Origin of the sequence: Lentzea sp. NPDC042327, assembly GCF_040647275.1 — a bacterium.
In the GTDB taxonomy this organism is placed as follows: Bacteria; Actinomycetota; Actinomycetes; order Mycobacteriales; family Pseudonocardiaceae; genus Lentzea.
In genome coordinates this window covers 171437-286779 of sequence record NZ_JBEZBX010000007.1, presented here as the reverse complement: position 1 = coordinate 286779, position 115343 = coordinate 171437, and the positions used below count along the sequence as shown (strand labels likewise).

General features: G+C 71.0%; 96 protein-coding genes (2 of these 96 running past the window's edge). 49 read left to right on the top strand and 47 right to left on the bottom strand.

The features are described from left to right. The 3 genes in view from AB0A63_RS20325 to AB0A63_RS20315 are tightly spaced (at most 12 nt apart) and all read left to right on the top strand, a layout consistent with a single transcriptional unit that may run on beyond the window. Positions 1–2390, top strand: partial view of a hypothetical protein gene (locus tag AB0A63_RS20325; RefSeq protein ID WP_360393387.1) — the 3' portion only. 787 nt of this gene lie to the left of the window's left edge; the window shows 2390 of its 3177 coding nt (coding positions 788–3177); its start codon lies off the left edge, out of view; the stop codon is at positions 2388–2390. A 2-nt stretch (positions 2391–2392) separates the two neighbouring features. Continuing rightward, entirely contained in the window at positions 2393–6442 is a 4050-nt protein-coding gene (locus tag AB0A63_RS20320) for a hypothetical protein (protein ID WP_360393385.1), read from the top strand. 12 nt (positions 6443–6454) lie between these two features. After that, a complete protein-coding gene (locus AB0A63_RS20315; RefSeq protein WP_360393382.1) occupies positions 6455–6601 on the top strand; it encodes a twin-arginine translocase TatA/TatE family subunit in 147 nt (48 codons plus the stop codon). 55 nt (positions 6602–6656) lie between these two features. Here the strand turns inward: AB0A63_RS20315 and AB0A63_RS20310 are convergent, their stop codons facing one another. The 4 genes from AB0A63_RS20310 to AB0A63_RS20295 all read right to left on the bottom strand — a co-directional run bounded on the left by AB0A63_RS20310 (position 6657) and on the right by AB0A63_RS20295 (position 11388). Then, a complete protein-coding gene (locus AB0A63_RS20310; protein ID WP_360393379.1) occupies positions 6657–6815 on the bottom strand; it encodes a hypothetical protein in 159 nt (52 codons plus the stop codon). A 70-nt stretch (positions 6816–6885) separates the two neighbouring features. Then, positions 6886–8274, bottom strand: a complete 1389-nt coding sequence (locus tag AB0A63_RS20305) for a PLP-dependent aminotransferase family protein (protein WP_360393377.1) — start codon at positions 8272–8274, stop codon at positions 6886–6888. Continuing rightward, on the bottom strand, positions 8253–8573 hold the full coding sequence (locus AB0A63_RS20300; RefSeq protein ID WP_360393374.1) for a hypothetical protein: 321 nt from the start codon (positions 8571–8573) through the stop codon (positions 8253–8255). The genes AB0A63_RS20305 and AB0A63_RS20300 overlap by 22 nt, the downstream gene beginning before the upstream one ends. A 55-nt stretch (positions 8574–8628) precedes the next feature. Further along, positions 8629–11388, bottom strand: coding sequence for an AAA family ATPase (locus AB0A63_RS20295; RefSeq protein WP_360393371.1), 2760 nt, complete (start codon positions 11386–11388; stop codon positions 8629–8631). A gap of 177 nt (positions 11389–11565) precedes the next feature. Here AB0A63_RS20295 and AB0A63_RS20290 point away from each other — a divergent pair, with 177 nt between their 5' ends. Continuing rightward, complete coding sequence (locus AB0A63_RS20290; RefSeq protein ID WP_360393368.1) at positions 11566–13974, top strand: hypothetical protein; 2409 nt, start codon at positions 11566–11568, stop codon at positions 13972–13974. Between the two features lie 89 nt (positions 13975–14063). Here AB0A63_RS20290 and AB0A63_RS20285 read toward each other — a convergent pair whose 3' ends face one another. Continuing rightward, positions 14064–15071: a glycosyl hydrolase gene (locus AB0A63_RS20285; protein WP_360393365.1), complete on the bottom strand. Its 1008-nt coding sequence runs from the start codon at positions 15069–15071 to the stop codon at positions 14064–14066. Positions 15072–15260: 189 nt separating this feature from the next. Between AB0A63_RS20285 and AB0A63_RS20280 the strand changes: the two genes are divergently transcribed. Next, positions 15261–16295: a LacI family DNA-binding transcriptional regulator gene (locus AB0A63_RS20280; RefSeq protein ID WP_360393363.1), complete on the top strand. Its 1035-nt coding sequence runs from the start codon at positions 15261–15263 to the stop codon at positions 16293–16295. Between the two features lie 13 nt (positions 16296–16308). Here AB0A63_RS20280 and AB0A63_RS20275 read toward each other — a convergent pair whose 3' ends face one another. From AB0A63_RS20275 to AB0A63_RS20240, 8 genes are all read right to left on the bottom strand, one after another. Next, a complete protein-coding gene (locus AB0A63_RS20275) occupies positions 16309–16932 on the bottom strand; it encodes a UbiX family flavin prenyltransferase (RefSeq protein ID WP_360393361.1) in 624 nt (207 codons plus the stop codon). Beyond that, positions 16929–18449: a UbiD family decarboxylase gene (locus AB0A63_RS20270; protein ID WP_360393359.1), complete on the bottom strand. Its 1521-nt coding sequence runs from the start codon at positions 18447–18449 to the stop codon at positions 16929–16931. The genes AB0A63_RS20275 and AB0A63_RS20270 overlap by 4 nt, the downstream gene beginning before the upstream one ends. Positions 18450–18530: 81 nt before the next feature. Further along, on the bottom strand, positions 18531–19427 hold the full coding sequence (locus AB0A63_RS20265; RefSeq protein WP_360393357.1) for an aminoglycoside phosphotransferase family protein: 897 nt from the start codon (positions 19425–19427) through the stop codon (positions 18531–18533). After that, complete coding sequence (locus AB0A63_RS20260; RefSeq protein WP_360393355.1) at positions 19420–20175, bottom strand: HAD family hydrolase; 756 nt, start codon at positions 20173–20175, stop codon at positions 19420–19422. Before AB0A63_RS20260 ends, AB0A63_RS20265 begins: the two co-directional genes overlap by 8 nt. Positions 20176–20180: 5 nt before the next feature. Continuing rightward, the gene (locus AB0A63_RS20255; protein ID WP_360393352.1) at positions 20181–20606 is read right to left on the bottom strand and encodes a PPOX class F420-dependent oxidoreductase; all 426 of its coding nucleotides are present in this window, start codon (positions 20604–20606) and stop codon (positions 20181–20183) included. Positions 20607–21048: 442 nt separating this feature from the next. Further along, positions 21049–21894, bottom strand: coding sequence for a helix-turn-helix transcriptional regulator (locus tag AB0A63_RS20250; RefSeq protein WP_360393349.1), 846 nt, complete (start codon positions 21892–21894; stop codon positions 21049–21051). A 6-nt stretch (positions 21895–21900) separates the two neighbouring features. Further along, entirely contained in the window at positions 21901–22551 is a 651-nt protein-coding gene (locus AB0A63_RS20245; RefSeq protein WP_360393346.1) for a hypothetical protein, read from the bottom strand. Then, positions 22481–22855, bottom strand: coding sequence for a zinc finger protein (locus AB0A63_RS20240; protein ID WP_360393741.1), 375 nt, complete (start codon positions 22853–22855; stop codon positions 22481–22483). Before AB0A63_RS20240 ends, AB0A63_RS20245 begins: the two co-directional genes overlap by 71 nt. Positions 22856–23126: 271 nt before the next feature. Between AB0A63_RS20240 and AB0A63_RS20235 the strand changes: the two genes are divergently transcribed. From AB0A63_RS20235 to AB0A63_RS20225, 3 genes are all read left to right on the top strand, one after another. Continuing rightward, positions 23127–24320: a helix-turn-helix transcriptional regulator gene (locus AB0A63_RS20235; RefSeq protein ID WP_360393343.1), complete on the top strand. Its 1194-nt coding sequence runs from the start codon at positions 23127–23129 to the stop codon at positions 24318–24320. Then, a complete protein-coding gene (locus tag AB0A63_RS20230) occupies positions 24308–24808 on the top strand; it encodes an NUDIX hydrolase (protein WP_360393340.1) in 501 nt (166 codons plus the stop codon). Before AB0A63_RS20235 ends, AB0A63_RS20230 begins: the two co-directional genes overlap by 13 nt. Positions 24809–25163: 355 nt before the next feature. Next, complete coding sequence (locus tag AB0A63_RS20225; RefSeq protein ID WP_360393338.1) at positions 25164–26897, top strand: glycoside hydrolase family 99-like domain-containing protein; 1734 nt, start codon at positions 25164–25166, stop codon at positions 26895–26897. 9 nt (positions 26898–26906) lie between these two features. Here the strand turns inward: AB0A63_RS20225 and AB0A63_RS20220 are convergent, their stop codons facing one another. The 5 genes from AB0A63_RS20220 to AB0A63_RS20200 are packed head-to-tail and all read right to left on the bottom strand — an operon-like array spanning position 26907 to position 36841. Next, the gene (locus tag AB0A63_RS20220) at positions 26907–28373 is read right to left on the bottom strand and encodes a hypothetical protein (RefSeq protein WP_360393335.1); all 1467 of its coding nucleotides are present in this window, start codon (positions 28371–28373) and stop codon (positions 26907–26909) included. Next, complete coding sequence (locus AB0A63_RS20215; protein ID WP_360393332.1) at positions 28370–31987, bottom strand: S8 family serine peptidase; 3618 nt, start codon at positions 31985–31987, stop codon at positions 28370–28372. The genes AB0A63_RS20220 and AB0A63_RS20215 overlap by 4 nt, the downstream gene beginning before the upstream one ends. 26 nt (positions 31988–32013) lie before the next feature. After that, on the bottom strand, positions 32014–34113 hold the full coding sequence (locus AB0A63_RS20210; protein ID WP_360393329.1) for a hypothetical protein: 2100 nt from the start codon (positions 34111–34113) through the stop codon (positions 32014–32016). Positions 34114–34145: 32 nt separating this feature from the next. Further along, a complete protein-coding gene (locus tag AB0A63_RS20205) occupies positions 34146–36227 on the bottom strand; it encodes a papain-like cysteine protease family protein (RefSeq protein WP_360393326.1) in 2082 nt (693 codons plus the stop codon). A gap of 5 nt (positions 36228–36232) precedes the next feature. Continuing rightward, the gene (locus tag AB0A63_RS20200; protein WP_360393324.1) at positions 36233–36841 is read right to left on the bottom strand and encodes a hypothetical protein; all 609 of its coding nucleotides are present in this window, start codon (positions 36839–36841) and stop codon (positions 36233–36235) included. A gap of 321 nt (positions 36842–37162) precedes the next feature. Between AB0A63_RS20200 and AB0A63_RS20195 the strand changes: the two genes are divergently transcribed. The 7 genes from AB0A63_RS20195 to AB0A63_RS20165 are packed head-to-tail and all read left to right on the top strand — an operon-like array spanning position 37163 to position 44799. After that, positions 37163–40813, top strand: coding sequence for a hypothetical protein (locus AB0A63_RS20195; protein WP_360393321.1), 3651 nt, complete (start codon positions 37163–37165; stop codon positions 40811–40813). A gap of 10 nt (positions 40814–40823) precedes the next feature. Then, the gene (locus AB0A63_RS20190; protein WP_360393319.1) at positions 40824–41492 is read left to right on the top strand and encodes a hypothetical protein; all 669 of its coding nucleotides are present in this window, start codon (positions 40824–40826) and stop codon (positions 41490–41492) included. Further along, the gene (locus AB0A63_RS20185; protein ID WP_360393316.1) at positions 41489–42352 is read left to right on the top strand and encodes a hypothetical protein; all 864 of its coding nucleotides are present in this window, start codon (positions 41489–41491) and stop codon (positions 42350–42352) included. The genes AB0A63_RS20190 and AB0A63_RS20185 overlap by 4 nt, the downstream gene beginning before the upstream one ends. A 3-nt stretch (positions 42353–42355) precedes the next feature. After that, on the top strand, positions 42356–43216 hold the full coding sequence (locus AB0A63_RS20180) for an immunity 49 family protein (protein ID WP_360393314.1): 861 nt from the start codon (positions 42356–42358) through the stop codon (positions 43214–43216). A 48-nt stretch (positions 43217–43264) separates the two neighbouring features. Further along, on the top strand, positions 43265–44146 hold the full coding sequence (locus AB0A63_RS20175; RefSeq protein WP_360393312.1) for an immunity 49 family protein: 882 nt from the start codon (positions 43265–43267) through the stop codon (positions 44144–44146). Beyond that, positions 44143–44490 carry a hypothetical protein gene (locus AB0A63_RS20170; RefSeq protein WP_360393309.1) on the top strand — a complete coding sequence of 116 codons (348 nt, stop codon included), beginning with the start codon at positions 44143–44145 and terminating at the stop codon, positions 44488–44490. The genes AB0A63_RS20175 and AB0A63_RS20170 overlap by 4 nt, the downstream gene beginning before the upstream one ends. Positions 44491–44493: 3 nt before the next feature. Then, on the top strand, positions 44494–44799 hold the full coding sequence (locus AB0A63_RS20165; protein ID WP_360393306.1) for a hypothetical protein: 306 nt from the start codon (positions 44494–44496) through the stop codon (positions 44797–44799). Between the two features lie 19 nt (positions 44800–44818). On the opposite strand, the gene AB0A63_RS20160 is transcribed toward AB0A63_RS20165, so the two are convergent. Then, positions 44819–45316 (bottom strand): MarR family transcriptional regulator, encoded by a 498-nt coding sequence (locus AB0A63_RS20160; protein WP_360393303.1) that lies wholly within the window; start codon positions 45314–45316, stop codon positions 44819–44821. Between the two features lie 128 nt (positions 45317–45444). On the opposite strand from AB0A63_RS20160, the gene AB0A63_RS20155 reads away from it, so the two are divergent. Continuing rightward, complete coding sequence (locus AB0A63_RS20155; RefSeq protein ID WP_360393301.1) at positions 45445–46383, top strand: NADP-dependent oxidoreductase; 939 nt, start codon at positions 45445–45447, stop codon at positions 46381–46383. A gap of 23 nt (positions 46384–46406) precedes the next feature. Here the strand turns inward: AB0A63_RS20155 and AB0A63_RS20150 are convergent, their stop codons facing one another. Beyond that, positions 46407–47165 carry a DeoR/GlpR family DNA-binding transcription regulator gene (locus AB0A63_RS20150; protein ID WP_360393298.1) on the bottom strand — a complete coding sequence of 253 codons (759 nt, stop codon included), beginning with the start codon at positions 47163–47165 and terminating at the stop codon, positions 46407–46409. Positions 47166–47357: 192 nt separating this feature from the next. Here AB0A63_RS20150 and AB0A63_RS20145 point away from each other — a divergent pair, with 192 nt between their 5' ends. Beyond that, complete coding sequence (locus AB0A63_RS20145) at positions 47358–48206, top strand: endo alpha-1,4 polygalactosaminidase (RefSeq protein ID WP_360393296.1); 849 nt, start codon at positions 47358–47360, stop codon at positions 48204–48206. A gap of 87 nt (positions 48207–48293) precedes the next feature. On the opposite strand, the gene AB0A63_RS20140 is transcribed toward AB0A63_RS20145, so the two are convergent. Beyond that, positions 48294–49088: an SDR family oxidoreductase gene (locus tag AB0A63_RS20140; protein ID WP_360393294.1), complete on the bottom strand. Its 795-nt coding sequence runs from the start codon at positions 49086–49088 to the stop codon at positions 48294–48296. A gap of 82 nt (positions 49089–49170) precedes the next feature. On the opposite strand from AB0A63_RS20140, the gene AB0A63_RS20135 reads away from it, so the two are divergent. Further along, entirely contained in the window at positions 49171–49593 is a 423-nt protein-coding gene (locus tag AB0A63_RS20135) for a MarR family winged helix-turn-helix transcriptional regulator (RefSeq protein WP_360393291.1), read from the top strand. 7 nt (positions 49594–49600) lie between these two features. On the opposite strand, the gene AB0A63_RS20130 is transcribed toward AB0A63_RS20135, so the two are convergent. The 4 genes from AB0A63_RS20130 to AB0A63_RS20115 form a co-directional block, all read right to left on the bottom strand. Beyond that, a complete protein-coding gene (locus tag AB0A63_RS20130) occupies positions 49601–50335 on the bottom strand; it encodes an aminotransferase class IV (protein WP_360393288.1) in 735 nt (244 codons plus the stop codon). A 20-nt stretch (positions 50336–50355) separates the two neighbouring features. Continuing rightward, a complete protein-coding gene (locus AB0A63_RS20125) occupies positions 50356–51492 on the bottom strand; it encodes a chorismate-binding protein (protein ID WP_360393285.1) in 1137 nt (378 codons plus the stop codon). A gap of 33 nt (positions 51493–51525) precedes the next feature. Beyond that, complete coding sequence (locus tag AB0A63_RS20120) at positions 51526–52131, bottom strand: LuxR C-terminal-related transcriptional regulator (RefSeq protein ID WP_360393282.1); 606 nt, start codon at positions 52129–52131, stop codon at positions 51526–51528. Between the two features lie 72 nt (positions 52132–52203). Further along, a complete protein-coding gene (locus tag AB0A63_RS20115) occupies positions 52204–52845 on the bottom strand; it encodes a LuxR C-terminal-related transcriptional regulator (RefSeq protein ID WP_360393279.1) in 642 nt (213 codons plus the stop codon). A 471-nt stretch (positions 52846–53316) separates the two neighbouring features. Here AB0A63_RS20115 and AB0A63_RS20110 point away from each other — a divergent pair, with 471 nt between their 5' ends. Further along, a complete protein-coding gene (locus AB0A63_RS20110) occupies positions 53317–53607 on the top strand; it encodes a LuxR C-terminal-related transcriptional regulator (protein ID WP_360393276.1) in 291 nt (96 codons plus the stop codon). 23 nt (positions 53608–53630) lie between these two features. Here the strand turns inward: AB0A63_RS20110 and AB0A63_RS20105 are convergent, their stop codons facing one another. Continuing rightward, on the bottom strand, positions 53631–55442 hold the full coding sequence (locus tag AB0A63_RS20105; protein WP_360393273.1) for a 1-deoxy-D-xylulose-5-phosphate synthase: 1812 nt from the start codon (positions 55440–55442) through the stop codon (positions 53631–53633). A gap of 457 nt (positions 55443–55899) precedes the next feature. On the opposite strand from AB0A63_RS20105, the gene AB0A63_RS20100 reads away from it, so the two are divergent. Both AB0A63_RS20100 and AB0A63_RS20095 read left to right on the top strand, forming a co-directional pair. Next, a complete protein-coding gene (locus AB0A63_RS20100; protein ID WP_360393270.1) occupies positions 55900–56667 on the top strand; it encodes a methyltransferase domain-containing protein in 768 nt (255 codons plus the stop codon). Between the two features lie 88 nt (positions 56668–56755). Next, entirely contained in the window at positions 56756–57589 is an 834-nt protein-coding gene (locus AB0A63_RS20095) for a methyltransferase domain-containing protein (protein ID WP_360393267.1), read from the top strand. A gap of 53 nt (positions 57590–57642) precedes the next feature. On the opposite strand, the gene AB0A63_RS20090 is transcribed toward AB0A63_RS20095, so the two are convergent. Then, positions 57643–58863, bottom strand: a complete 1221-nt coding sequence (locus AB0A63_RS20090; protein WP_360393264.1) for a cytochrome P450 — start codon at positions 58861–58863, stop codon at positions 57643–57645. A gap of 271 nt (positions 58864–59134) precedes the next feature. Here AB0A63_RS20090 and AB0A63_RS20085 point away from each other — a divergent pair, with 271 nt between their 5' ends. The 9 genes from AB0A63_RS20085 to AB0A63_RS20045 all read left to right on the top strand — a co-directional run bounded on the left by AB0A63_RS20085 (position 59135) and on the right by AB0A63_RS20045 (position 71709). Continuing rightward, positions 59135–60163 (top strand): polyprenyl synthetase family protein, encoded by a 1029-nt coding sequence (locus AB0A63_RS20085; RefSeq protein WP_360393261.1) that lies wholly within the window; start codon positions 59135–59137, stop codon positions 60161–60163. Positions 60164–60188: 25 nt separating this feature from the next. Next, the gene (locus tag AB0A63_RS20080) at positions 60189–61355 is read left to right on the top strand and encodes a cytochrome P450 (RefSeq protein ID WP_360393258.1); all 1167 of its coding nucleotides are present in this window, start codon (positions 60189–60191) and stop codon (positions 61353–61355) included. Positions 61356–61366: 11 nt separating this feature from the next. Beyond that, positions 61367–62263 carry a UbiA family prenyltransferase gene (locus AB0A63_RS20075; protein WP_360393255.1) on the top strand — a complete coding sequence of 299 codons (897 nt, stop codon included), beginning with the start codon at positions 61367–61369 and terminating at the stop codon, positions 62261–62263. Continuing rightward, positions 62260–63090, top strand: coding sequence for an arylamine N-acetyltransferase (locus AB0A63_RS20070; RefSeq protein ID WP_360393252.1), 831 nt, complete (start codon positions 62260–62262; stop codon positions 63088–63090). The genes AB0A63_RS20075 and AB0A63_RS20070 overlap by 4 nt, the downstream gene beginning before the upstream one ends. Further along, positions 63087–65096 carry an aminodeoxychorismate synthase component I gene (gene pabB, locus AB0A63_RS20065; RefSeq protein WP_360393248.1) on the top strand — a complete coding sequence of 670 codons (2010 nt, stop codon included), beginning with the start codon at positions 63087–63089 and terminating at the stop codon, positions 65094–65096. The genes AB0A63_RS20070 and pabB (AB0A63_RS20065) overlap by 4 nt, the downstream gene beginning before the upstream one ends. Positions 65097–65117: 21 nt before the next feature. Then, a complete protein-coding gene (locus tag AB0A63_RS20060; RefSeq protein WP_360393245.1) occupies positions 65118–66038 on the top strand; it encodes a diiron oxygenase in 921 nt (306 codons plus the stop codon). Between the two features lie 54 nt (positions 66039–66092). Continuing rightward, entirely contained in the window at positions 66093–68189 is a 2097-nt protein-coding gene (gene pabB / locus AB0A63_RS20055; RefSeq protein WP_360393242.1) for an aminodeoxychorismate synthase component I, read from the top strand. Between the two features lie 26 nt (positions 68190–68215). Beyond that, complete coding sequence (gene ispH, locus AB0A63_RS20050; protein WP_360393239.1) at positions 68216–69157, top strand: 4-hydroxy-3-methylbut-2-enyl diphosphate reductase; 942 nt, start codon at positions 68216–68218, stop codon at positions 69155–69157. A 233-nt stretch (positions 69158–69390) separates the two neighbouring features. After that, positions 69391–71709: a beta-L-arabinofuranosidase domain-containing protein gene (locus tag AB0A63_RS20045; protein WP_360393236.1), complete on the top strand. Its 2319-nt coding sequence runs from the start codon at positions 69391–69393 to the stop codon at positions 71707–71709. Between the two features lie 180 nt (positions 71710–71889). Here AB0A63_RS20045 and AB0A63_RS20040 read toward each other — a convergent pair whose 3' ends face one another. From AB0A63_RS20040 to AB0A63_RS20030, 3 genes are all read right to left on the bottom strand, one after another. Continuing rightward, entirely contained in the window at positions 71890–73086 is a 1197-nt protein-coding gene (locus AB0A63_RS20040; RefSeq protein ID WP_360393233.1) for a hypothetical protein, read from the bottom strand. Positions 73087–73635: 549 nt separating this feature from the next. Further along, on the bottom strand, positions 73636–76092 hold the full coding sequence (locus AB0A63_RS20035; RefSeq protein ID WP_360393230.1) for a preprotein translocase subunit SecA: 2457 nt from the start codon (positions 76090–76092) through the stop codon (positions 73636–73638). A gap of 73 nt (positions 76093–76165) precedes the next feature. Beyond that, complete coding sequence (locus tag AB0A63_RS20030; RefSeq protein ID WP_360393227.1) at positions 76166–76417, bottom strand: hypothetical protein; 252 nt, start codon at positions 76415–76417, stop codon at positions 76166–76168. Positions 76418–76495: 78 nt separating this feature from the next. On the opposite strand from AB0A63_RS20030, the gene AB0A63_RS20025 reads away from it, so the two are divergent. Both AB0A63_RS20025 and AB0A63_RS20020 read left to right on the top strand, forming a co-directional pair. Further along, entirely contained in the window at positions 76496–76945 is a 450-nt protein-coding gene (locus AB0A63_RS20025) for a winged helix-turn-helix transcriptional regulator (RefSeq protein WP_360393224.1), read from the top strand. Positions 76946–77260: 315 nt separating this feature from the next. Beyond that, positions 77261–77437 (top strand): hypothetical protein, encoded by a 177-nt coding sequence (locus AB0A63_RS20020; protein ID WP_360393221.1) that lies wholly within the window; start codon positions 77261–77263, stop codon positions 77435–77437. 256 nt (positions 77438–77693) lie between these two features. On the opposite strand, the gene AB0A63_RS20015 is transcribed toward AB0A63_RS20020, so the two are convergent. After that, positions 77694–78068, bottom strand: coding sequence for a hypothetical protein (locus AB0A63_RS20015; protein WP_360393218.1), 375 nt, complete (start codon positions 78066–78068; stop codon positions 77694–77696). Between the two features lie 411 nt (positions 78069–78479). Here AB0A63_RS20015 and AB0A63_RS20010 point away from each other — a divergent pair, with 411 nt between their 5' ends. Genes AB0A63_RS20010 through AB0A63_RS20000 form a run of 3 tightly spaced genes read left to right on the top strand, consistent with a single transcriptional unit; the run spans position 78480 to position 81487 of the window. Continuing rightward, positions 78480–79727: an amino acid permease gene (locus AB0A63_RS20010; protein ID WP_360393215.1), complete on the top strand. Its 1248-nt coding sequence runs from the start codon at positions 78480–78482 to the stop codon at positions 79725–79727. Next, positions 79724–81301: a tyrosine 2,3-aminomutase gene (gene cmdF / locus AB0A63_RS20005; protein WP_360393212.1), complete on the top strand. Its 1578-nt coding sequence runs from the start codon at positions 79724–79726 to the stop codon at positions 81299–81301. The genes AB0A63_RS20010 and cmdF overlap by 4 nt, the downstream gene beginning before the upstream one ends. Before the next feature lie 30 nt (positions 81302–81331). Then, the gene (locus AB0A63_RS20000; RefSeq protein WP_360393209.1) at positions 81332–81487 is read left to right on the top strand and encodes a hypothetical protein; all 156 of its coding nucleotides are present in this window, start codon (positions 81332–81334) and stop codon (positions 81485–81487) included. 232 nt (positions 81488–81719) lie between these two features. On the opposite strand, the gene AB0A63_RS19995 is transcribed toward AB0A63_RS20000, so the two are convergent. Then, positions 81720–82490: a twin-arginine translocation pathway signal protein gene (locus AB0A63_RS19995; RefSeq protein WP_360393206.1), complete on the bottom strand. Its 771-nt coding sequence runs from the start codon at positions 82488–82490 to the stop codon at positions 81720–81722. 1382 nt (positions 82491–83872) lie between these two features. Further along, positions 83873–84760, bottom strand: a complete 888-nt coding sequence (locus AB0A63_RS19990; protein WP_360393203.1) for a LysR substrate-binding domain-containing protein — start codon at positions 84758–84760, stop codon at positions 83873–83875. A gap of 78 nt (positions 84761–84838) precedes the next feature. On the opposite strand from AB0A63_RS19990, the gene AB0A63_RS19985 reads away from it, so the two are divergent. Genes AB0A63_RS19985 through AB0A63_RS19975 form a run of 3 tightly spaced genes read left to right on the top strand, consistent with a single transcriptional unit; the run spans position 84839 to position 87472 of the window. Next, positions 84839–86050: an acetyl-CoA C-acetyltransferase gene (locus tag AB0A63_RS19985; protein WP_360393200.1), complete on the top strand. Its 1212-nt coding sequence runs from the start codon at positions 84839–84841 to the stop codon at positions 86048–86050. Continuing rightward, on the top strand, positions 86047–86823 hold the full coding sequence (locus AB0A63_RS19980) for a CoA transferase subunit A (protein WP_360393197.1): 777 nt from the start codon (positions 86047–86049) through the stop codon (positions 86821–86823). The genes AB0A63_RS19985 and AB0A63_RS19980 overlap by 4 nt, the downstream gene beginning before the upstream one ends. 1 nt (position 86824) lies before the next feature. After that, a complete protein-coding gene (locus tag AB0A63_RS19975) occupies positions 86825–87472 on the top strand; it encodes a CoA transferase subunit B (RefSeq protein WP_360393194.1) in 648 nt (215 codons plus the stop codon). 21 nt (positions 87473–87493) lie between these two features. On the opposite strand, the gene AB0A63_RS19970 is transcribed toward AB0A63_RS19975, so the two are convergent. After that, positions 87494–87991, bottom strand: coding sequence for a glutathione peroxidase (locus AB0A63_RS19970; RefSeq protein WP_360393191.1), 498 nt, complete (start codon positions 87989–87991; stop codon positions 87494–87496). Between the two features lie 88 nt (positions 87992–88079). Then, positions 88080–90803, bottom strand: coding sequence for a BTAD domain-containing putative transcriptional regulator (locus tag AB0A63_RS19965; RefSeq protein ID WP_360393188.1), 2724 nt, complete (start codon positions 90801–90803; stop codon positions 88080–88082). A 129-nt stretch (positions 90804–90932) separates the two neighbouring features. Here AB0A63_RS19965 and AB0A63_RS19960 point away from each other — a divergent pair, with 129 nt between their 5' ends. Continuing rightward, entirely contained in the window at positions 90933–94418 is a 3486-nt protein-coding gene (locus AB0A63_RS19960) for a DEAD/DEAH box helicase (protein ID WP_360393185.1), read from the top strand. A gap of 3 nt (positions 94419–94421) precedes the next feature. On the opposite strand, the gene AB0A63_RS19955 is transcribed toward AB0A63_RS19960, so the two are convergent. The 3 genes from AB0A63_RS19955 to AB0A63_RS19945 form a co-directional block, all read right to left on the bottom strand. Further along, positions 94422–95210 (bottom strand): MOSC N-terminal beta barrel domain-containing protein, encoded by a 789-nt coding sequence (locus AB0A63_RS19955; protein WP_360393182.1) that lies wholly within the window; start codon positions 95208–95210, stop codon positions 94422–94424. Between the two features lie 134 nt (positions 95211–95344). Then, positions 95345–96793: a hypothetical protein gene (locus AB0A63_RS19950; RefSeq protein WP_360393179.1), complete on the bottom strand. Its 1449-nt coding sequence runs from the start codon at positions 96791–96793 to the stop codon at positions 95345–95347. A 129-nt stretch (positions 96794–96922) separates the two neighbouring features. Beyond that, the gene (locus AB0A63_RS19945) at positions 96923–97549 is read right to left on the bottom strand and encodes a hypothetical protein (RefSeq protein WP_360393176.1); all 627 of its coding nucleotides are present in this window, start codon (positions 97547–97549) and stop codon (positions 96923–96925) included. A gap of 332 nt (positions 97550–97881) precedes the next feature. Between AB0A63_RS19945 and AB0A63_RS19940 the strand changes: the two genes are divergently transcribed. Next, positions 97882–98670 carry an HD domain-containing protein gene (locus AB0A63_RS19940; RefSeq protein WP_360393173.1) on the top strand — a complete coding sequence of 263 codons (789 nt, stop codon included), beginning with the start codon at positions 97882–97884 and terminating at the stop codon, positions 98668–98670. 2 nt (positions 98671–98672) lie between these two features. Here AB0A63_RS19940 and AB0A63_RS19935 read toward each other — a convergent pair whose 3' ends face one another. After that, entirely contained in the window at positions 98673–99257 is a 585-nt protein-coding gene (locus AB0A63_RS19935) for a helix-turn-helix domain-containing protein (protein WP_360393170.1), read from the bottom strand. Between the two features lie 81 nt (positions 99258–99338). Between AB0A63_RS19935 and AB0A63_RS19930 the strand changes: the two genes are divergently transcribed. Next, a complete protein-coding gene (locus AB0A63_RS19930) occupies positions 99339–100199 on the top strand; it encodes an enoyl-CoA hydratase/isomerase family protein (RefSeq protein ID WP_360393167.1) in 861 nt (286 codons plus the stop codon). Positions 100200–100461: 262 nt separating this feature from the next. Here the strand turns inward: AB0A63_RS19930 and AB0A63_RS19925 are convergent, their stop codons facing one another. After that, positions 100462–101211: an SDR family oxidoreductase gene (locus AB0A63_RS19925; protein WP_360393164.1), complete on the bottom strand. Its 750-nt coding sequence runs from the start codon at positions 101209–101211 to the stop codon at positions 100462–100464. Positions 101212–101297: 86 nt separating this feature from the next. On the opposite strand from AB0A63_RS19925, the gene AB0A63_RS19920 reads away from it, so the two are divergent. Further along, complete coding sequence (locus AB0A63_RS19920; protein ID WP_360393161.1) at positions 101298–101888, top strand: TetR/AcrR family transcriptional regulator; 591 nt, start codon at positions 101298–101300, stop codon at positions 101886–101888. Positions 101889–101894: 6 nt separating this feature from the next. Here AB0A63_RS19920 and AB0A63_RS19915 read toward each other — a convergent pair whose 3' ends face one another. The 3 genes from AB0A63_RS19915 to AB0A63_RS19905 all read right to left on the bottom strand — a co-directional run bounded on the left by AB0A63_RS19915 (position 101895) and on the right by AB0A63_RS19905 (position 103993). Then, on the bottom strand, positions 101895–102566 hold the full coding sequence (locus AB0A63_RS19915) for a DUF4166 domain-containing protein (RefSeq protein WP_360393159.1): 672 nt from the start codon (positions 102564–102566) through the stop codon (positions 101895–101897). Next, positions 102563–103273: a hypothetical protein gene (locus AB0A63_RS19910; protein WP_360393156.1), complete on the bottom strand. Its 711-nt coding sequence runs from the start codon at positions 103271–103273 to the stop codon at positions 102563–102565. Before AB0A63_RS19910 ends, AB0A63_RS19915 begins: the two co-directional genes overlap by 4 nt. Positions 103274–103357: 84 nt before the next feature. Continuing rightward, positions 103358–103993, bottom strand: a complete 636-nt coding sequence (locus AB0A63_RS19905; RefSeq protein ID WP_360393153.1) for a TetR family transcriptional regulator — start codon at positions 103991–103993, stop codon at positions 103358–103360. 523 nt (positions 103994–104516) lie between these two features. On the opposite strand from AB0A63_RS19905, the gene AB0A63_RS19900 reads away from it, so the two are divergent. The 5 genes from AB0A63_RS19900 to AB0A63_RS19880 all read left to right on the top strand — a co-directional run bounded on the left by AB0A63_RS19900 (position 104517) and on the right by AB0A63_RS19880 (position 108517). Further along, entirely contained in the window at positions 104517–104720 is a 204-nt protein-coding gene (locus tag AB0A63_RS19900) for a cold-shock protein (RefSeq protein WP_086661517.1), read from the top strand. A 291-nt stretch (positions 104721–105011) separates the two neighbouring features. Further along, entirely contained in the window at positions 105012–105239 is a 228-nt protein-coding gene (locus AB0A63_RS19895) for a DUF2188 domain-containing protein (RefSeq protein ID WP_360393150.1), read from the top strand. Between the two features lie 333 nt (positions 105240–105572). Next, entirely contained in the window at positions 105573–106274 is a 702-nt protein-coding gene (locus AB0A63_RS19890; RefSeq protein WP_360393147.1) for a GAF and ANTAR domain-containing protein, read from the top strand. Between the two features lie 68 nt (positions 106275–106342). Further along, a complete protein-coding gene (locus AB0A63_RS19885; protein ID WP_360393144.1) occupies positions 106343–107077 on the top strand; it encodes a GAF and ANTAR domain-containing protein in 735 nt (244 codons plus the stop codon). A 153-nt stretch (positions 107078–107230) separates the two neighbouring features. Further along, complete coding sequence (locus tag AB0A63_RS19880) at positions 107231–108517, top strand: glycosyltransferase (RefSeq protein ID WP_360393141.1); 1287 nt, start codon at positions 107231–107233, stop codon at positions 108515–108517. Positions 108518–108609: 92 nt separating this feature from the next. Here AB0A63_RS19880 and AB0A63_RS19875 read toward each other — a convergent pair whose 3' ends face one another. The 4 genes from AB0A63_RS19875 to tkt are packed head-to-tail and all read right to left on the bottom strand — an operon-like array spanning position 108610 to position 114065. Continuing rightward, entirely contained in the window at positions 108610–109506 is an 897-nt protein-coding gene (locus tag AB0A63_RS19875; protein WP_360393138.1) for an SDR family NAD(P)-dependent oxidoreductase, read from the bottom strand. Then, a complete protein-coding gene (locus AB0A63_RS19870; RefSeq protein WP_360393738.1) occupies positions 109503–110699 on the bottom strand; it encodes a zinc-dependent alcohol dehydrogenase in 1197 nt (398 codons plus the stop codon). The genes AB0A63_RS19875 and AB0A63_RS19870 overlap by 4 nt, the downstream gene beginning before the upstream one ends. Next, on the bottom strand, positions 110687–111826 hold the full coding sequence (gene tal / locus AB0A63_RS19865) for a transaldolase (RefSeq protein WP_360393135.1): 1140 nt from the start codon (positions 111824–111826) through the stop codon (positions 110687–110689). Before tal ends, AB0A63_RS19870 begins: the two co-directional genes overlap by 13 nt. A gap of 31 nt (positions 111827–111857) precedes the next feature. Further along, positions 111858–114065: a transketolase gene (tkt, locus tag AB0A63_RS19860; protein WP_360393132.1), complete on the bottom strand. Its 2208-nt coding sequence runs from the start codon at positions 114063–114065 to the stop codon at positions 111858–111860. Between the two features lie 618 nt (positions 114066–114683). Between tkt and AB0A63_RS19855 the strand changes: the two genes are divergently transcribed. Both AB0A63_RS19855 and AB0A63_RS19850 read left to right on the top strand, forming a co-directional pair. Further along, positions 114684–114869, top strand: coding sequence for a hypothetical protein (locus tag AB0A63_RS19855; RefSeq protein WP_360393129.1), 186 nt, complete (start codon positions 114684–114686; stop codon positions 114867–114869). A 132-nt stretch (positions 114870–115001) separates the two neighbouring features. After that, positions 115002–115343: the start of a glycosyltransferase gene (locus AB0A63_RS19850; protein WP_360393126.1), read on the top strand. The gene runs 777 nt beyond the window's last position; only the first 342 of its 1119 coding nucleotides appear in the window; it begins with the start codon at positions 115002–115004; its stop codon lies off the right edge, out of view.

Genomic DNA, 115343 nt, shown 5'->3' with positions numbered 1-115343 from the left:
GGCAGCGGTTCGCGCTCGTCCGCCTGAGCGCCGATCCGACGCTGCGCACCGGGCTCGACCCGTCCCTGCCCAAACCCGTCGAGGCCACCGGGGTCGCGTTGAGCAGCCTCGGCGCGACCTTCGAAGCCGAGGGGACCTGGAGCTACCCGTCCACGAGCTCGTTGCAGCTCAAGGGATGGCAGCACAGGGCCAGTCTCGGGCGCGACCACCTGGTGCGCACCGAGAACGCGGGATTCCTGTTCCCGTACGGACATCGCGCCTCGCTGGTCGACGTCGCGGAACGCCGGTTCGGGCGCAGGCCCAACCCCGACGGCACGCCCGGACCGTGGTACGCCTACCTGCACCGGACCCAGCACATCGTCGTGCAGCAGACGAGACGCACCTACTGGGCCGACACCACGCTCGCACGGCGCGGGCGCGAGGTGCCGTTCGCCGCGATCGAGGTCCTCACGCGCATCACCCCGCCGCTGGCCACACCGCAGGACTTCGCCGGCGGTCGGATCGCCGCCTCGTTCATCCCGAAGGCCGCGTCGGCACCGACGGCGCCGCTCCCCTTCCACCTGCGCGGCGTCGACCACGACGGGCAGGTGGTCGACTTCACCGTTCCGGTGGTGTTCGTGCCGGACTCCACGACCACTTCGCAGAACGCGGACGACCTGCTCGACGCGATCCACACCGCCTACAACACCCGCACCACCACCGAGGTCCTCGCCCTGCGGACCGCGGAGACGGGCGGGCACAAGGTCGCGCTGGCGCACCGCGGCACCTACCCGGCCGGCAGCACCGCGAGCAACGTGGACCGGATCGTGTTCGGCTCCGCGAAGACGACCGGCCAGGTTCCGTTCCACCCCGTGCTGGAACGGGCCGTGGTGCGGTTGCCGGAGGTCGCCGCGCTGACCGGCGGGGCGGTGGGGGCGACACCGTTCGAGTACGCCGAGGCCTACCTCGTCAACGGGATCGACCACTCCACGAACAACCCCGGCGGGGTCTACCTCGCGCTGCACCCGGCAGCGCCGCAGACACCGCTCGCGTTCTCGGCCGCCGCCACCGGTGGCATGGCGACGCCGAGCGGTGACATCAAAGCCATGTCCGCCAAGAACGGTCCGGTCACCGTCGTGCCGGTCGACGCGGCCAAGGAGGTGTACGACCCGGCGAAGATGTTCGGTGACGTCACCAAGGCCAAGGTGCTCGGCGGCGTTCCCGTCAAGGACCTGCTGCCCGCGCTCACCTCACCGCCGGCGTCCATTCCGGACAACGCCCCCAGGATGAGCCACCGGCTGCGCGACGACATCGGCGCCCACGAGTGGACCATGCTCTGGACGCCGAAGATCGAGGCGGGGCCCAAGGCGCTGCCGGTGTTCGAGCCGCTGGGGACGACCGACCCGCTCACCGTCCTCGCCGTCTACACGCACCCGGTCGACGCGAGCGTCGAGTCCGGCTACCGCGTCAACGCCGAGCTGCGCGACTTCGCCCTGCACCTGTTCGGCACCACCGGGCCGCGGCGGATCATCTCGCTGGAGTTCGACTTCCTGCGGTACTCCTCTGGCAGCGGCAGCAAGACGGCCGTGGACTGCGGGCTGCGCGAGGTCAGCTTCCACAACGCCTTCAAGTACGTCGAGGAACTGGCCGAGCTGTGCTCGTTCCTGGGCAGCAAGCTGGAGATCACCGCGGGCACCGGTGGCGTCGAGGCGGGGCTGCGGTTCGCGGTGCCGACGATCCCGCTGGGAGTGCTGCAGATCAGCGAGCTGACGGTGCACGCCGCCGTGGCCATCCCGTTCGACGGCAGCGCGGTGCGGGTGAACTTCGACCTGAACACCCGCGAACGGCCGTTCTCGTTGCGCATCTTCGGGTTCACCGGCGGCGGCTACGCCGGGGTGGCGCTCGGGGCCGACGGCCTGGAACGGCTGGAGGTCGGCTTCGTCTTCGGCGCGGCGCTGGCGCTCGACCTGGGCGTCGCCAGCGGCGGCATCGAGGCCCTCGGCGGCATCTCGTACCTGCTGGAGAAGGTCGAGGTCGTCGAGAACGGCACCGAGGTCATCCGCCAGCAGGCCGGTCTCGCTGCCTACCTGCGGATGCGCGGCAGCCTGCGGTTCCTCGGCCTGGTGTCCGTGTCGGTCGAGTTCTACCTCGGCCTCACCTACCAGGAGAAGGCCGACGGCAGCTCGGTGCTCGTCGGCGAGGCCAGCATCACCGTGTCCATCGAGCTGTGGCTGTTCAGCGAGACGTTCACCGTCCGCACCCGCCGCGAGTTCGCCAAGACGCCCGCACCGTCGGCCCGGCGCGCGGCCCTCGCCGCCGCACCCGAGCTGCCGGCCCACCCGTTCGGCGCCGCCTTCACCCAGCAGGACTGGGCCGGGTACTGCGCCGCGTTCGCCCCCGTCGGAGCCTGATCATGAGCAAGCAGACCATCACCTGGACCGTCCTGCCGGGCGGGGTCACCACCGGCCTGGACCTCGTCCGGTTCTCCGTGCACGTCGCGCCGCGGCTGCTGCCCACGGCCGGCTCCGCGCAGCTGAGCGCCTTCCCCGACTGGACCGACTGGCCCGCCAGGGTGGCCGCGGCGGCGTTCCAGCTGGAGTTCCCCGGTGTCCTCGACCAGAGCGGCAGACCCGTGCGCGCCACGGCCAGACGCGTGTCCACACCGGTGAGCCGGCACTGGACCGCGTTGTTCACGCCCACCTCGCACGTCCAAGGGCACGCGCTGACCCGGTTCGCCCGCCGGCGCATCCGCTCCTACCCCACCCAGCACGTGCGCGACTTCGTGCACCAGCGCTACGGGCGGTTCGGCGCGCGGTTCCCCGAGGAGTTCCCGACGCTCGACGAACTCACCGCGAGCGACGCGTTCGGTGCCGTCGGGTTCGAGTTCGACGGCGACCACTCCGGACCCGGCCTGGACCGCAAGCAACGGCTGCGCGACCGGCTGGAGGCCCTGTTCAGCCTCGACCCGCAGGACCCCGCGCGGTGGGCGGTGCCGTTCCGGCCGGGCGACGCCTCGACCGCCGACGGTGTCGCGCTGACGTTCCTGCAGGCCGAGCGGTTCCACCGCAGGCGCGCGCCGGTGACCGGCGACCTGCCGCCGCTGGCCGCGCCGAAGCTGGACTTCCACCAGGCCGTCGCGATGACCCGCGAGCACCACCACCTCCAGCGGCTGCTGGGACTGGTCCTCGACTTCGAGTCGGCCGATCCGGCCGTGCTGAACCTGGTGCGCGGCAACGAGCGGGTCACCGGTGTCCGGGTGGTCACCGACCTGAAACCGTTGCTGGGCAGCGAGTCCGAGGTGCACGTGCGGCCGCTGATGCGCTGCCGGATCGGCAAGGGCGCGCGGCACGTGTTCGCCGCGAGCCCGCTCGACACCGACAGCGACCTGCGCGACGGGCTGCTGCGGGTCGGCGAGACCGACCGGTTCGCCGTGGTGCAGGTCGATCCCGACGCCGCGGCGCTGGCCGTGCGGCAGTTCGCCGACACGGTCACCCGGCTGCGGGTCGAGCGCGGCGGGCAGGTGGTCAAGCGCAGTGCGACCACACCGGACGAGCACGCGCTGCCGGCGTTGCGCACGGCCGGCTTCTCGGTGGGCCGGCTGTCGCGGGCGGTCCGGCTGGCGCAGAAGGTCGAACGCGGCCGGCAGGTCAACGACGCGGCGTTCACCTCCGGCGGTGACAAGATCACCGACGACGTCGAGCTCACCGCCGACGACGTCGTGCGCGGCTACCGGTGGGACGTGCGCGACGAGACCGCCGGCCAGTGGTTCTCCCTGATGTGGCGCGACGGCGCGTACGTGTTCGTGCGCAGCGGTGACGAGAACGTGAAGGTGCTGGAGGAGACGGCCGCGCAGACCGCGCCCACGACCTCCGGTGCCGGCGGCGACGAGGACCTGTACCTGCAGGAGTCGCTGGTGCACTGGGCGGGCTGGAGCCTCGCCGTCGGCCGGCCCGGCAAATCGCTGGCCGGCGACAACGGGCTCGCCGACGGCAGCGGCTCAGCCGACCCGGACTTCCCGTTCCGCACCACGTTCGGTGCCCGTGCGCTGCCGCGGCTGCGGTTCGGGCGCCGCTACCGGCTGCGGGCGCGGGCGGTGGACATCGCCGGCAACTCGCTGACCACCGAGCAGGCCGACGCGCTCACCGACTCGGCGCTGAGCACCGCGGCGGAGACGTTCCGCCGGTTCGAACCGGTCTCCGCTCCCGAGGTGCTGCTGCGGTCGGTGCCGGGTGCGGCCGAGTCGCTGGAGGTGATGGTGCTGCGCGGCAACACCGGCAGCGACACGAACGTCGGCACCGCCGACCGGCACGTGCTGCCGCCGCGCACCACCGTCCAGGTCGCCGAGCAGCACGGCATGCTCGACCGGACCACCACCGGCCGGCCGGTGGACGCCGTCGCCTACGCCGACCTGGCCGCACGGGACGCCGCCGTGCTGGAGCAGCACTCCTCGGCGCGCACCCTGCCGGCACCCGCTGACCGGCACTGGTACTACGACACCGACCAGCTGCCCGTTCCCCACCTTCCGGAACCGCTGGCGCGGCGCATCCTCGTGCGCGGACTGCCCGGCGCCACCACGTCCACGACGATCACCGCGGCCGACCCGGCGACGTGGCCGAACGCCAAGGGTTTCCGCATCCGCCTCCAGCAGGGCACGGCGGGCTGGTCGTGGAACGGGACCGACCGCGTGCTGACCGTGCGGCTCATGCCGGGCGACAGCTACCGGCTCCAGCTCTCCGCCCAGTTCGACGCTGCCGACCTGGACCTGATGGCGCTGTGGCCGCTGGTCGAGCAGGGCGCTGCCGAGTGGAACGCCGCCCATCCCGGCAACCAGGTCAGCGTGACCGCGCTGCGGCAGTCGGTCGTCGGCGGACGGCACTGGATGTTCACCCCGGCCAGGACGCTGACGCTGACGCACGCCGTGCGCACCCCACTCGCCGTGCCGGGCATCGGCTCCGTCACCGCCCGGCGGCCGGTCGAGGGGCAGGCCGGCTCGACGCACGTGGTGCTCGGCCCGTCCGTGCAGGTCAGCCGCAAGAGCACCAGCAGCGTGGAGTTCGCCGGAAGCTGGCGGATGCCGGTGGACGACGGCGTCACGGAACCGGTGCTCGACCGCGCGTTCCGGGCCGCGCCGATCACCGTGCCGGTCAGCCAGGTGCACGGGCCGGCGCCGGTGACGGAGACCCTGGAGTTCCAGGCACGGCACGAGTTCGGCGACACCAAGCACCGGCGCGTGCGGTACGAGGCGCGGGCGGTGACCTGCTTCAGCGAGTTCTTCCGCGAACGCAGGGAGGTCGCCTTCAGCGGCACGCAGCACACCCTCGGCGTGCCGATCGACCCCGCCCACCTGGTCGTGGCCGACAGGGACACGCACCGGCAGTACCGGCAGGCCCCGCCGGGGAGCAGCCCGGAGCACGCGTCCGGCGACTACGTGGTCACCGACGCGGCCACCGGCACGTTCCGGCGCACCAACGGCGGCAGCCTCACCACGGGCCGCACGCTGGAGGTGTCGTTCGTCCGCCCGGACACGCGCAGCGCGCCTGCGGTGCTGGAGCAGAACATCCCCAGCACCGCCCGTCCGGCCGCGCCCAGGATCCGCCAGGTCCTGCCGGTCTTCCGCTGGGAGAACCCGGCGCCGGGCCAGAGCGTGCGGCGCGGCGGCGGGCTGCGGGTGTACCTGGAGCGGCCGTGGTTCTCCAGCGGTGACGGGGAGAAGCTCGCCGTGCTCATGTGGCCGGACACGGTCAACGACGCACCGGAGCACCTGCGCAACGTCGTCACGGCCTGGGGCGCCGACGCGGCGATGCACTCGACCGTGATGCCCGACGACGTGACCGCGAGCTCGTTCCCGCAGGCCGCGATCTACGGCACGGGCATGGCGGTGCCGGAGTTCCCGGACACCCAACTGAAGTTCGCCGCGTACGACGTGGCCTACGACTCGGCGCGCGGGCTGTGGTTCTGCGACATCCGCATCACTCGCACCGGTGACGACCCGCTGAAGAGCTACTTCCCGTTCGTGCGCCTGGCGTTGGCCCGCTACCAGCCCAGCTCGATCCCCGGCCACCACCTGTCCGCGGTGGCGACCGCGGACTTCACCCAGCTCGCACCGGACCGGGCGGTCGTGGTCACCGGCAGCGGCTCCACCCGGACCGTGCAGGTGACCGGCCCCGGTCCCTCGCTCACCCACTCGGGCCGTCCCAACGAGGTCAGGGTGACCGTGGAGCGGCAGCTCGACGGCGTGACCGACCCGGTGCTGCGCTGGCAGCCCGCCGGCGGCGGCTTCGCCACCACGATCTCCACCCCGGTCAACGACAGCGGCGTCCACACCTGGACCGGCACGGTCACGCTGCCCACCGGGGCCGGGGCGCTGCGGCTGGCCGTCGAGGAGTTCGAGGTCCACCGCGACGGCAACGGCGGCACCGCCGCCACCCGCCTGGTCCACACCGACACCGTCGCACTGTCCTGAAAGGAGTGTGCCGTGCCACTGGGCATGACGGAGATCCTGCTCGTGCTGCTCGTCGTGGTGCTGCTGTTCGGCGCGAGCCGACTGCCGAAGCTGGCCAGGTCCATCTCGGACGCCCGCAGGGAGCTGCGCCGCGGCGGCGATGACGACAGCAAGTCCTGACACGGCACGGCGCCGTCCCCCTCCGCAGAGGGGAACGGCGCCGTGCCTGCTCGTCTCAGGCGCTGCCACCGCCCTCGCCGCCACCGCCCTCGCGCTCGGCGTCCTGCTGCGCCACCGGGTCGGCACCGGTCACCGCTGCCGCCGGTCCCGCGGTGACCGCGAATGCCGCGGCCAAGGCCAGTGCGGCCGCCAGAACTGCTTTGCGGACGTTCATGAGAACCCCTCCCCTTCGTTCTTCCTGCGTTCGCCGCGCGGACTGCGCGGGAGTCGTCGAGCGGCCCGCACTACAGGCCGCACGCCCGGTCGGTGACGGCGTGGTCGGCGCGCAGCACGGTGGTGAGCGCGTCCAGTGCCGTGCGCAGCGCCCGGTCGGACAGGTGCCCGTGCCCGAACACCAGTGCGTTGCCCGCCGGGCGGCCGGGCAGGTGGTAGGCCGCCAGCACCGGCACCACCACGCCGCGCAGGCGCAGCTCGGCCTGCACCTGCGCGGCGCGGACGTGGTCGGGCAGGTGCACCACGACCACGCCCGGCACACCCGGTGCCGCGAGCCGCAGGGGCGCGAGAGCCGCGCGCACCAGGACGTCCTTGCGGGCGAACGACCGCTCCAGCCGCCGCAGCCTGCGCGTCACGTGCCCCTCGGCCAGCAGGTGCGCCATGGCGGACTGCGCCACGGCGGAGGGCTGGTCGTGGCCGCGGCGCACGCTGCGCGTCACCTCGTCGGCGCGGCTGCGGTGCACCAGCACGTAACCGACGTGCAGCGACGGGTCGAAGACCGTGCGGAAGTCGCCCACCACCACGACCCGCGGGCCGGCCAGGTGCAGCAGCCTCGGCAGCGGTGCCGCGGACGGCGCGATGTGGTCCACCGCCACCGCCACCACGTACCCGTCCTCGCGCCGGGCCCAGTCGGCCAGCTGGCCGCGGCGCAACGCGGGCAGCACCGCGCCCGCGGGCACCTGCCCGTCAGGTGAGACCACGACGGCCGTGCAGGACGGCGGCACCACACCGGTCCACTGGCCGTCCCGGTCCGCGGGCAGCGCCACGGCCGTGGCCCCCGCGTACTCGACCGCCTGCCCCAGCGCGGGCGGTGCCGGGTCCTGCACCGCGACGCGTCCGCGACCGGCCAAGGCGGCCAGCACGTGCTGCACGCCCTGCGGCACACCGGTGGTGATCAGCACCTCGTGGTCGTCCGCCACCAGGCCGCGCGTGCGGCGCAGGTGCTCGACCACCGCCTGGCGCAGCTCCGGCAGCCCACCGGCGGGCAGGTCGCACGTCAGCGGCGGCTGGAAGCTCGCGTGCCGCCACGCCGCACGCCACGCGGCCAGCGGGAAGTCGTCGCGGGTGGCCTGACCCGGCGTGCAGTCGACCAGCTCGGCACCGGCCTTCGGCGCGGGCAGCGTGCGCACGGCGGCCGTGCGGCCCGCGACGTAGGTGCCCGAACCGCGGCGGCTCTCCAGGTAGCCGCGCGAGTAGAGGATCTCGTAGGCCGCCAGCGCCACGCCGCGCGAGACGTCCAGCCGCTCGGAGAGCGTCCGGGTGGACGGCAGCCGGTGGCCGCTGGCCAGCTGACCCCGGTCGACCGCCGCGGCGAGCTGGTCGGCCAGCTGTTCCTGCAACGGCCTGCCGGTACCGCGGTCCAGCCCGATCGGGACCGTCAGGCTCTCCTGGTCGCGCATCGTTCCCCCTGTCCTGCGAACGCCTCCCCGGCCGCGTCCAGACCGACCCGCGTCGCCTCGACGATCCGCTCGAAGGGCACCCCGGCCCTGCGGAAGGTCAGCTCCAGGTGGTCCGGCGTGCCGCCGCCGAAGAGGCCGAAATAGGTGTCGTCGCCCGGTATCGCCAGGCAGCAGACGAATGCCGTGGTTCCCCTACCAGCGGCCACCACGGAGCACATCGCCGCGGCGACCTCCTCCGCGGCCGCGCCGGGCAGGTAGCACTCCACCAGGAACAGCTGACCCGCCGGCTCCGTCGTCATGCGGTCAAGCCTGCGGCGGGGACACCCTCGCGGGAATCGGGGAACGACCCCACAGTCAGTCCCGCGGCTCCCGCAGGAACCCCAACCGGCTCAGCTCGCGCCGGGTGCGCACACCGGTCTTGCGGTAGATCCGGCTCAGGTGCGCCTCGACGGTCTTGGTCGTCACGTACGCCGCCGCGGCCGCCTCGCGGTTGCTCAGCCCGCCGGCCACGAGCCGGGCGATGTGCAGCTCGGTCGCGGTCAGGCCGTGCTCGTCGTCGCGGCGCAACCCCAGGCGGCTCAGCTCCGTGTCGGCCTCGGCCGCCCACCGGCGTGCGCCCAGCCGTTCGAACTCGTGCCTGGCGGCCAGCAGCAGCTCCCGCGCCAGGAGCTTCTCCTTGCGGCGCCTCATGATCCGGCCGCGCACGAGGTCGGCGCGGGCGCGTTCGAAGGGCATCGGCAGCTCCGGCGCTGCCTCCGCCGCCTCCTGCGCGCCCGCGAGGTCCCCGCGCGCCATCCGCACCAGGGCGGCGGACCGGGCGGCCACCGCGGTGACCCACGGGCGGGGCGCGCGGTCGCGGCGCAGCTCCAGGTCCGCGAGCAGCGCCTCGGCCTCCGCGACCAGCCCCAGCTCCGCGCTCACCTCCACCAGGTCGCCGTACAGGGAGCTGAGCGGGAAGTCGCCCAGCCCGACCGCCGAGCACAGCTCCAGCGCGGCGAGCAGGTGCTCCCTGGCCGCCGCCGGTTCGTGCCGGGACAGCTCGGTGAAGCCCAGCACGGCCCGCAGGTGCACGGTGACCCACGAGTCGTCGAGGTCGGTGGCGATGCGCAGCCCCTCCGTCGCCGCCTCCCAGGCCTCGTCGTGGTCGCCGCGGTGGGCGTCGACGAGGGCGCGGGTGTAGAGGGCGTAGGCGACCCACGGTCGTTGCCCGGTCTGCTCGGCGGCGTCGACGGCTTCCGCTGCCTCCGCGGCGGCCAGTGACCAGTCACCCAGCCAGACGTCCAGCTCGGCCAGGTGCACCAGCTCGTGCACGGCGATCGCCTCGTCGCCCCGGTCCAGCGAGGCGCGGCGCGACAAGGCGAACTCCTGCCGCCCGCGCACCGGGTCGGTGTACTTGGCGACCACGCGCAGCAGGCTGCGGGCCGCCCTGGCGTCCCGGTTCTGGGCCGTCGGCGAGACCAGCTCCGCTGCCCGCCGCAGGTAGTCGTGGTGCAGGCCCAGTCCGGCGAGCAGCTTGTAGTAGGCGCTGCTGACGAGGATGCACGCCACCAGGTCGTCGGGCGCCTCCTCCTCGTGGCCGGTGATCTCGTCGAGCGCCTGGTGGGTGTTGCGGTAGCGCTCGGCGGTGTCGTTCTGGCAGAACAACGACCGGCGCAGGTACGTCGTCGCGCGCAGCACCGGGTTGTCCCCCGCGCAGGCCAGCGCCTCGTCGCTGAGCGCGGTCGCCTCCACCGGGCCGCCGCCGAAGAACACCGCGACCGCGAGCTCCAGCAACGCCACCGCGCGGTGCGGGCCGGCGGGCAGATCGGCCACGGCGGCCTCGAACAGCTCGCGGGCCCGTTGCGCGTCCCCGGCGGAGAACAGGCACTGCGCGGCGGCGACCCGCAGCCCGGCCCTGCGTTCCGGTTCGGTGACGTGACCGGCCGCCAGCTCCCACAGCCGGGCCGCGTTCTCGAGCGCACCGCGCTGCTGGGCCAGGTGCGCGGCCTCGCCCAGGGCGTCGGCCACCTCGGGAGCGGGGCCGCTCGCCCCGAACGCCAGGTGCAGGGCGCGGGTCTCCGGGTCGTCCAGCACCTCCGCGAGCCGCCGGTGCACCCGGCGGCGGCGCCCGTTCGGCGCGGCCGAGTAGACGGCGGACCGCAGCAGCGGGTGCGTGAACCGGACGGCGCCCGCCAGCACCTCCACCACACCGTGGTCCTCCGCGTCGGCCAGCGCCTCGTCCGCCGACTCGGCGTCGCCCATGGCGCGGGCGACCAGGTCGACGGTGGGCTGCGCCAGCGCCGAGGCGTAGAGCAGGGCCTCCCTGCTGTGGGCGGGCAGCGCGACCATCCGGTCGGTGAGCAGCTCACCCAACGCGCGCGGGGTCGGCAGCGGAAGTCCTGGCGCACCACCGTCGTCCAGCACACCGGCGAGCTCCAGCGCGTAGAACGGGTTGCCGCCGCTGGCCCGCTGGAGGCGGACGAGCGTGGGCCGGGGCAGCGGCGCACCGACCGCACCGCGCACCAACCGGTGCAGCGCGCCGATGCTCAACCCGCTCAGCCGCAGGTGCACCAGGTGGTCCTGCCCGGCCAGCCCGAGCGGCGCGGCACCGCCGTCCCCGTCGCGCACGGACACCACGACCGCCACGCGTTCCCCGGCCAACCGGCGCACCACGTACGCGAGCACCCGGCCGCTGGACTCGTCCAGCCACTGCACGTCGTCCACGGCCAGCACGAGCGGTGCGGTGGCGGCCAGCGAGCGGACGACGTTGAGCGCGGCCAGGCACACCGCACGCTGGTCACCCGCGCCCTCGCCGGCCTGGCGGCGCAGCAGCGCCACCTCCAGCGCGGTGCGCTGTGGTTGCGGCAGAAGCGTGAAAGCGCTGTCCGGCAAGCGGTCGAACAGGTCGACCAGACCGCCGAACGCCAGCTGGGCCTCCGACTCGACCGGACGGCACGACAGGACCGTGCAGCCGCGCTCCGCCGCGTCGGCCAGCACCCGCTCCCACAGCGCGCTCTTGCCGATCCCCGCCTCGCCGGACAGCAGCAACCGCGCGGTGCGCTCCTGCGCCCGTGCGAGGACCTCCGCCGCCGCAGCGAGTTCGCGCTCCCGTCCCACCAGCTGCGAACCGGCCACGCTCCCCCTTCCGCCCGCCACAACGGTAATGGCGCCGGTGATCTCCCGCGCGGATTTTTCGGCGACCTCCCGCAGTGGTCCACCCCTTCCGCGGGGGCAGTGGGCCTGTCCGGTCCGGCGTCGCGCGGCGATCGTTGTGCTTCCAAGCCTTTTTCGACACCCGAGGAGTGGTGAGCGATGTCTGCAGCGAAGGCGCGTGCCCGGTGGGTGACCGCACTGGTCGTGCTCACCGCGAGCGGCCTGGTCACCGGCGCCCCGCCGGGAGCGCACGCCGCGCGAGGATCCGAGGCCTGCGCGCTGAGACCGAACCCGCACGTCTCCGACCGGCACCAGTGGCGCAGCTGCGTCTCCGTCTCGGCCGGGCTCGCCGCCCTGCCCGCCGTGGGCGAGTCCGCGGTGCTGACCGTGGAGGTCGCCGCCCAGTTCGCCCGCCCCGACGTGCGCGTCGAGGTGGACCTGCCGGCGGGCCTTGAATGGGAACAGGTGCCCGCGGGCCTCGGCAGCCGCCAGGTCACCCCGGCCACGCCCGCCGACCGCGGTGGGGTGCGTCGCGCCGAGGGCGGCACGGCACTGGCCGCGGGCGGCACCCAGCGGTTCACCGGCCGGGTCAGGGCCACCGCGGCCGGTCCCGCCGACATCGCGGTGCGCGCGGTGTCCGCCGGTGACGAGCACTCCCCGATCCCCGCCGACCACGTGTACCTCACCGTCGCCGACCGCGGCGGCAAGTCCTCCCCCGGCATGGCGGGCTCCGCGCACACCACCACCGCACCGGCCGTGGTCACCGCCGGTCGCGTCGCCCCGCAGCTGACCCACCGCCCCGCCGCCACCACCCCCGCCAGGCCCACCGCTCAGGTCGAGGGGACCACCGCGCTGGCCGGAACGGCCTGCGTCACCGGCGGCTGGGCCTACACCGACAACCTCGCCGTCGTCCGCAGCTCCCCCAACTACGGGGTGCAGGTGTGGGACCGCGACGTCAACGACGCCCACGACCTGCTCGGCGTGGTCGCCACCGACGGCGCGGGCAACTACTCCGTCTGCTTCGACAACACCGACACCGACGGCGGTGTCGCCAACGGCGGCCAGGACATCTACGTCCGGTTCGTCGCCGAGAACAACATGTGGCGGGTGCAGGAGACCGGCACCGGCACCGTCTACTCCTACGACAGCCCGGTCGCGGCCAACCTCGCCACGGGCACCACGCACAACTTCGGCCAGCTCCAGCCCGGTGACCCGCTGCACCAGCGCGGTGTGCAGGCCTACGACGCCATCAACGACTTCTGGAACTGGAAGCCGGGCGCCTGCTGGGACGCCAACGACGCCGGCGGCGCGACCTGCCCGCGGGTGGTCGTGAACTGGCGCTGGGACTCGGTCACCGGCACCTACTACGACCCGCCCACCCGGCAGATCCACCTGATGGCCAACGACCCGAACTCCCGCGACGTCACCGTGCACGAGGCCACGCACTCGGTGATGGACGACGTCTACGAGTTCAGCCCGGTGCCCGGCGCCGGTGGCCCGCACGGCGTCCACACCCACGGCACCGCGGGCCTGGCCTGGGTCGAGGGCTTCGCCGAGTGGACCCCCGTGCAGGTCTACAACGACCCGGTATGGAACTGGGCGGACGGCAACTGGATCGACCTGGAGAGCGCCACCTGGGGCTCGACCTGGAACCCGTGGTGGGGCAGCTTCCCGTGGGAGAACGGCGACACCGTGGAGGGCCGCGTCGCCGGCGCGCTGATCGACCTGTCCGACAGCACCGACGAGGCACCGTGGGACCGGCTGGCCGAGAGCGGCCGCAACCCCGGCAACATCTGGACGACGTTCCTGAACCACAAGTCCAACACGTTCGCCGAGTTCTGGGCCCACCGCACCGCCGACGGCTTCAACACCGCGGCCAACGGCGGCCTCGCGTCCCTCTACCAGAACACCATCGACTACACCTTCCGCGACCCGCTGGCCAACAACACCGCGGTGTCCCGGCCGACCCCGGTGCCGCACAACTTCTCCTTCAACACCACCACCAATGCGTGGTCCGTGGTGGCCCTGCGCTCACCGGCGGGCGCCGACTACGACCTGCGCGTGTACGACGACAAGGCCCAGACCGTGCAGAAGGGCGCGAGCCTGGCCGCCGGTGTCGTGGACTTCGTGGCGATCAACTCCAACTCGGGGACGACGCCGCTCGGCGACTTCTACCCGCGCGTCAACGCCTCCTCCGGCACCGGCGGCTACAGCCTGGAGCTGGCCCAGGGCTCGACCACGTTGCCCGCGGCGTCCGCGCAGTCCATCGCCATGTCCAGCACCAAGGTCGTGGCGGTGCGCGACACCAGCCTCACCGCGGGCGTGCCGGTGACCATCAAGGTCACGCCGGGCAGCGCCTCGCAGGACGCGGAGCTGTTCCTCGTCGGTTCGGTGGCCGGCCAGTCCGCCACCTACGTCCGCAGCCGCACCAGTGTCGCCGCCGGTGCCGCGGTCGGCGGTCCCGGCGCGGTGGAGACCATCACGTTCACCCCGCCGGCCACCGGCTGGTACGGCGTGGTGCTGGTGAACAAGGCGGGTAGCGGGACCTACACCCTGCAACGCCTCTGACCGCACGGTCGTGACGCGGGCCAGAACCTCCTGGCCCGCGTCGCCGCCGGAGCCGGCGTCGTGGAGCGCACCGGCAGCACCCGCCGGCGCTACGCGCCCGGGATCGTGAACTCGCCCTGGTTCAGCGTGCGCGGGTGGAAGTAGGCGGTCTGGACCTCCGCCGCCGTGTTGTTGCCGCGCAGGTGCTCCGACCAGATCATGAAGTAGCTCCACCGGGTCTGGGCGTCCAGGAACGCCGCGCTCGGCGCCTTCCCGGTCTCGGCGAGGGCGATCGGCTTGCCGGCGGCGATGTTCTGGACCTGCTGGTAGTCACCGGAACTGGGCAGGCCCTTGTACCAGACGTCGAGGGACACGACGTCCACGTACTGCGCGCCGGGGTAGTACGCGGCCCAGTTGCCGGCGGGGTTGTCCTGGACGTTCCACACCCAGATGAGGTTGTCGAGCCCCTTGCCCACCAGGTGGTCGCGGGTGATCTTGTAGAGCTTCGCGCTGCCCTCCGGTCCCGGCCGGTTGCCCCACCAGTTCCAGGCCTCGTTCATCTCGTGCAGCGGCCGGAACAGGACCGGCACACCCGCGTTCTTGAGCTGCTGCAGGTAGGGCACGACCTCGTCCAGGCGGCGCTTCCAGGCGTTGTTGAGCGCGGTGCCGCTGGTGACCACCTCGGTGAACTGGCTCTGGCCGATCTGCGTCTTCACCCCGCCGTCGAACTGGCAGGTGCTCGGGCCGGTGGGCGTGCACACGTGCCAGGTCAGGGCGACCAGGGACCCGTTGGCCCACTCGACCTTCGCCTGGTCGACCACCCGCTGCCGGTTCGCCACGTCCTCAGGCCGGAACATCAGGTCACCACCCCACAGTCCGGGGTACTGGCCGGTGATGTCCTTGACCTGCTGGGTGTACTGGCCGGGGTTGCTCGCCGGCTCCTTGTTGTGCTGACCGGACACGACGTACCGGCCGGTGACCGAACCCAGGTAGTCGATCACCTGCTGCCGTGACGACCTGGGGAACGCCTGCGCCGGCGGTGACACCGTGGCCAGGGCGGTCAGGACAACAACCAATGCCGCGCCGAAACGCTGCGGCGCTGTCTTCGTGTGTCGCACTCGCTCTCCTCCTCGTCGACCCCGCACCTCGTTCGGGCGGGACTGCGCGGTGGCTGCGGCGGCGAGCCGATTGACTAAAGCGCTTTATTTGTTTGTCTGCTCGAAGATAGACGCGTTCATCAGCTATGTCCATCGAACGCTTTAGCTACCTGCTAGGTTGAGATCACCAGCCAACGAGGAGGTCCGGGGTTGAAGCGGCCGACGATCTCCGACGTCGCACGCCGCGCGGGCGTGTCGATCAGCGCGGCGTCGTTCGCCCTCAACGGCCGCCCCGGCGTCTCCGACCGCACCCGTCAGCGCGTCCAGCGCGCCGCCGACGAGATCGGCTGGCACCGCAACAGCGCGGCCCGCGTCCTGTCCGGCGGCACCACGAACGTGATCGGTCTGGCACTCCCCCGCCCCGCCACGACCCTGGGCGTGGAACCGTTCTTCATGGAGCTCGTCAGCGGCATCGAGTCGGTGCTGGCCGCCCCCGGCTACGCGCTGATGATGCAGGTGGTGGCGAACGCCGACGCCGAGCTGGACGTCTACCGGTCCTGGTGGGGCGGCCACCGCGTGGACGGCGTGATCGTGGTCGACCTGCGCGCCGACGACCCCCGCATCCCCCTGCTGGAAGAACTGGCCCTGCCCACCGTCGTGGTCGGCGGCCCCACGGGCACCGGCACCCTCCCCCACGTCTGGGCCGACGACGCCGCAGCCGCCACCGACACCGTCGGCTACCTGGCCGCCCTGGGCCACCGCCGCATCGCCCGCATCGCCGGCCTCCCCGACCTGCTCCACACCCGCCGCCGCGACGAGGCGTTCCACACGGCAGCCACGTCGTGCACCCTCGACTCGGCCGACGTCGTGCACACCGACTACACCGGCCTGGAAGGCGCACAGGCCACCCGCCGGCTGCTCAGCTCCCCCACTCGCCCGACGGCGATCCTGTACGACAACAGCATCATGGCCGTGGCGGGCATGTCGGTGGCCGACGAGATGCGGCTCTCCGTTCCCGCGGACCTCTCGGTCGTGGCGTGGGACGACTCGCAGCTGTGCCAGGTGATGCGGCCGGCGATCACGGCACTGGCCCGGGACGTGGCCGGGTACGGGGCGCGGGTGGCGCGGTTGATGCTCGACGTGATCGCCGGCGGGGACGTGGAGGGTGCGGTGGAGGTGCCGGCTCCTCGGCTCGTGCCGCGGTCGACGACGGCGTTCGCGCAGCGCGGCCTGAGTCCCCGCTGAGTGCCTGTTTTCCCTATGCCCAGCGGGGAAACGCTCCGGTGTCGAGGTCGAAAAGATCCAGGACGCGACCCACGGTGTGGTCCACGACGTCGTCGAGCGTCCGCGGGCGGGTGTAGAAGGCCGGCACCGTCGGCGCGATGATCGCACCGTTCTCAGTGGCCGTGGCCATGTTCCGCAGATGCGTCAAGGTGAGAGGCGTCTCCCGCACCATCAGGACCAGACGCCGACGCTCCTTGAGCGTGACTTCGGCTGCCCTGGTCAACAAGGTGTCGCACACACCGGTGGCGATCTGCGCCAGCGACTTCACGGAGCACGGAGCGACGATCATGCCTCTGGTGCGGAATGAACCACTGGAAATCGCGGCTGCCATGTCGGAGGGGCTGTGGTGGACATCCGCAAGCGCGGCGATCTCACGCACGGACAGGTCGCACTCGTAGGGCAGCGCCTTCCGGGCACCGACGGAGATGACCAGGTGGGACGGTATCTCCAACGTTCGCAGAACCTGGAGCAGACGGATTCCGTAGATCATCCCGCTGCCGCCGCTGATCCCGACCACCACGGGCAGGTCGCGGCCGCGATGAAGCTCGTCCAGGTGGCGACGGTGCTGCCCGTTGACACTCAGCTCCCCCATGGTCATGCGAGCGAACCTCCGTTGCCTGCCCGGCGGTCGCCGTACAGGTCGACGAGGACCTTGTGACGCAGCTCCACCGGGTAGTTGTCGGCGAACGCGGTGCTCCGCGACGCAAGTAGGTCAGCAGGGGTCAAACAGTCCAGCACTTCGACCGGGCCGCGTGCGGCCTTGCGTTCCGCGTCGTCGTAGGACACGACCCCCGCCGGGATCCGCTGGTCGGTGACGACCTGACGTCCGGTGGCAGGGTGGCACCGGGTTGCCCAGGCCCACATCAGATCGCGGTGGTCGGACAGCTCGATGTCCTGGTCCAGCACCATCAGCCTGTTGATCCACCAGCCCGCGTGAACGGCGCCAGGTGCCTTGCACACCTCCAGCACGCGCCGCGCCAACTCGGACGAGGTTGCCTTGGTGCGTTGCCGCCAGTCCGGTGCAACCGACACCGCGAGCATGGTGCATCCGCTTTCTGGAACGACCCAGGCGGACGTGATCGGCAGTCCGGCCGACCGCAGCTCGTTCAGGAGGACGGCGGCGATGGCGGGTCCGCAGATGGTGTGGTCCTCGTCCACGGGTTTGCCGCCGCAGACGACCGGCAGGATCGGGTCGTTTCGATGAGTGATCGCGGTGATGTGGTAAACCGGGCGCAACTTAGTACCTGAGCCGAGATAGCCGTGGTACTCACCGCTCGGTCCCTCCGGCCAGGTCTCGTCCATGTCCAGGTAGCCCTCGATGACGAGCTCCGAGGAAGCGGGAACGTCAACGTCCACCGTCTTGCACCGCACGGTCTTCATCGGCTCGCCGAAGTAACCACCGAGGAAGTCCGCCTCGTTCACGCCGTCGGGCAGCGGCATCCCGCCCACGAACAACGCCGCGGGCGGTGCTCCCTGCACAAGTGCGAACGGCATCGGCTCGCCTCGCTCCTGCCACATCTGGCGGATGACGTTGTTGTGCTGGTCCCCGCTGACCACACCCGTCATGCGCCGACCGTCGATCAGCATGGCGCGGGCGACCGACCAGTTCGTCCACTTCCGGTCAGGGCTGTTCAGCACGAAGATGCCCAGCGTGTTCAGGTATCGGCCACCGTCTCCGACGTGCAGCAGCGGAACCGGCAGGTCGGTCAAGTCCGCGTCGTCGCCGAGCAGGACGTTTTCCTGACAGGGAGCCTCCTGCACCACGACCGGGGCAATCGGATCGTTGCGCAGTGCGGCGGCGAGCTCTTCGACGATGCGCGGACCGGGTGTCGCCGGGTCCAGCCCCAGCGCGACCGCGACTCTGGCCATCCTGGCACCGGGATTAGAGCTGTAGGCCAGAGGAGCGCCGGCCACGCGGTACCCGTCGTGGCCCAGGATGTTGGTGAACAACGGCGCCGGAGCACACGTCTCACTGCTGTGCCGGATGATCGCGCCGATCTCCAGGTCCGTGTCGACCTTCCAGTCGATCTCGCGCAGGTCACCGAGCTCGTCCAACACTTCCAGGTAGTCGCGAAAGCTCCTGGAGCCGTTCCTCGGCTCGGGACGGATGGCCACGGCTGGTTCCCCCATCGTCTACAGCTCCAATTTGCGGCTGACCTCTGGACGCCCTGGCAGAGCACGAAGCAATTCCCGAGCTCACAAGAACGGGGTCCACCCGAGCCTGGAAGCTCCGGTGCGGATCGTCTCGATGCGGTTGACGACCTCGACCAAGGTTGCGGGGCTCTGATGGGCGTTCTGCGCAAGCCATGCGATCAGCTCGATCTCAAGCGCATCCGCCAGCACCTCGTATCCCTCCCAGTCCTTCACGTCGAATCCGTATCCGCCGACGAAACCCCGATATTCGGCTGCGGTGTGCCACCCGAGTCGGTGGTGGTACAAGGCCACGGGCGTGAGATCCAACTCCCGTGGTCCTACCGCCAAGGTGTCGAGATCTCCCAGAACAGGTGCTCCACGGTGGTCCAGGAAGACGTTCCACACGTTCGCGTCGCCGTGCACGACGCCTTGAGGGAGGGCGAACGAGAGGTTCTCGTACCTGGCCGCCAGGTCGTTCAGGAGGCCGTTGACGAACAACAGGTCCTCTTCGCTCAGTGCTTTCGCGCGATCGAGGCAGGTGCGTGCACGACGAAACGGGTCGGCGACTGGAAGATCAAGTTCCGGAGGTGCTTCCAGGGCGTGGAGATCGCGCAGCAAGCCGGCCAGGTCAGCAGGGCTGCCACGGCCGACCTCCGTGCTCACTGATTCCCAGAACGTGACGACGTGCCCGTCCAGGAAAAGGGGTTGGTCGACATCGAGCGCCCGAACAGCCGGAACGGACATCCGCGCGAGCCACCGGGCCGATCGCACTTCCCGGTCCGCCTGGGCCACGCGGGCACTGCCGCGGCTGATCCGTGCTACGACAGAACGTGATCGCAGCCAGAACACAGCGTTTTCGCCGAGACGTATGAGCTCCGCGTCGCCGGAGTCCAGGTCGATTGTCGAACAAGCCGCCTTCAACACGCCCTGAGCCTGCTGAGCGTCGAACGGGTCATCCATCACAGGCAGCCACCTCGGCACCGATCACTCCGGATTGGACTCCCGCCGCCACGGTCGCGCGGTGTGATGGCGATCGATCGGGGCACAGCCCGAGAGCAGTTGCGAGCTGACGGAGGTCGGTCAAGCCCCCGGCGCCGTCATTGGACCTGTTCAGCCACACACCGTGCAGGCCTGCGCAGTCCGCGGCCTGGGCATCGCTGAGCTTCTTGTCGCCGACGTAGGCGACGACGGCAGGGAGATGTCCCATCTCCGCGCATGCGCTCTGAAAGATCCGAGGATGAGGTTTCGACACGCCGGCGGTGTCCACTCCGACGATGCAGTCAAACCGCGCAAGCAGCCCGGTGCGGCGAAGTTTGACTCTGGTGTACACGGAGTCGCTGTTGGTCACGATGCCCAACGGAATGTCCCCCAGTGCCGCCAACCCGTCGAGCACATCGGGAAACAGGGTCAGCGACGCTTCGTAGTGCCGGCGATAGCCCAAGAACCAGTCGTACGGATCGTCCAGCGGGGACAGTTCCAGCCAATCGATCATCGCGGCCGCAAGGGCGGTCGCCTGCCCGACGTAGTCGATCAGGCCAGCGAGATAGCGATCGAAGTAGTAGCCCTGCAACTCACCGAACCTTGCCACCGCGGCGGCGGGATCGCAGGCCACGGCCAAAGACCGCAGGTAAGCGGTGATTCCGTCGCGTTCAGCTTTCCCGTAGTCGATCAGGGTGTCGTCTACGTCGAACAACACGGCTTTGATCATGCGACTTACCGCCGCACGAATATCTTGGAGGGCTCCACCCGCACCACTACCCGTTCCTCGCCGCGCTGCGATGCCCAGGGCTTGCCGCAGTAGGCGAGCGACAGTTCGTCGATCAGTTCCATCGCGCCGTCGGGCGTGATCGTGACCGTGCCCTGTACGTGAACGTAGCTACGTGGGCTTTCGGGATCAAACGCCATTACGCTCACCCTCGGGTTCGCTCGCAGGTGGCGGATCTTGACCCGGTTGCTGGCCGCGGAGAACAGCAACCGACCGTTGTCGTACTTGATCCAGACAGGGCTGGACTGCGGGTACCCGGCCGGACTGACGGTGCTGACCGTTGCAATGATCGGCGCTCGGAAGAGGCGTTCCATCTCGTCAGGCTGCAAAGAGGCGGCATCGAGCTCTCCGACCCCGTACGACGGTCTGGACATCGAACCTCCTGAACCAAGATGTGTCGTCTGCTGCAGCGAACTGTTCGTCCGATACAGGCAGCCACGATGTGTTCGACTTCCGAGTCGGCCGGCGTGCGAGCTCACCGGTCCGACGAGCGCAATTCGCCTCCTGGAATCACGGTGGTGACAGGGATTCCCTGTTGGGTGCGGACAGTGAACCAAGCGACCCAAGACGTGTCCAGAACTCATTCCAACTCTCGGAACACCTTTCTGAACGAGTTGAGTCCTCGCCACACGCTGTCGGCACCCACAGGTCTGTCGTGTCGCTCATGCGTGTCGGGCGCGGCTAGAAGTTCCTCACAGATTGGTCAACTGTGGTGACTCAACGTTCATGGCCATCGACATTCACGAGGCGTCCCTCGGTCTGGCCACCTGTGCGATCCGCCACCACCGGCCAGGCACGCCGGGTCGAGTGAGTCACTTAGCTGGACAGCTCAGCCGTTGCCTCGGCGATGAGTTCCACCGACTCGCCCTCGTTCAGCGCCAGCGTGCTGAGAGCTTCGAAGTGCCGAACGCACTTCTCCGTCAAGCCCACGTCCTCGACGTACTCGCCCTTGATGAACGACTCGAAGTACGCGACGTCGTTGTGCTGGCGATGCGAAAAGCTGAGCAACGTGAACGACCCGCCTGTCACCGGGCAAGCGCCCGCACCGCGCGGCACGACCTTGATCGAGACCGTCTCCAGCTCACTCAGCCCCACCAAGTGCAGCAGCTGCGCCTTCATCACTCGCCGACCGCCAACGGTCATCCGCAGCACAGCCTCCGGGAACACCGCCCGGACGACGATCGGATCGCTGTCGCGGAGCCGTTGCGCCCAGGCATGCCTGATCACAGCATGCCTCGCACCACGGACAGGGTCGCCGGCATCCACCACGATGCTCGCGTAGTCAGGAATCTGGAGCAGCGAGGGCACGGCATCCGGCGCGAACACACCCAGCCTCGTGGCCTCACCGACCAGCGCCGGAAGATCCTCGACTGGGTCGAACAGCACGACGTCATCGGTGACCGCACGGACCAGATTGGCATGCTGTGCCTGCTTCACGACGGTCTGCCACTCCAGCGCCGGCACCCCGTAGACGTAGCCGAGCGCCATGATGTCCAGGACCGCAGACGGCTGGATGGCGTTCTCCATCATCGAAAGCTTGGCGCTGCTGAACCCCACCAAGCGACCGGCCTCGGTCAGGCTGAGCTGCCGTGCATCGCGCCACGCGGCGAGCCGCCGCCCGATAGCGCGTTCAAGCGCCGTGGCCCGGAAGTCCTTCGGCATAGCCGCTTATCCCAGACCTGCCGCAATGCCCAGCTCCTCGAACGAGACGAAGCTGCAGTCCCGGAGCAGGCGGAACGAGGACGCCGCGACCATCCAGCTGGTGGCCGGATCGCCATAGAGAAGATGCCCCATCCCGGCCGGCTTGAGACCGAAGACCCCCTGCGTGTACAGGGTTCCTCTCACTCCCATGACGTTGAACTCCCGCACTCGGACCGCGACAGCACCACGTCGGAGCGCTGGACACCGCTGCATCGCGACCGGGACACACCGGGCACAGATCGGAGGCTCTACCGAGGCCATGTCCTCCGGCCAGTTCGGACTGTCTCCTCGGAAGTCCCGCATCAGCCACAGGACGCCCTCCGCGGTGCGGTCAGCCGGTTCGGCGCACACCTGGCACAGCAGGTTGTTGATCGCCTGTCGCTGCCGCGCCGGGTGCACCCGCGCGAACTCCGGCACACCCACACCGTGCCGCTCCGCGACCCGGTTCCACAGCACGCCGTGCGCGTCCCGATCTCCCGGAAGCTCGTTGGCGTAGCCCACTCCGCGCCCGTCCGCACGCACCAGCAACGTGCAGTGCAGATCATGCTCAGCCGACCACGACGTCACATACGGCGCGAGGACGCGGCTGAGTTCGGCGGTTCCGACTTCGGTCGTCATCATCCTGTTCTTTCGTTTTCGGCATGTCCAACCCCTGCTCGTCCGACGCGCAGCCCGATCCGCAAAGCTCGGAACGTTGAGGCCGTCCGGTCGTCTTGCGCCATTCGCTGTCGCACTTGGGGCACTCCGGCCACAGCCAGTCCGGGTACTTCGGCGGCTCGACCTCCGGGACGACCAGCTGCTCGCCGCACGGTGATTCGATCCGGCTCCCCGGCAACACGAAGCAGCGCGGAACGGCGTGACGCGCTCCGCGGTACGGAAACCAGCGGAACGGCTCCGGCGGTGTGCAGCTGCTCAAAGTCATCGACGGGTCCACGGCTGCCTGCGCTGACACGGCCATCCCCTCCTTTCGGATGCCAACCGGTGAGTGGGATTGACTAAACGGCGAGACCCGGTCCGCTGACCACGTCGCAGACGGCACGCCCGTGCCACACGAACGCAACACGCAAGCGACTGACCAGCCACAACGTTGACTGACCTGATCGAGTGAAAGCAAATTCTCGTCTGGACAACCGCCATTCGCCGAAACTGGCGCGATACGCTGATGGCCATCAACTGATACTCGGGAGCATCAATTGGCCAGGTGGCGAAGTGCGTTCGCGCAGCGCCGCGAGGCCATGGGCTTCACCCAGGAGGGATTGGCCAAGCTCTTGGGGGTCGACCGGGTGACGGTCGGCAGGTGGGATCGACTGGAGAACCCACCGGATGCGTTCATCCAGCCTCGGCTGGCCGCCGCACTGGAAGTCACCACCGCTGAGCTCATCGAACTCCTGCACCCGGAACAGAAGCCGCTCCGGGTCGTCGAGGTCCCGCAGAAGACGCGGCAGTCAGGGCCTGACTCCGTGCACCGCATCCAGGGCGCCGCGCTGGCGTTCCAAGAGACGGATCGGAGGCTAGGCGGGGGCGTCCTGCTTCCCTCTGTCGAGCTCTACCTCAGCCGGGAGATCGCACCGCTCCTGCTCGACGCGCACAGCGGTACCGCTGCGGCGGGAATCTTCTCCGCCGCGGCCTCCATGACGGAGATCGCGGGCTGGATGACCCACGACAGTGGGCAGAACTCCCGCGCTCGTGCCTACTTCGAGCGCGCGTTCCGCTTGGCCGTCGCCGCCGAGAACAACGCGCTGGCCGGCAATGCCTGCGCCTCGATGTCGCATCTCGCCATCGAGCTGGGACAGCACACCGACGCCCTGCGAATCGCGACCACTGGAATCACCAAGACGAGCCAGGCAGACGGAACGCTCCGGCTCACCGCGCGACTGCATGCGATGCGCGCCAGAGCACTCGCCCTCACCGGAGAGAATCAGGCCTGCGCCGAGTCACTCGACACCGCTGAGTCTTTGCTCGACCAGGCGACGAACGAGAAGCCGGCCGACTGGATCGCGAACTTCGACGAGGCGTCGCTCGCCAGCGAGGCGGCCCAGTGCTTCCTCGCCCTCGCCGAGTACGCCGAAGCGGAGCAGCGCGCGACCACCGCCATCCAGCTCCGCACCGGCGACCGCGTCCGCAGCCGGGCATTCGGCCAGCTCACGATGGCGAACATCCTGATCGGCGCCGGCCGGCTCGACGAAGCCGCCGCGTTCGGCAACGAGGTCTGCAAGGTGACGGCCTCGCTCAGCTCGACCCGCGTCCTTGATCAGCTCAACGCCCTGGGGCATACCTTGGCGTCGGCGCGCAGCGTCCCCGAGGTGGCGCACTTCCTGGCCACCCTGGGCGCGCTCAGCCAGGTATCCGACGCCAAGGAAGGTCAAACTGCGACGTGGCCGGTCTGACTGACGACGACGCCCGGTTCGCCTATCTCGCCGAGGGCAACGCGAAGCAAGCCCGCAAGCGCGTCGCCGCGGACGTGCTCCTCCGGGACCAGCGCGGGCGCATTGTGCTGGTGAACCCGACCTACAAGGAGCACTGGGACCTACCCGGTGGGATGGCCGAGGACAACGAGCCTCCGCGTGCCGCCGCAGTCCGTGAAGTCGGCGAAGAGCTGGGCCTGTCGATTCAGCCGGGCCAGGTGCTCCTGCTCGACTGGATCGGCCCGCACGGACCCTGGGATGACCAACTGCTCTTCATCTTCGACGGCGGCGTGCTGGTGAAAGACGAGGTGGAGCAGCTCGCGCCGCGCGATCCCGAGATCAGCGAAGTCGCCGCAGTGCCGTTCCAGGAGGCGTGCCAGCTGCTCCGCGCCGATATGGCGAAACGGCTCGAACGCGCACTCCACGCACTGGAACACAGCTCGACCGACTACTCGGAGAGCCCTCAGTGAAGTATTGACTGACTACAGCCGTTCGCCGAGCAACCGATCGAACCGAGCCACAGGTTCCCGTCGAGCCTGCTTGTGCAGCAGTCTGGTAGTGCGACGAGCTCGTCCGGACACATCTTTCTTGCCACTCTGCTTCCGATCGTCTGATTCACCGACAACCAGCATCGGCACGAACAGCTTGACCGGAGCCGTTGCCGCTACCTAGCAGGTCAAGCACCAGTTCACACCGCCGCCCAGACACACCCGATAGGCACCTAACCCCGCTCACCAGCAAGAACGACGCCACGAAGCCGCCCTCAAGCTCGGATCACACTTCCGATGAGGACAGTTTCGCGCCGTCGTCCTGCATCATGGCACCGTGCGGTTTCTCGTCTCGTTGCTGGCAGTCGCCGTCCTGGCGGCCTCGCTGCTGTTGACGATCTCCAACGACCCGCCGACGGTCGCGGTCGCGAGTGGCAGTCCGGAGAGCAAGGTGACCGACCCGGTGCCCTTGCTGGAGTTGGCGACGCCGCACGAGCAGGGGCTGTTCTGGACGTTGTCGCAGGCTGAGGCCAAGACGGCGGCCGAAGTGCACGGCATGCAGGTGCAGGCGGATGCGCGGGTGGGGTACCTGCGGCGGCAGGCGTTCGAGGGGTCGACGCCGTTGTACCGGCTGCGCAAGCAGGGGCGGATCGCGTACATGCTCACGTCGTCCGCGGCTGAGCGGGACCAGTTGACCTCCGGGGACGACCCGTTGTTCCGGTACGAGGGGGTGATTGGGCACGTGTCCGTGTCGCCGCAGCCGGGGACCGAGGTGCTCTACCGGGTGCACAAGGAGGGGGCGGCCGACTCGTGGCGGCCGGCGTTGGCGTCGCGGTTGGGGGCGATGCGGGCGCTCGGGTACGACCAGGTCGACGGGCCCCTGGGGTACGTGTACCCGCGGTGGATCCGGGCTGGGGCGATCTACTTCGGCGCGTTCGACGCGCAAGGCAACCGGGCCATGATGGACCGCATCGGGCGGTACTACGGCAAGGAGTTCGAGAACGACTGGTGGGGTGGTGTCCGGCACGCGCGGGACGGCAACCCGAAGGCGGTGCGGCACTGGCCGGATGAGGACTTCTCGCACCTCAAGCCGTCGATCGGGTACTACGACGACTCGAAGCCGGAGACGCTGGAGCGGCACATCAAGCAGGCCGCAGGCGCGGGGCTCGACCACTTCGCGTTCTACTGGTACTGGAACCCCGGCGCGGCCGACGAGCAGTACGCGGCGGGGTTGCGGGCGTTCCTGGCCGCGCGGAACCGGGGTGACATGAAGTTCACGGTGCTGCCGTGCATCCACCCGTGGCGCGGTGGTGCCGGTGGGACGTTGCGGATGCCGTCCGAGCAGATCGACAGGGCCGCGGAGATCCTCGTCGACGACTACCTCAGCCAGCCGAACATCCTGCGCGCCAACGACGGGCGGCCGATGTTGCAGCTCTGCGACGTGCGGGGCATCGGCAAGGTCAACGACCGGCCGGAGAACGACAAGAGCGACGAGATCGACGACGCGGCGGTGCGGCGGTTCACCGACGCGATCCGGACGCGGGCCAGGGCCACGCTCGGTGAGGAGGTCATGATCACGATGACCACTGACAACGGGTTCCCGGGGCCGCAGCACGGGGTCGACGGCAGCTACTGCCCCGGGCGGTTCACCGGCTCGTACGAGCAGTACGTGGCCGGGGAGCGCGAGTGGTTCGGCACCATCCCCGGTGCCGTGGTCCGGTGCGCCACGTCGGACTTCGACGAACGGCCGCGGATCGGCATCAGCACGCAGGACCCGGTGACGTCCAGTGACAGCTCCGAGGAGGCCAAGGCCAAGCTGCACGCGGCCTTCCGCTGGTACGAGGACCAGTCGCCGGAGGGTTTCCGCAGGGTGCTGGGCGCCGTCCGGGACGACGTCGACGCGTCCGCGCGGTCGTCGGCCGTGGACAACTTCGTGCTGTTGTACGCCTGGAACGAGTGGCACGAGGGTGGCGTCATCGAGCCGAACGAGCGCGACGGGTGCCGGTACCTCGACATCGTCCGGTCCGAGCTGCGGCTCAGGAACGGCACCGGGTGCGTCGCCGTGCCGTGAGGCCGGGCGTCACCCCCTGGCCAGCTCACCGAGCCGCGCGAGGAGCTTCGTGAGCCCGGTCGGCGCCTCCGGCAACGACTCGGTGCTCGTGTGCAGCTCCACCCTGCCGTCCGGGTAGGCCAGCGCGGTCACCACGACGTCGTCCGCGCCCAGCCGGCGTGATGCCTGGCCCAGCACGCCGCCGCAGGTGGCGAACACGGTCAGCACCAGGTCGCCGAACGGCTGGTCGGGGAAGCGGGGCAGCACGAGGCTCGTCGGGCGGCCGTACTCGGCGTCGAACGCGGAGGAGAGCAGGCCGCCGGACACGTAGGGCGCGGTGAAGTTGAGGACGCCCTGCACGCGGTCGCCGGCGCGGGTCGAGGCCGGCACCGGGCGGCCCGCGGCGTCCACCGGGACGATCGCGAGCACGTAGCCGACGCACCACGACTCGGGTTTGACCATCGTGATCCACCCGCTGGTGCTGTCGAGCCGGCCGGAGGCGGGGACGACCGGCCAGCGCGGCGGGGTGAAGGCGACCTCGGCCTTCCACTCCACGCCGACGGTGTCCGGGTGCTGGGTCACGACGGCGGTGGTGACCCGCCCGCCGCCGGGCCCGAAGACCGCAGAGGACGGTGCCTGGCCGGTGGAGGGACGCAGCGTGACGGTGGAGGACGCCACGAGCTGGCTGCCCACCACGACCACGGTCGGGGAGACGGTCTGCTGCGGGTCGACCTGGCGGACGTCGGCCGCGCCGCGGCCGGCCAGCAGCGTGCCGAGCGGGGTGTCGAGCGTGTGGTGTTCGACCCCGGGGTACCAGTCGTCGGGGTTGGCGGTCGGGATCACCGCCGTGGCGCGGACCGTGCCGGGGATCGTGCGGGCCACGCCCTGCTCCAGCGCGGTGCGCCAGGCCAGCACGCCGAACTCGGTGAGCTCCACGGCGATCGTCGCGGCACCGGCCAGCGGTGAGGCGGTGATGATCGCGGGCGCCGCGGCGACCCCCGCGGGCAGCTCCAGGTCGACGGTGAGGCCCTGCAGCACGGCGGGCAGCACCGTGAACGGCGCGCGGCGGGCCTCCGGCAGCGGCAGGCTGTCCCGCCACGTCCAGCGCTCCCGTGCGACCCGTTCCACGTACGGCCTGCCCACGTACGCGCTCACCGAGATCACCGCGGAACCGCCGGTCGTGACGACGGCGCCGTCGGGGCGGACCTCGCGGCGCACGGTGAGGGCGAAGTCGGTGAGGGCGAGCGAGGTCGGGGTGAACCACAGGACGTCGAGCGTCTCGTCGGGGCACACCACGAACCCCGGGTCGTGGTCGAACGGCGGCAGGTCGACGACCTCCTGCTCGACGTCCTGGTAGAGCGGGTACAGCAGGCGTTGCGGCACCTCCTCCGGCGTCCACCGGGGGATGACGCCGTAGTCGTCCGGCTCGTGCAGCAGTTCCGGCTGCTCGACGGGGTAGGAGTCGATCAGGTCGAGGGCGAGGACGCGTTCCTTCACGGCTGCTCCTTCGAGGTGGTGGTGGAGAACGGCAGGAACACCCACTCCAGGTCGGCGCCGCGCACCCCGAGCACGACCGGGTGGCTGATGTCCATCGCGGCGAGCGCGGCGCCCAGGTCTTCGGAGCGGACCAGCAGCTCACGGCTGCGGGCGCCGGCGGTGACGCGCACGCCGGTGACGGTTCCGCCGTGGTAGCGGACCTCGGTGATGCGGCCGGTGACCTGCAGGGGCAGGTGGCCGGCGAGGTCGGGTGCGGCGCCGGTGACGACGACACCGGCGCGGGCGCGGCGGGCGAACGCGGTGCCGTCGGTGTCGGCGCCGACCACGTCGAGTGGCACGTCGAGCACCGCCGGTCCGCCGGGCAGGTCGACGACGTGACCGAACGCGGGCACCGACGCGGCACGGGCCGCCGCCTCCGGGTTGCCCCTCTCCCGGTCGCGGTGCGCACGCGACGGCCGCACCCGCAGCACGAGCGGGCGTCCGGCCTCCGGGTCGGGTGTGCGCGCCAACCGGGTGGGCGGCAACGAGACCTGCCGCAGCGACGAGCCGGGCGCGGCACTCACGCGCAGCAACCGCCGGCCCGGCGCGACCTCCGGTGTCTCGACGGTCAGGCCCACACCGCCGCGGACCCACGCGATCGGCTCGCCCACGACCGGCTTGCCCACGACCGGCTTGCCCACGACCGGCTCGCCCGCGACCGGTTCGGCGAACACCGCCCGGACCGTCCACGTGCCGGGCACCTCGCCCGCGCGGTCCACGACCAGCTCGGTGCGGTCGGCGTGCTCCACCACCCGCGTGCCCGGACCCGGTGCGGCGGCGGGCTCTCCCGGTCGCTGCACGGAGATCGCGGTCGTGCGCGCCGGGAACACGAGCACCAGCGTGCTGTCCGCCGCGACCACGCCGAAGCTGACCGCGACACCCTCGTCGGCGGGCACCCGCGTGAGCAGGACCTGTTGCAGCCCCGCGGACTCCACCGCGGTGTCGCGCAGCACCGCGCCCAGGTCCGGTGCGTGGTCGGCGAGCCGGTAGCGCACGCGGGTGCCGGCGCCGACCGCGGTGGCGAGCCGGGCCAGCAGGTCCGGGTCGTCGGACACCACGTGCACGTCGGCCCGTCCGGCCAGGGCCCGCACCGAGTCCACTCCGGACTCGGTGATCGGCGTGCCGGCGGGCAACCCCAGCAGTGCCACCGCGTCCACCGCGTCCACACCGTCCACGTGCTCCCGGACGGCCGCGGCGGCACCGGCCAGGCCCGTCGCCTCCTCCGCCACCAGGTGCAACCGCGCTCCGGTCGCCGACAGGACGCTCGCGGAGGTGTCCGTGGCCTCCCGCCACCGGCCGGGGGCGGACTCCGGTTCTGCGGCCGAGCCCTCCGCCCACCACGCGGCCTCGTCGGGGGTGAGCTCGGGAACGGGAGCTCCGCTCGCGATGCCCGCGACCACGGTGGTGCCGGACGCGGTGTGGTCGACCTCGGCGTTCGTGATCACGAGCGCGAAGTCCTGCCCCGGCCGCTCGAACCCGCCGGTGAACGCGTCGGTCGTGAGCGTCAGCGCGGTCACCGTGACCTCCAGCGCGCGCACTTCGCCTGCGGGGAGGTATATGCACTGCAGGTTGTCCGCGCCCTCCTCGCGCAGCACGGCACCGGTCGGCGTGGCACCGGTCAGCGCGCTGTCGGCCATCGTCCAGCCGCCGCGGAACCGGTCGGCGCCACCGCGCCACGTGCGTCCGCCGTCCTCCTTGGCGCGCAACGCCAGCCGGTTGACCACCGGGCTCGCCGACGCCGTGCCGCTGCCGATCGCGCCCGGTGGGTCCGTCCAGGCCAGAGTGATCTTCACCGGCCGCGCCGGGTCGGCCGCACGGACCTGGAACCGGCGGGTCTCCCCCTGTCCGGTCAGGAGGTCGGCCTGGTCGAACGCGAGGCACGCCACGGCCGGGTCGAGCAGCTCGCGCAACGACAGCCGGCCCCAGCCCTGCTGGTTGTTGGGGACCGGGCCACCGGTGTCGATCGGCTCGGCGCCGTTGACGACGAGCGCGCGCAGCATCGCCGGCGAGGGGTTCACGCCACCGTGCCAGCGCCGCCACCACTGGGCGAGCAACGCGCACGCCCCGGCCGTTTTCGGGCTGGCGCCGGAGGACCCGCCGCCCCACGTGATCAGGTCGCTGACGTAGTCGACCTCGCCGGGGAACACGCCGTGCGCGGCGGAGGCGGTCCACTCCCCCGGTGCGACGACGTGCGGGCGGATCCGCCCGTCACCGCAGTTGCCGTGGCTGGACGGGTACGAGCCGGTGTAGACGTCGCGGACGTCGTCGCTGTCGGGGCCGCCGACGTCGGGCCGGTAGTTCTCGGAGTTGCCGGTGACGATGACGTTCTTCGCCGCCTTGGGCCGGGTCAGCCCGGACCGGCCGTTGTTGCCGGAGGAGAAGCACACGGTCAGCGGAACGCCGTCCGCGGCGCGCACCATGCTGTCGTACAACGCTTCTTCCGAGCCGTAGTCCATCGGGTCGGCGAGCTTGCGGCCCCAGGAGTTGTTCTGGATCGCGATCGACCGGCCCGCCTGCGCGGTGGTCTCGCCGCACAGCTCACGGCCGGGGCGGCCGAAGTCCTGCGACAGCACCGTCGCCGCCGGTGCCGTGCCCAGCCCGTAGCTGAACCCGGCACCGTCGCGTTCGGTCCGGTACGCCCCGGCCGCGTGACCCGCGACCATGGTGGCGTGCCAGTCCTTGCGGCCACCGGCGAGGTCCTCGGCCCGGCTGGCGAACGCGGGGTGGCCGACGTCGACACCGCCGTCGACGATGCCGATCACCGCACCGGAGCCGTCGACGTGGTGCGCGGTCAGCCACTCGTCGTAGGAACCGTGCGGCCGCCCGGCGAGGTCGAGCTGCCCGGCCACGACGAGCCCGGCGACCTCGTCCTCCTGCTCGGCGTCGCCGAACGACTCCACCGACAGCACCACCGGCAGCGCCAGCAGCCGGTCCAGCCCTTCGGCGCCGACACGGGCGCGGACCCGCACGCGTTGCTCGTCGAGCACGTCGTTGCCCGCACCGGGCACCAGCTCCACGACGGCGCCGACCGCGGCGACCACCCGTGCGCGTTCCCGCGGGGCGGCGGCGAGCACCACGACCGCGTCCTCGCCGTCCTCGGCCAGCAGCGGCGGTGCGGTCTTGAGCGCGCCGGTCAGCTCGGTCACCGACCGGATCGCCGGGTCGCCCTCGCTGGTGCGCACCGCCTCGGGCAGCGCGGCGAGGTCGCTGCGCCGTCCCCGCACGAGGTAGCTGTTCTCCGGCTGGTAGCCCAGCAGCACGACACCGCGGTCGCGGACCTCGGCCAGCCACCGCAGGTCCGGTGGTGCGACGAACTCGACGTAGGCGGCGACGTCGGGCTCGTCCTCCGGCGCGGGGTGGCCCAGCGCCTGCCGGATCGACCGGCGCGCGGCCGAGACGGCGGTGCGGTTCGCCCTGGCCGGCAACCGGAGACCGCCCGTGCCGACGTGGTCGCCGTCCCGCGGCCGGTCGGCCGCGGTGGCCACCTCGACCACCGCGGCACCGTTGCCGTAGGAGTGCACGAGCCGTTCGCCGGGCTGTGGTGCGTGTGCGGGCACCAGATAGGTGTGCGGCATCGTGCCCTCCTCCGTGGCCAGCCGGATCAGACGGTGAGCGTCGTCCGGATGGTGTCGACGTACTCGCCGCTGCCGTCGAGGCGGACCTCGACGTCGCGGCTCTCCTTCTCGAACGCGCTCCAGTCGTCCGACGGGCGCAGTCGCACCTGCCGTGACGTCCCGTCGGCCAGCCGCACCCACAGCGAGGTGCCGCCGCGGCCGTACTCGACGCCGACGGTCCAGCCGCGGATCAGCTCACCAGGACGACCGGGCGCCGCCGGGCGGCCCGACTCCGGCCGGGGCTTCTCCGGGCGCGGCTGCTCCGGTTGCGGCCGCTTCATGCCCTCTGGGCGACGGGCGGGCAACGGCCTGGGCCTGTGCGGTTTCGTCTCCTGGTCGGGGCGCTTCGGCGTGAGGTCCACGACGATCGGCCTGGCCTGACCGCGCACCAGGGCGAGCGCGACGTCACCGGCCTCCGGCAGCTGGGTCTCGCTGGTGACCAGCCGGACCGCGCCGGTGGTGAGGTCGGCGAGGATGAACACCGCGGTGTCGGACGGCGGGATCACCGTCTCCGGTGCCCGCCGGATGCGGCCGCCGATCTGGCCGAACGCGCTGAACTTCGCGACACCCGGCCGGCCCTGCAGGTCGAGCGGGTAGGCGAAGTTGACCGGTGTCGCGGTGTCGAGGCGGGCCGAGTCGCGCAGCGGCGCGCTCAGGTGCGGCCCCTCGTAGCTGACGTTGAGGACCAGGAAGTCCTCCGCCGGTGTGGTCGGGTTGAGGACGATGCGCCCGTTCTCGGTGACGAACAGGTAGATCTCGGTGCGCCCGACCGACGCGGAGGCCTTGATGACCATCTGGTCACCGCCCTCGCCGACGGTGCGCCGCTGCACGTCCTTGACGATCGGCCACCGCGGTGTCGCGAAGTTGAGCTGCGTGACGCAGTTGACGACGACGTCGCCGGGCCGGGTGCTGACCACGGTGTAGCGCTCGGTGCCGCCCTCCTTGCCGAACACCGGTGCCCGCGGGATGGAGCCCTCGCTGTAGCTCAGCGACACCGAGGCGCTCTCCAGCTGCTCGTCCGCGTCGACCAGGACGACCGAGTCGAACGCCTGCTGTGCGGGCACGTTCGTCAGGCACGCCGGGTCCAGGCCGCTGAACAGGGCCGCCAGCGAGATGTCCATGGTCTGGGTGAGCCAGGTGGTGCCGCGGAACTCGATGCGCTGGGTGAAGTCGATCGCGTCGGACTGCTGCTTCCACTTGAGCGCGAAGCCGGCGCCACCGAAGAACCCGCCGCCGTGCTCGGCCTGGGCGGGCGCCACCTCCGGCATCGGCGCGAAGATCTGCTCGAACAGGATCTTCTGCGCCTGCTGGGAGAACGTCTTCACCATCTCCTGGCGCAGCGCCTCCAGGTCCGGCGGCAGGCCCTGGTTGAAGAACACGACCTCGACGGTGCCGTTGCGGGTCAGCTCGTCCCACGCGGACTCGATCTTGGCGCTGCCGCCGAAGAAGAACCCGTTGTAGCTCACGTCGAGCGCGGCCGAGAAGTGCTCGAACATGCGGCGCCCGTGCACCCGCACCTCGGCGCCGATGTCGGGCATCCGGCGCAGGTACTCGTAGCTGATCGTGATGTCGCCGTTGATCCCGGTGCCGGTGCGGATGCCCTGCGCCCACTCCAGCGCGCCGACCTCGGTCAGGTTCGCCATGAACGACAGCGACCCGCCGGGCGTGCCGACGTCGCGCTCGTTGTGGGCCTGGTCGGAGGCACCCGCGATGGTGGGCAGGTTGAGCCGCGCCTTGCCCTTCTGCGTGGTGAGCGGGTGGAACCGGACCAGGTTCGGGTCGGCGATGCCCTGGGCCGCGACGAGCGCCTTGGCCTGGTCGATCGTCGCCGCGTCCATCGTCGGCGTGGTGTTGACGGCGATCGTCGCCGCACCACTGGCGATCTTGATGCTGCCGTCGGGCTGCTGCGTGGTGTAGGTGGTGACCGCGACCCCGGGCTTGCCCCGGTCGTCGAGCATCAGCCGCGGCTGTCTGGCGACGTAGAGCACCAGGTTGGGCTGGTCGCAGTTGTAGAGCGTGTAGTTGCCCGCCGTGCCGAGCGCTCCGGACAGGCTGACCGGGACGCTCTCGGTGAGGAAGGTTGCCATGGTCGTTTCTCCTCGTGTCGGATGCCTGGCGATCAGCCGTGCACCAGCGCGGTCTCGGCTCCGGCGCCGAACTCGCGGTCGAACCGGGTGAAGGTGATGTGCTCGGCGGTGCCTGCGAACGGCGGCCACGGGTCGTTGACCCGCACCGAGGTCCCCTCCGGGGTGCCGTCGCCGTCGATCCCGCAGACGACGACGCCCCGGTGCGGCGCGTCCGGCCGGACCGCCCAGACCGGGCCCCACTCCCGCAGCAGCGCCGCCCAGTCGCGCGGGGACAGGCCGGTCACGCGTTCCTCGGCCAGCCGCCACGTGCCGACCGCCGCGCGGATGCGCTGCCACGGGTAGGAGGTGTCGAGGTCGAGGCCGGCGTCGGCCGCGACCTGTGCGGGGGTGATGGCCTCGTGCTCGCGGGCTTCGACCAGCGCCGCCAGTGCCGCCGCCCAGCCGGACGTGGTGGTCGGCTGCGGCACCAGCGCCACGGGCACGGTCACCGAGACGGGCCGGCCGACTTCGGCGTCCGGCGGGACCTGCCTGCGCACCAGCGGTGTGCCGAGCGGCCGGTCGACCACCTCGTCGCCGGCCTCGTCGCCGGTGAGGACGCGCAGTGATCCGTTCTGCACCAGCAGCAGCACGACACGGGTGTCGGCCGGGAGCTCGCGAGAACCCTGGACGAGCTGTCCGCCCACGGAACCGGCGACGATCACCGTGCAGAGGGCGTGCCGGTCTCCGGTCGCCGGGTAGTGGACCGTCACCGCGCCGTCCGGTGCGAGGGTGGCCGACCAGACGGTGTTGCCGCACTTGGCGGTCAGGCTGACCACGTCGTCCGCACGCCCGGCGGGCCGGTCGTCGTCGAAGACCGCCAGGAAGATCTCCTGCTTCACCAGCCACTGCTCCGGGCGCACGTGGACGTGGGGTGATCCGGGCTCGGTGGTCTCGTGCACCGACACCACGGGCAGGTGCGGCGCGCTGAAGACGATCTGGGTGCGGTGCTCGACGGTGAGCTGCGCGGGGTGCTCGGTCGTGACCGTGGTCGTGCGGGTGCCGCCGGCCCTGTCGAAGGTCAGCACCGCCGGTGGCCGCAGGTCGCCGAAGTCCAGCGACACCGACACCGACGCCACGAGCTCGCACGGCTGAACGGTCACCTGCACGGGCACCGACACCGCGGCATCAACGTCGCGCACCACGCTGGAGTTCAGTCGTGCCAACAACTCCGCGACGCCCACCACCGTCGTCCCGGTGAGCCAGGTCAGCCCGCCGACCGTGACGCTCAACGGCAGGTCCGGCACGTCGGCGGCCCGTTTCCAGCGCAGCACGCAGATCGGCGGGCCGGTGGTGGCCTCCTGCCGGACGGCGAACATCAGGTCGAACAGGTTCTCCCTGATCTGGTCGACGAGGGCGTCCCTGGCGGCGAGCAGATCGCCCGCCGGTGAGCCGCTGAACGTGACCTCGACCGCGCCGGTGCGCACGAGCTCGGCCCACGCCGCCCGGATCTCCCCGGTGGTGCCGGAGATCTCGCCGTCCTCCGCTCTGGTGAGCACCGCCGCCAGTCCGTTGTAGACCTTGCGGCCGTGCAACCGGACGACGGACGTGGCCGGTGGCATCAGCCGCGGGTACGAACAGGTCAGGGTGATCGTTCCGGCTACCGGGCCCTTGTCCGTGATCGCCGCCGCCCACCGGTCGGCCTCGGCCGCGGCGAGCTCGACCTGCACCGTGGTGCCGGTCGTCGTGGTGCGGACCGCGTCGACCTCCGCGGACAGCGCGGCGTCGCGCACCGGCATCGGCGCGTAACGGGGGTCCTCGCCGAGGTAGCCGTCGGCGCGGATCGCCCGCGTCCAGGTGTCCTGCAACGACAGCAGCACCGCCGGGTCTTCGGTGAGGCTGCCGGAGAACTCGAAGGTGGCCGCTCCCCCGGTGGTCTGGAAACCGGTGCCCGTCCACTCCCGGTAGCGGGTGACGGTGGCGATGGGCCGTCGTTGCGAGTCCACGGCGAACCGCAGCTCCGTGCGCTGGTAGAGCAGCACCTGCGGTTCCGTGCTCGCCCAGATCCGGTAGCCGCCGACGTCCCAGTGGGCGGCGTCCGCGGCGACCGCGGTCAGCGTCTGCGTCGGGGCGCTCATGACCGTCACGACCAGATCGCGTCGAAGACGGCCTGCGGCAACGCGGAGTCGTCCCGCGCGTAGGACCACCCGGCGACCGCGCCCTCCATGTCGGTGATCGCGTTCTGCATCTCCAGCACCTCGTCGTCGCTGAGGTCACCGACGACGGTGTTGACGTCACACCCGACCGCGGCGGCGACGTTGTTGGCGTAGCGCACCGGGTCGTTGCCGTCGGAGGCGGGCGCGTACCGGTTGAACGCCGCGAGGATCGACAGGTGCGCGTAGCCGGGCCCGCGCAGCAGCTGCCGGATCGCGTCGTAGCCCAGGTCCCAGGACGGGAAGATCATGAAGTTGTGCCAGTTGACCTTGCCGGGGTAGGCGCCGTAGGTGGGCCCGCCGGCGGTGATGTTGCCGGGGTTGTTGTTGAGCCAGGAGAAGCTGCCGTCGCCGCCCCTCATGTGCGGCTGTCCCTCCACGACCTCGTTCCCGTACACGACGAAGTTCGAGATCTCCCACCCGTGCCCGCCGTAGTCCTGCGGCGCGCTGGTCCCGAACCACTGGGACTGGGGGATGTTCTTCGTGCGGGAGACGTTGCCGTTCCAGTACCAGAGAGCGTCACCATCGTCGAGAGCCATCGCGCTCACCCACCTCCGGACTCCAGGGGTGACCACGGCCGTCAGCCGGGTCGGCACCCTGAGGCTCCGTCGGGGGTTCGCTGATACAGGTCTTGTGGTTGTTCACACTTTTGGCCCAGTTGCCGCTACGCCAAGTGGTCGTGTGGTAACGCTGGTGCTTGCGGTTCCTCGATCGGGCCTGCTCCATCCGGACCAACTGCGAACCGAACGGAACCGCGTGACGCAGCGTTGCGTCATCCTTTCGAGCGAGGAAGTACCGCGTTCGGGGAGGGACGTCACGGTGCCCGTGCAGACCAGCGTGAAGACCACCGGAGGCCTGTGATGTCGAACCCCCTGGTGGTCAAGCCCGACGCCGCGCCGTCGGGGTTCATGAACGCGGGTACCGGCGACAACGGCTGGGCCACGGGCATCTCGATCGCCGAGTCGGCGATGGACACGTTCAACGGCATCAAGGACGGCAACTGGATCGAGGGTGGCCTCGGCATGGTCGGCCTGGTCGCCGACGCCGCCTCGATGGCGATCGACCCGTTCGGCACCCTGCTGTCTTCGGCGGCCTCGTTCCTGATGGAGCACATGCAGCCGTTGAAGGAGGCCCTGGACTGGCTGGCGGGCAATCCGCCGGTGATCGAGTCGTACTCGGCGACGTGGGGCAAGGTCGCCGAGGAGGTCGGCAAGGTCGCGGCGGAGTACAAGTCCGCGGTCGACGGCACTTCTGCCTGGACGGGTCCTGCCGCGGACGCTTACCGTGCTGCGGCGGGTGGTCAGCTGGATGCGTTGTCGGGTGCCGCTTCTGCCGCTGGGTCCGTGGGGACCGTTGTCGGTGTGATGGGCATGGTCGTCGGGTTCGTGCGGGAGATGGTGCGCGACCTGATCGCGGACCTGGTGGCGAAGCTGATCACGTGGGTGCTGGAGGCCGTGTTCACGCTCGGTTTCGGTACGCCGGTGATCGTGGCGCAGGCCGTGACGGCGATCTCGAAGTGGGCCACGCGGATCGGTGAGCTGATCCAGAAGCTGATCAAGACGATCAAGAAGGTCTCGCCGCTGCTGGGCAAGCTGGTCGAGATCTTCACGAAGATCATGAAGGTCGTCGGGAAGCTGGTCGGCAAGGTGACCGGCCTGGACGTGATCTCGACGAAGTCCATCAAGCCCGGTGGGCTGTTCCACAGCACGAACTCTCCGGACCTGACGCCGTCCGGGTCTCCGTCGGGGTCGCACTCCGGTTCGCCGTCTTCGTCCACTCCGGACTCTTCGCCCTCTTCGCCGTCTTCACCGTCCTCGCCGTCTTCACCCTCGTCGCCTTCGTCTCCGGACAGCTCGCCGTCGCCGTCGTCTCCCTCGTCACCGTCGTCACCTTCTTCTCCCTCGTCACCGTCGTCGACTCCGGACGGCCCTTCGCGCGCTCCCGACGGCTCGTCGCCGTCGTCGACCCCTAACCCGTCCCGCACGCCGGATGCCCCGTCCACTCCGGACACCCCGGCAGCACCTCCGCGCAACACCGGCCAGACCACCCAGTCCTCGGTCGCCACCCCCGAGGCCCCGCTGCGCACGGACGTCCCCCACGCCCCGCAGCCCCCGCGCACTCCGGACACCACCCCGTCGTCGTCCCAGTCGGGCCCGATGGGCAGCACCCCGAACGCCGGCGGCAACACCCCGTCCTCCCCCGCCGCAGGCCGCCCCGGCAACCAGGGCTGGACCGGCACCCCCGGCTCCCGCGGCGACACCGGCTCCGGCATGCCGTCCCAGCGCACACCGGACACGTCACCTTCCTCGGCCCGCCCGTCCGCGCCGTCGCAGCCGAACTTCAGCCCGTCCTCCCCGAACACCCCGCACTCGCCCAGCGCACCTTCTGCGCCGCACGCAGGCACCCCGAGCGCACCCCACAGCGGCCCCACCGCGCCGTCGTCTCCCACCACTCCCAACGCGCCGCACAGCTCGAACACCCCGTCGTCGCCGAACGTGCCTTCCAGCCCAGGAACTCCGCACAGCCCAACCGCTCCGCACGGCGGCCCGAGCGCGCCTTCGACTCCCAACGCCCCTCACAGCCCCAGCACCCCCTCAGCCCCGAACGCTCCCTCGGCCCCGAGCGCGCCCCACGGCGGCCCCTCCACCCCGCACGCGCCTTCGGGCCCCAGCGCACCGCACAGCCCGAACGCCCCGCACTCCCCCGACGCACCGCAGGGCCCGGGAACGACCTCGGCGGCAGGCCGCACGGACGTGCCAACCCGCCCGCAGTCGGCAACCCCCCACGCCGACGCTCCGCACACCACCCCGAACTCCCCGCACGTGCCCCAGCAGCAGGGCTTCTCGCCGTCCCCCGGCAGCCCGAACGCCCCGCACGCCGGCACCCCGCACACCCCAGGTACCCACAGCCCCGGCGGACGCCCCGACACCCCGGGATCACGCCCCGACGGCCCCCGCCCGGACGCCTCACGCCCACGCACCGACGCCCCCGGCGGCCACCCCAACGGCCCGAGCAGGCCGGACTCCCCCACACCGCACCGTCCAGGCCCCACCCACCCCGACGGCGCACGCCCCCGCGGCTTCGACAACCCCACGACCCACCCCGGCCAGCGCCCCGACGCACCCGGCCAGCCCCACAACCGTCCCGACGGCTCCCGCCCCGACACGTCCCGCCCGGACAGCACCCGCCCGGACAGCACCCGCCCCGACGGCGCTCGTCCTGACGGCACTCACCCCGACGGCAGTCGTCCGGATGGGACGCACCCCGACGCGAACAAGCCCGACGGCCCCGGCCACCACGACGCGGACGGCCGACCGGACGGCGACACGCCCACCAGCCACGCCGACGAGCGGCCCGACCCGGCCACCGCGCACGAGCGCCACGCCGAGCAGACGCCCGCCGGTGTGTCGCACCACGGCGGTGACCCGGACATGGGCGACCTGCCGCACCGCGTGCCGAACGACCCGCGGTTCTTCACGGCGGACGTCCACATCACGCCGGACGGCCGGGCTCGCATCGGCGGGCACGACTACACCCCCGCCGAGTACGCGGACATGCTGCGCCGCGGCGGTTACGACGGCAGCCGCCCGGTCCGCCTGATCGGCTGCGACGCGGGCAGCAACGACTTCGCCCAGCAGCTGTCCCGCCACCTCGACGCGCCGGTCGTCGCACCGACCAAGCCCGCGTGGACCGACGCCAACGGCCGCGTCTTCACCAGTGACGCGGAGATCGGGCCCGACGGCACCCGCAAGCCCAAGATCCCGCCGAACGGCGAGTGGGAGACCCACCACCCGGACGGCACGAAGACCAAGGTCGGCGACGACGGCTACGCGCCCGGCAGCCAGAAGGACACCGACGGCGCCGACGCCCGCGACCGCAGCGAGGACACGCCGAAGGACGATGCGGACACGCCCAAGGACGACAAGCCGCAGACCCCGAAGAACAACCCCGATTGGGACAAGACGGATCCCGCCGACCGCGCGCGCATCCAGGAACAGGTCGACGAGATCCGCGAACAGGTGCGGGAACGCTTCGACCAGTACTCGCGCGACGCCTGGGACGACGTCGACAGCCGATGGGAAGACGAGCTCAAGGACAGGTACAAGAGGCCCATCGAAGAAAAGGGCCTGCCCGAGGAGATGTTCAAGGGCACCGAGACGCACAACCGGTTCGAAAAGCAGGTCGAAGAGGACATGAACGACCTCATCGATCACGAGTCCGGGTACCGGATCCGCGTTGAGACGTCCTGGGACGAAAATGGCGCGGAGGTTTCACGCGGTACGAAGGACTCCAAGCGCCCTGACCTCATCCTGGAACGACAGTTCCGTGACGAGGAAGGCGAGCTTCAGTGGGAGACCGCGCACGTCTGGGACTTGAAGACCGGTCAAGACGTCATCAGCAACTCGTGGGCCACGGAGGTCAACAAGCGGCTCGACCCGGTGAAGACCCCGGAAACGATCAACCATCAGCTCGCTGACCAGGGCAAACTTCCCCCGGTCCACTCTCGCTAAAGTGGGGCGCATGAAACTCGTCGAGCGCTGGCACGAACTGGCGAAGGAGCTGGCGCCGTCGCTGCCGGGCAGATGGTCACTGCGCGGCCGCGGCGACCTCACGGCACTCGTCCAGGAGCCGTGGGACTGGACCGTGCGGTGGATCGGCTTCGAGCGGAGCTCGTTCTCTGAAGAAGGCTGGTTCCAAGCCGCCGTGGAACCGCTGGTGCTTGAGCAGTTCCGGTGGGCTCGGACGTTCGGGCTGCGCATGGATGAGGTTCAAGGCGGCCCACGACGGGTGGACCTCTGGTCGGATGATGCTGGCCAAGTGCTCTACGACTTCGCGCACAACGCGGCGCTGCCGTTGTTCGACAAGTGGACGGTGGAGAAGTTCGCCGGTGCCGCTGACAGGTCGATGCAGCGCCCTGTCGAGCAGAGGCGCCCGCCGTACTACTGGATGCTGGCACCGGGCTACCGCGTCGTGCTCGACACCGGATCACCGGAAGAACCGCTGCGGCAGGTCATCGACTACATCAACGAACATGGCAAGTTCACCAAGTCGCTTCCCTTCTACGAGGAACTGCTCGAACGCTGGCAGGCCGGCGGACGCGACGAGGCGCTGAGGTTCCTCGAGTTCGACCGCGACCGCAAGCTCGAAGAAGCGGGGCTCACCCGTGTGATCGACGGAGGCACGGCGTGACCGCCCCACCCGCTTTGATCGAGGCCGTGCTGCAGAAACTGCCGTTGGTGGCACCGGAAGCCTCGTTCGACGCCGAGCGCGGCGAGGTGCTCGTGCCCGTGTCAGAGGGCCGGGCGCGGATCTCGCTCGACACCCTGGCGAAGACCGCGGCGACGACACCCGCCGAGCAGTGGTCGGACCTCGTCACGAGCTGGCTCGCCACGCTCAAGACCGACCTCGCGGCGGCCGAGGCGGGTGGCACCACGTCCGCTGAGCAGTTGCGCGTCCAGCTCAAGCCACACGAGGACACCCCGCCTGACGAGGTGCTGGTGCTCCCGTACGACGAGCAGTTCGACGTCGCGGTCGTCGTCGACCACGAAACCCGCGTCTCGGCGCTGACCTACTCGCAGATCGCGGCGCTGGGCATGTCGGTCGACGAGATCGGCCGCCGAGCGGTCAAGCAGACGATCACCAACGAGCTGACGAACCTCGACGTCCGGGACCACACCCTGCCCAACGGCGTGGTCGTCCGCGTGGTCGCCCAGGACGGCAACCCTTACGTCAGCGCGATCCTCATGTCGCTCACCCGTTTCACGGCGGGTGACGCGCCGCACGGCATTCTCGTCGCGGTTCCGCAGTACAGCGCGGTGCTGGTGCACGAGGTCACGTCGCAGGAGGCGGTCGACTTCCTGGTCCCGTTCAGCCGCATCGCGAAGTCCATGCGGGACGACGCGCGCGACCCGTTCGACAGCGGCGTCTACTGGTGGGCGGAGGGGACGTTCCACCGCGTCGAGATCGAAGTGACCGGTGAGGACACCGCGCGTGCTCACCTGCCGACCGCGTTGCGCTCCCTCATCGAAGCCCTTCCGGACGGCAGCTGACCGGTGGAGGTACGACGTCATCCCACCGATGCCGAGTGGGCTGAGGAGCAGCTGGAGTACTACGTCACGGTCGTTCCGGAGGGCGCGGCGAGCGTCGAGCAGTCGACCGAACGACTGAGCGTGCTGCACCCCGCTGCCCTCAGCCGCCTCGGCTACGCCACGGTGCTCGACCCCACCGCGGAGAACCTGACCACCTGGGACGCCGTGGTGCAGGCGATGCAGGTGACCACTGGCATCTTCGCCGCGGCCGGCGCCACCGAGGGCACCGTCGAGTGGCTGATCGGCGAGCGGACGGTCCACATCCCCGCGACCGGGCCGGTGCACTACGCGAACTTCAAGCGGTGGCTGGACGCTTTCTGGCTCGCGGCGATCGTCCGCGACAAGAAGTGCCTCGACCTGCTCGACTCGTTCCCGTTGGACATGATCAAGGAGTCGGTCGGCCAGTACGAGGAGTCCGACGCGTTGTGGGCCCGCACCTTGCAGATGTTCACGAAGAGCGAGCCGGGCATGGCCGAGGCGCTGTCCGAGGCGATGGCCGCGACCAATCCTGAACGGCTGAGGGTCAGCACGCCGGATTACGCGCTGCGCCTTGCCTTCCCGGTGATGAACGCGTTCCTGAACATGGTGCGCAGCAACCACGAACGCGAGTTCAACGAGGCTCTTGTGCAGGCGCTGGAACAGTTCAAGGCCTACTGGACGGAGAACAGCGAACTCGCCGACAACCCGCGCGGGTTCGTCGCGCTGGCTCCGCTCGGGCTTGCGTGCATCGCCAAGGACTCCGGGCTGAACGTCGAGGTCGAGTCGGACTACCTGCCCAAGCACCTGCTGCTCGGCTCGTGGGTCGGCGAGTACCGGACTTCGTGACCGTTCTCCGTGTTCCTGAAATCTGTGCTTTCGAGCGGTGGCTGAACGATGAAGGTCCCCCGGCATCCCACCGATGCCGAGTGGGCTGAGGAGCAGCTGGAGTACTACGTCACCGTCGTCCCGGAGGGCGCGGCGAGCGTCGAGCAGTCGGCCGCGCGCCTGCCCGTGCTGCAGATGGGCGCGGTCGACCGGATCGGCTACGCCACGGTGCTCGACCCGTCCGCGGAGAACCTGACGACGTGGGACGCCGTTGTCCAGGCGATGCAGGTCACCACCGGGATCTACGCTGCGGCCGGCGCCACTGAAGGCACCGTCGAGTGGTTGATCGGCGAGCGGACGGTCCACATCCCGGCGACCGGGCCGGTGGAGTTCGCGAACTTCAAGCGGTGGCTGGACGCCTTCTGGCTCGCGGTGATCGTCCGCGACAGGAAGTGCATCGACCTGCTCGCCTCGTTCCCGTTGGACATCATCAAGGCGTCGGGTAACCAGTACGAGGAGCTCGACGCACTGTGGGCCCGCACGCTGCAAATGTTCACGAAGGGCGAGCCGGGCATGGCCGAGTCGTTGGCTGAGGCCATGGCCGCGACCGATCCCGAGCGGCTGACGGTCAGTCCACCGGAGTACGCGCTGCGCCTTGCCTTCCCGGTGATGAACACGTTCCTGAACATGGTGCGCAGCAACCACGAGCGTGAGTTCAACGAAGCGCTCGCGCAGGCCCTCGAACAGCACAAGGCTTACTTCACCGCAGACAGCAAGCTGGCGGACGATCCGCGCGGTCTGATCGCGTTGGCTCCGCTCGGACTCGCGTGCATCGCGAAGGACTCCGGGCTGAACGTCGAGGTCGAATCGGACTACCTGCCCAAGCACCTCGTACTCGGTTCGTGGGCCGGCGAGTACCAGACCTCTTGCCCACCGGTCGTTCCGCGGTGAAGCTCCGCGAACGCTGGCACCAGCTCGCCGGGGAACTGGCGCCGTCATTACCGGGCCGGTGGTCTCTGCGCGGCCGGGGCAAACAGACGGTGCTGGTCCGGGAGCCGTGGGACTGGACCGTCTCGTGGATCGGCTTCGACAAGAGCGCGTACTCCGACGAAGGCTGGTTCTTGGCGGCTGTCGAACCTCTTGTGCTCGACCGGTTCCGATGGGCGCTGTCCTACGGGATGCGCATGGACGAGGTGCGCGGCGGTCCGCTTGGCGTGAACCTCTGGTCGGACAACGCCGGCCAGGTGCTCCACGACTTCGTGCACAACGCCGCACTTCCGGAGCTCGACCAGTGAACGGTGGAGGAGCTTGCGAGCGGGGCCGAGAAGTCGTTGCTGCGGCCCGTTGACCGCAGGCGTCCACCGCACTACTGGTTGATGGCACCGGGTTGTCGCCTTGTCCTCGACACCGGCTCGTCAGAGGACCCTCTGCGGCAGATCATCGCTTACTGCACCGAGCGGGAGGCGTTCCGGAGTGGGCTCCTGTTCTACGAAGAGCTGCTCGAACGCTGGCAGAACGGCGGACGCGGCGAGGCGCTGAGGTTCCTCCAGTTCGACCGCGACCGCAAGGGCGAGGAAGCGGGTCTGACCCACCAGGTCGACTGAGAGACACCGGGCGTGTTGGTCAACGCTTGCGCCGGCGCGGTGCCGCGGAACGGGGCGGGGCCGCACGCATGTGGTCGCGGACCGGGGTCAGCAGGTCCGCGAGGGTCTGGACGTCATCGGGCGACAGGCGGTCGAAGAGCAGGCCGCTGACCACCTCGATGTGACCGGGGAGCACCTGCGCGAGCAGGGTGCGGCCGGTGTCGGTGATGGTGACCGTGACGCCGCGTTCGTCGTCGGGTGACTGCGTGCGGGTGACCAGGCCCGCCTTCTCCAGCAGGCCCACCTGGTAGGTCAGGCCGCTGCGGCTGTAGACGACGCCGTCGGCGAGGTCGGTCATGCGGTGGCTGCCGGTGGGCGCGTCGCCGAGGCGGGCCAGCAGTTGGAACTGCACATAGCTGAGGTCGCCTGCCTCCTTCAGCTGTTGCTCGACCGCGTGCCGCAGCAGGCTCGTCACCTCGACGAGCGTGAAGTACGCGCCGAGCTGGGCCGGGTCGAGCGACGGCGGTGGGGCGGGCATGCCCGGCAGTCTACTGCTTCGAATTCGAAGTGACAGCGAGCACATCTCTTGCTTCGAATTCGAAGCAGGCTGTAGCGTCGTCCTCAGTTGCTTCGAGTTCGAAGCACAACAGCGGAAGTGAGAGAGCCATGAAGGCAGTGCGTTTCCACGAGTACGGCGGCCCCGAGGTCCTGCGCCACGAGGACGTGGAGCAGCCGGAGCCCGGCGCCGGCGAGGTGCGGGTCCGGGTGGCCGCCACGTCGTTCAACTCCGTCGACGGCAACATCCGCGCCGGCTTCATGCAGGGGGCGATCCCGGTGGAGCTGCCGCACACACCCGGTCTCGACGTCGCCGGCACGGTCGACGCGCTCGGCGAGGGCGTGACCGGCTGGTCCGTCGGTGACGAAGTTGTCGCCTTCCTGCCGATGACCAAGCCGGGTGCGTCCGCCGAGTACGCGCTCGCACCGGCGGAAGCGCTGGCACGGGCACCCAAGGGGATTCCGTTGGCCGATGCCGCCGCACTGCCCGTGGTGGGGCTTACCGCGTGGCAGGCGCTGTTTGACCACGGCCGGCTGAAGGCCGGGCAACGGGTGCTGGTCAACGGCGCGGGTGGAGCGGTCGGCGGGCACGCCGTGCAGCTGGCCAAGGGTGCCGGTGCGCACGTCATCGCCACGGCCAGCCCGCGCAGCGCCGAGGCCGTGCGTACCGCCGGGGCCGACGAGGTCGTCGACCACACCGCCACGAGCGTGACCGCGGCGGTCACCGAGCCGGTCGACCTCGTGCTCAACCTGGCGCCGGTCGCCCCGGAGGAACTGGCCGCGCTCGTCACGCTGGTGCGACCGGGCGGGGTCGTCGTGAACACCACGGTGTGGATGCCCGCGCCCTCCGACGAGGCACGCGACGTGCGCGGCATCGACCTCTACGTCCGCAGCGACGCCGAGCAGCTGGCGCGGCTGGTCGGGCTGGTCGACCGCGGCGAGCTGCTCATCGACGTCGGTCAGCGGGTGCCGCTCGCCGAGCTGCCCGCGCTGCACGCCGCGGGTGCGGTGGCCGGCAAGGTCGTCGTCCTCGTCGGCACCGGGGACTGAGGAGGACGACGACGGCGGTGGGGTCAGGCGACGACGACCTCGACACCGGCCGCGCGCAGGCGGTCGAGGTCCGCAGCCGGGGCGGAGGAGTCCGTGACCACCACGTGCACGTCGGTGATCGCGGCGATGCGGGAGAACGCGCGCTTGCCCACCTTCGACCCGTCGGCGAGCACGACCACGCGGTCGGCGGTGCGCAGCAGGCAGTGGTCGGTGTGGGCCTCGACCTCGTCGTGGGTGGTGATGCCGCCGCGGGCGTCGATGCCGTCCACGCCGAGGAACACCACGTCCAGGCTGATGCCCGCGAGCGCGCGGTCGGCGATCGGGCCGACGAGCTCGTAGCTCTCCGGGCGCACGCCACCGCCGGTGACCACCAGGTCGATGGTCGGGCGGGGGCACAGGTCGGAGGCGATGTTGAGGGCGTTCGTCACGATCTTGAGCTGGCGGCCGACGGCGAGCAGGCGGGCCAGCTCAGTGGTGGTCGTGCCGCCGTTGAGGCCGACCGAGTGGACGGACCCGGTCACGAACCTCGCGGCGGCCTCGGCGATCTGGCGCTTCTCCTCGCGCCGGCCCACCCGGTAGCGCAGCGGCAGCTCGTAGATCACCTCGGCCGCGACCGCGCCGCCGTGGGTGCGTTTGAGCAGCTTCTGCTCCTCCAGCGACTGGAGGTCGCGGCGGATCGACGCGACGGACGTGCCCAGGTCCTCCGCCAGCTCGGTGACGGTCACCGAGCCCGACTCGGCGAGCCTCTCCAGGATCGTGGCGAGGCGCTGCTCTTGACGCATTCGATCAGAATAGCGCACAAATTGTGCCTGTTTGGGCGCGAAACGATGCACCAAAAGCGGACACTGAACTGGAAACGATCAAATGAGCAACTGATCTGATCAAATATGATTGGTCACCGGTCTCATTAGGCCTTCCTCGCTACAGTCGCTCACATCCGATCACCAACTGAGCGATCAAGGAGTGTGGCGTCCATGGCCTCCCCTGCCCGCGCCCTCGCCGGGGCCGCGCTCGCCGCGGCCGCGCTGACCGCCTGCGCCGCCGGTCCCCCGGCCTCGGCTGGCGCCGCGGTCGAGCCGTCCGCTGCCGCCGCCATCGAGAAGCCGCCGACCAGCGGCGTGCTCGACTACCAGCTCGGCGCGGCCTACACCCCTCCGGCCGGCGTGACCCTGGTGACCCGCGACAGCAGCGCGTCACCCGCGAGCGTCTACTCGATCTGCTACGTCAACGGGTTCCAGACCCAGCCCGGCGAGAAGAGCCTCTGGCTGAACCAGCGCAGGCACCTGCTGCTCGAGGACTCCTCCGGCAACCCGGTCGTCGACCCCGGCTGGCCGGACGAGTTCCTGCTCGACACCTCCACCCCGGCCAAGCGCACCGAGCTCGCCTCGATCATCGGCGCCACCATCGACCTGTGCGCGAACAAGGGCTTCAAGGCCGTCGAGGTCGACAACCTCGACTCGTACCTGCGTTCCCGCGGCAAGCTGACCGTGGGCGACAACCTCGCCTACGCCAAGCTCTTGGCCGACCGCGCGCACGGCAGGAACCTCGCGATCGGCCAGAAGAACTCCGCGGAACAGGCCGCCCAGGCGAAGTCCCAGGTCGGCTTCGACTTCGCCGTGTCGGAGGAGTGCCACCGCTGGGAGGAGTGCTCGTCCTACAGCGACGTCTACGGGAAGAACGTCATGGACGTCGAGTACACCGACGACCTGCGCGGCACGTTCGAGGACGTGTGCGAGGACCCGGACACCCCCGCCGTCACGACGTTGCGCGACCGCTTCCTCGTCGGGCCGAACGACCCCGGCTACGCGTTCGACCACTGCTGACCACGTGAGCGGCCCCCGGTCGCGGGGCCGCTCCTCCTCGTGCGCGACGCGGCGCGGCGCCACCGCGATCGGCCTGCGGCCGGCGGGTCAGACGTCGACCACCTCGTGCAGCCGCAGCCCGCGGTTCATCGCCCCGGCCGCCTTCGCCACCGCCGCACGCGGCAGCAGGCGCGGCACCCACGTGATCGCGCGGGTCAGCCCCCGGCCGGGGTAGGACGCCGTGCGGCGCCGGGCGTAGTCGTCGAGCAGCCTGCGCGCGACGGACTCCGGTGAGTCGGCGAAGCGCGGGTTGATCGACGCCGTGGTGCCGTCGAAGAAGCCGGTCGCGATCGCACCGGGGTGGGCGGCCATGACGTGCACGCCCGTGCCGCGCAGCTCTTCGGCCAGTGCCTCGGTGAACGACAGGACGAACGCCTTCGTGCCGGCGTAGGTGGCCTGGTAGGGCAGGGGCTGGAAGCCGGCGGTCGAGGAGACGTTCACGATGCCGCCGGTGCCGCGGGCGACCAGGTCGCGGCCGATGGCGTGGGTCAGCTCGACGAGGCCGGCGACGTTCAGGTGCAGCGACCGCAGCTGGGGTTCGAGCGGGCGGTCGAGGAACGGGCCGGCGCTGCCCGCGCCGGCGTTGTTCACGAGCAGGTCGACGGTCAGGTCCCGGGCGCGCAGCTCGGCGAGCACCCGGCGCGGGCCGTCGGGGGTGGCGAGGTCGGCGGTGATGACCTCGCCACCCCCGATCTCGGCGGCGAGCTCGCGCAGGCCGGACTCCGAGCGGGCCAGCAGGACCGGGCGCGCTCCTCTGCGTGCCAGGTCGAGGGTGAGCGCGCGGCCCAGCCCCTTGGACGCGCCGGTGACCAGTGCGGTGACACCGCGGTACTCGTGCCTCACGACAACCTCCACCAGTTCGAGACTCGAAGTACTCACGCTAGCAGAACACTTCGAGACTCGAAGCAAAGGTAGGATGCCCGGCATGACGGCGGCCGACCTCACCGCGGCACTGGCCGCCACCCACGACGTGTGGATGCGCACGGCCGACCGGCTCGGGCCGGTGCTGGCCGAGCACCGCCTGACCACCGCGACCTTCCAGGCGCTGTGGGCGATCGACCCGGCAGAGCCGCCGCCGTCGATGAAGGTCATGACCGAGCGGCTGCACTGCAACGCGCCGAACCTCACGTTCGTCACCGGCCAGCTGCTCGACCGGGGACTCGTGGAGCGCAGCGTCGACCCGGCGGACCGGCGGTCGCGGGTGCTGAGCCTCACCGCGAAGGGGCGGCGGGTGCGGGACGAGGTGGTGCGGGCCGCGCTGGAGAACACTCCGCTGGCCCGGCTGGACGAGAGCGAGCTGCGGCAGCTCACGGCGTTGCTGGGCCGCGTCCTTCAGCCCGAGGGGTGAGTCCGGGTCACAGCAGCGCGCGCCACTCGTCCGCCCGCACGGCGGGACCGGCCGTCAGCCCGCACCCCCGCCACCCGGTCACGGCGCGGATGCCGTGCAGAGCGCCGAGGCTCCACACCTCCAGACCGTCCAAAGAGGCCAGATCGCACCGCTCCGGCCGCACCGCCACGCCCTGCCGACCGGCCAGGTCCACGACCAACCGGCGTGTCACGCTGTCCAGCACGGGCAGGCTCGGGTCGGGGACGCACAGCAGGTCCCCGCGCCACCACACGACCGAGCTGAGCGCGCCCTCCAGGACCGTGCCGGTGCCGGTGCACAGCAGCACCTCGTCCGCACCAGCGGAGGCCGCCGACACGCGCAACGCCTGCATCGCCACCAGGTCCGGCCCCTTCGTCCGCGGGTGGCGGCGCGGGTCCGGGCCTGGGTGCGGCAGCAGCACCACCTCCGCCGACGGCTCGGGAGCCGGTCGCAACCGCAGCCGCAGCCGGTGGTCGGCACCGCACTCGACGCGCGGGAACCAGCGGCCGGTGCGCGGCACCGCACCGGCTGCGGAGTCCAGGAACCGGCGCACCGCCGCCGCGCCGAGCCCGGCCTCGCGCTCGCACGACGACACGAACCTGTCGTGGTGCAACGGGAGTGCGCGCGTCACGCCGTCCGAGACCAGCCACGAGTCCGCCACCAGCAGCGCGGCTTCACCGGAGTCCTCGGCCAGCCGGCCGTCCCGCCACAGGAAGGTGCCCACGTCTCCCCTCGCCCACGCCCCTACGCGCACAACGGAACCAGGAAGCGGGAGACGCTGCGCAGCTTCTCGGTCGTCTCCTCCAGCGCACAGCCGGGTTTCGCCGCCACGTCCGCACCGGCGCGCAGCCACGTGCGGCCGCCGTGCCGGAACAGACCGCGCAGCACCAGGACCGCGTCCAGCGAACCGTCCGGCTCGACCAGGACGACAGCGCCGCCGTACAGGCCGCGTTCGGGTTCGACCCGGTCGATCAACGCGCACGCCCGCGCCTTCGGCACCCCCGAGGCCGTGACGGCGGGCAGCAGCGCGGCCAGCGCGTCCCACGACGTGCGACCGACCGACAGCGCGCCGGTGACCTCGGCGGCCGGGAACCGCGCCACCCGCACCGAACCCGGCTCGCACACGCCGGCCAGCTCGGCGGCGGCCAGGCGCACCGCGACCGCGCGCTCGAACACCGCACCGGCGGCACGGCTCGGTTCCTCCCGCCACGCCACGTCGAACACCGGGTCGCCGCTCGACGGTGCCAGCGCCTGCGTCACGAGGCCTCGGGCGGTGTCGACCCTCGTCACGACCTCGGGGTCGAAACCGAGGACCTCCCAGCCGCCGAGGCGCAGCAGGGCCGACCGCGCCGGGTCGCCACCGCGCCGCCCGGCCAGGTAGGTCGCCGCGAAGTCGACCTCCCCCGGCACCGGCACGGTCCTGGACAGCACCACCCGGTCCAGCAGGCCCGCCCGGATGTCGGCCACCGCCGCGCCGACCGCCGAGCGGTACTCCTCGGCACCGTGCGTCTCCACCGGTGCGCGCACCCCGGCCTCGACCACGTCCACAGTGGACACGTCGGCGAGCCGCTTCTCCAGCACGTCCAGCGCGGCCTCGTCGTCCGCGCGCAGCACCGCCGTGCCGTCGGCGAACCGGACCTCGGCGCGCGGCACGGCGAGGTGGCCGGTGCGTTCGAACGACACCCAGCCGTAGGCGGTGCGCCCGGCCAGGCGGGCCACGTCGGCGAGCCCGCCGGTGACGGTCTCGGCCTCGCCCTCCGCGAAGTGCACGGTGGCGCCGTTCTCGTGGACGACGTGCGGTTCGGCGGCGGTGCGGGCCAGTGCCGCGGCCGCCTCCAGCGCGTCGCCCGCGAAGGGCACGCTGCGCTCATGGGTACTCATCGGAGACCTCACCTGTGGGCGGGGCGGCGGCGGTCAGATCACCCCGGTTCTGAGCGCGTAGGCCACGGCGTGGGACCGGTTGCGGAAGTTCAGCCGGGTCGTGATGCCGAAGACGGTCTGCTTGATCGACCGTTCCGACAGGTGCAGCCGCGCGGAGATCTCGGCCGTGCTGCACCCCTCCGCGGTGAGCCGCAGCACCTCGACCTCCCGCTGGGTGAACTCCGCCTCCGCGGCACCGGCCGGGGCGCGGGTGATCGCCTCGACCTGCTCGGCGAGCCGCCTGCGCCGCTCGCCCAGCGTCTCGTCGCCGCTCACCACCGCGGCCAACACGGCGCGGACCAGCTCGGCACCGGTCATCCGGCGCCGGGACAGCACGGTGACCACGTTGGTCCCGACCGACCTCAGGTCCGCGGTGCCGATCTCGTCGACGACCAGGACCGCCGGCACGGTGCCCGCCGTCACCCCGTACACCTCGGCCGCGACCTCGGCGGAGAACCGCCTCGCCCCCACGACCGCCACGTCGTAGCGGTCGTAGGGGTCGCCGTGCGCCTCGACCTCCCTCCTCGCGCGCAGGAAACCGACCAGCCCAGCACGGGTGATCGGGTCCCGCGCCTGCACCAGGACCGTCGCCGCGACCATCGCTGCACCTCACGTCGGAACGTCGAAAGCGTCGAGAACACCGGGAACCGGCGGCACTGCCGGACTGCGGGCTCAGATCACGCCGTGGCGCAGCGCGTAGGCCACCGCGTGCGGCCGGTTGCGCAGGTTGAGCCTGCTCGTGACGTTGTGGATCAGCTTCTTGACCGACCGCTCGGAGGCGCTCAGCTTGGCGGCGATCTCCGCGGTGTCGTGCCCGTCGGCCATGAGCTCGATGACCTCCACCTCCCTGGGCTTGAGCCCGGAGGCGCGCAGGCCGTGGGGGTCGAGCAGCTCCGCGTGCACCCGCCGGACGTGCCGGACGAGGTCGCCGGCCAGCGCGAACGGCAGCACCGCGCCGCCGCGGGCCGCGGTGAGCACCGCCGTGTGCAGCCGGTCGGCGGTGAACTCGGCGGCGGGCAGGACGGCCACGACGTTGCAGTCGACCGCCAGGACCACGTCGACCTGCTCGACCTCCCGCACCACCAGGACGACCGGCCGGTCGAGGAGCTGCCGCAGCTGCCGCAACGCCGCGGCCACGTCCACGGAGAGCCGGTCGGCGACGGCGACGACCACGTCCGCCCCCTGCCGCGCCGCGGCCGCGGCCAGCGCCGCCTCCTCGCGCACCTCGACCTCGGGGAAGGAACGCAGGGAGATGACGACGCCGGTTCTCGCGATGAAGTCCGCACAACACACGACGACGCGTGTGACGCCCATTCTTCTTTCCTCTCCCGCAAAAGAATTCAGGCGACTCCGAGCGTACGACACATCACCGAGGCCACCAAGGTCGTATCAATTGGCGTCCCGAAGAATGCGTCCCGCACCACTCGTCCGCAGCATCGGACATTGATTTCCTACGCGAGTGCGCAGGTTGACAGCACACCGGCTCCCTGGACCTCCGGAATGCCCGGTTCGCCGGGTTGGCCGACAACGTTGCCGACCGGCAGAACATCACGGTTCAAACCTCCCCACCTGCGAGTTTGCCCACCTCGTTCCCCAAGGGGCACCGGCCTGATCCCCAAGGGGAAGTCATTCGACCGGCTGCGCCGACATCGTTGACAACGCCGCGGGAGGCCCCGCAGGATCACTTGACGCCATCACTTGACCATTGCTGGTCGCCACGGTAATTCTGGGATCGGTCCCCGATTCAACCCGCGGTCACCGGCTGCACGGGAATGGGTGGGTGTCATGCACCACGGGCAGAACGACAAGTGGAAACGCGAGCAGCGACCGGCGAACTGCTGGACGCCCAGCTCGCTGCAGGCCAGGATCTTGGAAGGTGTCGCCGCGGGATTCTCCAGCGGGCGGTTGTCGAGGGAGCTCTACCTCAGCCCGAAGACCGTCGACTACCACGTCCGCGTCATGTCGGACAAGCTGCAGGCGCCGAACCGGGTGGCGCTGGTGTCCAGGGCGTTCGTCCTCGACATCCTGCGCGCCGACACGTGGCCACCGCGGGTCGCGTGCGACACCGTGGACTGATCGCGACACCGCCCCGGCGGTCGTCACCGCTCCTCCCCCGCGTGAACGGCGCCGGCGTCGTCGATGCCGACCGGCGCCGCGTCGAGGCCGGCCAGCAGGTCCACCACGGCCCTCGTGATGTCCTGCGCGGTCAGCCCGCAGGCGGCGAGCACCTCCGCCCGCGAACCGTGGCTCAGGAACCGCCGCGGGATGCCGAACTCCCGCAACGGGGTGCTGACGTCGTTGTCCCGCAACGTCTGCGCGATCGCCGAACCGACACCGCCCGCGCGGCTGTTGTCCTCGACCGTGATCGCGAGCCGGTGCCGGCGGGCCACGTCGGCCAGCGCGGGGTTGACCGGCGTGACCCACCGCGGGTCCACCACGGTCACACCGATGCCCAGGGCGCGCATGCCGTCCGCGACCGCCAGCGCGAGTCCCGCGAGCGCCCCGACCGCGACGACCAGCACGTCCGACGGACCGGAGCGGCGCAGCACGTCGACGCCGTTGAACGTGGCGACGGCCGGCAGGTCGGGGCCGACCGGTCCCTTGGGGAACCGCAGCAGCGTCGGGCCCTCCGACCACGCCACCGCCTCGGCCAGCAGCTCGGCCAGCCGGGCGCCGTCACGCGGTGCCGCGATCCGCAGCCCCGGCACGACCTGCAGCACCGAGAGGTCCCACATGCCGTTGTGGCTCGGCCCGTCGTCACCGGTCACCCCGGACCGGTCGAGCACGAACGTCACCGGGCGCCGGTGCAGTGCGACGTCCATCAGCACCTGGTCCAGCGCGCGGTTCACGAACGTCGAGTAGATCGCCACCACCGGGTGCACGCCGCCCAGCGAGAGCCCCGCGGCCATCGTGACCGCGTGCTGCTCGGCGATGCCGACGTCGATCACCCGCTCGGGGTGCTTGCGCTGCAACGGGAGCAGGCCGGTCGGCTCGGCCATGGCGGCCGTGATCGCGACCAGGTCGGCCCGCCGCTCGGCCAGCTCGACCAGCTCCTGCGCGAACACCGAGGTGAACGACCGGCCGGAAGCCGGCAGCGGCTGGCCGGTCCGCGGGTCCATCGGTTTGACGGCGTGCCCGAGGTCCAGGTCGTTGTCCTCGGTGTGGCGGAACCCCTTGCCCTTGGCCGTGACCACGTGCACGACGACCGGCCGGGCCAGGGCGGCCGCGTGCCGCAGCGCGTCCTGCACGGCCGCGATGTCGTGGCCGTCGACCGGGCCGAGGTAGCCGAGCCCGAGCTGTTCGAACACACCGGGCCCGCCGCCGGCGCGCAGGTCGGCCAGGTGCCGGGCGAGCCCGCCGACCGTCGGCGCGTAGGACCGGCCGTTGTCGTTGAGGACGACGACGAGCGGCCGGTCCGGCCCGCCCGCGATGTTGTTGAGCGCCTCCCAGGCCATGCCACCGGTCAGCGCACCGTCGCCGACGACCGCGACGGTCGCCCGGTCACGCCGCCCGAGGTGGGCGTCCGCGCGTGCCAGTCCGTCCGCGTAGGACAGTGCGGTGGACGCGTGCGAGTTCTCCACGAGGTCGTGCTCGGACTCCTCCGGGTTCGGGTAGCCGGAGAGGCCACCGGAACGGCGCAGCCGGTCGAACCCGGCCTGGCGACCGGTCAGGACCTTGTGCACGTACGCCTGGTGCCCGGTGTCCCACAGCACCCGGTCGCGCGGGGACTCGAAGACGGTGTGCAGCGCGATGGTCAGCTCCACCACGCCGAGGTTGGGGCCGAGGTGTCCCCCGCTCGCGCAGACCCGGTCGACCAGGAACGCGCGGATCTCGCCGGCGAGGTCGCGCAGCTGCGCGGCGGTCAGCTCACGCAGCCGCGCCGGGTCGCGCACGGTTTCCAGCAGCGCCATGTCGAACAGAGCTCCTCATCGGGTGTGGTCGCTCTCGATCGGTCCTGACCGGTCACGCGGGTCCGCGACTCATTCCCGGCCCGTTCCCGGACGCAGTTTTCCGGTGTCGCGCAGAATCCACCAATCCGCAGAATAGTCCCGGTCAGTCCCACCTCCGCGTTCCTTTGGGGTTTTTCCCAAAGTCGATCCCGCGCACTCCGGCGTCGTTGACACCACCCGGACGGCGCCTCCACGATGGAATCCGCTCGCTATTCGCGAGGAATTCGGTCCACAGGCCATCCACCAACGCAGTCGTCGGCAACCGAGCCCTGGAGAAGTGACCGTGTCAAATCTTCCAAGTTCACCTCTGGCAGCGCTGGACCCCCAGGACGAGGTACGGGTAGTCGGCCAGTACTACGACGGCAAAACCGCCAAGCTCGTGCGCAAGTACGGTCCTGGCCCGCGAATTCATTACCACGTGGGCTACTACCCGGACAGCCGGACGCCCGCGCACGCGCCCGGTGCGAGCCCGGAGGACATCCGCGGCAGCATCCGCGTCCACCAGGAGGGCCTGCTGCAGTACGCGGCGAAGGTCTGGGGCGCGGAGCACCGGCTGTCGGGCAAGGTCCTGGACGTCGGCTGCGGTCTGGGCGGCGGCTCGCTGTTCTGGGCGCAGGAGTACGGCGCCGACGTCACCGCGGTCACCAACGCGCCGGAGCACGCGCCGATCGTCGAGGGCTTCGCGCGGGAGGCCGGCGTGGGCGGGAAGGTCCGCTCGCTGGTCTGCGACGCCAACCGGCTCAGCGTGGACGACGGCCCCTACGACGCGGCGGTGGCGATCGAGAGCAGCGGCTACTTCAACCGCCCGCAGTGGTTCCAGCGGCTGGCGGACCTGATCCGCCCCGGTGGCAGCGTGTGCATCGAGGAGGTGTTCACGACCCGGCCCGGCGGTGCCGACGTGTGGGCGGAGTACTTCTACTGCAAGCCGGTCCCGGTGCGCGAGTACGTGCAGGCCGCGGAGGCGGCGGGCTTCGCACTGGTCGACGAGGTCGACGTCACGGCGGAGACCGCGCCGTTCTGGGAGGAGAGCGCCGCCTGGACGAAGGCGGTCCTGGACACCGACGACAGCCTTTCGGCGGTCGAGCGCAGGAACATGCGGATCTCCCTGCTGGCGAACCAGGCGCAGGGCGCCGAATGGCGAGCGGGCGGCCTGACGCTCGGCTTCCTGCGCTTCGAGAAGAAGTGAAGGAGAAAGCTCCGCACCCGCGCTCGGCCGGAACTCCCCGGCCGAGCGTCCGCATGTCCACCCCGTTCCCGACGATTCGGAGTTCGTCATGACGATCGACCAGACTCCCGCCCATCACGCCGAGGTCCGCAACGTGTACGACGGGTTCGGCCGGGTCTACCGCTCCGTGTGGGGACCGAACATCCACTACGGCTACTGGGAGGACGACGCCGACGACAGCTCCGTCGAGGTCGCCACCGACCGCCTGACCGACCTGATGATCTCGGGCCTGGCCGCGCAGCCCGGCCAGCGGGTCCTCGACATCGGCTGCGGCATCGGCCACCCCGCGCGGCGGCTCGTCCGCACGAGCGACGTGCACGTGGTGGGCATCAGCATCAGCCACCTGCAGGTGGAGCAGGCGAACGACGACGCCGTCGCGGCCGGTCTCGGCGGCAAGGCCACGTTCCAGTTCGCCGACGCCATGGACCTGCCGTTCCCCGACGGCTCGTTCGACGCGGCCTGGGCGTTCGAGTCGATGTGGCACATGCCCGACCGCGGCCGGGTGCTCGCCGAGACCGCCCGCGTGCTGCGCCCCGGCGGCCGGCTCGTGGTCGCCGACGTCGTCCAGCGCGAGCCGATCACCCCCGAGGGCCAGGTGGTCATCGACCACGTCAAGGCCAACTACGGCGTGACGACCCTGGGCACGATCGACGAGTACGAGCGCAACCTCGCCGCCGCCGGTTTCGTCGACGTGGAGGTCCGCGACATCACCGACAACGTGATCCGCACCCTCCTGCTCATGGCCGACGCCTTCGAGACGGTCCGCGACAAGCTCGCCGACCTGGTCGGCGCCGAACAAGCCGATTCGCTCATCGACTTCGTGCGCCGGTTCGGGTCCATCCCGGAGAGCGGCTACATCTACGTCACCGCGGTCCGCGCCTGACCTGACGACGAGAAGAGCCCCGGCCACTCCTGGCCGGGGCTCTTCTCCCGTCGTCACTGCCGGACGCACAGCTCGGTCAACGCCCGCAGCGGGAACACCGGCTTGTGCCGGTGCGACTGCCCCGGCGCCATGGTCAGGCCCGGCATCCTGGCGGCGATGGCCTGCACAGCGACCTCCAGCTCCGCACGGGCGAACGACGCCCCGAGGCAGAAGTGGATGCCGTGCCCGAACGCGAGGTGCGAGGACGACCCGCTGCCCGGGCTGAACGCGGCGGGGCAGGCGTGGACGCGGCTGTCCCGGCCGGCGGTGCCGTACAGCAGGAGCAGCCTGCTCCCCTCGGCCAGGTGCACGTCACCGACCACCACGTCACGGGTCGCCGTCCGGTACATGCCCGCCAGCGGGGCGTCGAACCGCAGCCCCTCCTCGACGAGGTCGCGGGTGTCGACCGTGCCGTCGGCGACCTCCGCCCAGCCACCGGGCGACCGCAGCTGGTGGTACACGATCGTGCCGAGCGCCTCCGCGCAGGTCATGTGGCCCGCGAAGATCAGCGTGGGGATCTGCACCGCGACCTCGTCGGCGGTGAGGGTGTTGCCCGCCCTGCCGTCGTGCAGCAGCTCGCTGATCAGGTCGTCCTGCGGGTGCGCCAGCCGGTCCCGCGCGAGCTCGCGGGCGAACGCGCCGAAGTCGACCAGTCCCTGCGCCCACTCCCGCAGCAGCTCGGGGTCGGTGTCGCGTTGCAGCATCATCAGCTCGATGCGCTGCTCCGACCACAGCCGGCAGCGGTCGAGGTAGTCGTCGGGCACCCCGAGGCGCGCACACATCACCTCAAGGGCGTACGGCACCGCGAACGCCTCGATGAGGTCGAACTCGGCGTCGGCCGCGACCCGCTCGACGAGCTCCGCGGCGATCTTGCGCATCGTGGGTTCGAACGCCCTGACCTTGGCCGGGGTGAACCCGATGTTGAGCACCTCGCGAACCCTGGCGTGCGCGGGCGGGTCGAGCGAGCCGACGCCCAGGCCACCGTCACCGCGCCACGTCTTGAACATCCTGGCCACGTCGTCGGGCAGCTTCACCTTCGGACGCGGGTTGTGGTCGCGCGCCGAGTAGCTCTTGTCGTCCTTCAGCACGGCGAGCAGCTCCTCGCGCCGGCTGACGCACCACGCGTCGAGCAGCGGCGCGTAGAACACCGGCTCGTCGTCCCCGATGCCGGCCAGGAACTCGTACGGGTCGTCGCGGTGTTCGCCGTACGGGTCGAACGGCCTGCCTTCGCGCACTTTCCCGGAATCGGCTGACACAGCCATTTCGCCTCTCCAGCTGTCAGTGGAACCAGCAGCCACCAATCCGCAGAATATCCAGTTCCCGGTCACACCCCGCGCACATTGGGGTTTTTCCCAAAGTCGAACAGGTGTGCGCGCCGAGTCGTTGACACCGCGGGAGCGGGTCGTTCAGGATGCTGATCGGAACCACCGCTCGAAATCCCGAGCACCACTCAGCGAACCAGTGGCGTTTTTTCGGTATTCAATTCGAGCGCCGGAGGGAAATCCGATGAGCACACCCGGCACCTCGTCGACCGCGCTCCTGTCGCCGGCGACGGTGCGGGCCGCGGTACTGCCCGTCGTCCGCCAGCAGGTGTCCGCGCTGGAACCGGCGCTGGCCAGGATCAGCTCCTACCACCTCGGTTTCACCGACGAGCACGGTGCGCCCAGCGACGCCGCGAGCGGCAAGCTGACCCGCGCGTCGCTGATGATGGCGGCGGCAGCGGGGGTCGGGCTGCGACCGGAGGACGTCCTCGCCCCGGCGGCGGCACTGGAGCTGCTGCACAACTCGACCCTGGTCCACGACGACATCATCGACGCGGACGACCTGCGGCGCGGGCGGCCGGCGACGTGGCGGGTGTTCGGCACCGGCCTCGCGATCCTCGCCGGGGACGCGTTGCAGGCGCTGAGCATCCAGATGGTCGTCGAGGACCCCGGTCCCGGCCGTGCCGAGATCGCCGGCGCGTTCGCCGAGGCCACCCGGCTCGTGCTCTCCGGCCAGTCCCGCGAACTCACCGTCCGGCTGGGCCCGGACGCCGGAGTCGCCGCGTACGACCGGATCGTGGAGGAGAAGACGTCCGCGCTGCTGGAGTGCGCACTGGTGACACCGGCGTTGCGGGCGGGCAGCGCGGACCACGTCGTGGCCGCCCTGCGCGGCGCGGGCAGGCACCTCGGCCTCGCCTTCCAGATCGCCAACGACGTCGAGGACATCTGGGGCGACCCCGCGGTGACCGGCAAGCCCGTCCGCGGCGACATCGGGCGGCGCAACCCGTCCTTCCCCGTGCTGGCCGCGCTCGCGACCGGTGGCCCGGCCGGCGAGCGGCTGCTCGGGCTGTGGGAGTCCGACGACACCTCCGCGGCGCACCTGCGGGAGATGGCCGGCCTCGTCGAGGAGTCCGGCGGTCGCCGCACCGCCGAGCGGACCTCCCGCCAGCACTTCGACTCGGCACTGGCGCACCTCGCACGCGCCGGGCTGACCCCCGCGGCGGCGGCCGAGCTGGCCGCCCTGTTCGACCGCATCGTCCACCGCACCCCGTGAACCTCGATCCCGGCGGAGGTCGTCAGTGAGTACCCCGGTTCAACTGCCGTTCGAGCAGGAGGACGTGCTGCGGCTCGCACCGCGGTTGCGCGAGCTGCAGTCCCAGGGCTCGGTCCACCGGGTGCGCACCCCCGACGGCGGCGCGGCGTGGCTCGTCACCGGGCACGCCCACGTGCGGCAGCTGCTCGACGACGACCGGCTGAGCCGCACCAACCCCGACCCGGCCGCGCAGGACCCCAGCTCGGCGCTGCTCGCGAGCCTGCTGGGCGGTTTCGCCACCGACCACGCCCGGATGCGCGCGCTGCTGGAACCGCACTTCTCGCCCGAACGCATGGCGGAGCTGCGCCCGTACGTCGAGAAGCAGACCGGACAGCTGCTCGACCGGCTCGCGGAGCGGACGCCACCGGTGGACCTGCGCGAGGCGGTGGCGCTGTCGTTGCCGATCCAGGTGATGTGCGAGTGGCTGGGCGTGCCGCAGGAGGACAAGGACCGCTTCGGCGGCTGGACCAGGGACGCGGCCGGCGTCGGTGACCCGGTCCGGTCCAAGCAGGGGCTGGGCGGGTTGTTCGGCTACTGCCGGCAGCTCGTCGCCGACAAGCGGCGCACCCCCGGTGACGACGCGATCTCCCGGATCTGCGCGACCGAGGGCATCACCGACGACGAAGTCCTCGGACTGACCGCGTTGTTGTTGTTCGGCGGCTACGAGACCACGGTGGCCCGGATCGGCACGAGCACCCTGCTGCTGTTGTCCGATGTGGACCAGTGGCGGGCATTGGTGGCCGACCCCGGTCTCGTGCCCGGTGCCGTCGAAGAGACGCTGCGGCTGTCGATGCCGAACCCGCACAACGGTGGCATGCCCCGGTACGCGGTGACCGACCTCGACGTCGACGGGGTCACGATCCGGGCCGGTGACCCGGTGCTGCTGAACATCATCGCGGCCAACCACGACGAGGCGGTCTTCCCCGGCGCCGACCGGGTCGACGTCACGCGCGACACCGCGGCCAGCCTCGTGTTCGGGCACGGCGCGCACCACTGCGTGGGGGCGGCACTGGCGCGGATGCAGCTGCAGGTGGTGCTCACCCAGCTCGTCGCGCGGTTCCCGTCGCTGCGCCTGGCCGTCGGCGTGGACGAGCTGGCGCTGCGCACCGACACGCTGATCGGCGGTCTGGTCGAACTCCCGGTGACCTGGTGATTGGGAACCTGATGCTGCACAAGATATCCGCGGGCGTCGTCACGAAGAGCCCGGACCCGGTCCGCCCGTACCTGCTGCTGATGCGGCTGGACCGGCCCACGGGGTACGTCCTCTACCTGCTGCCCGGTCTGTGGGCCGTCGTGTTCGCCTCCGGCCACCGGCCCGACCTGCTGTCGGTGGCGGCCATCGCCGTCGCCGCGGTGCTGATCCGCGGCTTCGCCTGCGCCAGCAACGACGTGACCGACAGGGAGATCGACGCCCGCGTCGCCCGCACCGTGGGGCGGCCGGTCGCGGCGGGGACGATCAGCGTCCGCAACGGGATCCTCTGGGGCGCCGCACAGGCCTTGGCCGCGCTGCTCGTCCTGCTGCTGGCCAACGTCGAGACCGCACTGGTCGCGCTCGCCACGTACCCGCTGATCGTCGCGTACCCGTTCATGAAGCGCTTCTTCTTCTGGCCCTCGGGGTTCCTCGGGCTGGTGATGAGCACCTACGTGTTCGTCGGCTGGACGGCGGCGACCGGCAACACCGACTACCCGCCCGCGGTGTACGGCCTGTACGCCGCCGGGACGTTCTGGACGATGGTGCACGACGCCATCTACTCCCACCAGGACAAGGAGTTCGACCGGAAGATCGGTGTCAGGTCCTCGGCGCTGCTGTTCGGCGGGGCGACCAAGGCGTGGCTGTCGCTCTTCGTCGTGCTCAGCGTGGCCGGTGTGCTGTGGGCCGGTTCGCTGACGTCGATCGGGTGGGCGTTCTACGCGGTCGTGGTGCTGGCGGCGGCGTACCTGGCGCACCTGCTGTTCCGGGTGGACCTGGACGACCCGAAGGCGTGCTGGGACACCTTCGTCGCCAACACGAACTACGGCTGGATCGTCCTGGCCGCCGTGATCGCCGGGCAGTTCACGTGAGCACCGCGATGTGGCAGGGCGACGCCGTCGACCTGGACGCCTACCTGGCCCGCGTGGGCGTCGAGGGCGCGGTGGCGCCGGACCTCGACACGTTGCGGCGCCTGCACGTCGCCCACGTCGACGCGATCCCGTTCGACAACCTCGACCCGCTGCTCGGGCGCACCGAGGTGCCGCTGGACCTCGACCGCGTCCAGGAGAAGGTCCTGCGGCAGGGCCGCGGCGGCTGGTGCCTGGAACAGGTCGTCCTGGTGGCCGCGGTGCTGGACCGCATCGGGTTCACGTTCACCGCCTTCGCCGGCCGGACCCGCATCCGCACCGGCAGCAGGGTCGGTCCGGCGCTGCACGTGGCCCTGCTCGTCGACCTGGACGGCGAGCGGTGGCTGCACGACGTGAGCTTCGGCGCCCACGGGCCGCACGAGCCGATCCGGTTCGCGCAGGACGCGCGGCTGGACGGCCCCTGGTCGTTCGACCTCGTGCGCGAGCCGACCGGTGAGCACGTGCTGCGCATGCTGCGGCCGGAGGGACCGGCGGAGCTCTACGGCTTCACCACCGACGTGCGCTACCCGTCGGACTTCGAGCTCCTCAACCACTTCTGCCTCACGCACCCCCGGTCCCCGTTCAACCACCGGATGGTCCTGCAACGCACGCGACCGGACGTGCGGCACCTCCTCGTCGGCACCACGCTCACCGAGCTGCGGCCGGGTGCGCCGGCGGAGGTCCGCGAACTCGACGAGGCGGAGGCGCTGGCCGCTCCCGGGGAGGTCTTCGGGATCACCCTGGAACCGGAGGACGTCCAGCTCCTCGGGAAGACCTTGGCCGGCCCATGACGCGCACCCTGCTGGTGGACAACTACGACTCGTACACCTTCAACCTGTTCCAGCTGATCGCCGAGATCAACGGACGGGAGCCGGTGGTCGTGGTCAACGACGACCCGGCGCTGCCCGAGCTGTGGCGGGAGGGCTTCGACAACATCGTCGTCTCCCCCGGCCCCGGCCGGCCGCAGCACCCCCGCGACATCGGCCTGGTCGGGGAGCTGCTGCGCCGCACCACGTTGCCGGTGCTCGGGGTCTGCCTCGGGCACCAGGTCATCGGGCACCTGGCGGGCGCGACCGTGGCCGCCGCACCCGAACCGCGCCACGGGCACCTCGCCAAGGTCTCCCACGACGGCGACCCGTTGTTCGCCGGTGTGCCGAGCGAGTTCGTCGCGGTCCGGTACCACTCGCTGTGCGTGCGGGAACCGTTGCCGGAGGAGCTCGTCCCGATCGCGTGGGCCGACGACGGGGTGCTGATGGCATTGCGGCACCGGGACCGGCCGCAGTGGGGCGTGCAGTTCCACCCCGAGTCGGTCGCCTCCGGCTACGGCGCGGAGATCCTGCGCAACTTCGCCGAGCTGACCCGCCAGGCCCACCGCCGCGGTGAGCTGGAGCTCGTCAGCGCCGTCGTGCCGACGACCGCCGACGCCGAGTCGGTCTTCCTGGAGCTGTTCGGCGAGTCCACCCACTGCTTCTGGCTCGACAGCAGCCGGGTCGAGGAGGGGTTGTCCCGGTTCTCGTTCCTGGGCGACGTGTCCGGGCCGCACAGCGAGGTCGTGACCTACCGCTGCGGTACCGGCGTGGTGCGGGTGCGCGACGCCGGCGGGGAACGCGACGTGCCCGGCACCGTGTTCGACTACCTGGAACACCGGTTGCGCGAGCGGCAGGTCGCCAGCACCACCCTGCCGTTCGACCTCACCGGCGGGTACGTCGGCTACTTCGGCTACGAGCTCAAGGCCGACTGCGGCACCTCGAACCGGCACACCGCCGAAACCCCCGACGCGGCCTGGATGTTCGCCGACCGGGTCATCGCGTTCGACCACCGCGAGGGCCTGACCTACGTCGTCGCCGTGCACGACCCGGCGACCCGTGAGGACGCGCAGGACTGGGTGGACCGGACCGCGACCGTCCTCACCGGACTGCGCCAGGCCGGTGAACCGCCGGTCGAGCCCGCCGAACCGGTCGACGCGGCGGGGTTCCTGGTCCGCGACCGGGAGCAGTACCTCGCGGACATCGCGGAGTGCCAGCGGCAGCTGCGGCTGGGCGAGAGCTACGAGATCTGCCTGACCGACAAGCTGCACCTGCCGTTCCACGACGACGACACGGCGTTCTACCGGCGGTTGCGGCGGGCGAACCCGGCACCGTACGCCGCCCTGCTGCGCCTGGGCGACCTCTCGGTCTTCTGCTCCTCGCCGGAGCGGTTCCTGCGCGTCGAGCGCGACCGCACGGTCACCAGCAAACCCATCAAGGGCACCGCCCCGCGCGACAGCGACCCCGTGCGCGACGCCGAGATCGCCGCCACCCTCGCCTCCAGCGCCAAGACGCAGGCCGAGAACCTGATGATCGTCGACCTGCTGCGCAACGACCTGGGCCGGGTGTGCGAGGTGGGCAGCATCTTCGTGGACCCGTACCTCGCGGTCGAGAGCTACCAGACGGTGCACCAGCTCGTCTCCACCGTCCACGGCCGGCTCGGGGACGGGGTCGGCGCGCTGGACTGCGTCCGGCAGTGCTTCCCCGGCGGGTCGATGACCGGGGCGCCGAAGCTGCGCACCATGGAGATCATCGACGAGCTGGAGACGGAGGCCAGGGGCGTGTACTCCGGTGCCCTCGGCTACTTCGGCCTCTCCGGCGGCGCCGACCTCAACATCGTGATCCGCACGGCGGTGCGCGTCGGCGACCGGCTGACCATCGGCGCGGGCGGGGCGATCGTGCTCGACTCCGACGCCGCCGACGAGTACGAGGAGATGCTGCTCAAGGCCGCGGCGTCGCTGCGCGCCTGGCGTGCCCGGTCCCCGAGCTGACCACCTGAAGGAGGCTTCCCGATGTCCAGCACCCCGGTGCGCGAGGAGTACGAGCGCGACCTGCTGGTCCAGCTGAACCGCCGCTGGGCCGGGCGGGTGGCCGTCAAGAAGGACGAGCTCGACCTCGACGGGCACTTCGACCCGCGCCTGCCGGACTTCCCGGAGCACCTCGTGCCGGTGCTCGCCCTGCCCGGTGCCGAACGGCTCGACCGCGACGCCCGCGAGCGCATCCTGTCCGCGGCCTGGATCGCCTACAACGCCAAGACCGCGGCCATCGAGGACGAGATCATCCTGCCGGCCTGCGGGCTGATGCTGCACGGGAACATCCCGGTACGCCGCGACGACGCCGCCGTCGAGGCGCTGCACCAGACGATGCTCGACGAGCACTACCACATCCTCATGTGCCACAACGCCGTCGGCGTCACGCGGCGGCGCAGGGACATGAGCGACGTGCGGTTCGCACCGGGCGGCTGGTCGGTGGTGCAGGGGCTCGCGGCGGCACGCGCCGGGCTGTCCGGGTTCGACCGCGACATCGTCGACATCGCGTTTTCCCTGGCCGCGGAGACGACGATCAGCGGGTTCCTCTCGACGCTGTCCACGGCCCAGGACATCCAGCCGATGAACCGCATCACCACCGACCTGCACCGGCGTGACGAGAGCGGTCACGCCGTGGTGTTCCGCGAGCTGTGCGGATCGCTGTACCGGCGCCTGGACTCCGCGCAGCAGCGGATGTTCCGCGAGGCGCTCGTCAGCGGCCTGACCGCGTTCCGCTCCGCCGACCTGGAGCCGTGGGTGGCCGTCGCGGCACAGGGCGGTTTCGAGATCGGCGCCGATCAGCTGCGCGAGTGGGCGGCGGCCCGGCCCGTGCCGAAGCGGGACAACGGACTGCTGCAGCTGCTGCTCGACGACCTGGGCATCGGCCACGACCTGCTCGGGACGTGACGCGACGACCCCGCCCCACCACCCCAGGCGCCCACCGAAGCTGGTGATGAACCCATGCGCGTTCTGCTCGTCGACAACTACGACTCCTACACCTACAACCTGTACCAGCTGCTGGCAGAGGTGTACGGCGTCGCGCCCGTGGTCGTGCGGAACGACGACGCCGGCTGGGAGCACCTCGACCTCGACGGCTTCGACGCCGCGGTCATCTCGCCGGGACCGGGGCACCCGGCGCTGTCCCGCGACTTCGGCCGGTCCCGCGACGTGCTGGAGCACGGCCGGCTGCCGGTGCTGGGCGTGTGCCTGGGCCACCAGGGCATGGGACTGCTGGCGGACGCGCGGATCACCCCCGCCCCGCAGCCGCGGCACGGGCACCTCACCACGGTCCGGCACGACGGCGAAGGCTTGTTCGCGGGTCTGCCGCAGGACTTCACCGCCGTGCGGTACCACTCGCTGAGCGTCGCCGAGCCGGTGCCCGCGCACCTGGAGATCACCGCGCGGGCCGAGGACGGCGTGGTGATGGGCCTGGCGCACCGCGACCGGCCGTGGTGGGGCGTGCAGTTCCACCCCGAGTCGATCTGCACCGAGCACGGCGCCCGGCTCGTGGCGAACTTCCGCGACCTGGCCCTGAGCGCACACCGGCGCACCAACGGGCACGGCCTCACCGGCAACGGCACCGGCACCGCACTGCCTGACGTACCGTCCACAGTGAACTCTCCAGATGCACCGCTGCGGGCGCACATCAGGATTCTGGACAAGGCCGTCGACACCGAGGCCGCGTTCCAGACCGCGTTCGGTGCGAGCCGGCGGGCGTTCTGGCTCGACAGCGCGCACGTCGAACCGGGACTGGCCCGCTTCTCGTTCCTGGGCACCGCCGACGCACCCGGTGCCGAGATGCTCACCTACCAGGTGGAGGACGGGCACGTCGTCGTGGACCCGGCCGGAGGCACCGCGCGGTTCGAGAGCGGCACGATCTTCGAGGCGCTCGACCGCCGCACCGGCCGCGTGGTCGCCGGCACCGAGGGGCTGCCGTTCGACCTCACCGGCGGGTACGTCGGCTACTTCGGGTACGAGCTGAAGGCCGACTGCGGCGCGGACAGGGTCCACCGGTCGGACACCCCGGACGCCGTGTGGCTGCAGGCGGACCGGTTCATCGCCGTCGACCACGCGGAGAACCGCACCTACGTCGTCGCCGTGGGCGAGCAGCGGGACCTGGCAGCGGCCGAGGAGTGGACCGGCACGACCGTCCGCACGCTGGCCGACCTGCCCGCTCCGGCACCGGACCCCGTTGCCGCGCAGGCGGAACAGCACGACGTGTCCGGGTTTCTCGTCCGTTCGCAGGAGCGGTACCTCGCCGACATCGCCGAGTGCGACCGGCGGCTGCGCGAGGGCGTGAGCTACGAGATCTGCCTGACCGACAAGCTCCGCCTGCCCGCACCGGCCGACGACTTCGCCTACTACCGGCGGCTCCGGCGGCTCAACCCGGCACCGTACGCGGCGTTCCTGCGGCTGGGCGACGTCACGGTGCTCAGCTCCTCGCCGGAGCGGTTCCTCAAGGTCGACGCCACCCGCACCGTCGAGACCAAGCCGATCAAGGGCACCGCGCCCCGCCACCCCGACCCGCGCACCGACGACGAGCGGCGGCGCTCGTTGCAGATGGACCCCAAGACCCGCGCGGAGAACCTGATGATCGTGGACCTGCTGCGCAACGACCTCGGGCGGATCTGCGAGGTCGGCAGCGTCACCGTGCCGTCGTTGATGGCCACCGAGTCCTACGCCACCGTGCACCAGCTGGTCTCCACGGTCACCGGCACGCTGCGGGCCGGCACGTCCGCGGTGGACGCCGTGCGGGCGTGCTTCCCCGGCGGGTCCATGACGGGAGCGCCGAAGCTGCGCACCATGGAGATCATCGACGAGCTGGAGACCGAGGCCCGCGGCGTCTACTCCGGCGCCATCGGTTTCCTGTCCCGCAACGGAACCGCCGACCTCAGCATCACCATCCGCACCGCCGTGATCCACGGCGGCGAGCTGACCATCGGCGCGGGCGGCGCCATCGTGCTCGACTCCGACCCCGCCGCCGAGTACGACGAGATGCTGCTCAAGGCCCAGGCCACCCTGCGCGCACTGCCGAAGGCGAAGGTCCCCGACGCTTAGGCCCCACGACGATCGGAAGGCCCCTGATGACCGAACACCCGCCACGCTCGGTGCTGCTCGCCTCGCCCCGGTCGTTCTGCGCCGGGGTGGAACGCGCCATCGAGATCGTGGAACGACTGCTCGACCAGCGCGGTGGCCCGATCTACGTGCGCAAGCAGATCGTGCACAACGTCCACGTCGTGCGCGGTCTGGAGGCCCGCGGCGCCGTGTTCGTGGAGGAGCTGTCCGAGGTTCCTCCCGGTGCCACGGCGGTGTTCTCCGCGCACGGCGTCTCCCCCGCCGTGCGCGCGGAGGCCGTGGAACGGTCGCTCGACGTGGTCGACGCGACCTGCCCGCTCGTGGCCAAGGTGCACACCGAGGCCCGCCGGTTCGCCGAGCGCGGCGACACCATCGTGCTGATCGGCCACGCCGGGCACGAGGAGGTCGACGGCACGCTGGGCGAGGCGCCCGACCGGACGGTGCTCGTGGAGACCGTCGCCGACGTCGAGGCGCTGGAGATCACCGGACCGGTCTCCTACCTCACCCAGACCACGCTGGCGGTCGACGAGACCGCCGAGGTCGTGGCGGCGTTGCAGCGCAAGTTCCCGCAGCTGCGCGGACCCGGTTCCGACGACATCTGCTACGCCACCACGAACCGGCAGGTGGCGATCCGCGACGTCGCCGCACGATCCGACCTGGTGCTCGTCGTGGGCTCGAAGAACTCCTCCAACTCGGTGCGCATGGTCGAGCTGGCCGCCCGCACCGGCACCCCGGCGCACCTGGTCGACGACGCCTCGGAGATCGACCCGGCATGGCTGGAGGGCGTGACCGCGGTGGGGCTGTCGGCCGGCGCCTCGGCGCCACCGGAACTGGTGGACGAGGTCGTCGCCGCGTTGCGGGAGCTGGGCGTGGTCGACGTGTCGACGCACACCACCGCCGTCGAGACCATCTCGTTCACCATGCCGTCGGCGGTGCGCCGTGCCGACTGATCACACCGGTCACCGCAAGATCGTGTTAGCGATAACATTTAGGTTGTCCGGAAGTGGTCATCGAATCGTCGAACGCGCTTGTAAAGCCGGGATGGCACCCTGGTCCAAAACCTCACCACAGACGTTAGCGCTCACATCGAACCGTTGACCGGTCGGTGAGGTCGTGGCTACATTCGGTCGCGGAGCCACGACGGTGCGACGTCGCACCACTCGCCGAGCAACCGGAGCGCGCCATGTCCTCATCGTTGAGTCGACGCAGGCTTTTCCAGGCAGCGGGCGTGGTCGCGGTCGCGACCACCGCACCCTCGTTGGTCTCCGCCGCGGCCCAAGCGGCCGCGGTGCCGCCGGTGCGCGGTGACGCGGGGGTGTCGGCCTACGCCTTCGACCTGTCCGAGGTCCGGCTGACGTCCGGGCGGTGGCAGGAGAACCAGAACCGGACGTTGTCGTACCTGCGGTTCGTCGACGTGGACCGGCTGCTCTACAACTTCCGCGCCAACCACCGGCTGTCGACGAACGGCGCCGCCGCGCTGGGTGGCTGGGAGGCGCCGAACTTCCCGTTCCGCACGCACAGCCAGGGCCACTTCCTCACGGCGTGGGCGCAGGCGTGGGCGATGCTGGGCGACACGACGTGCCGTGACAAAGCGAACTACATGGTCGCGGAACTGGCCAAGTGCCAGGCGAACAACGGTGCGGCCGGGTTCAACACCGGGTACCTGGCCGGTTTCCCGGAGTCGGACTTCGACGCGATGGAGTCCGGCTCGCCGAAAGCCGTGTCGTACTACTCGATGCACAAGACCCTCGCCGGGCTGCTCGACGCGTGGCGCTACCTCGGCAACAACCAGGCGCGCGACGTGCTGCTGCGCCTGGCCGGCTGGGTGGACTGGCGCACGTCCCGGTTGTCCTACAGCGTGATGCAGCGCGTGCTGGGCACCGAGTTCGGCGGCATGAACGCCGTGCTCGCCGACCTGTACCAGCAGACCGGCGACTCCCGCTGGCTCGCGACGGCCCAGCGGTTCGACCACGCCTCGGTCTTCGACCCGCTGGCGGCCAACCAGGACCGGCTGGCCGGCCTGCACGCCAACACGCAGGTGCCGAAGTGGATCGGCGCGGCCCGCGAGTACAAGGCGACCGGCACGACCCGGTACCGCGACATCGCCTCGAACGCCTGGAACATCACCGTCGGCGCGCACACGTACGTGATCGGCGGCAACAGCCAGGCCGAGCACTTCCGCTCCCCCAACGCGATCGCCGCGTACCTCAACACCGACGCGTGCGAGGCGTGCAACACCTACAACATGCTGAAGCTGACGCGGGAGCTGTGGCTGCTCGACCCGAACAGGGCCGCGTACTTCGACTACTACGAGCGCGCCCTGATCAACCACCTGATCGGCCAGCAGAACCCGGCCGACCCGCACGGCCACATCTGCTACTTCACCGGCCTCAACCCCGGTCACCGGCGCGGCAACACCGGACCGGCGTGGGGCGGCGGCAACTGGAGCACGGACTACACCACGTTCTGGTGCTGCCAGGGCACCGGCCTGGAGAACAACACCAAGCTCGCCGACTCGATCTACTTCTACAGCGGCACCACGCTGACGGTGAACCTGTACGCGCCGTCGGTGCTGACGTGGTCGGCGCGCGGCATCACGGTCACCCAGGCCACGACCTACCCGGCGAGCGACACGACGACGTTCACCGTCACCGGCAACGTCAGCGGGTCGTGGACGATGCGGTTCCGCATCCCCGGCTGGACGTCGGGCGCGACCATCAGCGTCAACGGTGCCGCGCAGGACGTGACCGCCACGCCCGGTTCCTACGCGTCGCTGACCCGGTCGTGGACCTCCGGTGACGTGGTGGTGCTGAAGCTGCCGATGCGCGTGATCGCCCAGGCGGCCAACGACAACTCGAACGTGGTCGCGCTCACCTACGGCCCGGCGGTGCTGGCGGGCAACTACGGCAACTCCAGCCTGTCGGGGTTGCCGTCGCTCAACGTGAGCTCCGTGACGCGCACCAGCTCGTCGGCACTGGCGTTCACCGCGACGGCGAACGGCACGCAGGTCAACCTCGGGCCGTTCCACGACGCGCACGGCTTCAACTACACCGTCTACTGGAACGCCGGCGGCGGTGGTGGCACGACGAGCCACCGGCTGGTCAACGTCGCCACCGGCATGGTGCTCGGCGTGCAGAACATGTCCACTTCGGACGGTGGGCTGGCGGTGCAGTGGCACGACAGCGGCACCGCCGACCACAACTGGCAGATCGTCACCGACGGCGCCGACGTGCGGTTGCGCAACGTGCACAGCGGCAAGGTGCTGGGCGTGGAGAACATGTCCACCGCCGACAACGCCCGCGTCCTGCAGTGGTCGGACAACGGCACCGCCGACCACCGCTGGACGCTGCTGCCGCAGGGCGACGGCACCTACAAGGTCCGCAACGCCAACAGCGGCAAGCTGCTCGGCGTCCTCAACGGCTCCACCGCCGCCGGCGCTCAGATCGTGCAGGACCCGGACAACGGCAGCGCGGACAACCGCTGGCGCCTGGTCCAGAACTAACTCCCCTGCTTGCCCCGGGCATCTGCAAGTACCACCAACTCTTGATCAAACCGCCGCTGACTGCACCCAACCTGTTCGCCGGTCGCCGAAGCAGCAGGTGACGGGAGGACGAGTTGGTAGTGGAAAAGTGCTCGATGATCTTGAGTTGGTGGTACTTGCAGATGCGGGTGGAGCAGGGGGTCAGAGCGGGCCGCCGGGGCGCCGCCCGGAGGTCAGCGCCTCGACCTGCTCGGCCGTGAACGGCGCGCCGAGCAGGTCGTCGCGCACCGCGTGGCAACGGAACATGTCGGCGATGTAGTGCATCCGGTCCGGCAGGTCGGCCCAGTCCCGCGCGGCCGTGTCACGCAGGCTGTCCGGTGTCGGGTCAACCTGCGCGAGCAACGCCAGCAGCTCCGGGTCGGCCGGCTCCGCCAGCAGCGGCGGGAACACGGCCGGCAGGTCGTCGCTCAGGTCGAGCACCTCACCACCGGGCAACGCCAGCGTCATCAGGTGCCGGGTCACCGCACGGCGGACCACCGCACGCGCCTGGTCGGCCAGCTGCTCCGTGGCGATGCGCACGACGGTCCGGCGGCCGAGCACGAACAACACCGCCTTGCGCAGCCACCGCACCACCCGGTTGCCGGGCAGCAGCAGCTCGAACAGCCGCCGTTCGAGCTCGCGGGGGTCGACCACGGGCGCCTGCATCGCGGCGGCGATCTCCGGCTGCAACCGCGTCTGCTCGTGCAGGCCGACCTCGATGTTGGCCAGCAACAGCAACTCCGCGCGCTGCTTGGGGTCGTCGGTGGTCATCGCCCGGTGGTACCGGCCGAAGGCCTGGCGCAGGTACCGCTGCCCCTCCGGCGGCTCACCGGACCGCAGCGAGTCGCGGAACTCCCCGATCGGCTCGTCCGCACCGCCGCTGAACCCGGCCAGGAACCGGGCGAACTCCCGCGCGACCTCCTCGAAGACCTTGAGGTTGCCCCGCGCCGCCGCGGCACTGACGTCGTCAAGCCGCGCGGTCGTCAGCACGGCCTGCCGCACCACGCCGTGCGCGTGCTCCAGCACCTCCCGCGGCACACCCCGCCGCAGCCCGCGCACCACCAGGTCCACGCCGGCGGCCACCTCGGGCGAGGCCTTGAGCAGCCGCTCGACCGTGCGCGCCAGGTCCTCCTGCCGGATCGACTGCCCCACCTGCTTCGACGCCCACACCGCGAAGGTGCACCAGTTCGCGCCCCCGCCGGTGCGCGCGGCCAACGCCCGCGACAACCGGTGGTAGCAGTGGGTGATCTGCAGGTTGCGGACGACCGGGTCGGCGTGAGCGCAGATCCGTTCCACCTCACCGACCACCGGCGCGCTGTCGTCGCCGAGCACGTGCACGTCCACATCGGACCGGCTCATCGGCTGACCTCTCCTCTCAGGAACCACACCTTCAGGGTGGGCCAGATCATCGCCTGGCTTGCGCGAACGCTGAAGCAACTGGTCGTGGCGATGCAGTTGGATGCACTTGAAAGCATCTCAATCCTATTGCCACACCTTGCCTTCTCCCAATCTCCTCCCATGTTCAGCTTGTACCTACCGTTGCGGGCGTCGAACGCCTGTACGCGAATCAAGTGGTCGTCGATGGTCCAGCGACGGCGTGGTGTGCGTTCGAGTCCCCGGCAGGAGCACCAAAGGATGGGAACAGGGCTGAACAGCGGTTTTGTTCCGGCAGTCTGGTGGTGGAGGCATCGTTCGGCCTCTCCGCGCCCGAGTAGCGGCCTGGGGGACGGGACGCTCGGACCCGTCCCCACCGCAGGCGATCCTCTCCAGGAGAGCGACCGTGGGAGTGCCTTAAACAACCAGGAAGGCGGGGGTGCTCCGCCGGAGAGGTCTTATGGGAGTCACTCAGGCTCTGCGTCGACGCCGCTTTCCACTGCTTCAGCAGTGTAGACCGTCCGTTGCGGAAGATCATCTCGTGGCGCGCTTCGCTTTCTTTCGTCGTCGCCCGCGTGCAGACTGCAGAATCGGATACATGGCCTCCGGCGGTTGAAGACTGCCCAGCCACGGTTTGAGTTCATCGGGAAGTGGGCCGATCTCGCCGTCGTACTGGACGTGTTGAAGTTGTCGGGTTGCCTCGTCGTACAGGAAGGCGACCGCCCTCGGCAGGGACAGCTGGTGCTTCTTGACCTTCAGGTATCCGGCCAGACGCTTGTGAGCTTTCGCGAGACTTTCGTGCGGAGGATGAGTGGCCCACACGAGCAACCATCCCTCTGCGGGTTCCACTGTGCCGGTGACGGGCCAGGTGAGGCTGCGGCCTTGGCCGTCGCTCCGCGGTTCCGACAGCAGACGCTGCGCCGAGCCGGCCAGCTTGTGCTGGGCTTCGAAAGCTCCCGAGAGAAGGGTGGCGCCGATGCTGAGCCACCCATAGACGCCTTGCGTCTGGAGGAGGTCGGCGAGTGGTGCGAGCGGAGCCTCGACCATGGTGGGTTTCAGCGCTGAGGCGTCCGCGCCGTTCAGCTTGGCGTCGTGCCACCGGTCGAGCGGGTCGGTGCGAGACGTGATCAACGACCTAACTTGCCCACGGTAGCGGCGGCGTTGAGCGGTTTCGGGTTCGGGGAGGAATGGAAACGCTGCGCGCTCCTGGTCGGGGTCCGGCTCGACCCACAGCCCCGACTCGAAGAAGTAGAGGAACAGGTCGAGTTCGTCCGGCGCGGCGTACAGCACCGTCACCTGTGGGTTGCGGCGCCGTCGTAGGTACAGCAGGAACTCCGCGGGCCGGTCGATGAGCTCCGCGATGAGTTCCAGATCGTGAATCGAGACGGTCCAGCAGATGTTCTCCGGCGCGAGCAGTCCGGCTCGAACGAGTTCGGCGGTCGCCGTGGCGACACTCGACAGGTCGTCGAGGCTCACCGTGATCGTGTGGATCTCCCGGATGTGCGTCAGGTCGACCCAGCCTTCGCCCTCGACTCGGACACCGCCGTCGCCTTCGATCAGATCGCGCAGTCTGCCGGCCTGCTCGGCTGCCTTGGAGATGATGCTGGTGAGGTCGGTCCTGATGCGGTTGACCTTGCCGCCACGTGACAGCGCGCTCAGCGCGTTGGCCTTGTCCTCGACGATGATCGCCACGTCGTCGAGGAGAAAGAGGTGGTCGCCCTCGACGCGCTTGGTGTACTTGTCGGGATCTCCTGCTGTTTGCTCCTTCGGGGTTGCTGGGATGAAGTACTCGAAGCGCTCTGTGCCGCCGCGATGGCTCGCGCCAGGAAGGACCTTCTCGAGTGCGGCCCGCGTCCGGCTTTCGAGGAGATCGCCGCGGTGTTTGCGGTAGGTTTCCCAAACCGGCGAGGACTTGAGGTGCTCCTCGAAGTTCTCCTTGATCGCCCCCGCGATGAGAGCGCTGTGCGGCAGCATGATGCGACCGCTGTCGTGGACCAGCACAGGGTGCGTGCGCAGAGGGTTCCTGCCGGCCATGAAGTCGTCCGTGACTTCGGCGGGAGTGCTTGTGGCGAGATCGAGGTGGAATTGGTCCACGATCGCGCTGACACGGTCAGTCGGCTGTCCTGTTGCTGCTGCGATCTCCTCGATCCCTGCCGTGACCGTCTCGATCGCGGGCTCCCACATCGCGGAGAACTGCTCTTGTGCGGCGTCCCGCAGCACTGGGTCCGGCCCGGTTTCGGCCGTCGAGTTCACCGCGATGTCAACGGACTCGAACATCGCCTGCATGCGGGTGTTCAACTTGGCGACCTGGATGTCGTGACAACTTTGCAGCACCGCCAGGACATCCGCGGCGGAGAAGCCGAGATCGGCAAGGAGCGCTTGCCGAACCTCTGGGCAATCCTCGAAGAGGCTGTGGACGGTTGCCTCGGCCACGTCAGCGTAGGAGGTGCTGCGCATCCAGACCTCGTTGCCCCGGACGTAGGTCGAGATCATGGCGAGCTTGTCGGCGGGATTCGTCGTCGCCATGACGCGCAGCTGCGACAAGTGCATCAGGTGGTCGAGCTGGCTCTTCGCTGCGGGCACGAATTCGGTCGTCGACAGGTTGCTGCCGGAGCCACCGGAACCATTGGGTCCTTCGGCGGCCAGCGCGATCAAGGCCAGGAGTTCGACGTGGGCGGCGACTGCGTCGAGAGCTGACACAGGTGGACCGCCGAAACTCGACGGCAGGAACATGAGTCGGGCGACCTCGACGAGCCGCAGCGGTTCAAACTGGCGGACGTCGGCGACGAGTTGGTTGACGGCTTCGTCGAACGTCGCGCCGATACTCGCTGCGGGGTCGTCAGACAGCGTGAACGACTGGATCAGCTTCTCCATCGCCGTCAGTGAGTCGAGAACTGTGAGCGTGTGCACGTCAAAGGGCACAGCCTCAGCCAGTCGTGCCTGCTTCTGTCGCTGCTTCCGCGCGGCGCGGCGGCGGGACTTACCTTTCATGTTAGAAGTGAATCACGTTGGGCCAAGTGGATTTGCGGAGTACGCGAGCTGTCCACTTTGTGGCCAAATAGGCCTAACAACGCTCGACGCGAGCCGCGCTTGCGATCATCGTCATGTAGTCGTCGAACGTCCAGTCGGCGCCGAGCCCGCAGAACTGCGTCTGCCAAGTGTGCCGGTGGATGTCGACGAAGTCCGGCAGGACGATTCGGCCGGTCGCGTCGATGACCTCGGCGTCCGGCGCGTCGATCTGTTCGGCGGCTTCGGTGATCACGCCGTCAGTGATCAGCACGTCGCCGCTGGCGAGATCGCCGGTTGCCAGGTCCATGGTGATCACGGTGCCGCCGGTGATCAGGGTTCTTGTCTTCGGGGTTCTCCTCTGTGAAATCAGGAAAGCGCGCGGCCAGTGCGTCCGCGACCAGGTCGGCGGTGTGCTCGGCACCGGCGGCCAGGCGCACGAGACCGAGCGGAAGCCGGGGCGATCGCTGAGCAGGATGGCCGGATCAGCAACGCCGAGCTCGCCGACCGGGTCGGCCTGTCGCCGTCACCCTGCCTGCGCCGAATCCGCAGGCTGGAGGAGATCGGCGTTATCCACGGCTACCGGGTCGTGGTGGGTCCCGCCGCGGTCGGCCGCAGCCGCCGCCTACGAGGACTTCCACGCCAACAAGATCGCCGGACTACCCAGCGTCGCGGCCGTGAACAGCTACGTCACGATGAAGACCCTCGCCGCAGACGGCCAGGTGCAGTGCCAGCCACAGCTCACGGGTGGACGTGCGGCCCGACGCCCTCTTCGAGTCGGAGGGACTCCTGGAGGGAACGTCGGCCACAACGCAGTGGTCCGGAGTGGAGCGGGTGACGAGCCGGCCGCTTGCCCGCCGTGGGCACAGCAGGCTGGTGCGCGTGACGAACCTTGATCCATAAGGTAGTTGAATCGGCCCGATGTCGAGCCGTAATGGCTCGCTTGTCAAACCTACATCGTCATGCCAACCTGGAGAGGCGTCGCAGGATGGCGCTCCCATTTTGGGTCACTTGATGCGCAGTGGACTTCAGCAGTCGCTGAAGGCTGCGGTTAAGTAGACGGGAGCACCAAATGACCTGTGGCCCTACCTCTTCCCCCAGCGCTCACCCTTCTGTGGGGAGCGCGTGCCCGCAGCACCTGGCCACCGCCACTGTGGCGCCGGAGTTCATCAGCCTCCGCACGGCGGTGATCTTTCTGATCGCCTTCGTCTGTGGGGTTGTCGCCGGCTCGTTGACTTTCTTGGCGTACGGCAACGTTCCTGCGGCGGTGCTCGCTGGCCTCGGCGCCGTGGCAGGTGCGCTGATCGTCGCGCACACGTTGGTCCACTAGTGCGAGCGGCTTAGTGGGCCCAGGTTGTCAACTGGGCCCACCAGGCCGCGCGGTGTCGCCTGTTCACTCCCGCACGGTCTTGGACGGCAGGGCTGTTCAAAGCAGCCGCCGATACTCCGCCCTCGGCGATCACGGCACGTCGATCATGCCGAAGCCGGATATCAGCGCGGGGTGTGCACGCACCACAAGGCTGATTCGTTGCGGCGCAGTCATTCCAACCGTGGACGGTCGATCTCGGCACGGAGGCAGGTGGTGCTTAGTCGTCGCTCGCGTCTGTCCCGATAGGTTCGACTGCGCTCGGGCCTGGGTGCGCGATGGTGTAGACGGCTGGCCTGTTGTAGCTGATGTTGATCTGGGCGTAGCTTCCGCGGTAGTCGTTGGGCAGCTCGTTGTCGGCGATGATCACCTGCAGTCGGCCAGGCAAAGTGCCGACGAGCGTGGTGAGCCGTGCGTACATGGCCTTGCTGACGTCAGTGGCGGTGTTGAGCGCCATGCGAGGGCTGTCGATCAGCAGGAACATGGGGTAGGGCGAGCCAGGGGTGCGTAGCGCGACCGAGATGAGTGAACACCAGTAGGCGATCTGCGTCGCGGTTGTGATGCCGCCGGCCAGCTGGTTGTTCTCGGAGAACACCCCTCATTGATCACGGGTAGGTACTTCTTCGGGTCGATGGCCGCCGAGTTGACGTCGGGGATTCCGATCCTTCTGACGGTGTCGGCGAACTCCTTGCTGAGCGCCTCGATCACCTGGGTGCGCCGCTCCTCCAGCGTTTGCCGGGCGAGCTTGATCTCCTGCTCTACTCCTGCGCGTTCGGAGGCCAGGGTGACCGAGTGCTGCTTGAGATCGGTGACGACATCCCACTGTCGAAGGATGCCCGCCCACCGCTCCTGATCACTCTTCGAGCTCGCCAGTGCCTGGGCGGCGTCGCTGAACGCTTGAAGGCGTGGACTGATTCGGTTGGAACCTCGACGAACCAACCCCGATGTGGTTACGGTACGAAGTGGGTCAATCACACACTGTTATCTCATTGGGGTGGAATCCTTCATGGGGGAAACCGGCCTGCGCCGGCACTTGACCGTGCCCGCCGGGACCGCGCTCGCCGTCGGCGCGGTGCTCGGACCGAGCGTGCTGGTGCTGCCGGCGTTGACCGCACGGACCGCGGGACCGGCCGCGCTCGTCGCGTGGGGGGCCATGTCGTTGTTCGGGCTGGTGTTGGCAGTGGCGCTGGGCCGGGCCGGGGCGCGCATCCCGGACGCCGGAGGCATCATCGCCTACGTCTCGCACGCCTTCGGGCCTCGGTGCGCCCGTGTTTGCGGCTGGTGGTTCCTCGCCTCGGTGCCGCTGTCCGTGCCGGTGATCGCGCTGGTCGGCGCGCATTACGTGACGTCGTACTTCGGCCTGCCCGACGCTGCCGCCTCGGTGTTGGCCCTGGTGCTGTTGTTCGTGTCGCTGTGGCTCAACTCGCGAGGGCTGAAGGCGTCCGCGGCGGTGCAAACCGGGGCTGTGGCCGCCGTGGGTGCGGTGATCGCGGCGATCTCCGTCGCCGGACTGCCCGATGTGCGGTCCGGGTTCCTGACGCCGTTCGTGCCGAACGGGTGGGTGACGGTCGGAGCGGCCGCTCTGCTGATCTTCTGGTCCTACATCGGGTTCGAGATGGTCGTGCACCTCGCGGAGGACTTCCGCCGCCCCGGACGCGATCTGCCGCTCAGCATGGGGATCGCGTCGATCGTGCTCTCGGTGCTGTACTGCGCGGCGGCGTTCGTGACCATCGGCACCGGCGCGTACCTGCAGGGCAACGGGCTGGCACCGATGAGCGTGGTCGCCGCGTCCGCGTTCGGCCGGGCGGCAGGGGTGGCGACGGCGGTGTTCGCGCTGGCCTGCGCGTTCGTGGCCGTGCACACGAACATCGCGGGCCTCTCCCGCCTTCTGTACGCCCAGGCGCGCGTGGGCGAGCTACCGAAAGCGTTGGCGCGGCTGCACTCCCGGCACCGCACGCCGTGGGTCGCGTTGGCGTGCCTGGGAGTTTTCTTCGCGGTGGTGCTGCTCGCGGACGCACTGCTGCGACCTGATCTCGGGGAGTTGCTGGGGTGGCCGAGCGCCACGTTCCTCGTGCTGTACCTGGCGGGCACCGCGGCCGCTGTGAAGGTGCTGCCACCCGACGACATCGGCCGTGTCTGCGCCGTGGTCACGTTTCTGGGGTGCCTGCTGGTGCTGCCGTTCGGCGGGTGGGCGTTGCTGTACCCGCTCGCCGTGCTGCTGCTCGCAACCACACTGAGAAGGGGAATCAGTTGAGTCTGGTCGAGTTCGACGGTGAGCACCTCGACATCGCGGGCATCCGCGCCGTCGCGGAGCTGAAGCAGGAGTGCGCGGTCGCACCGGCCGCGCTCGCGAAGGCGGCCAAGAGCCGCGCGATGTTCGAGGACATCGCCCGGCAGAACATCCCGATCTACGGCGTGACCACCGGCTACGGCGAAATGATCTACATGCGCGTCGACGTGGCGAAGGAGGTGGAACTGCAGACGAACCTGGTGCGCAGCCACAGCGCGGGCGTCGGCTCGCTGTTCGCCGTCGACGAGGCACGCGCGATCGTGGCGGCACGGCTGAACGCACTGGCGAAGGGGTATTCGGCGGTGCGGCCGGAAGTGCTGCAGCGCTTGGCGTTGTACCTCAACTCGGACATCACGCCCGCCATCCCGGAGATCGGCTCGCTCGGCGCGAGCGGTGACCTCGCGCCGCTCGCCCACGTGGCGAGCACGGTCATCGGTGAGGGCTACGTGCTGCGCGACGGCAAGCCCGTGCCGACCGGGGAGGTGTTGCGGGCCAGGGGCATCGAGCCGCTGGAGCTGCGCTTCAAGGAGGGTCTGGCACTGATCAACGGCACGTCCGCGATGACCGGCCTCGGCTCGCTGGTCGTGGCGCGGGCACTGGAACAGGTGCGGCAGGCGGAGATCGTGACCGCGCTGATGATCGAGGCGTTGCGCGGCTCCACCAGCCCGTTTCTGGCCGAGGGTCACGACATCGCTCGCCCGCACCCCGGCCAGATCGCCTCGGCCGCGAACCTGCGGGCGTTGCTCGCGGGCAGTTTGTTGACCGTCGAGCACGCCGACCTGCGGCGCGAGCTGGAGGAGGGGCACGACGGCAAGGACGTGCAGCGCACGGAGGTCTACCTGCAGAAGGCGTACACCATGCGCGCCGTCCCGCAGGTGGCCGGCGCGGTGCGGGACACGTTGCACGACGCCGTGCGCAAGCTGGAGATCGAGCTCAACTCGTCGAACGACAACCCGTTGTTCTTCGAGGGCAGGGAGATCTTCCACGGCGCCAACTTCCACGGCCAGCCGATCGCGTTTGCCATGGACTACGTGACGATCGCGTTGACGCAGCTGGGTGTGCTGTCCGAACGGCAGACGAACCGGCTGTTGAACAGGCACCTCAACTACGGCCTGCCGGAGTTCCTCGTCGCCGGCGATCCGGGTCTGAACAGCGGGTTCGCCGGGGCGCAGTACCCGGCCACGGCGCTGGTCGCGGAGAACAGGACGATCGGCCCCGCGTCCACGCAAAGCGTGCCGTCCAACGGGGACAACCAGGACATCGTCAGCATGGGCCTGATCTCGGCACGCAACGCCCGCCGCGTGCTGTCCAACAACACCCGGATTCTCGCCGTGCAGTACCTGGCGGCCGCTCAGGCCGTGGACGTGGCGGGGCGGCGGTCCGGGCTGAGCCCGCAGTCTGCGGCCACGTACTCGAAGGTCCGGTCGTTGGTGCCCACTCTGGCTGAGGACCGGTTCATGGCGGACGACATCGAGGCCGTCGCCGCCGCTGTCGCGGCGGGTGAGTTCGTGTCCGCTGTCGGGGTGGAGCTCAACTGATCGGCTTCACACACCGGGGACGATCAGCACGTGATGGTGGTTGACCACGTGCTGATCGTCGACGTCGAGGCGACCTGTTGGGCGGGAACACCGCCGCCGGGCGAGTCGACGGAGATCATCGAGATCGGGATGTGCCCGGTCGAGGTGTCGTCCGGTGAGCGCGGTTCGCGGCGCAGCCGGTGCTGACGACCTCACCGCGCATCGACAAACCGCGCAACCCACGGCCTTCGACCTGCAAGGCGATCCCGGTCGGCGGCAGCAGCCCACTCATGAAGGCCACCCCGGAAGCACCAGTGCCCGGTCAAGGGCAGTCGGGACCTGCCGGTACCACTTCCCTTCCCTGCCGGCGATCTGACCGTCCTACTCGGACTGGAAGGGCCGAGTACGACGAGTCAAGAAGGCCCGGCGAACGTCCCGATCAGTCGGGGAGGCCGACCTGGGTGTTGGACAGGTCGAGACCGATCGCGAAGTCCGCGCTGTAGCCGGTCCCGGTGCTGGTGGGGTTCAGCACCATCTGGGCACCACCCCTCAGGTAAATGGAGTCCCTGTTGTTGGTGGTGTCCGCAGGGCCTTTACGCGCGTACGGCTGGGTCTGGAGGTAGGCCGCACCGAACGCGGTTGTGAAGTACAGCTGTGACGTGAACTCGTACGGACGGCCGTTGGTGCCGGTCGTCCGGATCTTGATGTGGATGTGGAGGGTCCTGCCGGTGTACCAGCCGGGCAGGATGGTGATGAATTGGGCCTTCCCATCCGTGTTGGTGTTCTGATAGCCGCGCAGGAAACGGCGACCGGAACTTCCCTGTGACGGGATGTCCGAGTAAAGCCCGAACGCGTCGCACTGCCAGATGTCCACTGTGGCGTTGGGCAGGGGGGTGCACTGTCCTGGGCGCACCGACTGGACGGTGAAGTTGAGCGTCAGCGCCGTTCCGGGCGACGGCCGACCGGTGGCCGGGTCGGTTCGAATGTCGGACCGGTTGAGCATCCTGTCGACGAAATAAGGACCTTCCATCTGCTCCGGCTTGACCACGCAGTTCAGCGCCGGTGCGCAGACCTCGGGGCCGCCAGCTGTTTGGGTGGCGCCGGCCACGGGAGATCCCGCAACCGTGAGCGTCGCGCCTGCGGCGCCGAGCAGGATCAGCGCCTGCCGTCGGCCGAGTACACGGCCTACCGGCTCATCGTCGTCGTGCATGGAATTTTTCCTTCCGGGCATACCGTTCGCTGTGCGTGGTGGGAACGGAATGCATGTGGTGAGTGGTTGCAGGAAACCGCGCACGATGGAACTGTCCAAGACCGCCAGAATCGCTGTCGAGAGGATTCACCCGTCTGCCGCCATCACGAAATACCGTTCGTGGGACTGATAGGCCGATCATCGGAATCCGCAGTCATTGCACATGGGGCAATTCACGTGGTCCGGACCGTTCCCAGCTATATCTTCATCACGCTGTTACCGCCGGACGGCGGCACGGCGACTGTCGCGGCGCCTCGACGTGGTCACGGACACCTACAGGTTGCGCACGCAGATCGGTGTCTCCGGATCGGGCATTCGAGCCCCGACCGCGCACCCACGCCACCAACCCTGGAAGACGTTGACGGTGCCCTTCCAGGTTGGGGTGGATGAGCACAACCGACGCGGAGACCATTTCCTGTCTCAATCGCCGCTACATGCTGCGAGACTTCGCAACCACGATCCCGTGGGGCAGGAGTCCGGCTACCCGGTGAAGTGCGACCACACCCAACCGACCATCGAACTCCCCATCAACGCCCGGAACTGGGTGCTGCGCATGTCCAACGAGACAGCCTGGTTCGTGGACTCCCAGGGCGGCTGGAGAACATCCTCAGCGGCGGGAAGTACATCGCCTGCGTTCAGCATTACTACGTGCTCGACGATTATCCGGCAGAACTGATCGACCGCTTCGGGGATCGAGCCACCGCGCCGCCCGCAACCTGCGGATGACAAGCGGGCGGCCCTCAAGCATATTCAGAGGGATCGCCCGGCTTGTCGCGTTCGGACCGCTGCGTGAGCCTTGGGAGCACGGAGTGAGAGCAGATTGGGAGCAACTTCGTGCGTTGAACATGCCTCAATGGTCCTCAATGGACCTGAACAGACCCGCGCCGACCTGCAGGAGTCTTGTTTTCGCAGGTCAGCGCGGTATCGTTGCCATAGTTCACACATAAGTAGTCCTCGGACCGACCCGACCTGCGCTCGGTCGAGCCAAGCCGCAGGTCAAAGCGTTGAACGGCTTCCGGTCCTCAGTGACCAGATGTGTCCTCTGGATCACCTAGATGACCACCGCGCGAGGAACACCGCGATGTCACCACACTGATCACAGCCCAGCGCTGCAGGTGCACGACCCATGAGATCACCAGGCTCTGCCGCGCTCGGACAACGCCGTCACACGCCGACCGCGACCAGGAAGAACACCCAAACGGAGGGTGCAATTCGCTTGAGGCAACGCAACCCCATTTCGCCCCGCGCAAACCGATTCTCCCCAAATCCTCCCAAATAGCGGGCTACCGGCCAGTAAGGACCAATGTGGACAGTCACAGCAAGATCGAAAGTGACGGTCGCGTTCAGGTTTGCCGGGTCAGCTCACCGAGCACCGCAAGCGCTCGCGCCAGCACCGGCGAGTCGTCGTCCACCCGCACGGCGGCGGCGAGGTCGATGCGGTGCTCCCCGGTCAACGGCCGGTAGACCGTGCCGGTGACGCCCAGCTCGGCCACCGGCTCCGGCACCACCGCCACCCCGAGACCGGACGCCACGAACGTGACCAGGGTCGAGGTCTCCGACACCTCGTGCCGCACCCGCGGCTCGAACCCGGCGGCACGGCACAGCCGCGCGACGATCCCGTGCATCACCGACCGGCCGCCGGAGGCGTGCACGACCAGGTCCTCGGTCTCCAGGTCCGCGATGCCCAACCGGCGGCGGCGGGCCAGGCGGTGACCCTCGGGCAGTGCGACGATCAGGCGGTCGCGGCGGACCGTGCTCAGCCGCACCGACGGGTGGTCGACCGGCGGGCGCAGCAGGGCGAGGTCGATCGTGCGGGCCAGCAGCGCCGCAACCTGGTCGGGGGCGAGCATCTCGCCGCGGAACGCGAAGTCCACGTCGGGCAGCTCCTCGCGCAGGGTGCGGGCGAGGGCGGGCAGCAGGCTGTAGGTGGCGGAGCCGACGCAGCCGACGACGAGCCGCCCCTCCAGCCCGGCGGCGACCCGGCGGGCCTCGGCACCGGCGTCGTCCACGGCGGCCAGCACGGCGCGGGCGCGGTCCAGGTAGACGGCGCCGGCACGGGTGAGCTCGACCTTGCGGGTGGTGCGGCGCAGCAGGGTCACGCCCAGCTCCGCCTCCAGCTGCTGGATCTGCTGCGACAGCGGCGGCTGGGCCATGTGCAGGCGTTCGGCGGCCCGGCCGAAGTGCCGTTCCTCGGCGACGGCGACGAAGTAGCGCAGATGGCGGAGTTCCACGCATTGATACTCACAGAGTCTCAGCCGACGTGAAATGAGTATTTCCAGATATGGACGCGACGATCTAGCGTCGAGGGCATGACCGACGTCGTGATCTGCGCGCCCCTCCGCACACCGGTCGGGAGGTTCGGCGGCGCACTGGCACCGCTGAGCGCCACCGACCTGGCGGCCACCCTGCTGAAGGAACTGGTTCGCCGCACCGGGCTGGGCGAGGGCGACGTGGACGACGTCGTGCTCGGGCAGTGCTACCCGAACGGCGAGTCACCCGCGATCGGCCGGATCGCCGCGCTCGACGCCGGGCTGGGCGTCGGGGTGCCGGGTGTGCAGGTCGACCGGCGCTGCGGGTCGGGGCTGCAGGCCGTGCTGTACGCGGCGGGCCAGGTCGCGACCGGTGCCGCGCGGGTCGTCGTGGCCGGTGGGGTCGAGTCGATGTCGCAGGTGGAGCACTACGCGCTCGGGCTGCGCACCGGCGTCAAGAGCGGCGGCGTCGAACTGATGGACCGGCTGGTGCGGGCACGCGAGACGGCCGGTGGCCGGTTCCACCCGGTGGCCGGCGGCATGCTGGAGACCGCGGAGAACCTGCGCCGCGAGTACGGCATCTCCCGCGAGGAGCAGGACGAGCTGTCGGTGCGCTCGCAGCAGCGGTGGGGCGCGGCGCAGGAGGCGGGCCGGTTCGCCGACGAGCTGGTGCCGGTGACGGTCCCGCACCGCAAGGGTGACGTGGTCGTCGACCGCGACGAGCACCCGCGACCGGACACCACGCTGGAGGACCTGGCGAAGCTGCGGCCGGTGCGGCTCAAGATCGACCCCGAGTCGACGGTCACGGCGGGCAACGCCAGCGGGCAGAACGACGGCGCCGCGCTGTGCGTCGTCACCACGCGCGCCGAGGCGGAGAAGCGCGGGCTGCGCCCCCTGCTCGCGCTCAGGTCGTGGGCCGTGGCGGGCGTCGGGCCCGAGGTCATGGGCATCGGTCCGGTGCCCGCCGCTGCCGCCGCGCTCGACCGCGCCGGGCTCACCCTCGACGACGTCGGCGTCATCGAGCTCAACGAGGCGTTCGCCGCCCAGGTCCTCGCCTGCCTGCGCGAGTGGAAGCTCGACCCGGCCGACGAACGGCTGAACCCCAACGGGTCCGGCATCTCCCTCGGCCACCCCGTCGGCGCCACCGGGGCGCGCGTCCTCGCCACCCTGGCGCACGAGATGCAGCGCAGGGACAGCCGCTACGGGCTGGAGACCATGTGCATCGGCGGCGGGCAGGGTCTCGCCGCCGTCTTCGAGGCGGTGCGGTCATGAGCCTGGACAAGGTGGTCGGCTCAGCCGCGGAGGCGGTCGCCGGCATCCGGTCAGGGGCCAGCGTCGCGGTCGGCGGGTTCGGGCTCGCCGGCATCCCGTGGTTCCTCATCGAGGCGTTGCTGGAGCAGGGCACCAACGACCTCACGATCGTGTCCAACAACTGCGGTGTCGACGGTGCCGGTCTCGGGCTGCTGCTCGACCACCGCCGGATCAGCCGGGTGATCGCGTCCTACGTCGGGGAGAACAAGGAGTTCGCCCGGCAGTACCTCTCCGGCGAGCTGACCGTCGAGCTCACCCCGCAGGGCACGCTCGCGGAACGGCTGCGCGCGGGCGGTTCCGGCGTCGGCGCGTTCTACACCCCCACCGGGGTCGGCACGCTGGTGTCCGAGGGCGGCCTGCCGTGGCGCTACCACGCCGACGGCACCGTCGCGGTCGTCTCACCGCCCAAGGAGGTGCGGACGTTCCACGGCAGGGAGATGGTCCTGGAGGAGTCGATCGTCACCGACGCCGCGCTCGTGCGGGCCGCGGTCGCCGACCGCGCGGGCAACTGCGTGTTCCACGCCGCCGCCCGCAACTTCAACCCCGCGGCCGCGATGGCGGGCCGGTTCACCGTCGTCGAGGCCGAACGCGTGGTCGAGGCCGGCGAGATCGACCCCGACCACGTGCACCTGCCGGGCGTGTTCGTGCAGAGCGTCGTCGCGCTCACCCCGGAGCAGGCCGCCCGCAAGGACATCGAGAAGCGCACCACCCGCGCCCGCCGGGAGGCGAACTGACATGGCCTGGACCCGCGACGAGATGGCCGCCAGGGCCGCGCTCGAACTGCGCGACGGCGAGTACGTCAACCTCGGCATCGGCCTGCCCACGCTGATCCCCGACCACCTGCCGGCGGGCTCGGCCGTGACGCTGCACGCCGAGAACGGCATCCTCGGCGTCGGCCCGTTCCCCTACGACGACGAGGTCGACCCCGACCTGATCAACGCGGGCAAGCAGACCGTGAGCGTGCTGCCGGGCGCGTCGTTCTTCGACTCCCCCACCAGCTTCGCCATGATCCGCGGCGGTCACATCGACACCGCCGTCCTCGGCGGCATGCAGGTCTCCGCGCACGGCGACCTGGCCAACTGGATGGTGCCCGGCGCGATGGTGAAGGGCATGGGCGGTGCCATGGACCTCGTCAGCGGCGCCGGGCGCGTCATCGTCCTCATGGAGCACACCACGCGCAAGGGCGAGCCGAAGCTGGTCGAGTCGTGCTCGCTGCCGCTGACCGGCCGCCGGGTCGTGGCCCGCGTGATCACCGACCTGGCCGTCCTGGACGTCGCCGACGGGGCGTTCCACCTCGTCGAGCTCGCTCCGGGCGTGCCGGTGGAGGAGGTCGTGGCGAAGACGGGTGCGCCGGTGGTGGAACGCGAGCCGGCCCGGCCGTGACCGCACCACTTCCGCGGCGCGTCAGGACTCGCGCAGCTCCAGCGCCGCCTCGATGGCCGAGGTGACCGCCTCGGACTCGGGCTCGGTCGTCGGCCGGAACCGGGCCAGCACCTGCCCGTCAGCGGACAGCAGGAACTTCTCGAAGTTCCACTGGACGTCACCGGCGGTGCCGTCGGCGTCGGCGTGCTCGGTGAGCGCCGTGTAGACGGGGTGGCGGCCGGGTCCGTTGACGTCGACCTTCTCGTACATCGGGAACGAGACGCCGTAGGTGGCCGAGCAGAAGGTCGCGATCTCCTCCGACGAGCCGGGCTCCTGGCCGCCGAACTGGTTGCAGGGGAAGCCGACCACGCTGAACCCGCGGTCGGAGTACTTGCCCTGCAACCGTTCCAGGCCCGCGTACTGGGGCGTGAGGCCGCACTTGGAGGCGACGTTCACGACGAGCAGCACCTTGCCGCGCAGGGGGCCCAGGTCGCCGGGTTCGCCGGACAGCGTGGAAACGGGGATGTCGTAGATGCTCACGGCACGAACCTATGTCACTGGTGCCTGACTCCACACGGCACTGGTCGATCTTGCTCTGCCGCACCGCCGTGACCTGCGGTGTCGGGGTTCACGGAAGAACGCGCGCCAGTTTCTCGCGCACCGCGTGCGCCTCCGGGAGGTCCAGCGCGTCGAACAACGCCTCGGCCCGCTGCCACGCCTCCACCGCCTCCGCGGCATGGCCGGTGGCGGTCAGCGCGTCGCCCAGCTGGTCGGCCGTGACGGCCTCGCTGTAGGAGTCGCCCAGCTCGCGGAACAACGCGCAGGCGCGCCGGTGGTGCTTGACGGCGGCGGCGTGGTCGCCGCGTTGCTGCTGCACGAACCCGAGGGTGCGCCGGGTGTGCGCCTCGCAGTCGCGGTCGTGCACCTCGTCCTGCAACCGCAACGCGGCGAGGCTGTGCTCGACCGCGAGGTCGAGGTCGCCCAGCAGTGCGTGGAACCACCCGGCCGCGCTGAGGCTGAACGACTCCCACGCGCGGTCGCCGGTGGCGCGGAACAGGGTCAGCGCCCGCCGGGCGTGCTCCAGGGCCGCGGCGGGCTCGGCGCCGCGGGCGTGGGCGACGCTGAGCGAGAAGTGCGCGATGCCCGCGCCGGTGTCGTTGCCGACGGCGCGGAACGACGTCAGCGCCTCGGTGAGCTCCTCGACGGCGCGCGGCTGGTCGCCCGCGACGCTGGTGCCGCGGCCGAGCAGCAGCGACACCTCGGCCAGTGCCGTGCGGTCGCCCAGCCGGTGTGCGGCGGCGAGGGCGGTGCGCTGCGTGGCGACCCGGTCGTCCCACTGGCCGACGCGGGTCAGGAAGGTCGACAGCACCCAGGCCAGCTGCCAGGCGTGCACGTCCCAGCCGGACCGCGCGGCCAGAGCGGTGGCGGCGAGCAGCACCGGGCGTTCGGCGGTGAACCACTCGACCGCGTCGTCGTAGGAGTCGATCGGCAACGGCGTCACGCCGTCGCACGGCGGGGCCAGGTCGATCGGCGGCCAGTGCGGCGAAAGGTGACGCTCGGCCGCGAAACCCGTGTGCAGGTAGTGGTCGAGCACCCGGCTCAGCGCCTGCCGGGTCTCCTCCGGCGCGGCCTCGGCACGGGCGAAGGCGCGCAGCAGGTCGTGCGAGGCGAACCGGCCCGGCGCGGGCTCGTCCAGCACGTGCGCCCTGGTCAGCTCCGCGAGCAACGGCCGAACGACGCCGGGGTCGGCACCGGCGAGCGCGGCCGCGGCGGCCAGGTCGGCGTCCGGGCCGGGGTGGGCGCCGAGCAGGCGGAACAACCGGGCGGCAGCGGGCGAGAGTCGGTGGTAGGACCACGACAGCACGGCCCGCACGCTCGACGCCGGGTCCCCGGCGTCGAGCGCGTCGAGGCGGCTGCGTTCGTCGCGCAGCTCCGTCACCAGCACCCCCAACCCGAACGCGGGGTGCGCCAGCGCCCGTGCCGCGACGACGGACAGCGCGAGCGGCAGCCCGGCCGTGAGCCGGACGAGGTCGTGCACCGCGCCCGAGTCCGCGACCCGCGCCGCACCGAGCCGCTGGGTCAGCAGCGCGGCCGCCTCGTCGTCGGTGAGCACCGGCACCGTGACCGGCCGGGCCTGCTCGGCCACGACCAGTCCGGTCAGCCGGTTGCGGCTGGTCACCAGCACCAGGCAGGTGGTCCCGCCGGGCAGCAGCGGCCGGACCTGGTCCTCGTCGAGCGCGTTGTCGAGCACGACCAGCACCCGCCGTCCCGCGACCCGTTCCCGGAACAGCGCGCTGCGGGCGTCGAGGTCGTCGGGCATCCGCTCGGGCAGCACGCCCAGCGCGCCCAGGAACCCGCGCAGCACGACACCGGCCGCGGCGGGCGGCGCGGACGGGTCGAAGCCGCGCAGGTTCACGTGCAGCTGGCCGTCCGGGAACGCGTGCGCGTGGTCGTGCGCCCAGCGCAGGACCAGCGAGGTCTTCCCCACCCCGCCGGGCCCGCCGACGACGACCACCCCGCCGGCCACGCCGTCCAGCTCGGCGCGCTCCCCCTCCCGCCCGACGAACGCGGGCGGTGGCGCCGGCAGCTGGCGCGGCACCGCAGGCGGCGTGACCAGGGCGAGCGCGGCGTCGTCGGTGAGCATCTGCCGGTGCAGGCGCCGCAGCTCGGGACACGGGTCGACGCCCAGCTCCTCGGCGAGCCGCACGCGCAGGTCCTCGTAGCACCGCAACGCCTCCGCCGCCCGCCCGTCCCGGTACAGCGCGAGCAGCAACTGCCCGGTCAGCCGCTCGTCGTGCGGGCGCTCGGCGACCATCGCCATCAGCTCCGGTACCAGCGCGCTGTGCCCGCCCCGCCGCAACGCGATGTCCGTGCCGAGCAACCGGGCGGCGAACCGCTCGTCCGCGAGCACGGCGCGCTGCGCGGCGAACCAGGGCGTGTCGGCGCCGTCGAACGCTTCGCCGCGCCACAGCCCGAGCGCCTCCGCGAGCAGCCCTGCCGCCGCGTCGTCGGGCAGGTCGCGGGCCTGCCGCACGAGTGCGCGGAACCGGTGCACGTCGACGTGGTCCGGTGCGACGTCGAGCAGGTAGCCACCCGGCCGCCGCACGATCACCACGCCCGGCACGCGCCGCAGCCGGGCGACGTAGGTGTAGAGCGTGGCCCGCGCCCGGTGCGGCAGGTCGTCGTGCCACACCGCGTCGACGACCTGGTCGACCGGCACGACCTCGCCCGCCCCGACCAGCAGCACCGCGAGCACCTTGCGCTGCATCGCGGGGCCCAGGTCGAGCGGCCCGTCGCAGGACCGCGCCTCGATGGTTCCCAGCACGGCGAACCGGGTCCTGACACCGTTCACGCCGCCACCTTACCGAGGTGGTCACGGACCGTTACGACCGGACACGCTGCGCTGCCGTCCGCCGGTCCCCACCCCGGCGGGTCCGCTCGCTGTATCGTCGCGTTTTTCACCTCGTACAGGTACTGGTGCATGACTGACGCCGATGACCGCTCCGGCCGCGACACGTCCGTCGCCGGTGTTGCTCGCCGCCTCTGGGGCGTCGAGCCGGCACCCGCGATCCCGCGCTACGCGGAACCTGGCTGGCAGCCCTCGCCCCACCCGATCGACCGGCCGTGCCCGCGGTGCTCCGGCGAGCTGCACGGGCTGTACCGGGTGGCGGGCAACGTCGGCAAACCGCGGCTGCAGGCGGCGGTGGTGTGCCCGGGGTGCCCGGCGTCGTTCAAGCTGAGCGACCTGCACCTGGCGCAGCGCGCGGTGCTCGGCGAGCTGCGGCCGGAGGCGGTGGCCCGGCGGCTCGCCGACGACGAGCGGTTGTCGAAGCTGGCCGTCGAGCAGTGGACCAGGCCCGCACCGCCGGAGCCTCGGGCGGCACCGGTCGTGGAACGCCCTCGGCCCACCGAAAAGCCCGCCGAAGAACCCACCGGAAAACCCGCCGGGAAGCCCACCGGGAAGCGCGCGGAACCGGCACCGCAGCCGCCCGCGCCACCCGAACCAGCAGCGACAGAGCCGATCTCCCCGGAGCCGATCTCCCCGGAGCCGATCTCCCCGGAGCCGATCTCCCCTCCCCCGCGGCGCACGTCGACCACGGTCATCGCGGCGAAGATCCGCCGCATCCTCGCCGACGCCGACGGCGCGGAGGAGCGCAGCCACCCGGTCGCGGTGCCGCTGGCCCCGGCCGAGGACGTCACCGAGCACCGGATGCTGTTCTGGTGCAAGACGGTCGACCCGGACCTGACCGTGCCGCGGCTGCCGGAGGGCACCGACGTCCGCGTCGTGTTCCCGGACGCGGACGGGTTCGCGGACCTGCGCGCCCGGCTGAGCGCCGCCGGGGTCCCGTTCCGCGCGGTGCCGCACTGGGTCGAGGAGGAGTGGGTCAGCTCGGTCGACGAGGACGCGCTGGGGCCGTTGCGGGTGACGCCGTCGCTGACCGGGATGGCGGGCATGGTCGCCGAACCGACGGCGCCGCTCACCGACGCCGGTGCACGGGCGGCGCGGGACGCGTTCGAGCTGCTGTGGGACCTGCACGAGCCGGTCGACCGCGCCACCGAACCACGACCGGTGCCCGCGGCTGACCTGGTGCCGCGCGACTGGCTGCGGTTCCTGCCCTACTCGACGCTGAACCCCGCGCAGGCGCAGGCCTGCCCGTCCGTTGTGGACGGTGACGGGCACGTGGTGGTCACGGCGCCGACCGGTGCGGGCAAGACGGTGGTCGGGATGCTCGCGGTGCTGCGCAGCATCCTCGAAGAGGGGCGCAAGGCGGCGTGGCTGGTGCCGCAGCGGACGCTGACCGACGAGCTGGACCGCGAGCTGGAGACGTGGCGCGGGCAGGGGCTGCGCGTCGAACGGCTGTCCGGCGAGTACACCGTCGACGTCGAACGGGTGCGCGCCGCCGACCTGTGGGTGGCGACCACGGAGAAGTTCGAGGCGATCTGCCGGGCGTCGTCGTTGCAGACGGCGCTCGCCGAGGTCGGCTGCATGGTCGTGGACGAGATCCACCTGCTCGGCAGCGCGGGCCGCGGTGCGTTGCTGGAGGCGTTGCTCGCACGGGTGCGCGGGGCCGAGTCGCCGGTGCGGATCGTCGGGTTGTCGGCGACCGTGGCCAACGCCCAGGAGGTCGCGGACTGGCTGGAGGGCGACCTGGTCACCACGACCTGGCGGCCGTCGCGGCTCACCTGGCAGCTGCCGATGCTGCCCGCCACCTCCCGGCACGCCGAGGCGTCGCGGATGCGCGAGCAGGCGGTGGCGGAGCTCGTGCAGCGGCACACCGCCGACAAGGGCAGCGTGCTGGTGTTCTGCGGGTCGAAGCCGAAGGTCCGCTCGACCGCGCTGATGATCGCCGCCGAGCGCGGTGCGCCGGTGCACCTGGTGGGGCCCACCGACTTCGACAAGCTGGAGACGGTGTGCGCCGAGGTCGGGGTGCGGCTGCACTACGCCGACTGGGACGGCAAGCACGCGGCCGAGCAGGCGTTCCGGGCGCGCGAGGCCGACGTGCTGGTCGCCACTACCACGGTCGCCGCGGGCGTGAACCTGCCGGCCCGCGCGGTGGTCGTGCGCGACACGAAGATCGGCACCGACCCGATGGACACTGCCACGGTCATGCAGATGTTCGGCCGGGCCGGTCGCGTCGGCGCCGGCGAGACCGAGGGCTGGGCGTACCTCGTGACCGACGAGACCGAGCGCGCGGACTGGCAGCGGCGGCTCATGGCCGGGTACGCCGTCTACTCGCAGATCTACGACAGCCTGGCCGACCACGTGCTCGCCGAGGTGTTGCAGGGCCGCATCACCACGGTCGTCGAGGCCGAGGCGTGGTGGCGGCAGACGCTGGCCTTCGCCCAAGGCGACGAGGACGTCGAACCGGTGCACGACGCCGTGGCGTTCCTCGTCGAGAAGGACTACCTGGTGCAGCGCGGTACCACGCTGACGGTCACCGACCTCGGCCGACTGACCGCGCAGCTGATGGTCTCCACCTACACCGGCGCCCGGCTGCGGCAGGTGCTCGGCCTGCTGCCGGCACCGGAGGACGCCGACACGGCGGAGGAAGCGCTGACGTGCGTGCTCGGCGTGACCGTCCCCGAGCTGGCCGACGCACCGGTCGCCGAGGCCAACCGCCCGGCCGTGGCCACCGCGATCCGGGCCCGCGGCCGCACCTCGCGGATCACCGACACCACCGCCGTGCAGGGCCTGGGTTCGTCGGCGAACGTCCAGCGCGGTGACCTGGCGTGGGCGGCGCTGCTGCTCGTGGCCCGCTCACCCGAGCTGTTCGCGGGCCGCGGCCGCCGGGCCGTCGCGGGCATCCCGCTGGGCTCCCTGCACCCGGTGCTGGAGCAGGCACCGCGCTACCTCGCCTGGCTCGCGGCACAAGGACATCTGGGCACCGTGCACCCGTGGGTGGCGATCGTGTCGGCGGACCTGGACCGGCGGGTGCGGTGGCGTTCCTGCACTCCCGGCCGCGGCGCGGGCCGCCTGCTGTGGATGTGCGAGCAGATGGCGACCCGCGCGCACGCCAAGGAACTCGTGCCGGGCATGTGGCGCTCGGCGGTCAGCCGCGGTGTGCGCGCACCGGACTGGGCCCCCGGCCGGCCACCGGCGCACTGCCAGCTCGACCAGGCGTCCTACACCGCGTTGCTGCGCGAGCGGACCACGTCGGCGGTGCTGACGGTGAGCGCGCAAGGCGTTGCGGTCACCGGGATCGCGGGCGCGGCGGCGGTCGCGTGGACCGGCCGCAAGCGCACCGCGGTGACGATCACCAGGGCCACCACGGAGATCGGCTACCCGGTCGTGGACGAGGGCGACCCCGACCTGGGCGCCGCGTCCGGTGCCGCGGTGTTCACCCGCCGCGGTGACCACCGGGCCACGGGCTGGCTGGCGGAGTACGACCGGATCAGCCCTGCGGTCGAGGTCGACGACGAACCCGCGCCCAAACCGGCCCGGCGCGGGCTCGGCCGGGTGCGCTGAACGTCAGCGCCAGCCGGTGATCGTGACGTCGTCGCCGACGGCGATGGTGCCGGGCCGCAGCACGGCCGCCTTCAGGCCGAAGACGACGCCGTCGGGTCCACGGCGGTAGGTCGCGAGCGTGCGCAGCGGTTCCGGTCCGGCCCGCACGCCCTCGTCCTGGTCGACGAGCGTGACGGCGCACCGGACGGCCAGCTCGCCGAAGCCGAGCTCCGCGCCGCCGACGGCCATCCGCTCGGCCCTGTCCTCGGTGCAGGGCTCCGGCCAGCCGCTGACCACGACGTTGGGCCGGAACCGCTCCAGCGCCACCGGGTTCCCGCCGCGCTCGGCGATCCGGGCGTTCAGGTCGTCCGCTGAGGACAGTGAGAGGACGTGCACCGCGGTCGGGTCCGTGCCCGCGGCGGCCCGAGCGGCCCTGTCCGGCTCCCGCACCAGGCGGACCGGCTTGCCGACGACCTCGGACAGCCACGCGGCCGCCTCGTCGCCCTGGTCGATCCCGGTGTCGGGCCACTTCTCCACCGCCACCGGCCGGGTGGCGCCACCCGTCACGACGGTCAGCACCAACTCACCGGCGCCGGGTGCGCTGAGCTCCAGCTCCGCGCCCTCGCGCAGCACCCGGCCGCGGACCAGGGCCAGCCGCGGCAGCTCACCCTGCCACTGGGTCGACCCGTCCACCCCCACGACGGCGAACAGCCGATCGCCCGCCGGCCCGGCCGGGGTGAGCTCTGCCCGGTCCACGGCGACACCGGCGCACCCCTTGATCGGGTACAGCGTCAACGCGTGCACGTGTGCCATGTGCGCCAACGTACTCGGCCTCGGACACCGCTGAGTCGAATTCGATGAGAACGCTCTCACGGTTGGTGGAACTGCCCGGCGCACACAGCGGCGGGGCCGGCCTGAGCCGACCCCGCCTCGTGATCACCTGGTGGTCACGCCTTCACGGAGTGCTTCCCGTGCGCCCAGGACGTGGCGTCGCCGCCGTCGCCCGCGGGACCGGAGTGGCCACCGACCGTGGTGCTGTGGTTGGTCGCGGCACCGGTCGAACCCGTGGCACCGGTGTTCCCGGAGTCGCCCGAGCTGACCTCGGTCCAGGACTGGGTGCCGTGGTTCGTCCAGCCGTGCTTCCAGTCGTGGCCCTTCCACCCGTGGCACTTGTCGCCGTGGTGGCCGGGTTGTTCGTTCTTCATCACGGCCGTGTTGCCGCCGGTGGCACCGGAGCTCCCGGAGTCGCCCGAGTTGCCGGTGGTGGCGTTGTTCGAGCTGGTGGCGTTGCCACCGTCACCCGAGTTGCCGCCGTTGCCCGCGGTGGCCTTGGTGGAGCCGGACTTGCTGTGGTGGCCCCACTTGTCGCCGTGGTGGTTCCAGGACTTCTTCTGCTCGGTCACGGCCCACGCGTCGCCGCCGTCACCGGCCGGGCCGGAGTTGCCGCCCACGGTGTTGCTGTGGTTGGCAGCGTCACCGGTCGCACCGGTGGCACCCGTGTCGCCGGAGTCGCCCGACGTCACCGCGGTCCAGGACTTCGTGCCGTCCCGGGACCAGCCGTGGCCCCGCTCGGACCCGATCGTGCGGACGACCGCCGTGTTGCCACCGGTGGCACCGGAGTTGCCCGAGTTGCCCGAGTTGCCGGTGGTGGCGTTGTTCGAGCTGGTGGCGTTGCCACCGTCACCCGAGTTGCCGCCGTTACCCGCGGTGGCCTTGGTGGAGCCGGACTTGCTGTGGTGGCCCCACTTCTGACCCTCGGTGGCGTCGCCCCCGTTGCCCGCGGCACCGGAGTTGCCGCCCACGGTGTTGCTGTGATTGGAAGCGTCACCGGTCGAACCCGTGGCACCCGTGTCGCCGGAGTCGCCCGACGTCACGTTCGTGTGGCACTCCGCCAGCACGCAGAGCCCGTAGGCGCTGTTGCCGCCGGTGGCACCCGAGTTCCCGGAGTTGCCCGAGTTGCCGGACGTGGCGTTGTTCGAGCTGGTGGCGTTGCCGCCCTGACCCGAGTCACCACCGTTGCCGGCGGTCGCGGAGGTGTTCCGCGCACGACCCGTGGCGGTGGCGTCGTCCCCGTTGCCCGCGGCGCCGGACTTTCCGCCCACGGTGTTGCTGTGATTGGAAGCGTCACCGGTCGAACCCGTGGCACCGGTGTTCCCGGAGTCACCCGAGCTCACGTTCGTGTGGCACTCCGCCAGCACACAAAGCCCGTAGGCGCTGTTGCCGCCGGTGGCACCCGAGTTCCCGGAGTTGCCCGAGTTGCCGGACCGCGCGGTGTTCGAGCTGGTGGCGTTGCCGCCGTTGCCCGAGTCACCGCCGTTGCCGCCCTTGACGACCGAGCTCACGATGTCGTTCACCCCGCCCAGGAGACCGTGGTCACCCGTGTCGGCGCTGGCCATCGCTGTTCCGAACAGGAGGAATCCTCCCGAGAACGCTGCGGCCACGAGACCGCGTCGCACAGAGCTGTGCATGTCGAACCTTCCCGTCAATCAAGCTGGTGATCTGGTCGGCTTGGTCGGCGGGACTGCTCAGCTGGGATGATTTCGGCCGTAGTAATAGCACCACGACCCGTGGAACTGCTGTTTTCCACTCGCCATCGGCGACGCGTTGTCCGGGTGCACTCCCGAAAGAGCCGGGAGGTCCGAGACGGCGGTGCCCGTCGATCCGCTCGACGACGCCGATCCCGTCGTGCCGGGCAAAGCGAGCGGCACAGCGGGCGACTGCCCTTCCGGCGACTGGACCGGCAATTGGACCGGCGTCTGGACCGGCGTCTGGGCCGGTGGCGCCACGTCAGGCGCGGAGGTCTGCTCGGCCTTCGCCGGCACGACCTGCTGGGGCAGCGCCACCGCGGGCGCCTCGGGAACAACGGCCGGCACCACGGGTGCGACCACCTCCGGCGGGGCCGATGGCAGTGGCACCAGCGGTTCCACGACCTGCGGAGGTGGATCGTCCCGCACCACGCCCACCACGGGGGCGAGCACCGGCGCGGTCACGGGCCGCAGCGGCTCCAGCACCGGGTCCAGGGTCTGCGCCGCGGTGTCGACCACGGGTGTCAGCAGCGGTGCGGTCACCTGGGCGATCGGCGCCACCACCTCGGCCACCGGGGACACGAGCGCGTCCAGCAAGCCCGAGTCGTTCTCGTCGGCATTCGCCACTCCCGCCGAGAGCAAGCCGAATCCCAAGAGGAACCCGGCCACTCCCAGAGTTCGCCGCAGCGTTGTGGAACATGTTGATTTCATGCGTATCACCCCCTTTCGCTGAATCAGCACCTGTCATCGAGGCATTCGGTGCCCCACGGGTGCCGGTTCACTCGAAAGTGGAAGTTTTTCTTTTGCTCCAGGTCAGCGATCTGAATTAGTTTGAAACACGCATTTCCCACTACTTTGCGACACCGTTCGAGGCCGATGGGTCAACGCGGAGTGAGAGCGCGGCGGAGCGGCCGACTGGATCATCGGCGATCAGCGGTCCGTGGGTTACGGTGGTCGGCGTGCTGACGACCACGTCGCCTGCGACCGGGCATCAGGTGGCCGAGCGAATCAGGCGGCTGGAGGCGCGGCTGGTCCGCGACCACGACGAGGTGCCACCGAGCCTGGTGCACGAGTGGGTCGAACGCGCCATCGCCCGCTTCGGCGGCGCGCGCGTGCGCGACTACGTCCCGCTGCTGGTGGAGCGCTCGGTGCGGGCCTCCGCGCAGGGCTTCTCCTCCGGCTCACCGGAGCTGCCGGGCACGTGGCTGTCGGCCTGGGCCCGCAACACCGCCCGCCGCCTGCTCGCCACCGAACTCCCCCGCCGCTGGTCGCACACCGCCGGCGTGGCCCGCCGCGCCGAGCAGGTGGCCCGCGTCCTGCCCGCCGGCCAGCGGGACCTGCTGGTGGCGGCCGCCTGGGTGCACGACATCGGCTACGCCTCCGAGCTGGCCGACACGGGCCTGCACCCGGTCGACGGCGCCCGCTACCTGCGCCGCGCCGGGATGTCCCCGCTGCTGTGCGGTCTCGTCGCTCACCACTCCGGTGCCGCCGCCGTCGCCGAGCTGACCGGTCTGGCCGGCGCCTTGGCGGAGTTCCCCGACGAACGCGGCCGGCTGCGCGACGCGCTCTGGTACGCCGACATGTCCACCTGCCCCGACGGCCACGCGATCACGGTCGAGGCCCGGCTCGCGGAGATCCGCCGGCGTCGTGGCCCCGACGACCCGGTGGTGCGCGCGCTCGCGCTCAACGGCGAGGAGCGGCTGGCCGCGGTGCGCCGCATCCACCGGCTGCTGCGCCGGGCGAGCTGACCTCAGCCGCGCCCGGCCTCCGGCCACCGGAAGATCCCCGCTGTCGCCATCACCACCCGCCGCCGCGCCTTCTCCTCGTCGTCCCCGAACCGGTCGATGGCCCAGGACAGCGCCAGCACCAGCTCGAACACCTCGTCGGCGCTGATCTCCCCCGCCACCTGCCCTGCCTCCTCGGCCGCGTCCAGCAGCACCCCGACCCGTTCCACCAGCGGCGCGTTCGCGGAGTGCAACGCCGAGCTGTCGTCGTCGTGCGCGGTCGCGAGGCACACCGGCAGGTCGTGCCAGATCCGCAGTCCCCAGCCCACCCGCACCAGCCACTCGGCCAGTGCCTCGGCCGGAGGCAGTGCACGGGACAGCTCGTCGGCCTCGGCCAGCGCACGGGCGTAGAAGCCCTCGATGACGGCGGCCACCAGGTCGTCGCGGGTGGGGAAGTTCCGGTAGAGGGTGGCGTTGCCGACGCCGGCGCGCAACGCGATCGCGTCGAGCGAGGCGAGCACTCCCTCCGCCTCGAACGTCTCCCGCGCGGCGACCAGGATCGCGTCGCGGTTGCGCTGGGCGTCAGCGCGAAGAGGGCGTGTTCCAGCCAACGCAACTCCTCCTCGACAAAGTGGGGAGTGTCCCCACATACTCGTATCCGGGGAAGCTCCCCACTTATCGCAGGAGTGTAGATGACCTACGACGACCTGACCGGGCTGCGGATCTCCGTGGCCGACGGCATCGCCACCGCCACGCTCGACCACCCGCCGCTGAACCTGATGGACGGTGTGCTGGTGCCGTCGTTGCGCGGCTTCGTCAACCGGGTGCGCCACGACACCGGCGTGCGCGTCGTGGTGTTCGACAGCGCGGACCCGGAGTTCTTCAGCGCACACGGCGACATGGCCTACCTGACCGACCCAGCGGCGTTGCCCGCCGCCACCGCCGCCGCGATCGCCGCCGCGCCGGACGTGCCCGTCCCGGACGGCATGAACATCCTCCAGGCCGTTGCCGACGAGGTGCGCGGGCTGCCGCAGGTGACCATCGGCAAGATCGCCGGCTTCGCCCGTGGCGCGGGCAACGAGTTCCTGATGGCGCTCGACCTGCGCTTCGCGGCCATCGGCCGGTCCGGTCAGGCGCAGCCGGAAGCCGTCATGGACATCCTCCCCGGCGGCGGTGGCACCGTGCTGATGACCCGGCTGCTCGGCCGGGAACGCGCGCTGGAGGTGCTGCTCGGGACCGACCTGGTCGACGCCGAGCTGGCCGAGCGGTACGGCCTGGTCAACCGGGCGCTGCCCGCCGACGAGATCGACGCGTTCGTCGACCGGCTGGCCCGCCGGATCGCCCGCCTGCGCCCCGAGGTCGTCGCCGCGATCAAGGCCACCGTCGAGACCATCGCGCCGAAGATCCCCCACGAGGCCTACGCCGTGGAGAACGCCGCCCTGTACTCGCTGTTCACCGAGGACATGGTCGCGTCCGCCCACCGCCAGCTCGCCGCCGGCGTGCAGACCCGCGAGGGGGAACGCGACCTCGAAGGTCTCCTCGACGGGCTCTGACCGGCACGGCGACGCCGGTGACGTGGGCGGTGCGGATCGGCAGGAGGTGGGCGCGGTGAAGCGGACGCCCCAGCCGCCCGCCCGGAGGGTCCGGGAGCACGGGTGGCTGGTTCCGGAGGAACGAGATGTCCCGCACGGACAAGACGAAACCGGCGTGGGTGCGGCACCGCGAGCACGGCGGCCGGCCCTGCACGACCACCGGAGCGGCCCCTGCGACCTGCCGCCACTGCCCCGGGGAGGACACCGGCACCCGGTGCCGCGGTCACACCTGGACGTAGCCGCCGTCCACGAACAGCTCCGCCCCGTTGACGAAGCTCGCGGCGTCCGAGGCGAGGAAGAGCGCGGCCGCGGCGATCTCGTCCGGGTCGGCGACCCGGCCCAGCGGCACGGCGCTCGCGAGCTCGTCGAGGAACCCGGACCGCTGGTCCTCCGCCACCAGGCCGACCAGGCCCGGCGTCTCGGTCGGGCCGGGGCTGAGCACGTTGACGCGGAAGCCGCGCGTCTTCGCGTCGCGCGCCCAGCTGCGGACGAGGTTGCGCACCGCGGCCTTCGAGGCGCCGTAGACCTCCAGCCCCGGGTCCGGCCGGAGCGAGCTGGTCGAGCCCGTGACGATCACCGACGCACCGGGCGACAGCAGCGGCAGCGCCTTCTGCAGTCCGAAGATGACACCCTTGACGTTGCCGGCGAACGTGCTGTCGAACTGCTCCTCGGTGATCTCCTCCAACGGCGCCATCACGCCACCGCCCGCGTTGGCGGCGAGCACGTCGATCCGCCCCGCCTTCTCGCGCACGACGGCGTAGAGGGCGTCTAGGTCGGCGAGCTTCCCGACGTCGGCCCGCACGGGCACGACCGCGTCACCCAGCTCGGCCGCGACCGCGTCGAGCTGCTCCTGCCTGCGGCCGGTGACGAAGACCCGTGCGCCTTCGGCGACGAACCTGCGCGTGATGGCCAACCCGATCCCGCTGTTGCCGCCGGTCACCACGGCCACCTTGTCGGCGAGCACACCGGACATGAAGCACCACTCCCTAGTTCTTGACTGGTTCGTCCATAACGTAGGCACTTATGGACGATTCAGTCAAGAACTGGGTACGATGAGGCATGCCACGTCCGCGGAAGTTCGACGAGTCAGCCGTCCTGGCCGCCGCACGCGACCAGTTCTGGTCGGCCGGGTACGCCGGCACCACGATGGACGCCGTCGCCGCGGCCACCGACCTGGGCAAGGGCAGCCTGTACGGCGCCTTCGGCGGCAAGCAGGAGCTGTTCCACCGCGTGTTCGACGACTACTGCGCGCAGGCGGAGGACGGGGTCCGCCGCGAGCTGACCGGCCCCGACGAGGAGGCCTTCGCGCGACTGACCGCCCACGTGCACGGCATCGCGGCCTCCGTCGCCGCGGACACCGCGCACCGCGGGTGCCTGCTCGCCAAGGGCACCGCCGAACTGGCCGAGCACGACCCGGTCGTCGCGGCCCGCGCGCTGCGGACGTTCGACGAGCTCGAACGCCTCCTGGTCGCCGACATCGAGGCGTGTCAGCGCCACGGCGACCTCTCCCCCGGCGCCGACCCGCACCGGCTGGCCGCGCTCGTGCTCACGGTGTTGCGCGGCATGGAGGCCCTGGGCAAGGCGGGCAAGGACGCGCGCTTCCTGGAGGCGGTCGCGGAGAGCGCGCTCGCCGCGCTCCCGCGACCCTGAGCGCCGTCAGACCCTGGCCTGCTCCCGGACCGGCCTGACGGCGTCCGGCACGCGCCCGCCTTCGGGATAGGCGCAGGTGAAGGTGCCGCGGTAGCCGAAGAGCGGCCCGAACCGGTGGTTGGTCACCTCGACGTCGATGCGGAACCGGCCGAGGTCCTCGTCGTAGGACTCGCGGACCGTCGCGGCGCCGGTCACCAGGCCGGGGACGCGGAAGTGGAGCGGGCCCTCGTGGAAGCGCTGCTCACCGCTGCGGATCAGCAGCCCGCCGCGGTCGTCCACGGACAGGTCGAGGTCGACCGAGACGTGCTGGTGGGTGCCCAGGTAGTCCACGACACGGCCGCGTTCGGGGCTGTAGATCATCGTGGCGTCCCACCGCCGGGGCCGCTCGAAGGCGAAGGTGCGGACGAACGTCATCGTCTCCCGGCCCAGCGAGTCGCGGTAGGGGTAGTTCTCGATGGTGAAGGGGACGTCGCTGCCGTGGCCGGGGAGCAGGATGTGGCGCTTGGCCCCGAGCCACAGGAACGGCCGGGTGAAGCCGCGCCCGTGCCACACCCGGTCCATCGTGCCGGTGCCGACGCAGGCGATGCCGTCGTCGCTGGTGAAGCCGAACCGGCGTTGCAGCTGCGGGTGCAGGCGGTCGAAGTCGGCGCCGAGGGCGCGCTGGAAGATCGACGTCACGGGTGCTCCAAGGTCAGCAGGGTCGAGGGCGCCGTCGACGACCGGCGGTCCGGCGGCGTGCGCCGGCACCTCCTGGCGGCCGGGGTGGACGGCAGCGGCGGGGCCAGCAGGGCGGCGAGGGTGAGGGCCGCGGCGAGCACGGCGGGCCCGGACAGCCAGGCCACGGCGCAGACACCGGCCCTCGTGCCCGCGTCCAGCAGCGCCCACCGCAACGACACCTCGGGCCGGACGCCGCGTTCGAGCCACAGCCGGAGCCGGTCGAACGACCAGGCCGTCCCCCACCCCATCAGCAGGCGGAACGGGCGGTCGGCCAGCGCTCCCAGCCGCCCCCAGCCGGGCCGGTAGTCGTAGCCGGTGAGGAACCGGACCCCCGCGGCGGTCGGCACGTACCGCCAGTACCCCGACCCGGCGCGGATCGGGGACAGCGGGTGCGCCGAGCTGAACCGCAGCGCCGACGTCCGCGAGCCGTCGGCCTTGACCCGCTCACCGACGCTGACCCCGGTCCCGTCCACCTCCAGACCGGGCAGGACGCGGACCGAGTACCGGAAGCGCTGCTCCGCGTCCTGGTCCGCCTTCGGCAGGTGGTCGATCGTGGTGAACCGCAGGTCCCACCGCTGGTGCTGGTGCGGGTCCTGGGTCCGCAGCCACACGTCGTCGAGGTCGGCCCTGATCACCGTCTCCACGTAGAGCGTCCGCCGCCGCGCCATGGCACCCCCTCCTGTTTGAGCAGTTGCTCAAACAGGAGGGTAGCCGGATTTGAGCAGATGCTCAAACAGGGCGTTGAGCTGGGGCTACTTCGCCTTCCCGGCCGTCTTGCGGAGTTTGGAGCGCAGCGCGCGCACCGCGATCGGCCCGAGGTCGTCCACCACCTCGATGAGCACGGCCAGCCGGTCGAGGGCGTCCATGGCCGCCTTCGACCCGTCCGGGTCGACGCCCTCGTACAGCTCCAGCCCGATGAACCCGGCGCTCACCGCACGGGCGAGACCCGCCGTGTCGATCAGGTCGGAGACCGGGGAGCCGGCCAGCGACCGGGTCAGCGCCCGCTCGATCGGGTTGATCCACAACCGCAGGGACGCCGCAGTGGCCTCGGCGAGCCGGGGGTCGGCCTGGGCGCCGGCCAGCAGCTGGGCGAGCACCATGACGTTGCCCTGCGCCCGTTCCTCGGCGTGCAGCGCGCGGCCCAGCTCCAGGAGCCGGCGCAGGTCGGTGATCTGCTCGAGCCGCTCGGCGAACAGCTCGACCCGCGCCTGCGTGGCGGCCAGGCACGCGGCCTGGAGCAGGTCGTGGACGGTGCCGAAGTGGTAGAAGACCAGCGCCTGGTTGACCCCGGCGGTGGCCGCGATGCTGCGCGCCGTGGTGCCGGTCAAACCGTGCGTGCGAATGGTCTCGATCGCGCCGTCGATCAGGCGTTGTCGGGTGTCGGCCACGGCATCACCGTAGAGGCCCGCGCCGGGCGCCCGAGGTGAGACGGCCCTCGACTGGACGCACACCGGACGCGCCGGTACCGGTGGGTGCTCCACGGCCTCACAGGGCGCACCGACCGGCGGATCACCGACGAGCCGTTCCTGTCACCACGCCCCGCCGAACACCACGTCGCCCGCGCGATGCAGAAGCGGGACGTCGGGTCCCGCGCTGCCGCCTCGGTGCGGCGGCGGTGTCGAACTCGGTCCTCGTGACCCTCGACCTGAGGTCACCACCGGCCCCAGCGGCTCCAGTCGGCGAGGGCGTACGACACGACCACGACCTGCGGACTTGATCGAATTCGGCCGGGCGTTCGCGCCAACCGGAGATCATGGTGTAGGGTGGTCCCCATCAGTCATGGTTACGAAGTAGAACTCGCCCGTGATCAGTATCACGGGCTTTTTGCTGTTTCAGCGTTTCCGCAGGCCGTGGCGGATGATCCCCAGGCACCCGCGACAGTGCGGATGCCAACTCATCACAGGAGTGCACATGGCTACCGGAACCGTGAAGTGGTTCAACGCCGAAAAGGGCTTCGGCTTCATCGAGCAGGACGGCGGCGGCGCCGACGTGTTCGTCCACTACTCGAACATCGCCGCGCAGGGCTACCGGGAGCTCCAGGAGGGCCAGAAGGTCTCCTTCGAGGTCACTCAGGGTCAGAAGGGCCCGCAGGCGGACAACGTCGTTCCCGCCTAGTTCTGCGTCGGCTGCCGGTCCGCTCGTCGGACTGAGCTGGTCACACCGAAGCCCGGCCTGGGTCCACCGATCCCGGCCGGGCTTTGACGTGCGCGGTGGCCGCTCGCCGGCTCCGGTGCCACCACCCGCCGCGCCGAGCCGGACCGAGCGTCGTGCGCTGGTCGAGCAGGCCACCGACTTCGCGTACTCCTCGTTCACCGCCGGCACGGCTGATCACGCCGATGGAGCGCGAGTGGTGTGCCGCTCGACGTCCGGGGTACTCGACCGAGCGACCCCGACGGGAGAGAGCCCATGCGTGGCGACATCGAGACCTACTTCGAAGACGGCCGGTGGAAGAACAAGGTCCAGGGCAACGACCAGGTCTCCAGCACACACCTCACCAAGCAGGACGCGGCCGCGAACGGTCGTGAGATGGCGATCGTGCACGCGGTGGACCACATCGTCCGGGGCCGCGACGGGGTGATCAGCGAGCACGACGTCTACCCCCGCGGCCGCGACCCCCACACCTTTCCCCGCTGATGCCGCTGTCGGTGTTCTCGCACCGGGAGTGCGAGAACACGGCACGACCTGGTCGGCGGGTGAGGAACGGCGGGGTGGCGACCGCGGAGCCTGCCCGGCGACGCGCCCGCAAGCCGCCGGCGAGACCGTACTGCGCGCCGCGGGCATGCGCGCAGTACGGAGAAGAAGTTAAACCTGATGCGGTCACGCAAGGCGTGGGCCCAGACCTCGCTACGTCCACGAGCGACTGGAATCAGTCGACGTGGTGGAGGAATGCTGTGCCAGCCGTGGACGACCGGCCGTTGTTCGGCGGTGTGAGCGAAGGTGCGCGCACCTGATGGGCCGCATCGGTCGGTGAGCGACGCACGAGCGGCGGTGATGGCCGCGCTTCGGGACAGCGGGAGCGGGCTCGACACCATGGCGCGCGTGATCCGCGCGTGCGTGGACGTGCTGCCGGTCGACGGCGCCTCGATCTCGGTGATGAGCAGCCCGCGGGAACGTGAGACGTTGTACGCCAGCGACGAGATCGCGACGAAGATCGAGGACGTCCAGTTCACCCTGGGCGAGGGCCCGTGCTTCGAGGCGTTAGCGAGCCGCAAACCCGTGCTGGTTCCCGACCTGCCCCGTGCGTCGGTCCTGGAGTGGCCGGTGTTCGCGGCTGCCATCGCCACGCTGCCCATCGGCGCGATCTTCGCGTTCCCGCTGCAGGCGGGGGCGATCGGCATCGGCGCGCTCGACCTCTACCGCAGGCAGCCCGGCTGGCTTTCGGCTGACGAGCTCACCATGGCGCTGGAGGTGGTCGACGTCGTGACCGCGGTGCTGCTCGGTCTGCTCCTGAGCGAGGTCGACGACACCACCGGCCTCCGCAGCGTCATGGCACCCGGTCGCGAACAGGTCCACCAGGCGACCGGCATGCTCATCGCCGCCCTCGGCGTCCCCGCGGAGGAGGCGCTGTCCCGGTTGCGGGGCTACGCCTTCGCGAGGGGCAGGTCGCTGGACGAGATCGCCAGGGACATCACGAGCCGCAAGCTGTCACCGCTGGAGCTCGCCACATGACCACGTACGACACAGCACTCCCGTCCTGGGCGGCACCCACCGCAGGAAGACCAAGACAGGAGCTGGTGATGAGCGATAACGCACTGTCCACGACAGAGCGGGAGTCGCGGTTGCTCAGGGCGCTCGTCCAGCTGGCGGACACGCTCGTCGACGACTACGACGTGGTGGACGTGCTGCACCGGCTGGTCGAGCACTGCGTCCACCTGCTGGATGCGACGGCGGCCGGGTTGATGCTGTCCGACCAGCACGGCGGCCTGCGGGTGGTGGCCTACTCGTCGGCCCAGACCCACATGCTCGAGCTGTTCCAGCTCCAGGCGAGCGAGGGCCCGTGCATGGACTGCGTGCACAGCGGTGAGGCTGTGCTGGTCGCGGACCTGACGACGGAGGTGCGGCGGTGGCCCCGGTTCGCACCGCGCGCCGTCGAGGAGGGTTTCGCCTCCGTGCACGCGGTGCCGATGAGGTTGCGCCGCGAGACCGGGCTGCTCAACGACGAGGACCTGCTGGTCGTGCGCGCGCTGGCGGACACGGCGACGATCGGGATCTTGCAGGAGCGCGCGATCCGGCGCGGTGAGGTCGTCACCGAGCAGCTGCAGACGGCGTTGAACAGCCGGGTCGTCATAGAGCAGGCCAAGGGGGTGCTGGCGTTCGCCGGGGATATTGAGATGGAGCAGGCGTTCCACACACTGCGCAGCTATGCGCGCAACGGCGGTCGCCGCCTGGCCGACGTGGCCAGGGAGCTCGTCGTCGGAGAGCTGCGGCCCGAGGACCTGCTCTCGGTGCGGCGTCGTCCTTCCGACGTGTGATTCCGACTCACGTCGCCCGCACGCCGACCGCGGGCTGCGCTCACCGCGTCACCGCGTGTGGGACCCACCGGGTCCGGGTAGTCTGATTTCGCTGGTAACAAGGAACAACCGCCCGGACCCGCGGTCTCATCACCTCGTCGTGAGGAGAACGCCGTGGGCGTCAGCACCGAGTCGATCGCGTTCACGCGCAAGAGGATCGCGCTCGTGTCCCAGCAAGCCAGTCCGCTGACCGATCCGGGTGCGACCGGTTCCGGGAGCCAGAGCCGCCACGTGGCGGGGCTCGCCGCCGCCCTGGCCGCGCTCGGCCACAGGGTCGTCGTCTACACGCGGCGCGACCACCCGCACCTTCCGCAGCACGTGCAGACCCCGCAGGGCTACGAGGTCGTGCACGTGCCGGCCGGGCCGGCCGCGGCGCTGGACGCGGAGGAGGTCCTCGGCCACGCGGGCGACTTCGTCGAGTTCCTCGAACGCGCCTGGACCTCGCAGCGCCCCGACGTCGTCCACGCCCACGGCTGGCAGTCCGGCATCGCGGCCGTGCTGAGCGCGCGGAGGAGCCTGGTGCCCGTCGTGCAGACGTACCACTCGCTGGGCCCGGCGCAACCGCAGGACCGCTGTGCGACGGACCGCGACTCCACCAAACGCCGCACCGTGGAGCGGCTCGTCGGTCACGAGGCCACCCGTGTCGTCGCGACCTCGTCCGCGGAGGCGCGGGCCGTGCTGGGGATGGGCGTGGACCGGTCGAAGCTCGTCGTGGTGCCCACCGGCGTCGATCTCGACCTGTTCGCGGCAGGACAGGGGACCACCGACCGGAATCCTCCGCGCAGGATCGTCTCGGTGGGCAGGCTCTTGCCGCACAAGGGGTTCGACGACCTGATCCGCATCCTGTCCACTGTGGACAACACAGAGCTGGTGATCGCCGGCGGGGGCGCGCAGGGCGACGTCCGCGGTGACGCGGAGAGCAGGCGGCTGCTCGCGCTGGCCCGTTCGACGGGTGTCGGCGACCGCGTCGTGTTCGCGGGCCACGTGCCCTACGCGCAGCTGCCCGTGCTGCTGCGGTCCGCTGACGTCGTGGTGTGCACGCCGAGGCACCAGTCGTCCAGTGGCGTGGCGCTGGAGGCGATGGCCTGTGGCACTCCTGTTCTCGCCACCCCGGTCGGCGGTCTGGTCGACCTCGTGGTGGACGGGCTGACCGGGGTGCTGGTCCCGCGCGACCGGCCGGAGGCGACCGCCAAGGCGTTGAGGGCCCTGCTTGCCGACGGCACGTACCGCGATCTGCTCAGCGTCGCAGGACACGACAGGGCACAGGCGCGGTACTCGTGGCAGCGGGTCGCCTCCGACCTGGTGCGCACCTACTCCACGGCGGTGAACGCCCGCAGTGCCGGTACCTCGGTGGTCGGGTCGCGGTCCTCCCGCGCGCGGACGGGGTCGACACCGAGGTGAGCGCGGCGGCTCCCCCCGCCGCCGCCCCGGACTACCGATACGCCGGACGCCACCGCCCCCGACCACCACCGCACGTCACGGGGGCACCGCCGTCACCACCGGCGCCGCCTGGCCGGCCAACGCCCGTACGCCCTCTCCCGTGCCGCGACCGGCTCGAACACGTTGCCGGAGGTGGGTGAGACCGTCTCCCTCGTCAGTGCCGCGAGGCGGAACAGCGGCCCGACGAGCCGGTCGTAGAGCTCCGGCAGGCAGCGGAACGCCGAGACGATCAACGGGTTCGCCGGGCCGACCGGCACGGAGACGTGCCGGCGCGGCCGGTCGGCCAGGCGCACGATCGCGGCGGCGACGCGATCCGGGCTCAGCACCGGGACCGGTGGGCGTGCCGCACGTCCGCCGTAGTTGGCGGCCTGGTCGTACACCGGGGTGTTGACGCTGCCGGGGCTGACGATGCACACGTGCACGCCTCGTTCGTCGCGGGTTTCCTGTTGGAGGGTGCGCAGCAGCGCGCGCTGGCCCCACTTGGCCGCGGTGTAGGCGCCCATCCGCGGAACGGTGATCGAGCCGAGCAGTGAGTTCACCCCGATGAACACCCCCGTGCGCTGACGCCGCAGGACCGGCAGGACCGCTTGGGCGAGGTGGAGCGTGCCGTGGACCGCGGTGTCGACGACCGAGGTGAACACGGCCGCGGGCATCGACTCGACGGGTCCGTAGGCCATCACCGTGGCGGTGTGCACGACGACGTCGATGCGGCCGTGCAGCTCCAGCGCCTTCGTGACGATCCGGTCGGCGGCGGCGGGATCTCCGACGTCGTCGACGACGACGTCCACCGCGGCCACGCCCACCGCGCGGCAGGCCTTCTCCGCGGCGTCGAGCGCCTCTCCGCTGCGGGAGACCAGCACGACGTCGTCCCCGCGGAAGGCGAACGCCGTCGCCGCGGCGAGCCCGATCCCGCTGCTGGCCCCGACCACGAGCACGACGCGCCCCGTCACGGGTTCAGCACCACCTTCACGCAGCCGTCGCTCTTGGCGCGGAACACCTCGTACCCGTGCGCGGCGTCGGCGAGCGGGAGGCGGTGCGTGGTCAGGTCCAGGGTGCCGAGCGGATCGGCCGGGTCGAGCACGAACGGCAGGATGTCGTCGGTCCAGCGGCGCACGTGGGCCTGTCCCATGCGCAGCTGGATACCGCGGTCGAACATCTCCATCATCGGCATCGCGTCGAGCTCTCCACCGTACACACCGGACACCGACACCGTGCCGCCGCGCCGCACGCCCTTCAGAGCGGTGTGCAGGGCGTCGAGCCGGTCGACGGCCAGCTTGTCGACCACCTTCTGCGCCAGCGCGTCGGGGAGCAGTCCCGCGGCCTTCTGCGCCAGGGCGACGGCACCCCCGCCGTGCGCCTCCATGCCGACGGCGTCGATGGTGGCGTCCGGACCGCGGCCGTCCACCATCTCGACCAGCGCGGCGGCGAGCTCGTCGGAGCCGCCGAACTCGTCGAAGTCGACGGGTTCCGCGCCGTGCCGTTCGGCCAGCGCGAGACGTTCGGGCACCCGGTCCACGCCGATCACACGGCCGGCGCCGAGCAGCCGCGCGATCCGGACGGCGAACTGCCCGACCGGGCCGAGGCCGAGCACGGCGACGGTGCCGCCCGGTGGCACGTCGGCGTACCGCACCGCCTGCCACGCGGTCGGCAGGATGTCGGACAGGAACAGGAACTGCTCGTCGGGCGTGCCGTCCGGAACGACGATCGGCCCGAACTGGGCCTGCGGCACCCGCAGGTACTCGGCCTGGCCGCCGGGCACCGAACCGTAGAGCGAGGTGTAGCCGAACAGGCTCGCGCCCTTGCCCTCGCCGCGCACCTGCGTCGTCTCGCACTGCGCGAACAGGTCGCGCTCGCACATCCAGCAGTGCCCGCACGAGATGTTGAACGGCACCACGACCCGGTCGCCCACTTTGAGGTGGCCGGCCGCCTCGGCGCCCACCTCCTCGACGACGCCCATCGCCTCGTGGCCGAGCACGTCACCCGGTTTCAGGTAGGGCCCCAGCACCCCGTACAGGTGCAGGTCCGATCCGCAGATGGCGGTCGAGGTGACCCGGACGACCGCGTCGGTCGGTTCCTCGATGCGCGGGTCCGGCACGTCGACGACCTCGACGTTCTCATTGCCTTGCCATGTCAGCGCTTTGATGACATCTCCTCGGTCAGGTCACGGCCGAGCTGACCGCGGACGGTGTCCGCGAGCTCGTCCCAGCTGTCGGTGAACTTGCGGACCCCCTGGCGTTCCAGCTCGTCGGTGACCTCGCGGTAGTCGATCCCGAGCCGGCCGATCTCGCTGAGCACGTCGCGGGCGGGGCCGTAGAGCTCCCCCGGCACGAGAGGTGGTACCGAGCCGTGGTCGGCAAAGGCTTCCAGGGTGGGCCCGGGCATGGTGTTGACGGTGCCCGGGATGGCCAGTTCGGACACGTACATCGTGTCCGGGTAGGCGGGGTCCTTCACCCCCGTGGAGGCCCACAGGGGCCGTTGTGGCCGGGCTCCCGCCTCGGCCAGGTGGCGCCAGCGCTGCGTGGTCAGGCTCGACACGTGGATCTCGTGGGCGAGGCGGGCGTTGGCGATCGCCGCCTTTCCCTTGGCCGCGAGCGCGCGGTCGGTGCCGATGGCGTCGAGGCGCGCGTCGATCTCGGTGTCCACGCGGGAGATGAAGAACGAGGCCACCGAGTGGATGCCGGCCAGGTCGTGCCCGTTGAGCCGGGCCGCCTCCAGACCGGTGACGTGGGCGTCGACCACCTCGCGGTAGCGGTCCAGGGAGAAGATGAGCGTGACGTTGACGCTGATGCCCTCACTGATGACCGCGGTGATCGCGTCCAGTCCGGCGGTGGTGGCCGGGATCTTGATGAGCAGGTTCGGCTCGTCCACCACCGACCAGAGCAGACGGGCGCGGTCGACGGTGGCCTGCGGGTCGTGGGCGAGGCCGGGGTCGACCTCCAGCGACACCCTGCCGTCGACACCGCCCGTGCGGTCGTACACCGGGCGCAGGACCTGACAGGCCGCCCGGACGTCGTCGGTCGTGATGGCGAAGACCGTGTCCTCGACGCTCGCCTCTGCCTCCGCGAGGCGCCTGAGCTGCGGTGTGTAGCGCTCGCCGCGTGCCAGCGCGGAGGCGAAGATCGTCGGGTTGGTGGTGATGCCGACGACCCCGCGGTCCGCGACCAGCGCCTTCAGGCGGCCGTCGGAGAGGAGCTCGCGGGACAGGTCGTCGAGCCAGATGGACACGCCTGCGGCGGCGAGTTCGGTGAGCGGGTCGTGGCCCGTGGCCATGATGCCTCCGTGGTCGGGAAATCCTGGTGGTTCAGGCGGGGCGGTCGCCGGTGCCGCCGGTGGTGGGCGCGGTGCTGCGCTGCACACCTCCCGGGCGGACCGACGTGACCGCGTCGTGCAGGCAGTCGTGCGCGGCCTCCGCGACCGCAGTGGCGGTGACGCCGAACTCCTCGTAGAGGCGGCGGTGGTCGGCGGAGGCGCCGAAGTGTTCGAGCGACACCATCCGGCCGGCGTCGCCGACGACGTCGCGCCAGCCCTGGGCGACCGCGGCCTCGACGCTCACGCGGGCCCGCACGCCCGGCGGGAGCACTTCGTCCCGGTAGGACGGTTCCTGCGCGGCGAACCACTCGAGGCAGGGCATCAAGACCACGCGGGCCTCGACGCCGTCCTCTGCGAGCAACGCGCGGGCGTCGAGGGCGATCTGCACCTCGGACCCGGTCGCGACCAGGACCACGTCCGGCTCTCCTGGTCCGGCGAGGACGTATCCGCCCCGCGCGGCGCCCTCCGCCGGGGCCAGGCCGCCGGGACCGCGGTCGAGCACGGCGACGTCCTGCCGCGTCAGGACCAGACCGGCGGGACGGTCCCGGTTCTCCAGAATCCGCCGCCAGCACACCGCTGTCTCGTTGGCGTCGGCCGGGCGCACGACGTCCAGACCGGGGATCGCGCGCAACGCGGCGAGGTGCTCGACCGGCTGGTGCGTGGGTCCGTCCTCCCCCAGCCCGATCGAGTCGTGGGTCCACACGTGGGTGACGGGCAGCTGCATGAGGGCGGCCAGCCGGATCGCGGGCCGCTGGTAGTCGCTGAAGACCAGGAACGTACCGCCGTACGGGCGGGTCAGGCTCTGCAACGCGATGCCGTTGAGCGCGGCGGCCATGGCGTGTTCGCGGATGCCGAAGTGCAGGGTGCGCCCGTAGGGACCGCCTTGCCACTTCGTGGTCTGCTTGCCCATCGGGACGAACGACGGTTCGCCGTCCATCGTGGTGTTGTTGCTCCCGGCCAGATCGGCCGATCCACCCCACAGCTCCGGCAGCACGGGAGCCAGTGCCGAGAGGACCTTGCCCGACGCCGTGCGGGTCGCCATCCCCTTCGGGTCGGCGGGGAAGACCGGCAGGGCGTCGGTCCAGCCGTCCGGAAGCCGCTGATCGCGCAACCGGTCCAGCAGCGCCGCGCGGTCCGGGTTCGCGGTGCGCCAGCGCGCGTAGCCGGCTTCCCAGCGCTCGTGGGCGGCCGCACCGCGGTCCAGCACCGCACGGGCGTGCGCGAGCACCTCGTCCTCCACCGCGAAGCTGCGCTCCGGGTCGAAGCCGAGCAGGGTCTTGACGGCGGCGACCTCCTCGGCGCCGAGCGCGGACCCGTGCGCCTTGCCGGTGTTCTGCAGGGTGGGCGCGGGCCAGCCGATGACGGTGCGCAGCACGATCAGGGACGGACGGCCGGTGTCCGCCTTCGCCGCCTCGACCGCGGCGAGCACCGCGTCCACGTCCTCGACGTAGCGGCCGGTGCTGGTCCAGTCGACGGACTGGACGTGCCAGCCGCAGGCGGCGAAGCGGGCGGCCACGTCCTCGCTGAAGGAGACGTCGGTGTCGTCCTCGATGGAGATGTGGTTCGCGTCGTAGAACGCGACGAGGTTGCCGAGCTCCTGATGCCCCGCGAGCGAGGAGGCCTCGGCGGTGACCCCCTCCATCAGGTCGCCGTCGGAGGCCAGGACGTACACGTGGTGGTCGAACGGGCTCTGCCCCGGCGCGGCGTCCGGGTCGAGCAGTCCGCGTTCGCGGCGAGCAGCGAGCGCCATGCCCACCGCGCAGGCGAACCCCTGGCCCAGTGGTCCGGTGGTGATCTCCACACCGCGGGTGTGGCGGTACTCCGGGTGGCCGGGCGTGGCGGAGTTCCAGGTGCGCAACGAGGCCAGGTCGGTCAGTTCCAGCCCGTAGCCGCTCAGGTAGAGCTGCGCGTACAGCGTCAGGCTCGTGTGGCCGCAGGACAGGACGAACCGGTCGCGGCCGAGCCACTGGTCGTCGGCGGGATCGTGCCGCATCACCTGCTGGAACAGCAGGTAGGCCAACGGTGCGAGGCTCATCGCGGTGCCGGGGTGGCCGTTCCCCGCCTGTTGGACGGCATCGGCGGCCAGCACGCGGACGGTGTCCACGGCACGGACGTCCGCGTCGGTCCAGCCCGCGGCCTGCGCGACCGGCAGCGGCAGGGACGGGTCGCGGTGAAGTGGTGCGGTGGCCGTGCGTGTCATCTGTCGAGGCCTTCCCGGAGCTCGGTGCGTCCACGTGCTGGATCAACGAAGTCGCGGGTCCGGGCGGCTGTTGAAGCTTCCCCACGCGAATAGCCGCAATCGGGCCGCCGAAACTCGCCGTGCACCTCGGTGTCGCCGATGTGGTGGAACCGGCGGACCGGGTGACTGCGGGACCTGAGCCGGTCGCTCGTCCACGGGGACGCGCGCAGCACTGTCGCGACCGCCTCGGGCACACCGGTGGCTCCGCGCAGGTTCCGCTTGACCGCCTCGGCGCACCTCGGCGGTTCGGGGACGGCGCCGGTCCGCGAAGCCGCCTGCCCCGCCCGGTGCGCCGGGCGGGTGTTGCGGGTGACGTGCCAGGGCGGCAGAGCACCGGAGCTGGTCCTGGTGCTGCCGGGTCTCGGCGGCAGGTGGCGGTGCACGGGGCACCGGGCGAGGGCCACGTCCCGGTGCCCTGTGCCGCCGCCGACGTCGTTCCGGCGCGACCGGCGCGTCCCGGTCAGGGGCGTAGAGTGAGTGGTCCGAGGGGACCTCGCGCATCGGCGTCCGAGCCAGGTGCCCCCTCCGGAGTGTCAGCGACCCCGCCCGGCTGGTCCGGACGGAGGCGGGAGCACCGGGATGATCTCGGGCCCGACCAGCACCAGTCCCAGCACCGAACTGACCGCGCCACGCGGGCTGCGGGTGACGAGGAAGCCGGACGCCCTGTCCGGCGGCCGGTTCCCCGGCGGCTGGCGACCTCTCGCCACCGACCCCGCCACCACCGTTCCGGCGCTGAACCCGCCGACCTGGTGCACGCGGCCGTGACCCGGCTCGTCTGACCTCCGCACCGCCTCACTCCTGAACAGACACCGCCCCGCCCCGGCCTCACGCCGGGGCGCGAAGCCGTCTGCCCCGATCCGAAAGGCCCACCGCTCCATGGTTCGCACCTATGGCTTCTTGAGCACCTATCCACCAACACAATGCGGGCTCGCGACGTTCACCGCCTCCCTCCAGCGCCACCTCGCCGCCGTCACCCCCGGCAGCGGGAGCCGCGTCGTCCGCGTCCTCAGCGACGTCGAACCGCACACAGCGGAACCGTCGGCGGGGCACCCCATGCGTCCCGGTGGGGTGGAGGCCGCGGCCGCGGTCCTCAACCGGTGCGACGTCGCGCTGGTCCAGCACGAGTACGGGATCTACGCCGGCAGTGACGGCGAGGAGGCGCTGGACGTGCTCGCCCGGCTGCGGGTCCCGGTGGCCGTCGTGCTGCACACGGTGCTCACCACGCCCACGCCGGGACAG

What these genes read in the sequence shown, in the direction of transcription:
- AB0A63_RS19895 (WP_360393150.1), top strand. Translation starts at nt 105,012, where the DNA reads ATGCGTGGCGACATCGAGACCTACTTCGAAGACGGCCGGTGGAAGAAC.
- AB0A63_RS20040 (WP_360393233.1), bottom strand. Translation starts at nt 73,086, where the DNA reads ATGAGCCGGTCCGATGTGGACGTGCACGTGCTCGGCGACGACAGCGCG.
- AB0A63_RS20300 (WP_360393374.1), bottom strand. Translation starts at nt 8,573, where the DNA reads ATGACGACGGAGCCGGCGGGTCAGCTGTTCCTGGTGGAGTGCTACCTG.
- AB0A63_RS19910 (WP_360393156.1), bottom strand. Translation starts at nt 103,273, where the DNA reads ATGGCGCGGCGGCGGACGCTCTACGTGGAGACGGTGATCAGGGCCGAC.
- AB0A63_RS20030 (WP_360393227.1), bottom strand. Translation starts at nt 76,417, where the DNA reads ATGGACCTGGCAACCGGCGATCTCGCCAGCGGCGACGTGCTGATCACT.
- AB0A63_RS19980 (WP_360393197.1), top strand. Translation starts at nt 86,047, where the DNA reads ATGAGCCTGGACAAGGTGGTCGGCTCAGCCGCGGAGGCGGTCGCCGGC.
- pabB (WP_360393248.1), top strand. Translation starts at nt 63,087, where the DNA reads ATGACGCGCACCCTGCTGGTGGACAACTACGACTCGTACACCTTCAAC.
- ispH (WP_360393239.1), top strand. Translation starts at nt 68,216, where the DNA reads ATGACCGAACACCCGCCACGCTCGGTGCTGCTCGCCTCGCCCCGGTCG.
- AB0A63_RS20105 (WP_360393273.1), bottom strand. Translation starts at nt 55,442, where the DNA reads ATGGCGCTGCTGGAAACCGTGCGCGACCCGGCGCGGCTGCGTGAGCTG.
- AB0A63_RS19960 (WP_360393185.1), top strand. Translation starts at nt 90,933, where the DNA reads ATGACTGACGCCGATGACCGCTCCGGCCGCGACACGTCCGTCGCCGGT.
- AB0A63_RS20275 (WP_360393361.1), bottom strand. Translation starts at nt 16,932, where the DNA reads ATGACCATGGGGGAGCTGAGTGTCAACGGGCAGCACCGTCGCCACCTG.
- AB0A63_RS20115 (WP_360393279.1), bottom strand. Translation starts at nt 52,845, where the DNA reads ATGGGCGTCACACGCGTCGTCGTGTGTTGTGCGGACTTCATCGCGAGA.
- AB0A63_RS20155 (WP_360393301.1), top strand. Translation starts at nt 45,445, where the DNA reads ATGAAGGCAGTGCGTTTCCACGAGTACGGCGGCCCCGAGGTCCTGCGC.
- AB0A63_RS20010 (WP_360393215.1), top strand. Translation starts at nt 78,480, where the DNA reads ATGGGGGAAACCGGCCTGCGCCGGCACTTGACCGTGCCCGCCGGGACC.
- AB0A63_RS19885 (WP_360393144.1), top strand. Translation starts at nt 106,343, where the DNA reads ATGAGCGATAACGCACTGTCCACGACAGAGCGGGAGTCGCGGTTGCTC.
- AB0A63_RS20215 (WP_360393332.1), bottom strand. Translation starts at nt 31,987, where the DNA reads ATGCCGCACACCTATCTGGTGCCCGCACACGCACCACAGCCCGGCGAA.
- AB0A63_RS19925 (WP_360393164.1), bottom strand. Translation starts at nt 101,211, where the DNA reads ATGTCCGGTGTGCTCGCCGACAAGGTGGCCGTGGTGACCGGCGGCAAC.
- tal (WP_360393135.1), bottom strand. Translation starts at nt 111,826, where the DNA reads ATGGCCACGGGCCACGACCCGCTCACCGAACTCGCCGCCGCAGGCGTG.
- AB0A63_RS20035 (WP_360393230.1), bottom strand. Translation starts at nt 76,092, where the DNA reads ATGAAAGGTAAGTCCCGCCGCCGCGCCGCGCGGAAGCAGCGACAGAAG.
- AB0A63_RS20205 (WP_360393326.1), bottom strand. Translation starts at nt 36,227, where the DNA reads ATGAGCGCCCCGACGCAGACGCTGACCGCGGTCGCCGCGGACGCCGCC.
- AB0A63_RS19920 (WP_360393161.1), top strand. Translation starts at nt 101,298, where the DNA reads ATGCCACGTCCGCGGAAGTTCGACGAGTCAGCCGTCCTGGCCGCCGCA.
- AB0A63_RS20085 (WP_360393261.1), top strand. Translation starts at nt 59,135, where the DNA reads ATGAGCACACCCGGCACCTCGTCGACCGCGCTCCTGTCGCCGGCGACG.
- AB0A63_RS20135 (WP_360393291.1), top strand. Translation starts at nt 49,171, where the DNA reads ATGACGGCGGCCGACCTCACCGCGGCACTGGCCGCCACCCACGACGTG.
- AB0A63_RS19950 (WP_360393179.1), bottom strand. Translation starts at nt 96,793, where the DNA reads ATGGCCAGCGCCGACACGGGTGACCACGGTCTCCTGGGCGGGGTGAAC.
- AB0A63_RS19985 (WP_360393200.1), top strand. Translation starts at nt 84,839, where the DNA reads ATGACCGACGTCGTGATCTGCGCGCCCCTCCGCACACCGGTCGGGAGG.
- tkt (WP_360393132.1), bottom strand. Translation starts at nt 114,065, where the DNA reads ATGACACGCACGGCCACCGCACCACTTCACCGCGACCCGTCCCTGCCG.
- AB0A63_RS20320 (WP_360393385.1), top strand. Translation starts at nt 2,393, where the DNA reads ATGAGCAAGCAGACCATCACCTGGACCGTCCTGCCGGGCGGGGTCACC.
- AB0A63_RS20195 (WP_360393321.1), top strand. Translation starts at nt 37,163, where the DNA reads ATGTCGAACCCCCTGGTGGTCAAGCCCGACGCCGCGCCGTCGGGGTTC.
- AB0A63_RS20145 (WP_360393296.1), top strand. Translation starts at nt 47,358, where the DNA reads ATGGCCTCCCCTGCCCGCGCCCTCGCCGGGGCCGCGCTCGCCGCGGCC.
- AB0A63_RS19900 (WP_086661517.1), top strand. Translation starts at nt 104,517, where the DNA reads ATGGCTACCGGAACCGTGAAGTGGTTCAACGCCGAAAAGGGCTTCGGC.
- AB0A63_RS20265 (WP_360393357.1), bottom strand. Translation starts at nt 19,427, where the DNA reads ATGGATGACCCGTTCGACGCTCAGCAGGCTCAGGGCGTGTTGAAGGCG.
- AB0A63_RS20200 (WP_360393324.1), bottom strand. Translation starts at nt 36,841, where the DNA reads ATGGCTCTCGACGATGGTGACGCTCTCTGGTACTGGAACGGCAACGTC.
- AB0A63_RS20245 (WP_360393346.1), bottom strand. Translation starts at nt 22,551, where the DNA reads ATGACGACCGAAGTCGGAACCGCCGAACTCAGCCGCGTCCTCGCGCCG.
- AB0A63_RS20110 (WP_360393276.1), top strand. Translation starts at nt 53,317, where the DNA reads ATGCACCACGGGCAGAACGACAAGTGGAAACGCGAGCAGCGACCGGCG.
- AB0A63_RS20190 (WP_360393319.1), top strand. Translation starts at nt 40,824, where the DNA reads ATGAAACTCGTCGAGCGCTGGCACGAACTGGCGAAGGAGCTGGCGCCG.
- AB0A63_RS20060 (WP_360393245.1), top strand. Translation starts at nt 65,118, where the DNA reads ATGTCCAGCACCCCGGTGCGCGAGGAGTACGAGCGCGACCTGCTGGTC.
- AB0A63_RS19955 (WP_360393182.1), bottom strand. Translation starts at nt 95,210, where the DNA reads ATGGCACACGTGCACGCGTTGACGCTGTACCCGATCAAGGGGTGCGCC.
- AB0A63_RS20210 (WP_360393329.1), bottom strand. Translation starts at nt 34,113, where the DNA reads ATGGCAACCTTCCTCACCGAGAGCGTCCCGGTCAGCCTGTCCGGAGCG.
- AB0A63_RS20250 (WP_360393349.1), bottom strand. Translation starts at nt 21,894, where the DNA reads ATGCCGAAGGACTTCCGGGCCACGGCGCTTGAACGCGCTATCGGGCGG.
- AB0A63_RS20310 (WP_360393379.1), bottom strand. Translation starts at nt 6,815, where the DNA reads ATGAACGTCCGCAAAGCAGTTCTGGCGGCCGCACTGGCCTTGGCCGCG.
- AB0A63_RS20305 (WP_360393377.1), bottom strand. Translation starts at nt 8,274, where the DNA reads ATGCGCGACCAGGAGAGCCTGACGGTCCCGATCGGGCTGGACCGCGGT.
- AB0A63_RS20075 (WP_360393255.1), top strand. Translation starts at nt 61,367, where the DNA reads ATGCTGCACAAGATATCCGCGGGCGTCGTCACGAAGAGCCCGGACCCG.
- AB0A63_RS20150 (WP_360393298.1), bottom strand. Translation starts at nt 47,165, where the DNA reads ATGCGTCAAGAGCAGCGCCTCGCCACGATCCTGGAGAGGCTCGCCGAG.
- AB0A63_RS20095 (WP_360393267.1), top strand. Translation starts at nt 56,756, where the DNA reads ATGACGATCGACCAGACTCCCGCCCATCACGCCGAGGTCCGCAACGTG.
- AB0A63_RS20045 (WP_360393236.1), top strand. Translation starts at nt 69,391, where the DNA reads ATGTCCTCATCGTTGAGTCGACGCAGGCTTTTCCAGGCAGCGGGCGTG.
- AB0A63_RS19930 (WP_360393167.1), top strand. Translation starts at nt 99,339, where the DNA reads ATGACCTACGACGACCTGACCGGGCTGCGGATCTCCGTGGCCGACGGC.
- AB0A63_RS19975 (WP_360393194.1), top strand. Translation starts at nt 86,825, where the DNA reads ATGGCCTGGACCCGCGACGAGATGGCCGCCAGGGCCGCGCTCGAACTG.
- AB0A63_RS20175 (WP_360393312.1), top strand. Translation starts at nt 43,265, where the DNA reads ATGAAGGTCCCCCGGCATCCCACCGATGCCGAGTGGGCTGAGGAGCAG.
- AB0A63_RS20240 (WP_360393741.1), bottom strand. Translation starts at nt 22,855, where the DNA reads ATGACTTTGAGCAGCTGCACACCGCCGGAGCCGTTCCGCTGGTTTCCG.
- AB0A63_RS20255 (WP_360393352.1), bottom strand. Translation starts at nt 20,606, where the DNA reads ATGTCCAGACCGTCGTACGGGGTCGGAGAGCTCGATGCCGCCTCTTTG.
- AB0A63_RS19855 (WP_360393129.1), top strand. Translation starts at nt 114,684, where the DNA reads ATGATCTCGGGCCCGACCAGCACCAGTCCCAGCACCGAACTGACCGCG.
- AB0A63_RS20290 (WP_360393368.1), top strand. Translation starts at nt 11,566, where the DNA reads ATGTCTGCAGCGAAGGCGCGTGCCCGGTGGGTGACCGCACTGGTCGTG.
- AB0A63_RS19995 (WP_360393206.1), bottom strand. Translation starts at nt 82,490, where the DNA reads ATGCACGACGACGATGAGCCGGTAGGCCGTGTACTCGGCCGACGGCAG.
- AB0A63_RS20120 (WP_360393282.1), bottom strand. Translation starts at nt 52,131, where the DNA reads ATGGTCGCGGCGACGGTCCTGGTGCAGGCGCGGGACCCGATCACCCGT.
- AB0A63_RS20125 (WP_360393285.1), bottom strand. Translation starts at nt 51,492, where the DNA reads ATGAGTACCCATGAGCGCAGCGTGCCCTTCGCGGGCGACGCGCTGGAG.
- AB0A63_RS20160 (WP_360393303.1), bottom strand. Translation starts at nt 45,316, where the DNA reads ATGCCCGCCCCACCGCCGTCGCTCGACCCGGCCCAGCTCGGCGCGTAC.
- AB0A63_RS20260 (WP_360393355.1), bottom strand. Translation starts at nt 20,175, where the DNA reads ATGATCAAAGCCGTGTTGTTCGACGTAGACGACACCCTGATCGACTAC.
- pabB (WP_360393242.1), top strand. Translation starts at nt 66,093, where the DNA reads ATGCGCGTTCTGCTCGTCGACAACTACGACTCCTACACCTACAACCTG.